Source organism: Acidimicrobiia bacterium, assembly GCA_012959995.1.
Lineage (GTDB): Bacteria > Actinomycetota > Acidimicrobiia > Acidimicrobiales > MedAcidi-G1 > MedAcidi-G2B.
Window position 1 is genome coordinate 113450 of record DUCC01000034.1, and the last position, 84523, is coordinate 197972.

The 84523-nt window shown below is 57.5% G+C and carries 82 protein-coding genes, 4 tRNA genes and 2 pseudogenes (1 of these 88 only partly in view); 75 read left to right on the top strand and 13 right to left on the bottom strand.

Features of this window, described 5'->3' with window-relative positions:
- Window positions 1–1130, bottom strand: partial view of an MFS transporter gene (locus tag EYQ49_09475; GenBank protein HIG26098.1) — the 5' portion only. 106 nt of this gene lie to the left of the window's left edge; only the first 1130 of its 1236 coding nucleotides appear in the window; its start codon is at window positions 1128–1130; its stop codon lies beyond the left edge, outside the window.
- A 279-nt stretch (window positions 1131–1409) separates the two neighbouring features.
- Here EYQ49_09475 and EYQ49_09480 point away from each other — a divergent pair, with 279 nt between their 5' ends.
- Together EYQ49_09480 and EYQ49_09485 are read left to right on the top strand one after the other, a co-directional pair.
- The gene (locus EYQ49_09480; GenBank protein ID HIG26099.1) at window positions 1410–2045 is read left to right on the top strand and encodes a HAMP domain-containing histidine kinase; all 636 of its coding nucleotides are present in this window, start codon (window positions 1410–1412) and stop codon (window positions 2043–2045) included.
- Between the two features lie 22 nt (window positions 2046–2067).
- The gene (locus tag EYQ49_09485; protein ID HIG26100.1) at window positions 2068–2835 is read left to right on the top strand and encodes a transporter substrate-binding domain-containing protein; all 768 of its coding nucleotides are present in this window, start codon (window positions 2068–2070) and stop codon (window positions 2833–2835) included.
- On the opposite strand, the gene EYQ49_09490 is transcribed toward EYQ49_09485, so the two are convergent.
- Window positions 2771–4021: an MFS transporter gene (locus tag EYQ49_09490; GenBank protein ID HIG26101.1), complete on the bottom strand. Its 1251-nt coding sequence runs from the start codon at window positions 4019–4021 to the stop codon at window positions 2771–2773. The two genes, EYQ49_09485 and EYQ49_09490, sit on opposite strands and share 65 nt — an antisense overlap.
- 69 nt (window positions 4022–4090) lie before the next feature.
- On the opposite strand from EYQ49_09490, the gene EYQ49_09495 reads away from it, so the two are divergent.
- On the top strand, window positions 4091–4330 hold the full coding sequence (locus EYQ49_09495) for a hypothetical protein (GenBank protein ID HIG26102.1): 240 nt from the start codon (window positions 4091–4093) through the stop codon (window positions 4328–4330).
- Between the two features lies 1 nt (window position 4331).
- On the opposite strand, the gene EYQ49_09500 is transcribed toward EYQ49_09495, so the two are convergent.
- The gene (locus tag EYQ49_09500; GenBank protein HIG26103.1) at window positions 4332–4964 is read right to left on the bottom strand and encodes a hypothetical protein; all 633 of its coding nucleotides are present in this window, start codon (window positions 4962–4964) and stop codon (window positions 4332–4334) included.
- A gap of 534 nt (window positions 4965–5498) precedes the next feature.
- Between EYQ49_09500 and EYQ49_09505 the strand changes: the two genes are divergently transcribed.
- On the top strand, window positions 5499–6047 hold the full coding sequence (locus EYQ49_09505; protein ID HIG26104.1) for a LemA family protein: 549 nt from the start codon (window positions 5499–5501) through the stop codon (window positions 6045–6047).
- Between the two features lie 1908 nt (window positions 6048–7955).
- On the opposite strand, the pseudogene EYQ49_09510 reads toward EYQ49_09505, so the two are convergent.
- Window positions 7956–8024 (bottom strand): annotated as a pseudogene (locus EYQ49_09510) (DUF2497 domain-containing protein).
- 51 nt (window positions 8025–8075) lie between these two features.
- Here EYQ49_09510 and EYQ49_09515 point away from each other — a divergent pair.
- The 5 genes from EYQ49_09515 to EYQ49_09535 are packed head-to-tail and all read left to right on the top strand — an operon-like array spanning window position 8076 to window position 13094.
- The gene (locus tag EYQ49_09515; protein HIG26105.1) at window positions 8076–8636 is read left to right on the top strand and encodes an MOSC domain-containing protein; all 561 of its coding nucleotides are present in this window, start codon (window positions 8076–8078) and stop codon (window positions 8634–8636) included.
- Window positions 8633–9505 (top strand): EamA family transporter, encoded by an 873-nt coding sequence (locus EYQ49_09520; GenBank protein HIG26106.1) that lies wholly within the window; start codon window positions 8633–8635, stop codon window positions 9503–9505. Before EYQ49_09515 ends, EYQ49_09520 begins: the two co-directional genes overlap by 4 nt.
- A gap of 26 nt (window positions 9506–9531) precedes the next feature.
- Window positions 9532–10707: an acyl-CoA dehydrogenase gene (locus EYQ49_09525; protein HIG26107.1), complete on the top strand. Its 1176-nt coding sequence runs from the start codon at window positions 9532–9534 to the stop codon at window positions 10705–10707.
- Window positions 10697–11728: a metal-activated pyridoxal enzyme gene (locus tag EYQ49_09530; protein HIG26108.1), complete on the top strand. Its 1032-nt coding sequence runs from the start codon at window positions 10697–10699 to the stop codon at window positions 11726–11728. Before EYQ49_09525 ends, EYQ49_09530 begins: the two co-directional genes overlap by 11 nt.
- Entirely contained in the window at window positions 11682–13094 is a 1413-nt protein-coding gene (locus EYQ49_09535; GenBank protein HIG26109.1) for an FAD-binding protein, read from the top strand. Before EYQ49_09530 ends, EYQ49_09535 begins: the two co-directional genes overlap by 47 nt.
- A gap of 15 nt (window positions 13095–13109) precedes the next feature.
- Here the strand turns inward: EYQ49_09535 and EYQ49_09540 are convergent, their stop codons facing one another.
- On the bottom strand, window positions 13110–13901 hold the full coding sequence (locus EYQ49_09540; protein ID HIG26110.1) for a YaaA family protein: 792 nt from the start codon (window positions 13899–13901) through the stop codon (window positions 13110–13112).
- A 23-nt stretch (window positions 13902–13924) separates the two neighbouring features.
- On the opposite strand from EYQ49_09540, the gene EYQ49_09545 reads away from it, so the two are divergent.
- Window positions 13925–14191 (top strand): hypothetical protein, encoded by a 267-nt coding sequence (locus EYQ49_09545; GenBank protein ID HIG26111.1) that lies wholly within the window; start codon window positions 13925–13927, stop codon window positions 14189–14191.
- Here the strand turns inward: EYQ49_09545 and EYQ49_09550 are convergent.
- Window positions 14132–14758, bottom strand: coding sequence for a histidine phosphatase family protein (locus EYQ49_09550; protein HIG26112.1), 627 nt, complete (start codon window positions 14756–14758; stop codon window positions 14132–14134). The two genes, EYQ49_09545 and EYQ49_09550, sit on opposite strands and share 60 nt — an antisense overlap.
- Window positions 14759–14784: 26 nt before the next feature.
- On the opposite strand from EYQ49_09550, the gene EYQ49_09555 reads away from it, so the two are divergent.
- The 5 genes from EYQ49_09555 (at window position 14785) to EYQ49_09575 (ending at window position 18534) form a co-directional block, all read left to right on the top strand.
- Window positions 14785–15024: a MoaD/ThiS family protein gene (locus tag EYQ49_09555; GenBank protein HIG26113.1), complete on the top strand. Its 240-nt coding sequence runs from the start codon at window positions 14785–14787 to the stop codon at window positions 15022–15024.
- On the top strand, window positions 15024–16238 hold the full coding sequence (locus tag EYQ49_09560; protein HIG26114.1) for a glycosyltransferase family 1 protein: 1215 nt from the start codon (window positions 15024–15026) through the stop codon (window positions 16236–16238). The genes EYQ49_09555 and EYQ49_09560 overlap by 1 nt, the downstream gene beginning before the upstream one ends.
- Before the next feature lie 3 nt (window positions 16239–16241).
- Window positions 16242–16718 carry a hypothetical protein gene (locus EYQ49_09565; GenBank protein ID HIG26115.1) on the top strand — a complete coding sequence of 159 codons (477 nt, stop codon included), beginning with the start codon at window positions 16242–16244 and terminating at the stop codon, window positions 16716–16718.
- 155 nt (window positions 16719–16873) lie between these two features.
- Window positions 16874–17668, top strand: coding sequence for a pyrroline-5-carboxylate reductase (locus tag EYQ49_09570; GenBank protein ID HIG26116.1), 795 nt, complete (start codon window positions 16874–16876; stop codon window positions 17666–17668).
- A 2-nt stretch (window positions 17669–17670) separates the two neighbouring features.
- A complete protein-coding gene (locus tag EYQ49_09575) occupies window positions 17671–18534 on the top strand; it encodes a hypothetical protein (protein ID HIG26117.1) in 864 nt (287 codons plus the stop codon).
- Between the two features lie 85 nt (window positions 18535–18619).
- On the opposite strand, the gene EYQ49_09580 is transcribed toward EYQ49_09575, so the two are convergent.
- The gene (locus EYQ49_09580; protein HIG26118.1) at window positions 18620–19300 is read right to left on the bottom strand and encodes a hypothetical protein; all 681 of its coding nucleotides are present in this window, start codon (window positions 19298–19300) and stop codon (window positions 18620–18622) included.
- A gap of 60 nt (window positions 19301–19360) precedes the next feature.
- Here EYQ49_09580 and EYQ49_09585 point away from each other — a divergent pair, with 60 nt between their 5' ends.
- The 6 genes from EYQ49_09585 to hemL all read left to right on the top strand — a co-directional run bounded on the left by EYQ49_09585 (window position 19361) and on the right by hemL (window position 25349).
- Window positions 19361–20002 carry a redox-sensing transcriptional repressor Rex gene (locus EYQ49_09585; protein ID HIG26119.1) on the top strand — a complete coding sequence of 214 codons (642 nt, stop codon included), beginning with the start codon at window positions 19361–19363 and terminating at the stop codon, window positions 20000–20002.
- Between the two features lie 78 nt (window positions 20003–20080).
- Window positions 20081–21376 carry a glutamyl-tRNA reductase gene (locus EYQ49_09590; GenBank protein ID HIG26120.1) on the top strand — a complete coding sequence of 432 codons (1296 nt, stop codon included), beginning with the start codon at window positions 20081–20083 and terminating at the stop codon, window positions 21374–21376.
- A gap of 5 nt (window positions 21377–21381) precedes the next feature.
- Window positions 21382–22275: a hydroxymethylbilane synthase gene (hemC, locus tag EYQ49_09595; GenBank protein HIG26121.1), complete on the top strand. Its 894-nt coding sequence runs from the start codon at window positions 21382–21384 to the stop codon at window positions 22273–22275.
- Entirely contained in the window at window positions 22272–22997 is a 726-nt protein-coding gene (locus EYQ49_09600; GenBank protein HIG26122.1) for a uroporphyrinogen-III synthase, read from the top strand. Before hemC ends, EYQ49_09600 begins: the two co-directional genes overlap by 4 nt.
- A gap of 19 nt (window positions 22998–23016) precedes the next feature.
- On the top strand, window positions 23017–23991 hold the full coding sequence (gene hemB / locus EYQ49_09605) for a porphobilinogen synthase (GenBank protein ID HIG26123.1): 975 nt from the start codon (window positions 23017–23019) through the stop codon (window positions 23989–23991).
- Window positions 23988–25349 (top strand): glutamate-1-semialdehyde-2,1-aminomutase, encoded by a 1362-nt coding sequence (gene hemL / locus EYQ49_09610; GenBank protein HIG26124.1) that lies wholly within the window; start codon window positions 23988–23990, stop codon window positions 25347–25349. Before hemB ends, hemL begins: the two co-directional genes overlap by 4 nt.
- Here hemL and EYQ49_09615 read toward each other — a convergent pair.
- From EYQ49_09615 to EYQ49_09625, 3 genes are read right to left on the bottom strand one after another with little or no spacing between them, the layout of a single operon-like run.
- The gene (locus EYQ49_09615) at window positions 25322–27058 is read right to left on the bottom strand and encodes a glucose-6-phosphate isomerase (protein ID HIG26125.1); all 1737 of its coding nucleotides are present in this window, start codon (window positions 27056–27058) and stop codon (window positions 25322–25324) included. The genes hemL and EYQ49_09615 overlap by 28 nt on opposite strands.
- Window positions 26979–28244 carry a geranylgeranyl reductase family protein gene (locus EYQ49_09620; protein HIG26126.1) on the bottom strand — a complete coding sequence of 422 codons (1266 nt, stop codon included), beginning with the start codon at window positions 28242–28244 and terminating at the stop codon, window positions 26979–26981. Before EYQ49_09620 ends, EYQ49_09615 begins: the two co-directional genes overlap by 80 nt.
- Before the next feature lie 52 nt (window positions 28245–28296).
- Window positions 28297–29145 carry a cytochrome c gene (locus EYQ49_09625; protein HIG26127.1) on the bottom strand — a complete coding sequence of 283 codons (849 nt, stop codon included), beginning with the start codon at window positions 29143–29145 and terminating at the stop codon, window positions 28297–28299.
- A 211-nt stretch (window positions 29146–29356) separates the two neighbouring features.
- Between EYQ49_09625 and EYQ49_09630 the strand changes: the two genes are divergently transcribed.
- The 36 genes and pseudogenes from EYQ49_09630 (at window position 29357) to EYQ49_09805 (ending at window position 65768) form a co-directional block, all read left to right on the top strand.
- A complete protein-coding gene (locus EYQ49_09630) occupies window positions 29357–29812 on the top strand; it encodes a hypothetical protein (protein ID HIG26128.1) in 456 nt (151 codons plus the stop codon).
- On the top strand, window positions 29809–30225 hold the full coding sequence (locus tag EYQ49_09635) for a 4Fe-4S dicluster domain-containing protein (protein ID HIG26129.1): 417 nt from the start codon (window positions 29809–29811) through the stop codon (window positions 30223–30225). Before EYQ49_09630 ends, EYQ49_09635 begins: the two co-directional genes overlap by 4 nt.
- Window positions 30226–30321: 96 nt before the next feature.
- Window positions 30322–31059, top strand: a complete 738-nt coding sequence (locus EYQ49_09640) for a DUF4405 domain-containing protein (protein ID HIG26130.1) — start codon at window positions 30322–30324, stop codon at window positions 31057–31059.
- 14 nt (window positions 31060–31073) lie between these two features.
- Window positions 31074–31796: a menaquinol-cytochrome c reductase cytochrome b subunit gene (locus tag EYQ49_09645; protein HIG26131.1), complete on the top strand. Its 723-nt coding sequence runs from the start codon at window positions 31074–31076 to the stop codon at window positions 31794–31796.
- A gap of 5 nt (window positions 31797–31801) precedes the next feature.
- The gene (locus EYQ49_09650; protein HIG26132.1) at window positions 31802–32674 is read left to right on the top strand and encodes a hypothetical protein; all 873 of its coding nucleotides are present in this window, start codon (window positions 31802–31804) and stop codon (window positions 32672–32674) included.
- Between the two features lie 33 nt (window positions 32675–32707).
- Window positions 32708–33922, top strand: a complete 1215-nt coding sequence (locus EYQ49_09655; GenBank protein ID HIG26133.1) for a hypothetical protein — start codon at window positions 32708–32710, stop codon at window positions 33920–33922.
- A complete protein-coding gene (locus EYQ49_09660) occupies window positions 33919–34929 on the top strand; it encodes a hypothetical protein (GenBank protein HIG26134.1) in 1011 nt (336 codons plus the stop codon). The genes EYQ49_09655 and EYQ49_09660 overlap by 4 nt, the downstream gene beginning before the upstream one ends.
- Before the next feature lie 42 nt (window positions 34930–34971).
- A complete protein-coding gene (locus EYQ49_09665) occupies window positions 34972–35478 on the top strand; it encodes an NADH-ubiquinone/plastoquinone oxidoreductase chain 3 (GenBank protein HIG26135.1) in 507 nt (168 codons plus the stop codon).
- Window positions 35478–36089, top strand: a complete 612-nt coding sequence (locus EYQ49_09670) for an NADH-quinone oxidoreductase subunit B (GenBank protein ID HIG26136.1) — start codon at window positions 35478–35480, stop codon at window positions 36087–36089. Before EYQ49_09665 ends, EYQ49_09670 begins: the two co-directional genes overlap by 1 nt.
- Window positions 36086–36628, top strand: a complete 543-nt coding sequence (locus tag EYQ49_09675) for an NADH-quinone oxidoreductase subunit C (protein HIG26137.1) — start codon at window positions 36086–36088, stop codon at window positions 36626–36628. The genes EYQ49_09670 and EYQ49_09675 overlap by 4 nt, the downstream gene beginning before the upstream one ends.
- Window positions 36628–37923, top strand: coding sequence for an NADH-quinone oxidoreductase subunit D (locus EYQ49_09680; protein HIG26138.1), 1296 nt, complete (start codon window positions 36628–36630; stop codon window positions 37921–37923). The genes EYQ49_09675 and EYQ49_09680 overlap by 1 nt, the downstream gene beginning before the upstream one ends.
- Window positions 37923–38570, top strand: coding sequence for an NAD(P)H-dependent oxidoreductase subunit E (locus EYQ49_09685; protein HIG26139.1), 648 nt, complete (start codon window positions 37923–37925; stop codon window positions 38568–38570). Before EYQ49_09680 ends, EYQ49_09685 begins: the two co-directional genes overlap by 1 nt.
- Entirely contained in the window at window positions 38567–39976 is a 1410-nt protein-coding gene (gene nuoF / locus EYQ49_09690) for an NADH-quinone oxidoreductase subunit NuoF (GenBank protein ID HIG26140.1), read from the top strand. Before EYQ49_09685 ends, nuoF begins: the two co-directional genes overlap by 4 nt.
- Window positions 39973–42441: an NADH-quinone oxidoreductase subunit NuoG gene (nuoG, locus tag EYQ49_09695; GenBank protein ID HIG26141.1), complete on the top strand. Its 2469-nt coding sequence runs from the start codon at window positions 39973–39975 to the stop codon at window positions 42439–42441. Before nuoF ends, nuoG begins: the two co-directional genes overlap by 4 nt.
- Entirely contained in the window at window positions 42438–43643 is a 1206-nt protein-coding gene (gene nuoH, locus EYQ49_09700; GenBank protein ID HIG26142.1) for an NADH-quinone oxidoreductase subunit NuoH, read from the top strand. Before nuoG ends, nuoH (EYQ49_09700) begins: the two co-directional genes overlap by 4 nt.
- Window positions 43643–44245, top strand: coding sequence for an NADH-quinone oxidoreductase subunit NuoI (nuoI, locus tag EYQ49_09705; GenBank protein HIG26143.1), 603 nt, complete (start codon window positions 43643–43645; stop codon window positions 44243–44245). The genes nuoH (EYQ49_09700) and nuoI overlap by 1 nt, the downstream gene beginning before the upstream one ends.
- On the top strand, window positions 44245–44826 hold the full coding sequence (locus EYQ49_09710; protein ID HIG26144.1) for an NADH-quinone oxidoreductase subunit J: 582 nt from the start codon (window positions 44245–44247) through the stop codon (window positions 44824–44826). The genes nuoI and EYQ49_09710 overlap by 1 nt, the downstream gene beginning before the upstream one ends.
- On the top strand, window positions 44826–45131 hold the full coding sequence (nuoK, locus tag EYQ49_09715) for an NADH-quinone oxidoreductase subunit NuoK (GenBank protein HIG26145.1): 306 nt from the start codon (window positions 44826–44828) through the stop codon (window positions 45129–45131). Before EYQ49_09710 ends, nuoK (EYQ49_09715) begins: the two co-directional genes overlap by 1 nt.
- Before the next feature lie 4 nt (window positions 45132–45135).
- A pseudogene (gene nuoL / locus EYQ49_09720) lies at window positions 45136–46470 on the top strand (NADH-quinone oxidoreductase subunit L).
- A gap of 998 nt (window positions 46471–47468) precedes the next feature.
- Window positions 47469–49079: an NADH-quinone oxidoreductase subunit M gene (locus EYQ49_09725; GenBank protein HIG26146.1), complete on the top strand. Its 1611-nt coding sequence runs from the start codon at window positions 47469–47471 to the stop codon at window positions 49077–49079.
- The gene (locus tag EYQ49_09730) at window positions 49079–50566 is read left to right on the top strand and encodes an NADH-quinone oxidoreductase subunit N (GenBank protein HIG26147.1); all 1488 of its coding nucleotides are present in this window, start codon (window positions 49079–49081) and stop codon (window positions 50564–50566) included. The genes EYQ49_09725 and EYQ49_09730 overlap by 1 nt, the downstream gene beginning before the upstream one ends.
- Window positions 50567–50689: 123 nt before the next feature.
- Window positions 50690–51055 (top strand): NADH-quinone oxidoreductase subunit A, encoded by a 366-nt coding sequence (locus EYQ49_09735; GenBank protein HIG26148.1) that lies wholly within the window; start codon window positions 50690–50692, stop codon window positions 51053–51055.
- On the top strand, window positions 51046–51546 hold the full coding sequence (locus tag EYQ49_09740) for an NADH-quinone oxidoreductase subunit B (GenBank protein HIG26149.1): 501 nt from the start codon (window positions 51046–51048) through the stop codon (window positions 51544–51546). The genes EYQ49_09735 and EYQ49_09740 overlap by 10 nt, the downstream gene beginning before the upstream one ends.
- Window positions 51524–52204 (top strand): NADH-quinone oxidoreductase subunit C, encoded by a 681-nt coding sequence (locus EYQ49_09745; GenBank protein ID HIG26150.1) that lies wholly within the window; start codon window positions 51524–51526, stop codon window positions 52202–52204. Before EYQ49_09740 ends, EYQ49_09745 begins: the two co-directional genes overlap by 23 nt.
- Complete coding sequence (locus tag EYQ49_09750; GenBank protein HIG26151.1) at window positions 52201–53373, top strand: NADH-quinone oxidoreductase subunit D; 1173 nt, start codon at window positions 52201–52203, stop codon at window positions 53371–53373. Before EYQ49_09745 ends, EYQ49_09750 begins: the two co-directional genes overlap by 4 nt.
- Window positions 53370–54401, top strand: coding sequence for an NADH-quinone oxidoreductase subunit NuoH (gene nuoH / locus EYQ49_09755; GenBank protein ID HIG26152.1), 1032 nt, complete (start codon window positions 53370–53372; stop codon window positions 54399–54401). Before EYQ49_09750 ends, nuoH (EYQ49_09755) begins: the two co-directional genes overlap by 4 nt.
- Window positions 54401–54910, top strand: coding sequence for a 4Fe-4S dicluster domain-containing protein (locus tag EYQ49_09760; GenBank protein ID HIG26153.1), 510 nt, complete (start codon window positions 54401–54403; stop codon window positions 54908–54910). Before nuoH (EYQ49_09755) ends, EYQ49_09760 begins: the two co-directional genes overlap by 1 nt.
- Window positions 54907–55452: an NADH-quinone oxidoreductase subunit J gene (locus EYQ49_09765; protein ID HIG26154.1), complete on the top strand. Its 546-nt coding sequence runs from the start codon at window positions 54907–54909 to the stop codon at window positions 55450–55452. The genes EYQ49_09760 and EYQ49_09765 overlap by 4 nt, the downstream gene beginning before the upstream one ends.
- A gap of 1 nt (window position 55453) precedes the next feature.
- Window positions 55454–55753, top strand: coding sequence for an NADH-quinone oxidoreductase subunit NuoK (gene nuoK, locus EYQ49_09770; protein HIG26155.1), 300 nt, complete (start codon window positions 55454–55456; stop codon window positions 55751–55753).
- Between the two features lie 4 nt (window positions 55754–55757).
- Window positions 55758–58025: an NADH-quinone oxidoreductase subunit L gene (locus tag EYQ49_09775; GenBank protein HIG26156.1), complete on the top strand. Its 2268-nt coding sequence runs from the start codon at window positions 55758–55760 to the stop codon at window positions 58023–58025.
- 12 nt (window positions 58026–58037) lie between these two features.
- A complete protein-coding gene (locus EYQ49_09780; protein ID HIG26157.1) occupies window positions 58038–59678 on the top strand; it encodes an NADH-quinone oxidoreductase subunit M in 1641 nt (546 codons plus the stop codon).
- Window positions 59675–61186 carry an NADH-quinone oxidoreductase subunit N gene (locus tag EYQ49_09785; protein ID HIG26158.1) on the top strand — a complete coding sequence of 504 codons (1512 nt, stop codon included), beginning with the start codon at window positions 59675–59677 and terminating at the stop codon, window positions 61184–61186. Before EYQ49_09780 ends, EYQ49_09785 begins: the two co-directional genes overlap by 4 nt.
- A 217-nt stretch (window positions 61187–61403) precedes the next feature.
- Window positions 61404–62201 carry a hypothetical protein gene (locus tag EYQ49_09790; protein ID HIG26159.1) on the top strand — a complete coding sequence of 266 codons (798 nt, stop codon included), beginning with the start codon at window positions 61404–61406 and terminating at the stop codon, window positions 62199–62201.
- A gap of 105 nt (window positions 62202–62306) precedes the next feature.
- Window positions 62307–64301: an acetate--CoA ligase gene (gene acs, locus EYQ49_09795; protein ID HIG26160.1), complete on the top strand. Its 1995-nt coding sequence runs from the start codon at window positions 62307–62309 to the stop codon at window positions 64299–64301.
- On the top strand, window positions 64301–64783 hold the full coding sequence (locus tag EYQ49_09800) for a hypothetical protein (protein HIG26161.1): 483 nt from the start codon (window positions 64301–64303) through the stop codon (window positions 64781–64783). Before acs ends, EYQ49_09800 begins: the two co-directional genes overlap by 1 nt.
- Window positions 64784–64886: 103 nt before the next feature.
- The gene (locus tag EYQ49_09805; protein ID HIG26162.1) at window positions 64887–65768 is read left to right on the top strand and encodes a protease HtpX; all 882 of its coding nucleotides are present in this window, start codon (window positions 64887–64889) and stop codon (window positions 65766–65768) included.
- A 22-nt stretch (window positions 65769–65790) separates the two neighbouring features.
- Here EYQ49_09805 and EYQ49_09810 read toward each other — a convergent pair whose 3' ends face one another.
- Entirely contained in the window at window positions 65791–66279 is a 489-nt protein-coding gene (locus EYQ49_09810) for a YajQ family cyclic di-GMP-binding protein (GenBank protein HIG26163.1), read from the bottom strand.
- A gap of 57 nt (window positions 66280–66336) precedes the next feature.
- On the opposite strand from EYQ49_09810, the gene EYQ49_09815 reads away from it, so the two are divergent.
- Window positions 66337–66422: transfer RNA gene (locus tag EYQ49_09815), tRNA-Tyr, on the top strand.
- Between the two features lie 33 nt (window positions 66423–66455).
- Here the strand turns inward: EYQ49_09815 and EYQ49_09820 are convergent.
- A complete protein-coding gene (locus EYQ49_09820) occupies window positions 66456–66992 on the bottom strand; it encodes an N-acetyltransferase family protein (protein ID HIG26164.1) in 537 nt (178 codons plus the stop codon).
- A gap of 102 nt (window positions 66993–67094) precedes the next feature.
- Here EYQ49_09820 and EYQ49_09825 point away from each other — a divergent pair.
- From EYQ49_09825 to rpsJ, 17 genes are all read left to right on the top strand, one after another.
- Window positions 67095–67167, top strand: a tRNA-Thr gene (locus tag EYQ49_09825).
- A gap of 4 nt (window positions 67168–67171) precedes the next feature.
- Window positions 67172–67248: transfer RNA gene (locus EYQ49_09830), tRNA-Met, on the top strand.
- 27 nt (window positions 67249–67275) lie between these two features.
- Entirely contained in the window at window positions 67276–67437 is a 162-nt protein-coding gene (rpmG, locus tag EYQ49_09835) for a 50S ribosomal protein L33 (protein HIG26165.1), read from the top strand.
- A 103-nt stretch (window positions 67438–67540) separates the two neighbouring features.
- Window positions 67541–67616, top strand: a tRNA-Trp gene (locus tag EYQ49_09840).
- A 95-nt stretch (window positions 67617–67711) separates the two neighbouring features.
- The gene (secE, locus tag EYQ49_09845) at window positions 67712–67981 is read left to right on the top strand and encodes a preprotein translocase subunit SecE (protein ID HIG26166.1); all 270 of its coding nucleotides are present in this window, start codon (window positions 67712–67714) and stop codon (window positions 67979–67981) included.
- Window positions 67981–68802, top strand: a complete 822-nt coding sequence (nusG, locus tag EYQ49_09850; GenBank protein HIG26167.1) for a transcription termination/antitermination factor NusG — start codon at window positions 67981–67983, stop codon at window positions 68800–68802. Before secE ends, nusG begins: the two co-directional genes overlap by 1 nt.
- Before the next feature lie 98 nt (window positions 68803–68900).
- Window positions 68901–69329 carry a 50S ribosomal protein L11 gene (rplK, locus tag EYQ49_09855; protein ID HIG26168.1) on the top strand — a complete coding sequence of 143 codons (429 nt, stop codon included), beginning with the start codon at window positions 68901–68903 and terminating at the stop codon, window positions 69327–69329.
- Between the two features lie 102 nt (window positions 69330–69431).
- The gene (locus EYQ49_09860; GenBank protein HIG26169.1) at window positions 69432–70127 is read left to right on the top strand and encodes a 50S ribosomal protein L1; all 696 of its coding nucleotides are present in this window, start codon (window positions 69432–69434) and stop codon (window positions 70125–70127) included.
- A gap of 236 nt (window positions 70128–70363) precedes the next feature.
- On the top strand, window positions 70364–71092 hold the full coding sequence (locus tag EYQ49_09865) for a 50S ribosomal protein L10 (GenBank protein HIG26170.1): 729 nt from the start codon (window positions 70364–70366) through the stop codon (window positions 71090–71092).
- A gap of 2 nt (window positions 71093–71094) precedes the next feature.
- On the top strand, window positions 71095–71478 hold the full coding sequence (locus EYQ49_09870; GenBank protein ID HIG26171.1) for a 50S ribosomal protein L7/L12: 384 nt from the start codon (window positions 71095–71097) through the stop codon (window positions 71476–71478).
- A gap of 348 nt (window positions 71479–71826) precedes the next feature.
- The gene (locus EYQ49_09875) at window positions 71827–75408 is read left to right on the top strand and encodes a DNA-directed RNA polymerase subunit beta (protein HIG26172.1); all 3582 of its coding nucleotides are present in this window, start codon (window positions 71827–71829) and stop codon (window positions 75406–75408) included.
- Window positions 75409–75425: 17 nt separating this feature from the next.
- Window positions 75426–79394, top strand: coding sequence for a DNA-directed RNA polymerase subunit beta' (locus EYQ49_09880; protein HIG26173.1), 3969 nt, complete (start codon window positions 75426–75428; stop codon window positions 79392–79394).
- A gap of 180 nt (window positions 79395–79574) precedes the next feature.
- Window positions 79575–79946, top strand: a complete 372-nt coding sequence (locus EYQ49_09885; GenBank protein HIG26174.1) for a 30S ribosomal protein S12 — start codon at window positions 79575–79577, stop codon at window positions 79944–79946.
- Between the two features lie 2 nt (window positions 79947–79948).
- Window positions 79949–80419: a 30S ribosomal protein S7 gene (rpsG, locus tag EYQ49_09890; GenBank protein ID HIG26175.1), complete on the top strand. Its 471-nt coding sequence runs from the start codon at window positions 79949–79951 to the stop codon at window positions 80417–80419.
- 76 nt (window positions 80420–80495) lie between these two features.
- The gene (gene fusA / locus EYQ49_09895) at window positions 80496–82601 is read left to right on the top strand and encodes an elongation factor G (GenBank protein HIG26176.1); all 2106 of its coding nucleotides are present in this window, start codon (window positions 80496–80498) and stop codon (window positions 82599–82601) included.
- Window positions 82602–82646: 45 nt separating this feature from the next.
- Window positions 82647–83837 carry an elongation factor Tu gene (gene tuf / locus EYQ49_09900; GenBank protein ID HIG26177.1) on the top strand — a complete coding sequence of 397 codons (1191 nt, stop codon included), beginning with the start codon at window positions 82647–82649 and terminating at the stop codon, window positions 83835–83837.
- A gap of 5 nt (window positions 83838–83842) precedes the next feature.
- Window positions 83843–84163, top strand: coding sequence for a 30S ribosomal protein S10 (gene rpsJ / locus EYQ49_09905; protein ID HIG26178.1), 321 nt, complete (start codon window positions 83843–83845; stop codon window positions 84161–84163).
- Window positions 84164–84177: 14 nt separating this feature from the next.
- On the opposite strand, the gene EYQ49_09910 is transcribed toward rpsJ, so the two are convergent.
- The gene (locus tag EYQ49_09910) at window positions 84178–84387 is read right to left on the bottom strand and encodes a hypothetical protein (GenBank protein ID HIG26179.1); all 210 of its coding nucleotides are present in this window, start codon (window positions 84385–84387) and stop codon (window positions 84178–84180) included.
- Between the last annotated feature and the right edge of the window lie 136 nt (window positions 84388–84523).

Consider the following 84523-nt stretch of genomic DNA (forward strand, 5'->3'; position numbering starts at 1 on the left):
ATGGCTCCGGTGAGGCCCAGAAGGGCCGCGGTTACTCCAGATTCAAAAGCACCAAGCTCGTTGGAGGCGCCAATAAACACGTTTTCCAGCGCCAACACTCGGCCACGCATGTTTTCTGGGGTAGCCAACGGCACCAAGGTGGCTCGAATGAACATAGAGACCGCATCGGCGGCGGCCAGCACAAAAATGGCAATGAAGGCCACGGTGTAGTTGCGGCTGAGCCCCAACACGATGGTGCTTACCCCAAAGATGGCCACTACTACTAACAAAATGCGTCCAATGTGGCGCTGAAGGGGGCGAATAGCCAAGGTGACAGCCACGACCCCTGCCCCCATCCCCACAGCAGCCCGCAGCCAACCCAGGCCAACGGCCCCTACTCCTAGGCGGTCTTCGGCAATAGCGGGCAACAAAGCCACTGCTCCACCAAACAGCACCGCAAACAAGTCCAAACTGATGGCCCCAAAAAGCATGGGGGTGTTGCGAATAAAACGAAAGCCCTCAAAGGCATCTTTAACTGCTCGCCGGGTGCCCACGGTTTCTAGCTTTCGTACGTTGCTGCTGGAAACCATCGAAAGAATGATCACCCCGACACCTAAGGCCACTGCCGAAGCGAGGTAAGGCAGCGGTTCGGCTGCCACAAACAAGAAGCCGAAGATAACCGGGCCCACAATCAGTCCGGCTTGCATAGAGACGCTGCCTAAGGCCACCACTCGAGGCACCACGGCCAGTGGTGCAAGGTCAATGGTGAGCGCCCGCCCGGAGGGTGCAGCAAAAGCTCGGCATATGCCAAAGGTTAAGACCAGTAAAAAGATGGGCAAGACTGAAGTGGGCTCGCTGCGGGCGTAGAGAAATAAGAGAACGGAAACTATTGCTTCGCCGACCATGGCCCAGCGAAGCAATTTGCGGCGGTCCATGCGGTCGGCCAGCGAACCAGCAAAGGGAGCCAAAATAAAAGTAGGGGCAAACTCGGCTAAGCCAATGAGACCCAGGTCGAACTCCCGGCCGGTCAGGTCGTAGACTTGTTTACCCAAAATAGTTATTTGCCCCACTACCGCCATGGTGGTGAGAAAGAATACAAACAACACGGCATAAATTTGGCGAGGTATATGTTCAATGCCCTGATCGTCCATTAGGCCACGCTAACCGAGTTGCCGAGGAAAGGTGAAAGAGTTAACGGCCGGTAAATCTCAAGGTGGTTGCATGTCTTAGATTTCAGATTATTTATGGTGGAGCCAATAGATGGGGACTGTCCCTATCTATTGGCGAGGGAGTTTCTTGGGTGGCCAGTTGGCTTGGTGGGGCAACTAACTATTTATAAAACTCTACGACGAATACAGCGTCGTCACCTGGGGTGACTCGGTGTAAGCGTTGCGGAGGGATAGGCATGGTTTGGCCCGCAGCGGGCTTTTGTGGCCGATGCCTCGCATCAACTGCGTACGCCTTTGACGGCCTTGCGGTTGCGGATCGAAAACATGGAGCACTTGCTGGGCGAAGAACACGAGGGCCAACTAGAGCCAGTGTTAGAAGAAAGTGAACGGCTTTCTGCGTTGGTGGAGCAGTTGTTGGAGTTGAGCCGGGCTGAGCGTGAAGCGGTGAGCGAAGAGGCGGATTTGGTGGGTTTAGTTACCTATCGGGTAGATACCTGGAGTGCAGTGGCCGAGGAGCGTCAGGTTTCTTTGCGTTTAGTAGCCCCGGAAACTAAGTTGCGGGTTCGGGCATCGGGCTCTGCGGTGGATCAAATTTTGGACAACTTGTTGGATAATGCGGTGAGTTTGACCTCAGCGGGGGCCACGGTAACGGTAGCTGTCGATTCTGGTTCTGGGCATCACCGACTGGTAGTCAGCGATGAGGGCCCAGGGCTTTCGGACGAAGATAAACAGCGAGCTACCGACCGTTTTTGGCGAGGAGATCAAACCCGCTCTGGTTCTGGTTTGGGATTATCTATTGTGCGCTCACTGGTGGAGGCCCATGGTGGCGACATGGAGTTATTGGATGCTTCGGGTGGGGGCTTACAAATTGTGGTTCGGTTTGTAGCGGTTGATTAACCTCTCTACCTAGGCTCTGTCCATGTCTGAGCCCATGCCTCTTGTTGCTGGTCTGCCTATGTACGACTGGCCGGAGGTAGCGGCGGCTACCGACGAGCTATGGATGGCGATTTCTCAAAATCTAAGCTGCCAAGGAGTGAATGCTCCAGCATCTTTGTGGCGGCCTGAAAATCTCGAAGAACTATGGGGTTACTCGGGTCTTTTGGTGGGGCAAATGTGCGGGTTGCCTTTTGTAAAGAATTATCAAAGCCAAGTTTCGGTGCTGGGGTCGTTTGATTTTTCTCTGGGCGGACCGCCAGGGAGTTGCCACTCGGTGCTGGTATGCCATCGGGATAACTCAGCCAAAAGCTTGGCGGACTTTTCTGGGCAGCGGGCGGCAATAAACGAGGTGGGCTCGCAATCGGGGCATGCTGCTTTAATCCAAGCTGCTCAGGGGTGCTCGGTTCGGTTTTCTCAGATTAGCGAATCGGGCAGCCACCGGGACTCCATAAAAATGGTGGCCACCGGTCAGGTTGCGGCGGCGGCTATCGATGCGGTGTCCTGGTGTTTGGCTTTAGACCACGAACCGGCGGCTCAGGATCTTCAAGTTTTGCAGCGTACCGCTCCCACCCCGGGGGTTCCGTTAATCACGGCACCTCAGCAAGCTCATTTGCGGCCTCAAATCAATCAGGCCATAACCGAAGCGGTGCGGGGCCTTGACCTAGAGGTCAAAACAGCGCTTTACCTCACCGGGTTTTTGGCCCGCCCGGCCAGTGACTATGAGGTTTTTTGGAGCGGTGAGCCTGAGTGATGATGACCAGAGAGAGCCCGGAGAGCACGACGTAACTCATAATCATGGGGGTCACCGAATGAGCGAGTTGGGCGTTGATGAATCCGGCGATCACGGTGGCTCCGCCCATGGTGACCAAGCCGATGATTCCCGAAGCGGTGCCGGCGAGTTCTTCCATGGGTTCTAAGGCTTGGGCCATGCCAACGGGAATCAACATGGCGATAAAGATGTTGGCCAGCATGACGCCCACAAACCAGATCCAAAAGTTTGGCGTGCCTTGGGCGGGCCAGGTGAAAAACAGAAGCACCAAGCTTATAGCCAAGGTGATGGTGAGCGAGATGAGCGCTACTCGATGGGTGCCATAACGGACTATGAAACGGGGGACAACAAAGAAGGCCCCCATTTCAATAACTCCGGAGGCGGCAAACAATAGAGGGAACCAATCGACTCGCCCGTAGATGACATCAAAAATGGGTTGCGCACTGGCGAGGTACACAAAAAAGGCACCGAAGGACAAGGTCATGGCCAGGGTGTAAACCACGGTGACCCGGGTGGTGGCTACCTTTTTTATGGCCTCTACGGTGGGGCCAAGTTTTAGGGGTCGCTGGTTAGCGGGGTTGAGGGTTTCGCCAAATCGGTAGGACCAGAACAGCATGCCTATGGCCAGCACGGCAGATGCCCCGAAGGGCCAGCGCCATGACCCAAAATTGATGAGTCCTTCACCGATGAGCGGGGCCACGATGGGCCCGAGTAAAAAGAAAGCCATGGTGATGGAGATAATCCGCGCCATTTGGTCGCCGTGATAGAGATCGCGGGTAATGGTGGTGCGCAACACGCTGGCTGCGGCGGCACCGAACCCCCAGATAAGGCGGCTTCCTAAAAGGAAGGTGAAGTCGGTGGCCACCATGGCAAAAAGAGCCCCCACCATGTAAAGCATTAAACCGAAGCGCAGTATGGGGGCCCGGCCAAAACGGTCGGCAAGGGGACCGTAGAATATTTGGCCGAAAGACATGCCGATGAAGTAGGTGGTGATGATGAGCGTTACCCGGGTGTCGTTGCTGGCCATGCCAAAAGCGGGGCGTATTTCGTCAAAGGCGGGTAGCGAAGCATCGATGCCGAAGGCCATGAGAGCCCCCATGGCTGCTAAAAAAGCAATGACTTGTGCTTCGGTGCGCTGTCGCTGAGTAGTTTGCTGAGGTGCCACCATTGGAGGAGCCTAGAGGGCAAACAAGGCTTTCTTAGAGCCAGACAGCAGCAGGCTGGTGGCACCGAAGAAATGTGGGAGGCACCCGAGGGTACGTATGTCAGCGAGACGGTCGTCGCCCCGAAGCTCGGTTCAACGGGGGACGACGACGCCTACCTGCTGACGTTCTCGTCCGACGTCGTCAACGACGTGTCGCATTGCGAGATCTTTGACGCCACCGACCCGGCTCCCGGCCCCATAGTGAGAGTCAAACTTCCCGAACGAATCTCCAGCGGCACTCATGCCACCTGGGCCCCGGCTGATCAGCTGTAGCTCAATCGTCGAGGCTGACGATGCAGTCGCGGTCGGCTGTCCAGATGGCGAGCGCGACCAATGGCTCAGCGCGAGTCTGCATTGCGTGTGACGTCCAAGGACTGTGGACCATCCAGGAGTCGGGTGGCATGAGTTCAAAGGGCCCGTCCCCCTTCTTCCACTCGGCGTTCCCGGCGACAGCACAGTAAAGCTCAGGCGCCAAATGCGAGTGCGGGGGATACAAAATCCGGGGCGCTTGGACGGTGATAAAAATGCTTGCTTCGGTGCCCACAGTGAGCGAGGCGTCGCGTGTCGGGTCTCCGGCAAGCACCGTGGCGAAGTAGCCGGCTCGGAACTCGGCCTGGTCGGGTCGATCCGCGTACGGGTCGATCCACCGCAGCGTCGGTGCTGCGTCACGCAAGGCGAGCAGCATTGACTGGAGGTGGTGGATCTCAGGTAGTTCGACGGCATCGAGGAGCTCAGAAACCAGCGGCGGGCAAACGGGTTCACCACTCAGAAGAGGGCCGCGGTTGGCAAGTGATGCTGTAGCGAGACCGATGTCGGGCAGGTCCAGTGTCGGGTCCATCTCGGCCGCGCCGATGAGAGCAGCAGTTGCAGCGAGAAGATGTTTCTGGGATTCCTGTGCGTTCGTCATTGAGGACAACCTATCCGGCGCTTTCAGTCAGTGACCACGTCGTAGTGGCGGGACCTACCGCGAGCGGTGTGGCTCACATGAAAGCGTTCGAGAGCATCGACTTGATCGCTCAGCCCGGCAGGGCTCAGACCGCTCTCCGCCGGATCGCGCACACCGTGCAGGTAGTCCTTGGGCGCCACATGATCGACGAACCGAGGACATAGCCAATCAACTCTTGCAGTTCGTCGGGGAGCGATCAGCGCAACTAGTGGCCGCCACTGCGCAGTACTCAACTTTGTAAAGTAGTACCGAGGGGCTGCAATTGCTGGGCGAAGCGTAGACACCCGGTGACTTCGCTTTGGGCCAACGAACGATAGGCAAATCGTTGACGGCGGCGACCACCAAGCCCACAATTTTCTTCAATTCGGTGGTGGCTCTTTGCGAGTTCTTCATGTAGTAAATATTGCTCGGGGGGTGTGACAGTCTCGAAAGAGCCCACCCTTTACTGAAAAACCGGTGAATGGTAGAGTGTGCAAAAACTGAGGAGGAAAATCTATGACGCTGCTTATTATTTTGACGATGCTGGTGCTGTTGGCCCTTTTTGTGGCTGCCCAATACAACGGTTTGGTACGCATGCGCAATGGCGCTGACAATTCGTGGGCGCATATTGACGTACAACTCAACCGGCGTAACGATTTGATCCCTAATTTGGTGGAAACGGTAAAGGGTTATGCCGCCCACGAACAAGAAACTCTTAATGCGGTGGTGCAGGCTCGCAATGCTGCGGTAGCCGCTGACGGGGTAGCAGCCCAGGCAGAAACGGATAATTTGTTGACCGGTGCGTTGCGTCAAGTGTTTGCTTTAGCCGAGGCCTACCCCGACCTAAAAGCCAACGAGAATTTTGCCAAGTTACAAGAAGATCTGACAGAAACCGAAAGCCTGATTGCTTATTCGCGTCAACACTACAACGACACCGTGTTGCGTCTGAATAACAAAGTGCAAACGGTGCCGTCAAACATTATTGCTTCACTGTTTGGTTTTACCGAACGGGAGTATTTCGAAGCGGGCGGCGAGGCCCGCGGCCCGGTCAGCGTAGAGTTCTAATTTCCGTCAATGTTTAAACTTTGGCCATTAAGGCACGACGCAGAGGTTGGTTGCTGGCGGGGTGCGGAGTGAGCTTGTTTCGTCGCTTCTTAACTGAGCCGGAAATCAAATATGTGGAAGAGGCTGCTGGTCAGCGGCGTTTACGAGAGGGCGTGGCTTGGGCAGTGACTCTCGGCGGTGGCGGCGGTGATTGGTAATGAAAAAGGCTCGCCATCGTTTTCGCGGTATTCATATTTTTCTTTTTAGTTTTGTGTTGGCCATTCTTTTCGGGGTGCTTGGTTTTATTTCTGTAGTGGTAACTAACTCAGAACAATTAGATAATCATTGGGTGGTGGCCGAGTTTGAAAGTACTGATCGCGCCGTGGTTACCGAGGTGATCGATTACCAGTCAGGAGCAGCCGGAAGGCACGGCATTTACCGCGATATTCCGGGGTTGACACCGGAGGCATTACTTTCTGTGACTTCGCCGTCGGCTTCTTCTCACGTGGCCATGGTGCAGGTAGGTACGTTAGATAAGGACTACGAGCCAGGGGATGAACTTCGGGTGCGTATTGGTAATCCCGACGAAACTATTTCGGGGGCCCACCGGTACACCTTGGAATACGCATTGGATTCGCTGATAATCGATCAAGAAATGGCGTGGGATGCAGTGGGTTACTACTGGGAAATGCCCATTGAGTCGGCTGAGGTTCATATGGTGGCGCCCTTTGAGTTGTTGGCCCCTACCTGCCATTTTGGGAGCGCTGGTTCTGCTACCGAATGTTCGGTTGAGGTGGTGGCACCGGGGTATTTACGGGCCGCGGTGGTGAACCTTCCTGAGCAGACAGGTCTTACTTTGCGAGCGCAAATAGGCGACGACTTGCCGGGTGAGTTGGTTTTGCCGGTGCCTCCGGCGCTACCGCCACAGGGTCTTCAAATTAGTTTTCGGTGGTGGCTAAATATATTTTTTGGGTCCATGTTTGCTCTGTGGGTTGGGGGCATGCTGGCGCTCTTTGTTTTGCGTCGTTTGGGGAGCGAACAGGTGAGAGAAGGTGGGGCTACTACGGCAGCTTTTGGTGGAGGAGCACCCGGCGAACGGGTTCGCAAAGTAACGGTTGATGAGTTGATGGAGATGGCTGCGCTGAGTTTTGCTCCGCCGAGCGAACTCACTGCGGCCCAAGGTGGGGTGTTGTATTTTGAAAAAGTTGAGCATAAGCAAAAGGTGGCTTGGCTGTTGGAGGAGGTATTGGCGGGCAACATTGAGGCTTATGAAGACCCTGAGCGTTCTGCTTGGGTGCTTAAAAACACCTCCGACGGAAACAGTTCCCCCCTTTTAGGCGCTTTGTTTGCTGATGGTGAAGAAATAGTGTTGTCGGGTTTTGATAGAAAATTTGCCAAGTTTTGGGGTGGCCGTTCTTCGTCGGGTTTAGAGAACTACTTGCAAGAGTGGCGAACATCGAGTGGTTTATGGGTTGAAAAGTCCAGCACTCGGGTGCCGTGGGTAAGAGCAGTGGGCATCTTGTTATTGGTTTTCGGGGTTTTCGCACCTTTGCCGTTGGCGGCAATATTTTTGTCGTCGCCGCTTCCCGGTTTTTTCGCCTCTTTTGCCTTCTTTTCTGGTTTTGGCTTTGGGTGTGCTTTAGGGGCGGGCGAACTACATACACGGAGCCCTCGAGGAACCGGCCTTTGGTTACAGGTTGAAGGGTTTCGCCGCTTTTTGGCTGAGTCAGAAGCAGAGCATGTGCAGCGGGCAGCTGAACAAGGTCGGTTGCGTGAGTACACGGCTTGGGCGGCTGCCTTGGGCGAGTATGAGCATTGGAGCGAGCAGTTGGCTGCTGCCGCGTTTAATGATGTGGTGGGGGCGGGTGATTTAGCGTTTGCGGGGGTGGCTCATAGTTTGGATTCAGCCACCAGTACGAGTTCCACCAGCCCCAGCGGTGGAGGCGGCGGCGGTGGCGGTGGTGGTGGCGGTGGCGGCGGCGGTGGCGGAGGCGGCGGCGGATGGTAACTCGGTCTAGGCTTCAAAAGTAATCGTTCACCAAGGGAGTAATTTTTATGGTTCGTCATCTCACCACCGAAGAACTTGAAGCGGGCCTCGTTGAGGCGCTGGGTTCGCCAAAAGACGCCGGCACCCTTGACCTCATTGTGCGCCGCCCTGAAATTGATGCCCGTGAGGTGTTAGAGGCCGCAGAGTTGTCTTTAGAAGAAGGCATGGTGGGCGACAATTGGAGCCGTAAACCCTCCTCGAGCACCTCTGATAATTCACCGGACCCCGAGGCGCAGTTGACCTTAATGAATACCCGGGTGTTGCGTTTGGTGGCTGCTGGCGATGAAAGCCACATGCCTATGGCGGGCGATCAAATGGTGGTAGATATTGATTTATCAACGGCCAATTTGCCCACCGGCACCCGACTGCAAATCGGCACAGCGGTTATTGAGGTGACGGCTAAACCGCATACCGGGTGCGCCAAATTTGTAGAGCGTTTTGGTGGGGAAGCCATGCGGTTTGTGAACTCTTCTGCGGGCCGAGAGATTTGCCTGCGGGGCATTAATGCCAAGGTTGTGCAACCCGGCACCATTACTAAGGGTGACACCATTTGCCGAGTATGAGAGTTTCGCCAGCGGCACAGATTGCTGCGGCGATGGTTCTTACGGGGTCTACGGGTACTGCGCAGGCTTTAGGGCCTGATGGCTCTTCTCCGCTGTCGGTGGGGTTTCTTCGCATGGCACTGGGTGGCCCGGTGCTTTTGTTGGTGGCTATGGTGGTGACGAAAAAGAGGCCGACTTTTTTTGGTTGGCCTCTGGTGGTGGCCGGGGTGGCTACGGCCGCTTACCAACCGCTCTTTTTTGCTGGAGCAGAGCAGACGGGGGTGGCGGTAGGGACGGTAGTGACCATGGGTAGTGCCCCAATTTTTGCTGGCTTATTGGGGTGGCTGGTTTACGCGGAAAAGCTTGGTTTTCGCTGGGTGCTTACCACCGCGGTGGCGCTTTTTGGTGGGGTGTTGTTGGTGGGTGGCAACGGGTTTTCGGCGATGGATTATGGCGGGGTGGCTGCGGCGGCCGGCGCTGGGTTGTCTTACGCAGTATTTATTGTGGCTACTCGGCGATTGTTTCAAGATCATGCACCTTTGTTGGTGGTGGGTGCGGCACTTTCTTTATCAGCGGTTTTGTTGTTGCCGATAGGTTTGATGGCAGATTTTTCATGGGTCGCTTCGCCAACGGGGCTTAGCGTGGTGCTTTATTTGGGTTTGGTGGCCACGGCGTTGGCTTTTGCTATCTATGCCTATGGGGCGGAGCGCCTGTTGGTGGCTGACACGGCGGTCATGAGTTTGGTGGAGCCGATGGTGGCTTTTCTACTGGGGGTACTTTTACTTCATGAGGCCCTTACCTTTCGAGGGGCAGTGGGTGCGGTGGTTTTGGCGGGGGCTCTGTTGGCTCTGGCCGCCCAAGCAGGCCAGCGCTCCGGTATTGAGGTTTAGCGGAGCGGTAACATATGGTTGTTTTCATGGATTTTGATTTACCACCAACCAATGATTCACGCCGGCTCGCCGTACAGCAGTGGCTGGCCGAGCACCCGCAACCAACGGCCGCCCAGTTGGTGGACGCCGGCTATGTGGTGCCGCATTGGCCAGAGCCTTGGGGGCTAAACGCCGACCCCTTGCATCAGATCATTATTGATGACGAGTTAGTAAAAGCAAGGGTGCATCGCCCCGCTAACCAGATAGGTATTGGCTGGGCTGGGCCGACCTTGCTTACGGCGGGTACCGAGGAGCAAAAGAATCGTTATTTGCGTCCTTTGTTGACAGGCCAAGAAATCTGGTGTCAAATGTTTTCTGAGCCGGATGCGGGGTCAGATTTGGCCAACGTGGCGACTCGAGCGGTGCGTGATGGTGACGAATATGTGGTGAATGGGTCAAAGATTTGGACAAGCGCCGGGCATCTTTCTCAGTTTGGGATTCTGATTGCCCGCACGAACCCTGAGGTGCCCAAACATGAGGGTATTTCTTATTTTATTTGCCCCACTGATTTGCCGGGGTTGACCATGACGCCGATTGTGGATGCCACAGGGAGTCATTTGTTTAATCAAGTATTTTTTGATGATGTGCGTTTGCCGGCGTCTCTGCGGGTGGGCGCCGAGGGCGAGGGTTGGCGTTTGGCCAAGGTGACGTTGGCTAATGAGCGGGTGCGTTTGTCGGCGGCTGGGTCGTTGTGGGGGCGGGGCCCTTCAGCGGAGGATCTTCTCAATGTGGTGCGCAGTAACGGGGGGTGCGCTGATCCGGTTATGCGTCAAGAGTTGGCGGGGTTGAAATGCGAAGCCGAGGTGTTGCGTTTGAATCGCTTGCGTACCTTGACCGCTCAGTTGGCGGGGCGCACTCCGGGCCCGGAGGCGTCGGTGCAAAAAGCAATGTCTGATGATCATGGGCAAAGGGTGATGGCCTTGGCTAAGGCTTGTGCTGGTACGGACGGCATGTTGGCGGGGTCGGGCCCGGGGGGTCAATCGTTTGATTGGCATTTTGGTTTTTTGTTTTCTCCGGCTTTGACCATTGGCGGCGGCACGTTTGCTATTCAACGCAACATTGTGGCCGAGAAAGTATTAGGGCTGCCGCGTGACCACAATGTTGAGGATGGTTTATCGTGGCGAGAAACCCATTTAGGAAAGGCAGGCCGCAATGCATTTTAGTGAATTGGTAACGCCGGCTTTGGTAGCCGATTTAACGGTTTTTGAAGCCAACGTGGCCACCATGGCGGCTCGGCGGCCGGGGTTGGCTTTGCGTCCCCATGTGAAGGCGTTTAAGTCCACGACGTTGGCGCAGCGTTTGGCCAAGGCGGGCCATACGGCGTTTTGTTGCGCCACGGTGGCCGAGGTGGAGGGCATGGCGGCCGCCGGTTTAGGCGGGGACTTGTTGTTGGCTAACCAGGTGTTAGACGCAAAACGTTTGGGGGCGTTGGTGGCTGCGGGGCCGGCGCGGGTCACGGTGGCCGTGGATTCCCCAGAGACCATTGCCGCGGCGGCGGCCGGCGGGGTGCGTGAGGTGTTGATTGATGTTGATGTGGGTATGCCGCGCGGCGGTTGTGCGGTGACTGATGCCGGCCGGTTGGGTGATGCGGCTCGGGCGGCGGGACTAGAGGTACGCGGCGTTATGGGTTACGAGGGGCATTTGATGCACGTGGCCGATACCGAGCGGCGGGTGTCTGGGGTGGAGCGTTCTATGGCGGTGCTTACCGAAGCCCATCAAGCGGTAGGCGGCGAGGTGGTTTCGGGCGGCGGTACGGGTTCTTGGGATTGCAACCAGGTGGTGACCGAGTTGCAGGCCGGGTCGTACGTGTTGATGGACACCGATTATGGCCGTTTAGATTTGCCGTTTACACAGGGCTTGTTTGTGTTGGCTTCGGTGATTTCGTTGGGTTCGGGTGGCCATGCGGTGCTGGACGCCGGGTTGAAGGCGTTGGCTATGGATTCCGGCCCGCCCACTTTGGTGGGTGAGGGCGAGGTGCTTTATTGCGCCGATGAGCACACCGTGTTGGTTAATGGTTCGTGGCAGGTGGGGGACCGGGTGTTGCTGCGGCCCGCCCACATTGACCCGACTATGGCTAAACATGAAAAGATGTATATAGCGACGGAGGTTCCGGTGGCCGAGGCAGCCTTGGTTGCCGATGCTGAAGTTGTTGATGAGTGGCCGATCGATTTGCGAGGGTGGTAAAAAAATGAAAATGCCGGGCATGCACACCGGGTTTCGTGATGATGGTTCGTGGCGCAATTGGGCGGGTAATCAGGTGGCGCATCCGGTGCGTATTGAGCGTCCTCGGTCAGAGGAAGAGGTGGTGGGGTTGGTGCGGTCGGCGGCCGCTGAGGGCCGCAAAGTTCGTGTGGTGGGGGCCGGCCATTCCTTTTCGGCTATTGCGGTAACCGACGAGGTGTTGGTTACTTTGGATGACTTTGCTTCGGTGGTTTCGTTGGATCGTGATTCTGGTTTGGCTCGAGTTGAGGCGGGTATGCGTTTGTTTAATTTGAACCCGTTGTTAGATGCGGCGGGTTTAGCCATGCCGAACCTGGGTGACATTGCGTACCAGTCGGTGGCGGGGGCTATTGCGACTTCTACGCATGGCACTGGTTTGGGTTTTCAAAGCATTGCTGCCGGGGTGGTGGGTTTGCGCATGGTGACCGCTGATGGTTCGGTGCTGGTGTGTGACGAGCAGCAAAACCCTGAAATGTTGCAGGTGGCTCGGGTGGGTTTGGGGGCTTTGGGCATTGTGACTGAGGTGACCTTGCAGTGTGTGCCGGCTTTTAATTTGCAGGCCCGTGAAGAGGTTATGAATATTGACGATTTGTTAAGTAACTTCGATGAGTTCGCTGAGAACACTGACCACACCGAATTTTTTTGGATGCCCCACACCAAAAATGCTTTGTTGAAACGCAATACCCGCACCCAAGAGGAGCCGCCGCCGCCCCGCAATCGGCGCCATGCGGCCCGGCGTAAGTGGAAGCATTTTAAAAACAAAGAGTTGTTAGAAAACGTAGCTTTTGGGGCCATGAACCATTTGGGTCGGTTGCGGCCTTCGCTGGTGCCGAGGTTTAACGCCATGATGGTGCCCGATGAAGGGTCAGCGAACTACATAACTACTAGTTACGAGGTGTTTGCCAGCCCCCGCCGGGTGCATTTTTACGAAATGGAATATGCCGTGGCGCGCCAAGATGGCTTGGAGGCATTTCGCCAGGTGCAAGCGCTGATCGACACCTTGGATCATCCGGTGAGTTTTCCGCTAGAAGTTCGGGTGTTGGGTGCCGACGATATTTCTTTGTCTACGGCGTCGGGCCGGGACACTATTTATATTGCCGTGCACGTGTTTCATGGCACGGAGTACGAACAGTATTTCCGTGGGGTGGAGGCCATCATGAACCAGTTCGAAGGCCGCCCCCATTGGGGCAAACTCCATTACCAAACCGCCGAAACCCTGGCCGGCCGTTACCCGCGTTGGGGGGAGTTTCAGGATTTACGTTCTCGCCTCGACCCAGAGGGCCGCTTCACCAACCAAGAAATAACCAAAGTCCTCGGCCCGCCCCAGTAGGGGCGCCGCTTGCTGCTACCGCACTGCTACCAAGCTGACTTCGGTGAGGGGGCCAGAGATTTGGGTCAGTTCGGGGGCGTAGACGTAGCCCTCGGGGTGGGTGAAATCCGCTAGCCCGGCCGGGTCGGTGAGTTGGGTTTCCACCACGTAACGCACCAAAGCGCCCTTGAGTAGTTTGTTCCAATGGGCCACCGTCACCAGTTTGCGTTCACCGTCTTTTTCTACATCATCTACGAAACGCACCCGAATGCGAGAGCCAGCCACCGACGAATCCCAGGCCGCCGAATGCTCGTTGGGTAACAAATCCCACACACAACCCGCTGCTGGGCCGGCCAACGCCGCCGTCAACAAGGGCTTCCAAAAACGAGCCGGCGGGCCAAACCCTGGCAGTTTGGCGCCCATCTTCAGTTTGTAATCCGGTAACGCATCTTTAGGCCGCACCGCCCCCCACAGGCCAGAAAAAATCACTACCTGCTTATCTACCCGTTTGCGCAACCCAGCCGGCAACGACGAATAATCTAAAGCGTCATACAACACCCCGGTATAGCGTTCGATAGCCGGCAAGGTCGCCGCCTTATGCGCCACCAAATTAGCCGCCGTGGCCTCCGCTACCCGCTCGCCCTTAACCCCCAACAATTTGGTGCGGGCCGCTTCGTTTTCTTTCATAGCTTTACGCAGCGCCGCCAACACCTGCCGCCGCGGTTTCAATAACTCGTCAAAAGACTGCTCGGCTTTCTCCCACGCCGGCCCATCGCCTCCCGGGGCTTTTCCCTCAGAGGGAGGCAAGAGGATCAACGGAGAAGCCATGCCCTGACGCTACCCTCGCCAAGGTGAACGAAGAGAACAATCCCCCCGAACCAGAACCCAGCGAAGAAACCACGGCGGCTTTTGCCGAACCACCAGCCGACCCCGAACTGGACGCCCTCGAAGCCGACCTGGCAACGATAGAAGCCGCCATGAACCGAGTAGCCGACGGCGACCTCGACGGCGCCGAAGAAATCATGAGCAGTCTCGCCGACAACGAGACCAGCGAACCCTCAGAGCAAGTCGGGGACCGTGCCGTCGCCCACCAAATCAACCCGATCACCGAGACGTAACTCGCCGTCGGTTACCTCAACCCAGCGGCCCCCCAAATTAGGGATACGCACCATCGGGATAGCCGCCCCGCCCTCCACGGCATAAATCACCCCGCCGTGAGTAACCACCAGTACCTCATCGGCCCCCGCCGTGGCCTCCACCACCCGCAACAACGCCCCGTGGGCCCGCGCTAAAACTTGTTCATCCAACTCGTAACCCTCCGGGCGATGGCCGCTCTCCAACGCCCCTGGCCAACCCTGTTCGATCTCCACCCGGGTCAACCCCTGCCACGGCCCGGCGGAACGCTCTTGTAAATCTTCTTCCACCAACACCGGGCCCACCCCCATGGCTTCAGAAATAATGGCTGCCGTTTCGGCCGCCCGCTGCAAAGTCGACGCCACAATGGCATCAAACGCCCCCAATACCCCAGCCGCCTGTTGCGCCTGACGGCGACCCTTATCAGTCAAGGGCGGGTTAGCCTGGCCCTGCCACTTACCCAACGCATTCCACTCAGATTCACCATGGCGCACTAACAGCAGTCGAGTCACCCGCTTGACGGTAGCCGAAAACGGCCACTTCGCAGAGATGGGCTAACACTTCCTAGACTAAGCGAATGGCAGTATTGCGACTCTTCGCCTCTATACGGGTAGCGGCCGGCACCGGCACGGCAGACTTTGACGGCGCCACAGTAGAAGAAATCATCACGGCGGCCACCCAACGCTTCGGCCCAGACTTCGCCCAGCAGCTCCCCAACTGTAAACTCTGGTTAAATGGCCACGCCACCCAACCCGACGCCCCGGTCACTGCCACCGACGAAGTGGCCTTACTGCCTCCCGTTTCAGGAGGCCGCTAATGCACCGCTTAGCCGTACTTTCTCTCCACACGTCGCCGCTCATTCAACCCGGCTCCGGAGACGGCGGCGGCATGAACGTCTACGTGCGAGAACTCGTCTCCGCCCTCGCCCAAACCGGCCGGCAATCCACCGTATTCGTACGCCGAGTAGCCGCCGACTTACCCGAAGTAGTCGAAGTAGAACCCGGCTTTCGTGTGGTGCACATAACGGCCGGCGCCTTCGACCTCGCCAAAGAAGACCTCCCCGAGATCGTTGATGAGTTTGCCGACCGAGTAGCCGACTGGATACGCAACCACGGCGAATTCGACGGACTGCTGGCCAACTACTGGCTCAGCGGCGTCGCCGGCCATCGCCTCAAACACGAACTCGACCTGCCGTTAACCACGGTGTTCCACACCCTGGCTCGCGTAAAAGCCGAAACCGGCGACCACGAGCCCCCCGGCCGCATGGAAGCCGAAACCGCGGTCATTCAATGCTCCGACGTCATCTTGGCCAACAGCGAAGAAGAAGTAAACCAACTGGTTTCGCTTTACGGCGCCAACCCAGCCCGGATAGAAGTAGTGCCCCCCGGCGTAGACCACGCCTTTTTCTCCCCCGGACACCAAGGCGGCGCCCGAGACGCCATCGGCCTCGGCCCCGACCCGGTACTACTTTTCGTCGGGCGCATCCAACCTCTCAAAGGGATCGACGTGGCCATCGAAACCCTGGCCCAACTAACCAGCCACCCCACTGCTCGCCTAATTATTGTGGGCGGAGCCAGCGGCCAAGACGGCCCAGCCACCGAAAAAGAAATACGCAACCTGGTGGCCCACCGCGGCCTCACCGACCGAGTGCTGTTCGTGCCGCCCCAACCCCACCACCTGCTGTCTACCTGGTATCGAGCAGCCGATGTGTTAATTATGCCCAGCCGCTCCGAATCCTTTGGCCTGGTAGCCCTTGAAGCAGCAGCCTGCGGGGTTCCCGTAGTGGCCGCCGACGTCGGCGGCTTGCGCACCCTGGTAGACCCCGGCCGCACCGGGTTTCTCATAGAAAGCCGTGACCCCGCCGACTACGCCCATGCGGTATCCGTGCTACTCGATGACCCTGGGTTAGCTACCGAAATGGCTGCCCAAGCCGCCGAACATTCGTGGTCCTACACCTGGTCGGCTACCGCCCGTCGGTTACGCAATGTTTGTGACGAGCGGTCCACCCGAGCGCTGGTTGACTGCAACTAAACCATGGACGACGCCCCGCCGCTTACTCCTCAGCAACGCAGCGCCGTTCAAACACTCATCACCGACTGGTTGGCCGCCCGCCTGGCCGACAACCCAGTACTGGCCAGCGTCGAATACGACGCCGACCCCAGCCTCAACCAACACCGCTGGCTGGCCCGTCTACTGGGCGAAGAAAAAGAATCGATCATGCTGCACTTCACCCTGAAGCAACGCATGGTGCACTTCGAAACCTACGTGCTGGCTCAACCCGAAGAAAATCACGCCGCCTTCTACGAATACTTTCTGCGCCGCAACCGAAAACTGGCAGGTGCTGCTTTCTCTATCGGCCACGAAGACGCCGTGTACCTCACCGGGGCTCTGCCAGCCGCAGAAGTAAACGAAGCCACCCTCGACCGCATCTTAGGAACCTTCTGGGTAGCAGTAGAAGACTGCTTTCAACCTGCCCTACGTATCGGTTTCGCTAGCCGGTTCAAGAAATAGTAACTTTATATTGCATTTCAATACATTTCAGTCTACTATGCACAATGAGCCCGGTGACCGGGTTGGTGTTCTCGATCGGGGAAGTGCGATGACACCAACAAAGCCACCGGGTTCACGTTCGTCCGAGGCCCCTCGCATCAGGTAGATTCCTCCACATGAACACAAGACTGCAGATCATCGGCGGAGGCAACATGGGAGAAGCCCTGCTGGGCGGCCTCGCCGCCACCGGATGGGCCAGCAACGAAACCCTGCACGTGGTTGAACTCGACGCCGACCGCCGCCAAGTCTTGGCCACCGCCCACCCCGGACTCTCCGTTGGAAGCGAACCCCTCACCGGCGTCGACGCCCTCATCGCCGTAAAACCCCACATCGTGCCCGCCGTCTGCGCCACCCTGGCCAGCGCAGAGGCAAGCCGCGCCCTGTCCATCGCTGCCGGGGTCACCCTGGCCACCCTTGAAGCCGGCCTGGCCCCCGGCACCGCCGTAGTGCGAGCCATGCCCAACACTCCCTCCTTGGTCGGCCTGGGCGCGGCGGCCATCGCCGCCGGCACTAACGCCAGCAACGATGACCTCAACTGGGCCACCAGCATCTTGAGCTCCGTAGGCACCGTGGTAGTGGTCGACGAAACCGACCTCGACGCCGTTACCGGGCTGTCGGGCTCCGGCCCGGCCTACGTATTCCTGCTCGCCGAAGCACTCATGGCCGCCGCCCAAGCCGAAGGGCTCAGCGCCCCCATAGCCAAAGAACTCACCCAACAAACCCTGCTGGGCGCCGCCACCCTGCTAGCCACCAGCGAAGACAACGCCGCCACCCTCCGCCAAAACGTGACCTCCAAAGGCGGCACCACCGCCGCCGGCCTCGCCGTGTTCGAAGAAGCCGGCTTCGGTGACCTGATTCAACAAGTAGTAAGCGCCGCCGCCCAACGCGCCCGAGAACTCGGCGCCACCTGAAAATGGACACCAAAAACCCGGTAATCTCTTTCCTCTCTGACTACGGCACCACCGACGAATTCGTGGGCGTCGTGCACTCCGTGCTGGCCGACCTCGCCCCGCAAACCAAAGTCATCGACATCACCCACGGCATCGACGCCTACGACATACGCGCCGGCTCGCTAGCCCTGGCCCGCAGCGTCGAATACCTGTGCCCCGGCGTAGTCCTGGCCGTAGTCGACCCCGGCGTAGGCAGCGACCGCCGACCAGTAGCCGTAGAAGTCGGCGGCGGACAATCAGTATTAGTAGGCCCCGACAACGGGCTGCTGGCCCCCGCCGTAGCCATGGTGGGCGGAGCCAGCCGCGCCGTGGTGCTCAACAACACGGCAATCCACCTGGCCGGCGACGCCACCACCTTCGACGGGCGAGACATCTTCGCCCCCGCCGCTGCGCACCTAGCCAACGGCGGCGACCTCACCGACCTCGGCGACCTCATTGACCCCGGAACCCTAGTGCCCGGCGTGGTACCAGTCGCCCACACCGACACCGAAGGCCTGCACGCCGAAGTGCTCTGGATAGACCAATTTGGCAACGCTCAACTCAACATCGGCCCCGAAGACCTGCCCGGCACATCAGCACAAATAACCGTGGCCGGCCGCCCCCGCACCGCCACCCAAGTCACCGGATTTGATCAAGTAGGACCCGGCAAACTCGGGCTCATGGTCGACGCCAGCGGCCTAATCGCCCTGGTGGTAGCCCGCGCCTCAGCAGCCGCCGACCTGGGAGTTTCTTGTGGCGACCCGGTGCTCATCACCCCCGCCGGTCAACCACCGGCCTCCTCAACCACCGGCACCCCGGTAGCCCTAACCCAACGAGAGGAAAACTAATGCGCCTAGGAACCACCATCGCCACCGCCATTTTGCTGCTGGCCATATTGGGAGCCGCCGTGCTCCAGTTTGTCGTACTCGCCAATTAAGAGCGTTTGACTCCGGTGGCCAACAAGGCGCCAGCAAAAATCAAAACAACGCCCACCACCAAAGTGACAGCAAAACCCGTCATGGCATCAAACACCGAGTTCAACACCCCACCCGAACTCAACACCAAAGCGCCGGCCACAATAGAAACATTGCCCCAAGCCCCCCGGTGCTTAACCCCGCCAAGAGCAAACAAGCGCACCGCCGAAACAGCAGAACCCACCATGATCACCAAAGCCCCCACCGACGAAGCCACCGCAGCAGCAATACGCGGCCCCGGACCAAACACCGCACTGCCCTGCGGCAACTGGCCCGACACAAACTCGCCAACAATTGGCGAAGCCACCACCACCCCCACCGCAAAAGCACACAGGGTTACCGTGACCGCCGCAATACGGTTAGCCACCGGCCGTGACGCCATTAAATACACGGTGCCCAAAGCCAAAATCGGCACATTAGCCACCGCCCCAATGGCATAAAAAACTTTAAAAGGAACAGCCGACCAGCCCCCCGCCGCCCCCGCCAACAAAGCAAAAGCCGCCACCGCAAACAACAACAAAGCAGCCGTCCATGACGCATCTTGGGGACGTCGGCGATCTAACCAACGCTCAAACACCGTGGCCGTAAAAGCCAAAGCAACCAACCCGGCCGCAGCAGCGGCTGCCATTTGTGAAGTCACCCCTGCGACGGTAGAGGCCACAAACCCTCCTGCCACCCCGCCAGCACCTAGGTTTGACCCATGACCACCCAACTGTCGCCCGCTGTTTCGGCCGCCACGGTGTCTCGGCTGCCCGTCTACCTCCGCGGGTTAGCCGACCTTGCGGCCAGCGACCAAAACACCGTGTCCTCAGAACAACTGGCCACCATGGTCGGAGTAAATGCCAACAACGTGCGCAAAGACCTCTCCGCCTTGGGTTTTTCAGGCACCCGCGGCGTGGGCTACCAAGTAACCACCCTGCTGCGCCAAATTGGTTTAGTACTCGGCGACGGCCAACCCTCGCCCGTAGTCATCGTAGGAGCCGGCAACCTCGGCCGAGCCCTCAGTCGCTACGACGGCTTCAACAACGGCGGGTTCCCCATAGCGGCCCTCGTTGACGTTGACCCCAAAGTAGTAGGCAAAAAAATTTCCGGCCTCAAAGTAGAACCCCTCAGCAAACTCACCCAAGTAGTAGCCCAACACCAATGCACCGTCGGCATCATTGCCACCCCCGCCGCCGCCGCCCAAGAAGCCGCCGACCAACTGGTAAAAGCCGGCGTGCGCTCGCTCCTCAACTTCGCCCCCGGGGTAGTCACCGTGCCCAACACGGTCACCGTCCGAAAAGTAGACCTGGCCACCGAACTACACATCCTGGGCTACCACCAACAACGCCAAAACAAGTGACCCTTTTCTCTGCGCTCTCAAGTTGCCAAACGACCCAAAATCAGGGATGATTGACCCCACGAAGCAAACCCGCCCCCCATTGCGTCTCGCCGCGCAGAACCAGGAGACCCGACCGTGTCGGTCGTAGTCGTAGGACTCAACCATCGCACCGTGCCGCTCGATGTTTTCGAGCGCATGACCATCGCTGCTTCGCATATACCCAAAGCCCTCGCCGACCTCACCTCACGCGAACACATCACCGAAGCCGTAGTGCTCTCCACCTGCAACCGCATCGAGGTCTACGCCTTCGCCGAAAAATTCCACGGCGCTTACCAAGACATCCACAACTTTTTCTCCGAAATCGTGCACGCCCCGCCCGAACAATTTTCCGAACACCTGACCGGCCTCTACGACGCCGACGCCGTGCGCCACCTCTTCTCCGTAGCAGCCGGGCTGGACTCCGCCGTACTCGGCGAACACGAAATCCTCGGCCAAGTACGCCGAGCCTGGGAAACCTCGGCCACCGAAAATGCCGTGGGCCCCGTGCTCAACCCCATGTTTCGCCACGCCCTCGAAGTAGGCAAACGAGTACGCACCGAAACAGGAATCTCCCGCCACATCACCTCAGTATCCCAAGCCGCCGTCGCCATGGCCGACCAACGCTTAGGCGGGCTCGAAGGCCGTCGAGTACTCGTGCTGGGCGCCGGCGAAATGGGCGAAGGCCTCGCCCGAGCCCTCAACGGCGGCGGAGTAGCCGAAATACTGGTAGCCAACCGCACCTGGGACCGCGCCGTAGACGTCGCCGCCCGCCTGGGCGGCACCCCGGTGCGCCTCGACGAACTCCCCACTCACCTGGCGGAAATCGACGTACTGCTGACCTCCACCGGCGCCTCTTCGGTCATCTTGGAACACGGCGACCTAGCTGCCGTCGTCGGCCACCGAAACGATCGTGAACTCCTGATTGTGGACATCGCCGTGCCTCGCGACGTTGACCCCTCGGCCGGCGAAATCGACGGAGTAACCCTTTTAGACATGGACGACCTCCGCGAGTTTGCCGAACACGGCCTCAAACAACGCCAACGCGAGGTCACCGCCGTACAAGCCATCATCGACACCGAACTGGACCGCTACGTAGACGAATCCACAGCACGATCCGTCGGCCCCCTAGTGGCCTCATTGCGCTCCCGAGCCGCCGAAGTACAAACCGGCGAACTCGACCGCTTCTCCGCCAAACTGGCCACCCTCGACGACGCCCAACGCCAAACCGTCGAAGCACTAGCCGCCGGCATCATCGGCAAACTCTTACACGAACCCACGGTGCGCATGAAAGACGCCGCCGGCACGGCCCGCGGCGAACGCTTAGCCGAAGCACTCCGCGACCTGTTCGACCTCTAAGTTTTATGCTCCTGCGGGCCGCAACGCGAGGCAGTGCGCTGGCCCTTTGGCAAACCAACCGGGTGGCCGAACTGCTGGCCCACACCAACCCCGAGGTTCAAATTGAAACCGTGGTGGTAGAAACCACCGGCGACCAAAACCAAACCACCCCCCTGCACCAAATGGGGGGCCAAGGCGTGTTCGTAAAAGAAGTACAAGCCGCCGTACTCGACGGCCGAGCCGACTTCGCCGTGCACTCCGCCAAAGACCTCCCGGCCGCCGCCACCCCCGGCCTCGTGCTGGCCGCCATACCCGAACGAGCCGACCCCCGAGACGTATTGGTAGGCGCCCGCTGGGCCGACCTGCCCGCCGGGGCAATCATCGCCACCGGCTCGGTGCGCCGCCGAGCCCACCTGGCCCACCTGCGCCCCGACCTAAACTTTGCCGAACTACGCGGCAACATCGCCACCCGGCTAGAAAAAGCTGCCGACTTCGCCGCCATCGTCATGGCCAAAGCGGCCCTCGACCGGCTGGGCCTGACCCCCGCCGTGGTCGACGTTTTACCGCCCGAAGTACTGCTGCCCCAAGTAGGCCAAGGCGCCCTAGCTATCGAATGCCGCACCGACGACGCAGCCGCCGCCACCCTGCTGGCCAGCATCAGCAACCAAGAATCAATGAACACCGTGGGCGCCGAACGGGCCTTCCTCGCCGAACTGGGCGCCGGTTGCGACCTTCCCATAGCGGCCCATGCGGTCATGGACCACGGAGAAATATTACTCACCGGAGCAATGTCGTCTTTTGACGGCACCACCTTGCTGCGAGACAGCGGACGCAGCACCGACGGCCTAACCCTGGGCGCCTCGCTGGCCCGGTGCCTACGCGACGACCAAGGCGGCGGCGCCCTGCTGGACCAATCATGAACACCCCGCTGGCCGGCCGCACCCTGGTAGTAACCCGGGCCGCCGACCAAGCACCAGAGTTAATCCAGCAACTGGTTGCCTGGGGCGCCACCGTGGTGGCCTTACCGCTCAGCAAAATCAAGGAACCCGCCGACGGGGGAGCAGCACTAAAAACGGCGTTAGCCCAGGCCGCCCAGTACGACTGGATCATCGCCACCTCACCCAACGGAGCCCAACGCCTGGCCAACGCCCTTACTGGCTTGCCGACCCACACCCGCTTAGCCGCCGTGGGGCCCCAAACCGCTCGGCAGCTCACCGACGCCGGATGGCCGGTAGATTTTGTGCCCCAAAGCTTTGTGGCCGACGCCCTGGTGGCCGAGTTCCCCGCCGGGCCCGGCCGGGTGCTTTGGGTACGCGCCGAAACCGCTCGGGCGACTGTGGCCGACGGCCTCCAAGCCGCCGGGTGGCAAGTCGACCAAATAGTGGCCTACCGCAACACCGAAGTTACTGTGCAACCCGCCGCCCTCGCCCCCGCCCAAAACGCCGACGCCGTGCTCTTTACCTCGGCCTCCTCAGTAGAGCGCTACCGCAAACTATGCAGCAAGCCCCAGCCACTGGTGGCTTTGTGCATGGGCCCGGTAACCGCCGCCGCTGCCCAAAAACACGGTTTTGAAACCCATCAAGCCGATGAATTCTCTTTGTCTGGTCTCTTGGATTTGGCCCAACAGTGGGCTACGGGTTGAATCTTCGTAGAATCGCGCCGTGATCGAACGCCGCCCCCGCCGCCTCCGCCAAACCGCTGCCCTGCGCCGCCTAGTAGCCGAAACCCAACTTTCGGTAAACGACCTGGTGGCCCCCCTGTTTGTGCGCCAAGACATAACCGACCCCCAACCCATCGGCTCACTACCCGGCGTGGTGCAACACACCCGCCAAAGCCTGGTCGAAGAAGCCCGGCAACTCCGCGACCTGGGCGTACCGGCGCTCATCTTGTTTGGTATCCCCGAACACAAAGACGCCGTGGGATCCGAAGCCTGGAACCCCGACGGCATCGTGCAACAAGCCCTACGAGACCTGCGTGACGAACTGGGCGACGACATGGTGCTCATGGCCGACCTGTGCGTCGACGAATACACCGACCACGGCCACTGCGGCATCGTCACCGCCCAAGGCACGGTCGACAACGACGCCACCCTAGAGCTCTACCAACAAGCGGCCATCGCCCAAGCCGACGCCGGTGCCCACCTGACCGCCCCCTCCGGGATGATGGACGGCCAAGTAGCGGCCATCCGCTCCGCCCTAGACAGCGCCGGCCACTTAGACACGGCAATCCTGGCCTACGCCGCCAAATACGCTTCGTCGCTCTACGGGCCTTTCCGCGACGCAGTCGATGTAGAAATAGCCGACGGCGGCGACCGCAAGGGCTACCAACAAGACCCCGCCAACGCTCGAGAATCCATGATGGAAGTATTCCTCGACATTTCTGAAGGCGCCGACATGGTCATGGTCAAACCAGCCATGGCTTACCTCGACGTCATCACCAAAGTTCGCGCCGAAGTAGACGTACCGCTGGCCGCCTACCACGTAAGCGGCGAATACGCCATGATCAAAGCGGCCGCCGCTAACGGGTGGATAGACGGCGATGCCGTAGCCATGGAACACCTGTTGTCTATAAAACGAGCTGGTGCCGACTTCATTCTTACCTACCTCACTCGGTGGGCCGCCGAGGCTCTGCAGTGACCAGCAACGCTGAACTTTTTGCCCGAGCCCAAAAAGTTATTCCCGGAGGAGTCAACTCGCCAGTACGGGCCTTCGGCTCAGTAGGCGGCACCCCTTATTTTGTTACCCACGCCAAAGGCCCCCACATTTTTGACGCCGAAGGGCGCCAATACATTGACTACGTGCAGTCCTACGGGCCCGGCATATTAGGCCACGCCCACCCCAAGGTCATCGAAGCCATCACCACGGCAGCCGCCAAAGGAACCACCTACGGCGCACCCACCGAAGCCGAAATTGTCTTGGCCGAAATGGTGGTGGACCGCATCGCCGGCCTGGAATCAGTGCGCTTTGTCTCCAGCGGAACCGAAGCCACCATGTCGGCCCTGCGCCTGGCCCGCGGAGCCACCGGCCGAGACAAAATTGTAAAATTCGCCGGCTGCTACCACGGACACGCCGACGCCTTACTAGCCGCCGGAGGCAGCGGAGTAGCCAACCAAGGGCTCAGCGGCTGCGACGGAGTAACCGCCGGCGCAGTAGCCGACACCATCGTGGCCCCTTACAACGTGGTGCCCGAAATTGATAACACGGTGGCCGCCATCATTGTCGAACCAGTAGCAGCCAACATGGGCTTGGTAGCCCCCGCCGAGGGCTTTCTGCAAGGCTTGCGAGATGCTTGCGACGCCGCCGGTGCGCTCTTAATTTTTGATGAAGTCATCACCGGCTTTCGCTTATCGCACGGCGGGGCCGGCGAATACTTTGGCGTCACCCCCGACCTGTGGTGCTTCGGCAAGGTCATCGGCGGCGGCCTGCCGGTAGGAGCCTTCGGCGGGCCCTGGGAAATCATGCAACACCTCGCCCCCCTCGGCGGCGTGTACCAAGGCGGGACCTTGTCGGGAAACCCCCTGGCCATGGCCGCCGGGCGGGCCACGCTCGAGCTTTTAGACCACGCCGCCCACACCCAACTCGAAGCAACCGCCGCACGGCTAGCCGACGGATTCACCCAGGTGCTCAACCAAGCCGGCGTGGACGCCCAAGCCCCCCGAGTGGGCTCGCTGGTCGGGCTATTTTTTGGCAACACCCTGCCCACCAACTTTGACGAGGCCCAAGCCCTGGCCGAAAACGGCGTGTACCCCAAAATCTTCCACGGGTTACTCTCACGCGGCGTGGCCCTCGCCCCCGGTGCCTACGAAGCACTGTTCCCCAGCCTCTCTCACACCGACGCCATCATCGACCAAACCCTAGAAATCCTGGCCCAAGCAGCCGCCGACTGCGTTAAGAGGCAGGGGAGTGACATGGTATCTGACACCATGCCACGCAGCAAGAAAGCGATAGGGCGCAGCAAGCAGCGCCCCTACGAAGGGTTTCGCCACTCCCGGTAACGGGCCATCAAACTGTTAGTAGAAGAATCATGGTTGGGAGAACTCTCCGGGTCAGATAATTCGTCGGCAATACGCACCGCCAACTGTTTACCTAACTCCACCCCCCACTGATCAAACGGGTTAATACCCCACAAAACAGCCGCCGTTACCGTGCGGTGCTCATACAAAGCCACCAACTGACCCAACACCGACGGCGTCAACCGTTGCGCCAAAATCACCGTCGAAGGACGACCCCCGGCAAACGTACGGTGAGGAACCAACGCCGGAGCCACCCCGGTAGCCGCCACCTCTTGTTCACTCCGACCAAAAGCCAAAGCCTCAGCTTGGGCCAACAAATTGGCCATCAAAGCATCATTAACCCCGCCCGCCGGCTGAGCAAAACCAATGAAATCTACCGGAATGACCTCTGGCCCCTGATGCAACAACTGGAAAAAAGCATGCTGAGCATCGGTACCCGCCGCACCCCAAATAACCGCCCCCGTGGGGCCCTCCACCGGCCGGCCATCCACCGAAACCGACTTGCCCAAACTCTCCATCTCAAGTTGCTGCAAGTGATCAGGAAAGCGCCGCAAAGCATGACTATAAGGAACCACCGCTCGCGAGGCCGCCCCCCGAACCTGGCGATGCCAAACATCCAACAACCCCAACAACACCGGCACGCTGCGTTCCTCAGCCACTACCTGGTCATCGACCAAACGCATACCAGTCAACATCTCACCAAACCGCTCCGCCCCAATAGCGGCCATCAAACCCAACGACACCGACGAAGCCAACGAAAAACGACCCCCCACCCACTCAGGAAAAGTAAACACTTGATCGGCCGGAACCCCCCACGCTTCCGCCCGTTCGGGGGCCGCGGTAGCCGCCGCCAAATGCGCCGACACATCGTCACCGACCCCAGCAGCCAACCAAGCCTGAGCCTGCTCAGCAGCGGCCAAAGTCTCTGCCGTGGTAAACGTTTTCGAACAAACCACCACCAGCGTCGAAGCCGGGTCAAGGCCAGCCAAAGCTTGGGTTAAATCAGCCCGATCCAAATTAGCGGCCCACCGCACCGTGAGAGGGCCAGCAAACTCTGCCAACGCCTCAGCGGCCATAGTCGGGCCTAAATGCGAACCCCCGATACCCAAACTCACCACGGCACGAATAGCGTGACCCGTCGCCCCCGTTACCTGGCCGGCCCGCAAAGCATCAGTAAAAGCAGTCATCTGGCCCAACGTCTGATGTACCTCAGGTACCACGTTGACCCCATCAACCTCAATAACCGCATCAGCCGAAGCCCGCAACGCCGTATGTAACGCCGGGCGACCCTCCGTTTGGTTCACCACCTGGCCACCAATCATGGCAGCAAAAAATTCCGGCACCCCTCGCTGCTTAGCCAAGCGAAACAACAAATCTAAAGTAGCGGCATCTATCGGATGCTTAGCGACATCAACCCACAAGTCGCCCAACGCAAAACTCAAAGACTCCGCACGCTGCGGGTCGGCCACAAAACGGTCAACCAACGAAAGGTCAACTTGGTCGGCATTTAAGGCCACCAACTCGGGCCACACCGCAGCAGAATGAATACTCATCTCCCTATTGTCACCGCCCAAACAACCCGGTTGCACCATGGTGGGGAAAAAGAGAGAATTAAGGGTGAATGAGCCGATCAGGCAACACCCGTACCACGGCAGAAATAGCTCGATAAGTAGCCTCCGCCATGCCCGCATCTTCCTCACGCATCAAGTTGGCCATAACTCTTAACGCCCACTCCATCAACGGTTGTGAGCGCATACCCACCCGGGTCAACTCACGAATCAAGGTCGGGTTACCAATAATACGAGCGAACAAACTGGCCACCCGAAAATAGTCGCCGTACTCCTCGTCAAGCATGCCCGGGTAACGGGTCAACACTTCTGCATCGCCACGAGCCACCGCTTCGGCAATCAAACCGGCCGCCAAACGACCCGTCTCATAGGCGTAATCAATGCCCTCGCCATTAAACGGATTCACCGAACCAGCGGCATCGCCCACCACCAACCAGTTGGGGCCCGCCTTGGGGCCCACCGAACCAGCCATAGGCAAACGCCCACCAGTCGGCGGAGCAATAGGAGAAGTCGGGTCAATCTGCCAATGCTCCGGCAACGAATAAGCAAACTCTTCAAACAAATGACTGGTGTTAATCGATTTGTAATCGCGAAAAGTGGACAACAAACCAATACCTACATTGATGGTGCCGTTACCGACCGGAAAAATCCAGCCATAACCGGGCATGGCATTACCTTGCCGGTCACGTACATCGAGCGAACTTTCAATCCACGGATCATCATGCAACGGGCTCTCAAAATAGCCTCGAATAGCGATACCCATAGGGAAACTCTTGTCACGGGCCGTACCCAAAGCCCGGCCAAAACGAGAATTAGCGCCATCAGCGATAACCAAGTACCTGGCCCGAATTTCGTGTTCCGTATCTGAAGCTTTATCCAAAACCACGGCGCCCGTTATCTGGTCATTGGCGTCGGTCATGGGCCGCACCGCCTCGGTGCCCATCAACAACGTGGCCCCCGCCTCCACGGCATTGTCGGCCACAAAAGCATCTAAGTCGTAGCGCCGCACCACATAGCCATGACTCGGAAACACCTCATGGTCGGGCCACTTCATCTCTAACGTGCGGCCATGGGCAATAGCCCGCAAGCCATCAAACTTGTGGTACTTGGCCAACTCATCAGCCAGGCCCATCTCTTCGAGTTGATGTACGGCCCGAGGTGGCACGCCATCACCACAAGTTTTATCCCGAGGAAAAACCTTGCGCTCCACAAAAACCACATCAAGGCCCGCCTGAGCAGCCCAATAAGCGGTAGCGGCACCCGCCGGGCCGCCGCCCACAATTAAAAGGTCGTAAACGTGTTCAGCCATGAGACAAAACCTGCATTAGTAAGCCGCCCCCCAAAGGGAGGGCCACCATGGGTTAGTGGTCGCTGGCCAAAGGGGCCAGCAACTCGTGAAGTTCTTCAACAGTGCTGGATGCCGGGTCAAAATGTTCCGGCAAGTCAATGGTGCCACCAGCCACTGCGTGGTCAATGGCCTCAGCCAAAGCAACTGCTTTCGCTGACCCACCCAAGACGCCCCGCTCGTAAAGCGTGACCCCGAGTAGTTCTTCTGCGGTAAGGACATCGCCCCAACCAGGCATGCCCCCGTTGACGGTACGGCCCTCGCCGTAAGCATTGCCCGAGCCGTAGCCATCGGAACCCTTAACAATCCAATCAATTTGATCGGCTACATCTGGGAAAACGGTGACTAAGTCGCCGCTATCAAAAGCAGGACCAACCCCACCGGAACCGGTCGCACCGTGGCAAGAAGCGCAACGAGCACCATAAATAAGTTCACCCTCCGCCAAGACGCCATGTGATTCTTCTGGCGGTCGTTCAAGCGTGCCCACGTAAGCAAAAGCCCACAACGGCAACAAAATAAGGGCGCTGGCTGCCCACCAAGGAATCTTCTTGCGAGCATTGGCGGCCGCAACATAAGGGGCAACGGGCGCCGGAGGGGCTTCCTCGACAGGAGCGGCCGGCGTTGGCGCAGCAGCCGCTGGAGTTTCTACAACTTTGCTATCGGCCGCAGTATCAGCCGGGGCATCAGACTTATCGCCGCGCGCTTTTTTTGAACGCTTCAATAGGTGCTCAGGTATTTCAGTCAACGTGTTCTCCGGGGCGACGGTTTTAATGATGGACGGTAGGTCGAAACTTACCGTTAGGCACGTTCGGCAGGGTAGCGGGGACGGTAGGCCAAATGGTGTCTTAATGACCACCTCGGCCAAAAGAGTTCAAAAAGAAGTTGCAAGAGAATGCGTGGCAGAGGTGGTAGGGGCCACCTGCCGCGTGATAGAACTTGGACGTAAGAAAAAGAAGTCGACAGAGTTCTCTTGGCAAGTTGCCTTGGATCCCACTCGGTCGGTTACGCTGGTGTTCGCACCGGTTTGTGCAATATTTCACAAAGTCCCTATTCGTCTTGCGAGGAGTACCAACGACATGGTCGCGTTTGCCGCATCCATCATTGTCACCATGTTGCTCGTCTGGGGCGTCAACTGGTACCAAAAACGTTGCCCTCAAGACAAAGTCTTTACCTGGGGCGAAGCCATGGCCTTCGCCACCTACGTCTTCCTCATCCTCTTCTGGGTCTACGGCGTCGTACCCCACCAATGGCTCACCTGGGCCGACAGCGAACTCAACTGGCGCCCCGACCGCTACGTAGTCGGACCCACCCTCTTCTGGACCGGCGACCAAGGCATCGTGGAATGGGCCCTCCCCTTCACCACCACCTACCAACTACTCCGCGACTTCATCGCCGTCGGCATCTACATAGGGATCCTCGCCGGCAACGTTTCGATGTGGCGCTCTTGGCAAGAACGTGGCCAAGAAACAACCGCCCCCACCCCAACTTCAGAATACGGCCGCCCCTTGCTCAAAGAAGGAGCAGGTGCGTGAGCCTCGTAGACGCCAACCCGCCACTTCCTACCTTCATCGACGACTACGTCCTTCATCAGGTAGATGCCGACTGGCTGCTCAAATCGGTTAAACCCAAACAGTTCATTCACATCGACCAAGCCGAATGCATCATGTGCGAAGGCTGCGTCGACATCTGTCCATGGAAATGCATCCACATGGTGCAACCCGGGGCCATCGCTGAAGCCAACGGCACCGAACTTCCCGGTGACGACCCCAGCGACCACGTAATCTTCACCATCGACGACGATGCCTGCACCCGGTGTGCACTCTGCGTCGACCGGTGCCCCACTGGGGTAATCATTCTGGGTAAAATCAGCGCCGCCGGCGCCGACGGAGATGCCCATCAGCGCACCAACACTCATGGCTACGGCTATGGGATGCGGTTGGGTTAACACACAAAACTATCTAAATAACTTCTGCAGGGGAAAGAGAAAACGGTGGCCGAAGAAAACGGCAAGAAATCAACTGGGCAGGCGCTCCAAGAGCGCATGGGTCAGATGGGTGAACAGATGAAGGGCTCACAAGCCTGGGCGTCTATCTTCCGTCCTGGCTCAATCTTCCGCAAGGGCTACAGCGATAGCCCCCGGAACCGCTCATACGTGATCATGAACAGCGTGCTCTACCACCTTCACCCGGTGAAGGTAAAGCGCCACGCCGTCAAAGTCAGCTACACCCTTTGCCTCGGCGGGTTGAGCTTCTTTTTGTTCATCCTGCTCACCGTGACCGGCATTTTCTTAATGTTCTTCTACCGCCCCACCGCCGCACAGGCCTGGGACGACATCCAAATCTTGCAAACCGCCGTCGGTTTCGGCCTCTTGGTACGAAATATGCACCGCTGGGCCGCCCACCTCATGGTCATCTCGGTGTTCCTACACATGGCTCGAGTCTTCTACCACGGCGCCTACAAGCCACCGCGTGAATTCAACTGGGTCATCGGCGTCATGTTGCTGCAATTCACCCTGCTGCTTTCCTTCACCGGCTACCTCTTGCCCTGGGACCAACTCGCTCTCTGGGCGGTAACGGTAGGGACCAACATGATGGGCTTTACCCCGGTATTTGGTCAACAAGTACGTTTCGTCCTCTTGGGCGGCGTAGAAATCGGCACCGACACATTGTTGCGGTGGTACGTATTACACGTACTGATGTTGCCCTTTGTCCTGGTCATATTTATGGCTATCCACTTCTGGCGCGTCCGTAAAGACGGCGGCATCTCTGGACCTCTTTAGGCCGAGGAGACACCATGACTGAGATACCCGAACACCTCCGCAAACGAGCCGAAGAAGCTCGAGCAAAAGCCGCAGCCGCCCAAGGAGGCGACGCTCCAGCAGCCGACGCCCCCGCAGCCAGCGGCGACGCACCAGCCAGCGGAGACAAAATCCCCGCCAACCTCTTAGATCGCACCACACCAGCCACTGGTCAAGCAGTTCCAGCAGGCGACGGCGCCCCAGCCATGGGCAGCGGCCCCGACGGGCACACTCAACGCTTGTTGACCGTCGTAAAATCCGGGTCGATTCAAGACGTAAAAATGACCCCGCAAGACAAGGTCCACGTATGGCCCCACTTGCTGGTCATCGAATTCTTGGCCGCCCTAGCGATAACCCTGTTCACCACCCTGTTCTCCATCTTCGTCAACGCTCCCTTGCTGGAGTTAGCCGACTTCAACAAAACCCCCAACCCCTCGAAAGCCCCTTGGTATTTCTTGGGTCTGCAAGAACTGTTGACCATGTTCCACCCCATGGTGGCCGGGGTAACCATCCCCGGTATGGGCTTGATCCTTTTGGTCATGGCCCCCTACATGGATAAAAACCCTTCCAAGAAGCCAGAAGATCGCAAGTTCGCTATCTCGCTTATGACCGTGCACTTCATGTTCTGGGCCGTGCTGGTCATGATCGGATCGTTCTTCCGTGGCCCTGGATTCAACTTCGTGTTCCCCTGGAACGCCGGCCTCTTCTTCGAACTGTGAGCACTATGTCTATTATCGCCATCATCATCCTGGCCGTTTTGGCCGTCGCCGTTTTGGTCGGAGCATCAAAGCGCCGCGACCGCAGCGCAGCCGGCTTATCTAAAGAAGCTCGCCGCAACGATAAAGCCAACCCCGCTTTGGCCGATGCAGATGCCGACACCGGCCCAACCGGCCGTGAAGTAGAAGCCGCCGCCGTAACCGCCCGCAACGAAGCCGACGCCCCGGTAGTGCCCTCGGCCCCCGACGAGCCCTTCGTAACCCCCGACCCAGTAGCCCTCGGGGTTACCCGCCGACAATTCTTCAACCGCAGCCTGGTAGGCATGATGGGCTTCGGCCTCAGTGGCTTCGGCGCCGCCTGCATCGCCTTCCTCTGGCCACAAGGGGTCAGCGGCTTCGGCTCAAAAATTAAAGTCGGCAACATTATTGAAATCTTGGCCGAAATCAAAACTAACAACGGGTTCCTCTACAAACCCGAAGGCCGCATGTGGATTACCGCCTACCCCAACGGTGCCGTAGAAAAAGCCCGCAACACATACTCTGCCGTAGAACTCACCGGCATGACCGTTGGCGTAGACCAAGGCTTTGACGCCGGCGTAATTGCCCTCTACCAAAAATGCCCCCACCTGGGCTGCCGAGTACCCAACTGTGTGTCATCCCAATGGTTCGAATGCCCCTGCCACGGCTCGCAATACAACCAGGTTGGCGAAAAACGAGGCGGCCCCGCCCCGCGCGGCATGGACCGATTCGCCGTTTCCGTCGACGGAGGCGTGCTCACCGTAGATACCGGAACCATCGTCCAGGGCCCACCCATCGGGACCAACACCACCGGCCAAGAAGCCGAAGGACCCAACTGTATTAGTGAGGCAGGCGGCCACTAGGCCCGCCTTGTCCAGGAGAACCTCGAGAACCACATGACTTCACTTATCCTCGCCGCCAGCACCCAACGATCCATAGGTTGGGTCCTCGCCACCATCGTGGTGGTGGGCTTTGCCGTCTACCTGCTCTTCAGCTTCCGCATTGGCAAGCAAGAACTCGGATCAGAAATAGACACCGCCGCCAACCGCGTCCCCCACTACGACGACGACGAACTCGAAACCCGCCGTTTGGACTCTCACCTCGGCTGGTCGCTGGTAACCCTGGCCGCCGTATCAATGATCCTGCCCTTGTACTGGCTCATGGAACCGGCCCGCCAAGAAAACGCAGCCGAAACCTGGGTACGTCGCTTCGAAAGCCGCGGCGGACAAGAATTTGAAAGCGCCTGCTCAAGCTGTCACGGCCCCGGCGGCGTAGGCGGTGTAGCGGCCTTCACCCTGGTAGACAGCGACGGCGGATTCGTCGCCCAAGTGGACTGGAAAGCCCCGGCCCTAACCACCGTGCTTTCCCGCTACGACGAATCCGAAGTCGAGTTCATTTTGAACTACGGCCGGCCCGGCACCCCCATGCCCGCTTGGGGCCTTCCCGGTGGTGGCCCACTGACCGAACAACAAATTCACCAACTGGTGGTCTATCTGCGGTCTATTCAACTTGACCAAGACGAAGCCACCGCAGAAATCGCCTCCGGCATAGAAACCGGCGTTCGCAACATCGTGATGATGGATGCAGCAGCCGCCATAGACGCCGACGACATCGACGCTGCCGTAGCTGCTTGGCTCGAAGATGCGGTTGACCCGTCAAGCGACAATTACTTGGCTTACGGCGAACTTCTCTTCAATAACCCGGCCGCCCAAGGCGCCAACAGTTGTGCACGCTGCCACACACCCGGGTTCTCCTACGGAGCCACCAACGCCGACAGCACCGACGCCCTTTTAGCCGAGTGGCCGGGCCTTAGCGAAGGCGGACTACTCACCGGATGGCAACCCGGCGCCGGCCACGTAGGCCCCAGCCTCTCTGGCGTAGAAGCGCATTTCCCCACCGCCGATGGCCAAACCGACTTCGTGCTTTCTGGCTCTGAAGTAGGCGTGGGCTACGGCAACGCCCGCAGCGGCACCGGCATCATGCCGGGCTTTGGAGGCCGGGTCGACGACGACCTGCTCGACAAAGAAACCGGTAAATCCGTTAACTACAGCCAACTGCTGACCCGTGAACAAGCCGCTGCCATAGTGGCTTACGAGAGGAGCCTCCGATGAGCGCCCTACTTATTTTGGGCGGCATCGCCTGGGACCCAACCATTGCCGGCGCCTTAGTGGTCGCCACCGGGGTAGCCACCTTCATGGGTTCCATTTGGTTGATCCTGTCAACCAACACCGGCATTCGGGTCGGCACCTTGATCTCTTTCGCCGCCTTCTTCGGCTGGATGACTATTTTGGCCGTCACCTGGTGGATGTACGGTTCGGGCTGGAAAGGTGAAAGCCCCTCCTGGCAAGTGATTGACATCAACGTGGGCGACCTCGGCCAAAGCGCACTTTTGGAAGCCCGTTTGCTCCCCAACCTTGAAGACCTCAAAAGCGGCTACGAGTTGGTCTTAGAATCCGGCGACGCCACCGCCATGGCCGAATTCGCCACCCTGCCTTCCGCCGCCGACAACCCGGACCTTTCCGACGCCGAGTTGGCCGCCTTGCAGGCCTCACGCCAACTCCGCAACGAAACTATCACCCACTCAGAATTGGCTACCGTGGCGCCCAACGTGACCGACGCCGCCGGGTTTAACGACTTCAACGACTGGCATTTGTTAGCCACCACCCAAGCCGGCGATGCGCAAGCCCAAGCAATAGCCGACATATTGAACCACCCCTCCATGGGGTTCACCTCAAGCGCTGATTTTAAAATGTTGGACACCTACACCATGGGTGGCAAACCCACCCTGCAAGAAAACCCCAACCGTCTTGACCGCATCACCCACTGGATAACCAGTTCGGCTCGACTTACGCACCCCGTGCGCTACACGGTGGTGCAGTTGCAAGAAGTTGTTCACGTCACCGTGGCCCCCGGGGAAACCCCCACCCGCCCGGTGATTGACGAAGCCAAATCAGTGGTCTCCGTGATCATGGTTCGTGACCTCGGTTCGGTGCGTTTGCGCCCCGCTTTGGTTGCCTTGGGCTCATTGTTTATCTTTATCGCACTGTGTTATTGGCTCCACGTACGGGACAAAGAGGTTATGGCCCGTCGTGAGGAGTTCGAAAAAAACGGGAACTGACCAGGTGACCGCCCCCGCAGTCGCCGCCTCGCAGGTGTTGAGATGATTGGTCAATACTTACCCATCATCGCTTTAGGCACCTTGGCGACCCTCTTTGCCGCCTTGAGTTTCGTGGCCTCCAAATTGTTGGCGCCCCGCAGCCCCAACGACAAAAAACTTGCCCCCTACGAATGTGGCATCATCCCAGAAAAAGAAGCCCCCGAACGCTTCCCCGTGCGTTTCTTTTTGGTGGCCATGATCTTCATCGTGTTCGACATAGAGATCATCTTCTTCTACCCCTGGGCCATAGCCCACCGCCAAATCGGCCTCTTTGGTCTCATATCGGTAGTCATTTTTTCGGCCGCCGTATTTGAATCTTTTATCTACCTCATAGGCAACGGAGCATTGGAATGGGGCCCCGTCCGTCGACAGCGCTTTGCTGAAAGCCCCACTGGGCTGATTTCGGCCGGGCGCACCGTGGAATCAACCATTCGCCGGACCAACTCGGCGGAAGCCGGCATTCGAGTCGTAGGCACCGAAGGCCGCTTTAACGAAAACGAGCTGACCTAATGCCTCAACTCCCCATTTTGGGCAACACCCAGAACATCGCCAACGACGGCCTCGAAGGCCTCGACCACAACTTCGTTACCGCTCGCATCGAAGACCTCGTCAAATGGTCACGGGCTCGCAGCTGTTGGCCCGCCACTTTCGGCTTGGCCTGCTGCGCTCTTGAAATGATGGCCACCGGTGCCGCCCACTACGACCTGGCTCGCTACGGCATGGAGGTTTTTCGGGCCTCTCCTCGCCAAGCCGACTTGATGATCGTGGCCGGTCGTGTCTCACAAAAAATGGCCCCCGTGCTGCGGCAAATTTATGACCAAATGATGGAACCCAAATGGGTGATCTCCATGGGGGTATGTGCCTCCAGCGGCGGCATGTTTAACAACTACGCCATTGTGCAAGGAGTCGACCAAATAGTACCAGTCGACGTCTACGCCCCCGGTTGCCCTCCCGGCCCCGAAACCCTCATGCACGCCATCTTGACCCTGCACGAAAACATTCAAAATGGCGAACTAACCCGCCGCCGTGACGCCAACCAAGGCGGCGCAGCCATCGACCTCGCCCCCCTCGCCCCCACCGCAAACCAGTCGGTAGAACTGGGCGAAAAGGAGGGAGCATGACCGAAGAAAACACCGCTCCCCCAGAAGAAACCGACCAAGAAACCGTTGAAGAAGTTGACCTTGGACCGGTGGCCTACGGGGTACCGGTCACTGAATCCTTTGGCCAAACCGTGCTTCACCCCGCCCCCGACCAACTCATCGAAACGGTCACAGTCCTCCAGCAAGATGGATTTTGCATGGTTATCGATTTAACTGTCGTGGACTACCTGACCCACCCCGGGCGCACCGACTTGCCGGCCGCCGTAACCCCCCAACGCTTCGAAGTAGTGGTGGCGCTCATCAACCACCAACAAAGCACCCGCATTCGCCTCCGAGTACAAGCCGGCAACAACCAACCCACCGTGCCATCGTTGTTTGATCTATTCCCCGGCACCGAAGCCATGGAACGCGAAGCCTGGGACCTCTTCGGCGTAACCTTCACCGACCACCCCGACCACTCCCGCATCTTGATGCCCGACGACTGGGAAGGGCACCCCCTGCGCAAAGACCACGCCGTGGGCGATATCCCCGTGCAGTTCTCCACCACGGTAGGAAATTGATGACCGCCGACGACCTCACCTTGGCCCTCGGTGACCCCGAACGAGTACACCGCCGCGAACAAAGCGCCGTACTACGCATGAACGAAAACGACGCCGAAGCCCTAACCGGCGACCCAGAAAACCCCGAAGACGATCACCGCATGATCCTCAACATGGGCCCCCAACACCCCTCAACCCACGGGGTACTGCGCCTCATGCTGGAAATGGAAGGCGAAACGGTCATGCGCTCCAAGCCGGTCATCGGCTACCTGCATACCGGCATGGAAAAAACCGCCGAAGGCCTGACCTACCTGCAGGGGCCCACCAACGTGACCCGCATGGACTACGCCGCCCCGCTTTTTTCTGAACTGGCCTTCTCGCTGACCGTAGAAAAACTCTTAGGTATCGAAGTACCGGCCCGCGCCACTTGGATACGAATGCTGATGTGCGAACTCAACCGAGTGTCATCGCACCTGCTATTCCAAGCCACCAACGGCATGGACTTAGGCGCCGTTTCCATGATGATTTACGGGTGGCGCGAACGAGAAGAAATACTGCGCTTCTTCGAAAAAGTTACCGGCCTGCGCATGAACCACAACTACATTCGCCCCGGCGGGGTAGCGGCCGACCTACACGACGGATGGCGCCAAGACGTACGAGAACTCCTCGACATGCTGCCCGCCCGCCTCAAAGAATACGACACCCTGCTCACCAACCAGCCCATCTTTCAAGAACGGCTCCAAGGCGTCGGGGTACTCAACCCGGCAGAAGCGCTAGCACTTTCGGCCACCGGACCCATCTTGCGTTCCACCGGCTACTCCTGGGACCTCCGCCGTCACGCCCCCTACATGTTCTACGACCAAGTGGACTTCGACGTAGTAGTCGGCACCTGGGGTGACTGCTTCGACCGTTACGCCATCCGCCAAAACGAAATACGCGAATCGCTGCGCATCATCGAACAAATACTCGACCTCATGCCCGAAGGCGACTACCGGGTACAAAACAAAAAAGTAACCCCCCCACCCCGTGTACGCATTGACGAATCAATGGAAGCACTCATCCATCACTTCAAAATCTTCACCGAAGGTTTTCATGTGCCCGAAGGCGAAGCGTACGTAGCGGTAGAAAGCCCCCGCGGCGAGTTGGGCTGCTACATCGTTTCCGACGGCACCCCCAAGCCCTACCGCATGCACATCCGTGGCCCCAGTTTTGTAAATTTACAAACCCTGCCCCACCTGATGGAAGGCGGGCTCATCGCCGACGGGGTAGCCGTAATTTCTTCGGTAGACCCCATCATGGGCGAGGTGGACCGCTAATGAGCCACTTCACCGAACTCAATGCTCGTCGAGCCCACGAAATCATCAGCCACTACCCCCGGGCCCGCTCGGCCATTATTCCCCTTCTGCACCTTGCCCAAGAACAAGAGGGGTGGATCACCAACGACGCCATGACCCAAATAGCAGAACTCACTGGTGCCACTGCCGCCGAAGTCCTCGGCACCGGCAGCTTCTACGAAATGTTCAAATTCCACCCGGTAGGTCGCTACCTAGTGAACGTCTGCACCAACATCTCTTGCCAACTACTGGGCGGCGAAGAACTCCTCGAACACGCCGAAACCGCCCTGGGGATCACCGACGGGCAAACCTCCGACGACGGATTATTTACCCTAGAAGACGTGGAATGCGTGGCTGCCTGCACCGAAGCCCCTTGCTTCACCGTCAACTACCGGTACTTCCACCGGGCCACCCCCGAAACCTTCAGCGAAGTAGTGGCCGAATTACGAGCCGGCCGCAGTCCCATGGAAAAAGGCCAACAAGGCGACCGAGGAGAAATCCCCGACCACGGCACACTGTCTCGCACCCTGCAACACATACCCGCCGACCGTAAAGCGGGCATCGTGGCCCCCGAAGAAGCCGCCCAAGCCCCCGGCTGGATGCCTACCGAAACGGGGGAAAACGCATGACCGCCGAGGCCCCCGCTTTCGCCGCCGGTTTCATAAACAACGAAGGCCCCAAGCTCATCACCGGCCGCTTCGCCCTCGAAGACTCGTTCACCCTCGAACGTTCGCTGGCCACCGGCGGCTACGACGGGCTCAAAAAAGCACTCGCTCGCCCCCCCGCAGACGTACACCGCGAAGTACGAGACGCCGTACTGCTAGGCCGCGGCGGCGCAGGTTTCCCCGCTGGAGTCAAATGGGGATTCTGTCCCGAAGGCGTATGGCCCCGCTACCTGGTGGTCAACGGCGACGAAAGCGAACCCGGCACCTACAAAGACCGTCTCCTGATGGAACGCGACCCCCACCAACTCATCGAAGGCTGCCTCATCGCCTGCTACGCCCTGGGCCTCTCCCAATGCTTTCTCTACGTACGCGGCGAAATGGCTTTAGCCCAAGAACGCATCGCCACCGCCCTCAACGAGGCCTACGCCGACGGCCGAGTAGGCCGCAACATCATGGGCACCGATTTTTCCGTGGACATCGTGTTGCACTGGGGAGCCGGCGCTTACATCGTGGGCGAAGAAACAGCCCTCATCGAAAGCCTGGAAGGCAACCGCGGCATGCCCCGCCTCAAGCCCCCGTACTTTCCGGCGGCCATCGGCCTCTACGGCCAACCAACCATTGTCAACAATGTAGAAACCTTGGCCAACCTGCCTTGGATCATGGACAACGGAGCCGAGGCCTACAAAACCATGGGCTCCGAAACCTCCCCCGGGACCCGGCTCTTCGCCGTCTCGGGCCACGTCAACCGGCCCGGCGTATACGAAGTAGAACAAGGAGTCACCACCTTTCGTGACCTGTTCTACGGCGATAATTTCTGCCAAGGCATACGCAACGGAAACGACCTCAAAGCGTTCATCCCGGGCGGCGGGTCAGCCCCCTGGTTTTTTGAAGAACACCTCGACCTCCCCCTCGAAGCCCGCCCCGTAGGAGCCGCCGGCTCCATGCTGGGTTCCGGCGCCATCGTGGTCATGGACCACACCACCGACGCCGTTAAAGCCTGCCTACGCCTGGTGCGCTTCTACGCTCGGGAATCCTGCGGCAAATGCGCACCGTGTCGAGAAGGCACCACCTGGGAAGAAAAAGTCTTACGCCGCATCTACGAAGGCCAAGGCCGCCCCAGCGACCTCGACTTGTTAGAAGACATCGGCGACAACATCAGCCCCGGACCCTACCCAGTGGCCTCCTTCGCTGACCAAGACCTCGAAGCAGTGCCCTTCCCGCCCAAACAAACCACCATCTGCCCACTCGGGCCCTCATCGGTGGCTCCTATTTCTTCAGCCCTACGCCGTTTCCGCCCCGAATTCGAAGCACTCATCACCTTGCGCGACAGCATTGCCGTCAGCGCCGCCCCCACCCCGGAGGACGTATGAGCGACGAAACCTCCCCCGGGGTAGAAATCACCCTCAATGGCGAAACGGTGCTGGCCCACCCCGGCGAACTCCTTATCGACGCCGCCGAACGCATGGGCACAGAAATCCCACGCTTCTGCCACCACACCCGCCTCAAGCCGGTCGGCATGTGCCGCATGTGCCTCGTCGAAGTCGATACCGGACGCGGCTCAGCCCTACAACCCTCCTGCATGGTGACCTGCACCCCCAACATGGTGGTCGACACCGAATCAGAAACCGTAGCCAAAGCCCAAGACGGCGTGCTGGAATTCCTGCTTATCAACCACCCCTTGGATTGCCCGGTTTGCGACAAAGGCGGCGAATGCCCCCTCCAAGACCAAACCATGGCGTACGGCCCCGGCGAAAGCCGCTTCGTAGAAGAAAAACGCCGCTACGAAAAACCAATTCCCCTCAACGAAAATGTGTTCATGGACCGCGAACGGTGCATTTTGTGCGACCGTTGTACCCGTTTCGCCGGCGATGTCGCAGGTGACCAACTCATCCACTTCCAAGGCCGGGGCGCCCAAACCGAAGTCAACACCTTCCCCGAAGAACCCTTTAGCTCATACTTCAGCGGCAACACCGTACAAATTTGCCCCGTCGGCGCATTAACGGCCAAGCCCTACCGCTTCAAAGCCCGCCCCTGGGACCTCAACGAAACCGAATCAACCTCCATGGTGGACTCCGTTGGCAGTCGCATCTCTATTGAATCTTCACGCGGCCAGGTGCTTCGCTTGCAAGGCGTAGATTCCGACGCCGTCAACTGGGGCTGGTTATCCGACAAAGAACGCTTCATCTTCGAGGCCTACGAACACCCCGAACGTCTCGTCACCCCCCTGATGCGTAACGGCGAAACCGGCAACCAAGAACCCACCTCATGGGACCACGCCCTCGAAGCCGCCGCCGAACTACTCGCCAACACCGACCCCGACCGTCTTGCGGTAATCGGCGGCGCACGCTTAACCAACGAATCGCAATACGCCTGGGCCAAATTGGCCAAAGGCGTGTTAGGCACCGACCACGTGGACGCGCAACTCTGCGACGGCCTCCCTGCACACTTCATGCTGGGCCTGCCCCGAGCCACCATTGATCAGGCCTGCACTCCCGGAGGCACGGTGGTCTTAATGGGCCCCGACCCCAAAGAAGAACTGGGCGCCCTTTATCTGCGCCTGCGTCACGCCGTGGTTCACGACGGGGTGACCCTCATAGAACTCACCCCCCGAGCCACCGGCCTCACCCCTTACGCCGCGCATTCGCTACGGGTACGCCCCGGCGAAGCCGCCGAAGCGATTCGGGCCATGTTCGGTGAAGGCGGCGTGGCCCCCAGCGGCGGCATCACCCCCGAAACCGCACAAGCCGCCGGAGCCTTACTGCAGGCCGCCGACACGGTCACCGTGTTGTTGGGCCGAGCATCTTTAGCCGAAGCCGAAGGCCCAGTTATGGACGCTGCTCTGGCGCTCCACGACCGCTTGCCTGAGGTTCGTTACCTCTCGCTGTTGCGCCGCTCCAACGTACACGGCGCCATCGATATGGGTCTGGCCCCCGGTCTATTGCCGGGCCGCACCACCCTGGTAGCAGGCCGCACCAACCTGGCTCAAGCCTGGCCCGGTCTGCCCAAAGAAACCGGACGTTCCACACAAAAGACTCTCGAAGCCGCCGCCGACGGCCAAGTCGACGTCTTAATTCTGTTAGGGGCCGACCTTCTGGCCGATGTGCCCGACGGAGACCTGGCCCGGCGAGCCTTAGAAAAAGCCGGCACGGTGATTGCCTTAGACCTCTTTGACACGGCCACCGTGGCCCAAGCCGATCTGGTACTTCCCGCCGCCGGCCCTACCGAAGTAAACGGCACCTTCACCAACCTCGAAGGACGAGTCAGCCCAGTTTCTCGCCAAGTGACCCCACCGGGAACCGCCCGCCCCGATTGGATGATCGCCGTGGACTTAGCCGAGCGGTTAGGCACCGACCTGGGCTTCACCAGTCCTGAAAAAATATGGCAAGAAATAACCGAAGTATCAGCGGCCCACACCGGCCTCACCGAACAACTGGCCGCCGACCCGCTCCAAGGAGCCTTGGCCACCGGTGCTCTGGCCCTTTATCGTCCTGAACCCACCGAGGTAGCCCGCCACGATGCGTATTCTTTCCGTTTGGTGGTCTCTCGCTCGATGTACGACCAAGGGGTGTTCACCGCCCACAGTCGCTCACTGTCTGGTTTGGCTCCTACCACTTGCCTCGCTTTTGAACCCACCGACTTTGCCGCTTTAGGCATCGAAGCCGGCCAAAGCGTTGAGACCACCGGCCCGCGAGGCACGATGGCCGTTACCGTCGGCATCGACCCTCGAGTAGCCAAGGGCACGGTCCACCTTGGCTTCAACCAAGCCGGAGCCACCGCCACCGAGTTCATCGATTCCTCGGTGCCAGTAACCGACCTTACGGTGGTGCCCAAATGAATCTGCTGGCCCTTGACCCACTGCTCAGCGGTGACATTGACCTGACCATCGTGCTCATCGTGCTGCTCAAAGCGGGAATTGCTTTCACCTTCTTGCTGATCTCCGTCATGCTTATGGTTTGGTTTGAACGCAAGCTCATCAGCGACATGCAAAACCGTATCGGCCCCGACGTGGCCGGACCGTGGGGCATTTTGCAAACCCTGGCCGACGGCATCAAGTTGTTCTTTAAGGAAGATTTGATCCCCGAACGAGCCGACCGGTTTGTTTTCAAACTGGCCCCCTATCTCTCCTTAGTGCCGGCCTTTTTGGTTTTCGCTGTCGTGCCCATTGGGGGAGACTTCCGCAACGACGCCGGCGGGGTGGTGACCTGGTTCGGTCACCAAACCTTGCTTCAAGTAGCCGACCCACCGGTAGGCATCCTCTTTTTCTTAGCCATGTCATCAATCGCCGTTTACGGCGTCATGTTGGCCGGCTGGGCCTCGGGCTCTAAATACCCACTGCTGGGTGCGGTACGAGCCTCGGCACAAATGATCAGCTACGAAGCCGCCTTGGGCCTCGCCATGGCCACGGTATTTTTGATGAGCGGCACCCTGTCTACCAACGGCATCGTGGCCGACCAAGCCACCTGGAACTGGAACGCCGTGACCACCGGGATCGTGCCCTTTATTATCTTCTTGCTGGCCGGCACCGCCGAACTCAACCGCCCACCCTTTGACTTGGTAGAAGCCGAACAAGAACTGGTAGGTGGTTTTCACACCGAATACAGTTCACTACGTTTCGCCCTGTTTTTCTTGGCCGAATTTATGAACGTCATCACCATGTCGGCCATCGCGGTAACCCTGTTCTTAGGCGGACCCAACGGCCCGATCCTCATCGAATCAATAGCTTGGCTCTGGCCACCGCTCTGGTTCTTTGCCAAAGTAGGGGTCTTCCTCTTCACCTTCGTGTGGCTTCGTGCCACCCTGCCTCGTTTTCGCTACGACCAACTCATGGACCTCGGCTGGAAAATGCTGATCCCCGCCGCCTTAGGTTGGTTCCTGCTGATTGCCGCCTTAAACATCGGCGGCGACCGAGGCTGGCCCACCTGGGCTGTGGTCGGAACCGGCATGGTGGTTGGGGTGCTGGGCTATTTTGCTCTCACCGGTGCCATACGCAAAGCCACACTGGACCGAGCTGGCCAAGACTTTGAAGGAGTGAACTAATGGGGTACTTCCAAGGCTTCGCCATTACCTTTAAAAAACTTTGGGAAAAACGGGTCACCGTGCCCTACCCCGAACAAAAACGCGACAAACCAGCCCGCCTGCACGGCCGCCACGTACTCAACCGTTACGAAGACGGCATGGAAAAATGCATCGGCTGCGAACTCTGCGCCGGGGTATGCCCCGCCAACTGCATTTACGTGCGAGGCGCCGATAACCCGCCCGATCACCCGGTCTCGCCGGGGGAGCGCTACGGCTTTGTCTACGAAATCAACTACCTGCGTTGCATTCATTGCGACCTGTGTGTTGAAGCCTGCCCCACCCAAGCCATTACCGAAACAAAACTCTTCGAGTTTTCGTTCACCAACCGCACCGACGCCGTCTATACCAAAGACGAACTGATGGTCGACGCCGCAACCGGCCAACCCCAGCACTTGCCGTGGGAAGACTGGCGACCCGGAGAAGACCAAGACACCTCAGGCTGGATGCGCGCTACCTCACCTAGCGGATCCGCTGAACACACCGGTTTGGTGGCTTGGACCGGCGAACTGGGCTACGGCATTCGTGCCCCCGAAACCGGCCAACGCAGCGAGAAAGAAAACTAATGGACGCTGCAGTTTTTCTCATTAGCGCCGTGGTGGTCCTGTCAGGGGCCGTCGGCGTGCTGTTGGCCCGCAACCCGATACACGCCGCCTTGTTTCTCGTAGAAACCCTTTTCGGCATCGCCGTACTCTTCATCTTGTTAGACGCCACCTTTTTGGCCGCCGTTCAAGTAGTGGTGTACGCCGGAGCCATCGTCATTTTGTTTCTCTTCGTCATCATGTTGCTGGGCGTCGACCGAGCCGACGATCTAGGTATCGAACCCATCGCCGGCCAACGCCCCATGGCGGCCGTCATCGGAGCCTCTTTGCTGGGCCTCACCTTGACCACCTTGTTGATCGCCGTAAACGGCCCCACCGGAGACGCCGGGACCACCGCGGTACTCGGCAACGCCGAAACTAACACCCGTCTTTTAGGCGAAGCACTTTTTACCAACCACGTTTTTGCCGTAGAACTCACCGCACTTCTGTTGACGGTGGCCATTGTGGGAGCAGTAGTGCTGGCCCGCCGCATTAGCGGGCCCCTGCAATCTCTACCCGGCGTAGCTATCGCCGTGGCCGACGATCAAGAAACCGAGGAGAACTAATGGAGGTCACCACCACCTGGTACTTGGTTTTGGGAGCGGTGCTCTTTGCTTTGGGCACGGTCGGCGTTTTAACCCGCCGCAACCCACTAGTTATGTTCATGTGCGTTGAACTCATGCTCAACGCCGTCACCCTCACCTTGGTGGCCTTTGGCGCCGCCCTCGGCGACCTGGGCGGGCAAGTATCAGTGTTCTTTGTGCTGGTAGTAGCCGCCGCCGAAGTGGTCGTCGGTTTAGCAATCATCGTGGCCATAACCCGCCGCCGTCCCGGTACCACCGTGGACGATCTCTCGGTATTAGGAGGCTAGGAACATGCTTGACCTAGTTTGGCTAATTCCCGCTTTTCCCCTGGCCGGGTTTCTTTTCTTAATGGTCTTCGGCCGACGCTTAGGAGAACCCAAAGCAGGCTGGGTAGCTACCGCCGCCATAGCTGGTTCGTTCGCTGCCACCTTGGGGGTGTTTCTCGAACTGACCTCCCTTTCGGTACATGACCGCCGCTCAGTAACCACCCTGTTCGCTTGGGTACCGGCCGGCGATTTTTCGGTTGACGTAGGTTTCTTGGTGGACCCTTTATCCATCACCATGTGCCTGTTCATCACCGGGGTGGGGGCACTCATCCACCTGTACTCCATTGGCTACATGCACGGCGACCAGGACTACAACAAGTTCTTCACCTACCTCAATCTGTTTGCTTTTTCCATGCTGATGCTGGTGCTGGGCAACAACATGTTGTTGACTTTCCTGGGCTGGGAAGGCGTCGGAGCGTGTTCTTACCTGCTGATCTCTTTTTGGTTCGATAACGAAGCCAACGCCTCGGCCGGGAAAAAAGCGTTTGTTACCAACCGCATCGGCGACTGGGGTTTCATGGTGGCCATCTTCGCCACCTTTTTCACCTTCGGAACCGTCAACTACGCCGAGGTGCTCGACGCCACCGCTTCGGGCCAACTTTTACAGTCCACGGCCACCCTGATTGCCGTGATGCTCTTCATTGGCGCCATCGGCAAATCGGCACAGTTTCCGCTTTACCTCTGGCTGCCCGACGCTATGGCCGGCCCCACCCCCGTGTCGGCACTCATCCACGCCGCCACCATGGTCACTTCAGGCATCTACCTCCTGACCCGTATTAACCCCATCATCGCCGATGCCGCCGACTGGCTCCCTACCCTTATTGCCTGGGTCGGGGTCGGCACCGCACTGTTTGCCGCCACCATCGCCGTGGCCCAAACCGACATTAAAAAAGTGTTGGCGTACTCCACGGTGAGCCAACTTGGTTACATGTTTTTAGCGGTGGGTACCGGGGCCTATGTGGCCGCGGTATTCCACATGATCACCCACGCTTTTTTCAAGGCGCTGCTTTTCTTGGGTTCCGGTTCGGTCATTCACGGTATGGACGGCCATCAAGATATGCGCCACTACGGCGGGCTACGCCGGTTGCTGCCCATTACCAGCGCCACCTTCATCGTGGGCTGGCTGGCCATAGCGGGCGTGCCCCCATTTTCTGGGTTTTGGTCTAAAGACGAAATCTTGTTGTTTGCCTGGAATGAATCCCCAGCGCTTTGGGCGGTAGGTTTTGTTACCGCCATTTTGACCGCCTTCTACATGACCCGCCAAGTCATCTTGACCTTCTTTGGCCGTTACCGCTTTGGCGACGTCCGGCCAGAAGAAATTGCCACCGCTTGGGAGGCACGTTTAACTGCCGCCACCGAAGCCATCGACACGGTTGGCGCAGATACAGACAAAGCCCGTACCGCCGTTGAAGCAGCGGTAACCGCCGCCGAAGCGGCCCGCATGGCGCTAACCGAGGCCCAAGCAGTAGCCACCGCAGAACCCCTTGAAGGCCAAGAACCCGCCGACCCTGAAGCGCTGGCCGCGGCAGTGTTGGCCGCCGAAGACGCCGTAGTGACGGCCGACCAAAAAGTAGTAGAAGCCGAACGAGGGTTAGCGGCCGCCGAGGTTGCCCACGCCGAAGCAGTGGAAGCCCATCAACAAATAGTACGCCAAGCCGCCGACCGCCCAGCGGTGCCCGAACTTGCTTTGGCCGCCGCCCCCGATACCACTGAAGTAGCCGACCACTTGCCGGTAGAAGTAGCCCAGCGCAACGAATATCATGCCCACGAATCACCATGGACCATGACCTTGCCGTTGGTGGTGCTGGCGGTAGCGGCCGCCACCGCCGGGGTTATGCAGCTCCCGTTCTCGCCATCACTTAAACGCCTCGAGCACTGGTTGGAGCCCTCCCTGTTTGGCAACGAAGTACACCTCTCGGTAGCGACCAGCACCATGTGGATATTGGCTTTGGTGGCCATCGCTGGCGGTATCGCTGGCATCACCTTGGCTATTGCCGCTTACCAAAAACGCAAAGTGGACTACACCATGTTTGAGCGCCCCATTTTGGCCGAGGCTTGGCAAGTAGATCGCCGGGTCAGTGACTTTATGGGTGGCCCCGGAACCGCCGGCTTCGAAGCCACAGCCGGTTTCGACCAACGGGTGGTTGACGGCGCTGTCAACGGCACCGGCCGCTTGGTGCAACGCTTGGCGCAAGGAGTTCGCCGCTTTCAAAACGGTCTGGTGCGCACCTACGCCGCCGGCATCGGGGTAGGGGCAGTGCTGCTTCTGCTTTGGTTCTTCATGAGGTCAGGTATCTAATGTCTTTTTCCTTATTGGCCTCGGCTAGCGCAGTGACCTTCCCGGTACTTCCGGCCCTTCTTTTGGTGCCTTTTGCCGGAGCATTGCTGGTCATGGTGTTACCTCGCCAGCGCCCCGAACTATTCAAACTGGTGGCCGTGCTGACCTCGGTAGCGGTAATGGGGATGAGCTTTTGGGTGCTTTACGCTTTCGACACCCAGCACGGTGCTGATGGGTTCCAATTTTTAAGCAACCAAACCTGGATAGCCGATCTGGGCATCTCTTGGTCGTTTGGTATCGACGGCATCTCGCTCTTTTTGGTGGTGCTCACCGGGGTATTGTTTCCTATCGCTCTGCTGGCCACCGACCCGGCCCACGACAACCGGGCCTGGTACGGCTGGCTTTTGGTGTTAGAAGGCGGGGTCATGGGGGTGTTCCTCAGCCTCGACTTGGTGATGTTCTTCATCTGTTTCGAAGTGGTGCTGGTGCCCATGTACTTCCTCATCGGCCGTTGGGGCCACGGCAACCGCACCTACGCCGCCACCAAATTCTTTCTCTACACCATGGCCGGCTCAGCGCTCATGCTGGTGGGCATTGTGGCTTTGGCCTTTTTGCATGCCGACGCCACCGGCGGCCCATTAACTTTCAACCTGATCGAGATTGCCGAAGCCCAAAGCCTGGCCACCGGCACCGCTCGCTGGATTTTCTTAGCTTTCGCTTTGGCCTTCGCCGTCAAGGTGCCGATCTTTCCCCTCCATACTTGGCTGCCTGATGCCCACACTGAAGCCCCTACCGCTGGGTCGGTCATCTTGGCCGGGGTCATGTTGAAACTCGGTACTTACGGGTTTTTGCGTTTCGGTTTGTACTTGTTTCCGGAGGCCTCGCATTACTTTGCCCCGGTGTTTTTGACCCTCGGGGTGGTGGGCATTATTTATGGTGCTGTGGTGGCCGCCATGCAAGGCGACCTCAAACGCTTGGTGGCGTACTCCTCAGTGGCCCACCTTGGTTTCATCATCTTGGGTACCTTCGCCCTCAACACCGAAGGCATCGAAGGTGGCTTGCTGCAAATGGTCAACCACGGGGTGTCAACCAGTGCCCTGTTTTTGTTGGTGGGCATGATCTACGAACGTCGCCACACCCGTCAAATCAGTGAACTGGGCGGCTTGCAAAGGTCAGCGCCTATTTTGGCCGCCGTATTTACTGTGGTCATGTTGTCGTCCATTGGTTTGCCGGGCCTCAACGGTTTCGTGGGCGAGTTCTTAATCTTGCTGGGTACCTTTACCGCTCACCGTTGGTGGGCCATGGTGGCGACCGCTGGAGTGATTTTGGCGGCCCTTTATTTACTGTGGGCCTACCAACGAGTGTTCCATGGTCCGGCGACCGGCGACAACGCCGAAATGCCCGACCTGACCCTGCGTGAAGGTATGGTGCTGGCCCCCTTGCTGGCTCTTATTATCTTTATGGGGGTTTACCCTCGGCCAGTAATCGAACGCATGGAACCGGCCGTTGATTCGTTGATCGAACATATTGAACTTCACGTCGAAGGATTTCACGAACCAGTAACCCGGGGCGGCGTAGACCTCGGTGAGGCTCCGGTAGTTGAGCACGCTGATGAAGGGGAGCACGAGTAATGTTGGCGCAAATAAACCAAATCGCTACCCCTGAGGTGCTGTGGTGGGCGCTGTTGCCACTGCTGTTTTTCTCGGTAAGCGCCGTCACCTTGCTTACCGTGGCTTCCTTGAAGCGTCAGATGCCGGCCTGCTGGGCCCCCGCCTGGACCATCACCGCAGCTCTCGCCACCTTGGTTTCGTTGGTCCCTCTGTGGCAAAAAGTAATGGACGAAGGTCCACGGTCTTTCTTAGGAGGCGCCGTAGGTGTAGACGGTGCTTCGCTGTTTATCACCGGAATATTGGCGGTCACCGTCTTAGCGACTGCCCTCTTGGCGCACCCTTATTTGAAACGCCAAGACCTCCCCGGTCTTGAGTTTTATGTGTTGCTACTTCTTTCGGCGGCCGGTGGGGTAGTGATGGCTTCAGCCAACGACCTCATCGTGTTGTTCCTAGGTATCGAAGTGTTGTCTCTCGCGGTGTACGTGTTGGCGGCCTACCACTTGCGCCGCATTGAGTCGCAAGAAGCGGCGCTCAAGTACTTTATTTTGGGGGCCTTCGCTTCGGCCTTCCTGCTTTACGGCATCGCCTTGGTGTACGGCGCCGTGGGGTCAACCAACCTGTCTGACATCAACGCTTGGCTGGCTCAAAACATTTTGGTAGAAGACGGGCTTTTGCTCGCTGGCTTAGCCATGCTGCTAGTTGGCCTAGGTTTCAAAGTAGCGGCTGCCCCCTTTCATGCCTGGACGCCTGATGTGTACCAAGGTGCTCCCAGCCCCGTAGTGGCTTGGATGGCCGCCGGGGTAAAAGCTGCCGGCTTCGCTGCTTTGCTCCGCGTTTTTGTGACGACCTTCGGTTCGTTCTCTGCCGACTGGCGCCCCGCCATGGCCGTGCTGGCCGGTGCCTCGGTACTGGTCGGTTCGTTAGGCGCCGCTTTGCAAACCGACGTCAAGCGTTTGTTGGCTTACTCTTCAGTAGCGCACGCCGGGTTTTTGCTCATCGGGGTCGAAGCGGCCACCGCACGCGGCACCAGCGCAGTCTTTTCTTATCTCGCTATCTACGCCCTGTTGGCTATCGGTAGTTTTGCCGTGGTCACCTTGATGGGTGGTTCCGGTGACCAAAACCATCAACTGGAGGCCTACCACGGGTTAGGGGCACGCCAACCCTGGTTGGCTGGCGCCTTCACGGTGCTTTTGCTGGCCCAAGCCGGGGTGCCGCTTACCGCTGGCTTCGTCGCCAAGTTTGGGGTTATTGCTGCTGCCGCCGATGCCGGCTCCTGGTGGTTGGCGTCAGTCGCCATGTTGGCTACAGCTATCGCTGCTTTTGCTTACCTTCGGGTGGTGGTGGCCATGTACCTCAATGACTCTGCGAGCGACGAAACGATCACCGTGGATCGCACTACCTGCTGGGTAATTTCGGTGGCAGTCGCCCTGGTGATGCTCATCGGTTTGATGCCATCAATTTTGCTTGATGTAGCGCGTCAAGCCGTCCCTGTTTTGGTGGGTGGCTAAGGTGGTTAATTTCTTCTCAGTAACCCCTCAGAGTGCCCGCTCATCGGTTAGCCTCTTTGCCGTACCCGTAACTTGGGGTGCGATGTTGGCCTTATCCCCTCTCAATCGTTAGGTTCAGTTTCTGTGTCCGACTTTCTTCGCAGCTGGTTAACGCTGGTCCTCTTTGGGGGTCTTGCCGTGCTGTTAGTTGGGGCGTTCTTAGGCCTCTCAAGTTTGATTCGCCCACAACGCGATACCGAACAAAAAGGCATCAACTATGAAAGCGGCGTGGACCCGCAAGGCGACATGTGGAGCCAGTCCAACATTCGCTACTACGTGTTCGCTTTGATGTTCGTCCTCTTCGACGTGGAAGCGGTATTCATTTTCCCTTGGGCCACCCGTCTAGAAACTTACGGCGTGTTCGGCTTGGTAGAAATGGCCATCTTCATTTTCATCTTGGCTTTGGGTTTGGTTTACGCCTGGCGGAAAGGCCTCCTGCGATGGGTTTAGTAGAAAACGGCAAACTCCCCAAGCCGCTCACCGCTTTGCTCAACGTGAGCCGCAAGTATTCTCTGTGGGTTTACCAATGGGGTTTGGCTTGCTGCGCTATCGAAATGGGCGCGGCCTTTGCTTCTCCTCGCTACGACGTGATGCGCTTAGGGGTTATCCCGTTTCCGGCCAGCCCTCGTCAAGCCGACATGGTGGTTATCTCCGGCACGGTGACCGACAAAATGGCTCCGGTAGTGCGCCGCCTCTACGAGCAAATGCCGGAACCAAAATATGTGATCTCCATGGGTTCATGCGCTAACTGTGGCGGCCCCTACTGGGACAGTTACTCGGTAACCAAAGGCGTGGATCAAGTTATTCCGGTAGATGTTTACGTCCCCGGCTGCCCTCCTCGCCCCGAAGCACTCTTAGAAGGCATCGTTTTGTTGCAAGAACGCATCGCCTCAGAAGACATGACCGAACGTTGGAACGGTGATCCTCTTGTCGTCACCTGATACGCCCGTGACCGAAGAAGAAACCGCAGCACCCGAGGCAGACGCCGCTCGGGATGCTTTGGTAGCCACCCTGGCCGAAGCCTTAGGCGACGGCCTGGTAGCCAGCGAAGTAAAAGCCGGGGTCGACGTTTGGGTACGAGTAACCAGCCAGGCTTGGGTCGAAACCGCTCAGGTGTTGCGCAACCAGTGCGGCATGAAGTACTTCAACTTCCTTTCGGTTATTGACTGGCTGCCTTCGCCCTTTGGCCGCGACATGGACGCCCAAGTTGACCAACCCGACCCCGTGGAACCCGGCGAAATGACCTGGGGTATCACCGGCGGGCAAACCCGTTTTCAAATGCTGGCTCGTTTGCACGACCCCGTGAACCACGTAGGCATCAACATCAAAGCAGACATTGATGATGAACAACTCGCTGTTGACTCTTGGATAGCGGTTTACCCCGGCGCCGACTGGCACGAACGCGAAGCCGCCGAAATGTTTGGCGTGCACTTCACCGGTCACCCCAACTTGACCAAGCTGTACTTGCCGGGAGCCTTCGAAGGAAACCCCATGCGTAAAGACTTCCCCCTGCTGGCCCGACGGGTAAAACCGTGGCCCGGCTTGGTGGACGTTGAACCGTTGCCTGGCGAAGACGATGACGAAACGGAGGCCTCATGAACAAGGCCACCGACACCCAGCAGCTGGCCTACATCGCCGGCCAAGCAGCCGACGCTCGGGTTAATTTAGAAATTGAAACCGAGGGCATGATCCTCAACATCGGCCCGCAGCACCCGGCCACTCACGGCACCCTGCGCATCATTGTAAAACTTGATGGTGAACAAGTAATGTCGGCCGACCCCATGATGGGTTACATGCATCGGGGCTACGAAAAGCTTTCCGAAGTACGCACCTACCCGCAGGTCACGGCCCTCATTAACCGCATCGACTGGTTGGGGAGTTTCGCCAACGAGGTGCCGTTCATTCAGGCCGCCGAAAACCTTATGGAAGTTGAAGCTCCGCCTCGCGCCCAGTGGATACGTACCGCATTGTTCGAAATGTCTCGCATCGCCAACGTGGTGTTGTTCTTAGGCGACATGGGCGTGCAACTCGGTGCGGTGACCCCCGTGTTCTTCGCTTTCCGGGACCGCGAGTTCATTCTCAACCAAATCGAAGCAGTAACCGGCGGGCGTTTTCACCCCAACTTCAACCGCATCGGCGGCCTTAAAGACGACCTGCCCAAGGGTTGGATCGAAGAAACCCGAGGCGTGCTCGGCCGCATCCGCGACTTCTGCGACGAAATCGAAACCCTGGTCGCCGGCAACGAAATCTTCCAAGCCCGTACCCGCGGCATTGGTATTATCCCGGCCGACGTGGGCTTGGCCTACGGCTTGTCGGGCGCCAACATTCGCTCCAGCGGCGTTGATTGGGACATTCGCCGCGACGGAGGCATCGGCTTGGTGCACAACGAACTGGACTGGAAAGTCTGGACCCACCCCGATGGCGACTCTTTTGCTCGTTTCTGGGTGCGTCTGCAAGAAGTACGCGAATCATGCACCATGATCGAACAAATCTTGGATGGCATTCCTGCCGGGCCTGTTATGGCCAAAGTGCCTCGCATTATCAAAGTGCCGGCCGGTGAATCTTACGTAGAAACCGAAAACCCATTGGGGGTTATGGGCTACTACATCGTTTCTCAAGGTGACCTCACCCCATTTCGCGTCAAGATCCGTTCGGCTTCGTTTAACAACGTGTCTATTACCCCGTGGCTCCTTAAAGGGGTCTACGTGCCCGACGTGGTTTCCATTCTGGCCAGCCTGTATTTCATCCTCGGAGATATCGACCGATGACGCTGATTCTGGCCGAGATGGCTTACTGGCAAGAAACCTCTATCCGCTTGTTAGTCGGCCTGGCTGCCGTATTGCTGCCCGCCGGCACGCTGGTTTACCTCTTCTTGTTCAAAATGATGAGCTTCATGCAGAGCCGTTTGGGCCCTATGGAAGCCGGCCCTTACGGGTCGATGCAGTTGCTGGCCGAGGTCGGTAAATTCTTGCAAAAAGAAGACATCATCCCTCGCGCCGCCGACCGTTTGGTCTTCAAACTGGCGCCCTTCGTGGTGCTGGTTTCTACCTTTTTGTTGGTGCTGGTTATTCCTGCCGGCCCCGACCTGTGGTTCATTGACGTGGACACCGGCATCTTCTTAGCCTTAGCCGTGTCTTCCATTTCGGTTATCGGCATCTTGATGGCCGGGTGGGCTTCGGCCTCTAAATATTCTTTGATGGGCGCATTGCGGGCCACCGGTCAACTCATTGCTTACGAACTTCCCATGGTGCTTGCCGTGGTTGGGGTGGTTATTCAAGCGGGCACCCTCAACGTGCAAAATATTGTCCTGGCTCAAGCAACCGGCGAAATATTTGGCTTCGGCGGCATCGGCAACCCATTTATTTTCACTCAGTTCTTAGGTTTTGCGATCTTTTTGATTGCCGTCCAAGCAGAACTCACCCAGCCTCCTTTCGACATGCCGGTCGCTGAATCAGAGTTAGTAACCGGCTACCTCACCGAATATTCGGGTTTGCGTTTCTTGATGTTCTTCATTGGCGAATTCGCCACCGCCGGTATTTTCTCGGCCCTGGCCGCCACCTTGTTCTTAGGCGGCTGGTACGTGCCGGGCTTAGACCCCACCGATGGTTTGTTTAACGTCATCGGCCCTGCGGTGCTTTTCGCCAAAATGCTGCTGGTGGCTTTCTTGATATTCTGGTTCCGCTTCACCTACCCTCGCTTTCGTGAGGACCAACTGCAAAAGTTGGCTTGGAAGGTGCTTATCCCATTGTCGTTGATCAACATTGTGATCACCGGCGTGTTGAAGGTGATGTTCTAATGGCGACCAAAATCAAAATCCCCGGGATGATCAAGGGCCTCGGGGTTACCTTCAAAACGATGGTGCGTACCTTGACCAAAGGTTCACACACCGTGCAATACCCGCACGTAAAAGAAGCCCCCACTGCTCGAGCCCGTGGGGTAATTGCCCTCCACGAAGAAAACTGCACCTCATGCATGCTGTGCGCCCGTGAATGCCCCGACTGGTGTATCTACATCGAAGGACACAAATACAAAGCGCCACCCCGTCGCCCCGGCGGCAAGCCCCGTAAAAAGAACGCCCTCGACCGCTTCGACATTGACTACTCGTTGTGCATGTACTGCGGTATTTGCGTAGATGTGTGTCCCTTCGAAGCCTTGTTCTGGACCCCCGAATACGAATATTCCGAACTAAAAATTGCCAACTTGTTGCACGACAAAAACCAGTTAGGTAAATGGATGGAAACGGTGCCTGAGTTCGAAGACTACGAAGCAGGCAGCGAAGCCAAGAAAGCCCAGGTGCCCAAGTGAACCTGTTGGCCCAAGTGAACGATTTCAACCCTCTGTTGAGCGGCGAAGTGGTGGTGGCGCAAAATATTGCTTTCACCATTTTGGCGGCCATCATGCTGGTTAGTGCCTTGCGTTTGGTCACCACCCGCAACGTGGTCCACGCCGCTCTGTACCTGGTGTTGGTGTTGGCCGGAGCGGCCGGCATCTTTATTTTGTTGGGCGCCGAGTTTGTGGGCGTTACCCAAATAATGGTTTACATCGGGGCCATCGTGGTGCTGTTTTTGTTCGGCATCATGTTGACCCGGGGTGCCCTAGGCACCGAAGAAGAAGGCAACAAAGAACCCCGCCTGATGGCTTCTTTGGTCGCCGGCTTGTTGGTAGTTGTTATGGGCGGTGCGCTCATCGATACCTTCGGCGACGCCGAGTTGTTGCGTTCCGCACCCAGCACGACCGCCGAAATTAGTGACAGTATTTTTAGCCAGTACATCGTGCCGTTCGAAGCAACCTCGGTGTTGTTGTTGGCGGCTTTAATTGGGGCCATCGTGGTGGCCAGAAAGGACTGACATGTTTTTGAACCAGTTCCTTCTGCTTTCTGTGGCACTTTTTGCTATTGGCGTGTACGGCGTGTTGGCTCGCCGCAACGGGGTCATGGTGCTCATGTCTATTGAGCTGATCCTGAACGCCGTCAACATCAACTTGGTTTCTTTCGCTGCTTTCACCGAAAACATAGCGGGCGAAGTATTTGCTCTCTTCGTGGTCGCCGTAGCGGCCGCCGAAGTAGGGGTGGGCTTAGCCATGATCTTGCTCTTGTACCGCAACCGACGAAACATTGATCTCACCGAGATCGATCTGATGAAGGGTTAATGCTATGACCGACCTATTCATCTTCGCTTCGGCTACCGCTGAGCTTGCAGAAACCGTTTTACCTTTGGGTATCACCGAAGGCGGAGCGTGGTTGCTGCGCAACGCTTGGATAATCCCGTTGATACCTGCCCTGTCTTTCGTAGGCATTTTGTTCTTTGGCAAGCGCATGCCTCGCCAAGGCGCCGAACTGGGCGTGGCGGCTATCGGTATCGCTTTTGTTTTAGCGGTACTCACCGGCGCCGCTTGGATGGATCACCGCGACAACTATCAGGGCGACGAGGTAACTCAAGCGGTGATAGTGGCCGACCACGGCGAGGCTGCCGATCACGATGAAGGGCACGCCCCCGAGCATCCTTCGCTGGCCGTAAGCAACACCGTGACTTGGTTCCAGGTGGGCGGCATGACCATATCGGTGGGCGTTCTGGTCGACGGCTTAGCGGTCATGATGCTTTTCGTGGTGACCTTAGTGTCGCTCTTGGTGCACGTTTACTCCACTGATTACGTCAGCGGCGATAGGCGCTACACCCATTACTTTGCTTTCCTGTCGCTGTTTAGTGCCTCCATGCTGACCCTGGTTATTTCAGAAAACACCCTGCAACTCTTGGTGGCTTGGGAACTTGTTGGCGTGTGTTCGTTTGCCCTCATTGGCCACTGGTGGGAAGAAAAACCCAACAGCGATGCTGCGTTGAAAGCTTTCTTAACCAACCGGGTAGGCGACATGGGCCTCTTGGTAGGCATCACCGTGCTGTTCTTCTCCGTTGGTTCGGCGCTGCCTGACGCTTTCGGCTCGTTCTCTATCGCCACCACCAACACGCTGGCCAACTCGGGCCTGTTATCGCACACCGCTCTGTTGGTATCGGCGACCTGCCTTATGGCTGCCGTTATGTCTAAGTCTGGCCAGTTTTTCTTACACACCTGGTTGCCCGACGCTATGGCCGGGCCCACCCCTGTTTCGGCCCTCATCCACGCCGCCACCATGGTGGTAGCCGGGGTATTCATGATCGCTCGCCTGTACGGCGTGTTCTTCGAAGGGTTCTCCATTGGCGGGTCATCCATCAACCTGATGGCCGTAGTGGGCGGGCTTACTACTTTGGTCGGTGCTTCGCTGGCTTTCGTGCAACGCGACATCAAAAAAGTTTTGGCCTACTCCACCATTTCTCAATTGGGTTACATGGTGTTGGCTTTGGGCGTCGGGGCCTGGACAGCCGCCGTGTTCCACTTGTTCACCCACGCTTTCTTTAAGGCCTGCTTGTTCTTGGGCTCCGGTTCGGTAGCTCACGCCGTGCACAGTTTCGACATGAAATCCGACATGGGTGGCATGCGTAAAGCCATGCCGCAGACCTACCGGACCTTCGTCATCGGTTCTATCGCCTTGGCTGGGTTGCCTCCGTTGGCCGGCTTTTGGTCGAAAGACGAAATCTTGGCCGGCACCGGCGGTTGGGGCCTCTTTGGAGGCACCGGCGGTAACGGGGCCTACACCGGCATGCTGATCATGGGCATGGTGACCGCCGCATTGACCGCTGCCTACATGACCCGAGTCATTTACTTAACCTTCTTTGGCGACTTCCGCGGCCACGGCGAACTCCACGAATCTGGCCCCCGCATGGTGGTGCCTTTGTGGATTCTGGCCGGTTTGGCCATGGTGGCCGGTTTATTCAACCTGCCTTCCGGCTTTCAACTGGTGCCCGAATCAATGCAAGAACGTTTCGGCCATTACGTTGAACCAGCGGCCGCTTACTTCCCGGGCATTAGCCACGCCTCACCTTCATGGTCGCTGGCTATTTTCTCCACTTTGGTGGTGATGGCCGGTGCGGGCTCCGCTTACTGGTACTACTTTGTCAAAGTGGATGCCGCCGCCCAAGCCTCGGGCCAAAGCCTGACCGAACTTAGCAACGGCCCTACCAGTCGTTGGCCGCTGGCCAAAATGGGCCACAACCTGCTCGAGAACAAGTACTACCTCGACCATCTCTACACCGGCATTATCGCCGGAGGCACCAAGGGACCGCTGGCCCGTGCCGTCTACCGCTTCAACCAACAGGTCATTGACCGCACTGTCGACAAAGTCGGCGAAACTGCGGTGGTGTCTGGTCAGTTTGTCTACGACAAAATTGACCAATTGTTAGTTGACGGTGCCGTTAATACCTCGGGGCGTCTTGCTTCTGAGGCTGGCGGAGAACTTCGTAAAATTCAATCCGGGAAGGTCCAAAGCTACGCAGCGATATTGTTTGCTGCCGCTACGGTACTCGCCGGGATTTTGATCGTCATCGTTTAGGAGACGGCCAGTATGGAAAATTTGCTTGACAGTTGGGGCTTAACGGCCGCCACCTTCGTACCAATGTTGGGGGTGGCGCTCATGATGTTCGTCCCCAAAGAAAAAGAGGATCTGCATAAAAAGATCGCTCTGGCCACCTCGTTGGTGGTGGCTGCCATTGGGGTGCTGCTCTTAGTGCAGTTTGATCTTGGTGCCACGGGGCAGTTGCAGTTTGCTGTGGACCACATGTGGATCGACGTCATAAACAGCCACTACGCCATGGGCCTCGACGGCATGTCGCTGCCGTTGGTGTTGCTAACCATGCTGGTGGTGCCTTTGTGCATCGTCTACTCGTGGGATCATTTCCCGTCCCCATCTAACCCCAAAGCCTTCTTGATGCTGATCTTGGTTCTAGAAACCGGCATGATCGGCACCTTTATGGCTCAAGACTTGGTGCTGTTCTTCGTGTTCTTCGAAGTGGTGCTGTTGCCCATGTTCTTCATGATCGCCGTGTGGGGCGGCGAAGACCGCCGCTACGCCTCGTTGAAGTTCTTCTTGTACACCTTGTTCGGTTCAGCACTTATGTTGGTGAGCTTCTTGTCGCTGTACTTTTTGTCGGGTGCCGAATCGTTCGTTCTCACCGACCTCGCCCAGGCAGTAGCCGAGAACGGTATTTCTCGCACCGCCGGACTATGGATCTTTGGCGGCATGTTGTTGGGCTTCGGCATCAAGGTACCTATGTTCCCCTTCCACACCTGGTTGCCTGACGCTCACACTCAGGCCCCGACCGTCGGTTCGGTCATCTTGGCCGCCGTGTTGTTGAAACTCGGCACCTACGGCTTTATTCGCATCGCTATTCCCGTGTTGCCAGAAGCCGCCGTGGAATGGGCTCCTTGGATCGGCCTGTTGGCGGTAGTGGGCATCATCTACGGTGCCTTGGGCTGTTTGGCACAAACCGACATGAAGCGCCTGATCGCTTTTTCATCGGTCGCTCACATGGGTTTCGTCATGTTGGGCATTTCTACCCTCACTGATTTCGGCATTAACGCCGCCATCATGGGCATGGTGGCCCACGGTTTGATCACCGGCATGTTGTTCTTCATCGCTGGGTCGATCAAAGAGCGCTACCACACCTTAGATATTGCCCGCTTGGGTGGCTTGTTGCTTAAAGCCCCTCGTATGGGTTGGATTCTCGGTTTGAGCGTTATGGCTTCGTTGGGTCTGCCTGGTTTGGCTGGCTTCTGGGGCGAGTTCCCTGCCATTTTGTCCACCTACAACCCGGCTAACGGCCTGCCTGTAGAGACCTTCCGCACTTACATGGTGATCTCTGCTTTGGGCACCGTGTTGGCCGCCGGCTACCTGCTGTGGCTATTGCAACGCACCGCCTTTGGTACCCCCACCGAAGAGTTTGCTGACCTAGATATTCCTGACGTAACCCGTCACGAGTGGATTGCCTGGACCCCTATGATCGCTTTGATCTTAGCTATCGGTATTTACCCCAACTTGATTTTCCGGGTGACTGATGGGGCGGTAGATGCTTCGCTTAACGAATGTTTGCAAGTAAACACCCAAGAAATGTCGGCCGAAGATATCGAAGCTTTGCATTGCGCCCCGGTTTACAACTTGGGTAGCGGCGGGCATGTGGTAGATGAACACGCAGTGAGCGGAGACTGACCGTGACTGCGCAACTGCTCGCCTTGGCCTTTGAAAGGCCAGCCATTGATTGGCATGCGGTGGCCCCCGAGTTGGTGCTGTTAACCGCCGGGTGTCTCATCACCTTGGCCGACATCATCTTTTTAGAAAAAGCCCGGTCCTTTACCGCTGCTTTGGCCGGGTTGGGTGTGCTGGCTACCGCCATTCCGCTCATTACCTTGGCCAGCAGTGGCGCCGACCGAGTGCTGTTCGGTGGAGCGTACGTGGTTGACGACTTTGCGCTTATCACCAAAGCTATTTTCTTAATGGCCGGTTATGTAGTGATTTTGCTCTCTACCAACTATGTGGCCGAAGGCGATTATTGGGAAAACGAATATTACGGCCTGTTGCTGGCTTCGCTTATGGGCATGATCATGATGGCCTCCTCTCGGGACTTGATTTCGATCTTCGTGGCCTTGGAACTGTTGTCGATCCCCGCTTATTTGATGGTGGCTTGGCGCAAGGGCGATGCCCGCTCCAACGAAGCCGGTTTGAAGTATTACCTCATGGGGGTGTTCGCTTCGGCGGTCATGCTCTACGGCATGTCGCTGCTCTTCGGGTTGGCGGGTTCTACCCAACTCACGGAGATCGCTACTGCGGTGGCTTCGGGTGCCGCCTCAACATCGGCCACCACTTTGGCCATTGTCTTTATCATCGCTGGGTTTGCTTTTAAAGTTTCGGCGGCCCCGTTTCATACCTGGGCTCCTGATGTTTATGAAGGCGCCCCCACCCCGGTGACGGCGTTTCTTTCGGTGGCCTCAAAAGCTGCTGGCTTTGTGGCTATCTTGCAATTGCTTTACGTGGGTTTCTACGGTCGAGCCGATGTCTACGAACCGTTGATCTGGATTTTGGCCGCGGCGTCTATGACCTTGGGCAACCTGGTGGCTTTGCGCCAAACCAACATGGTGCGCCTCATGGCTTACTCCGGGGTGGCCCAAACCGGGTTTATTATCGCCCCGCTGGCCGTGGCCGGTCACGCCGGGTTAGGCGATCAAGCGTTGTCTACCGTGGTGACCTACTTGGCTATTTACGCTGCCATGAACTTGGGGGCTTTTGCGGTCATCATCACCTTGTCTCGCAAAACTGGTTCGGCAGAGCTCAGCAGCTTTGGTGGGGCCTTTAGTTACGCTCCGGGGCTGACCGTGGCCATGAGCTTCTTTTTGTTCTCGCTGGCGGGTATTCCTCCGTTGGGCGGCTGGTTCGCCAAATTTGAGGTGTTCCGAGTATTGACCTCGGCCGGCGACTTCTGGGGCTACTCCTTAGCGGTGATCGCTGCTGTGAACTCGGTGATTGCCTTGTATTACTACGCTGGTATTGCGCGCCGCATGTGGGCCGATGACGCTCCAGAAGGCGATTTGGCTCCGGTGCCCACCACCCCGTCGCTGGTTATCGCTTTGGCTATTTGCGCCGGCGTTACCTTGGCCTTTGGTGTGGTGCCACAAATAGTGGCTCGCTTCACCGACGTGAGCCTGCTGGCCCTCGGGGGCTGACATTAATGGCTTAGCCGAACGGCTGGCCGCCCGGTGCCGCGCTGGCGGGCCGCTAGATTTTTCTGCTTGGGTTGAGGCTTGCCTGTACGACCCCGACTTTGGCTTTTATGTTTCTGGCGGTTCGGCGGGTCGCCGGGGGGATTTTATTACCAGCCCCGAAGTAGGCCCGTTGTTTGGCGCCGTGCTGGCGCGGTGGTTGGACAAACGGTGGGCGGCTATGGGGGAGCCTGATGGGTTTACGGTAGTTGAGGTAGGAGCAGGCCCAGGGACGTTGGCTCGGGCTGTTTTGGCGGCCCAACCGGCGTGCCTGGCAACCGGCCGCTACGTGACGGTAGAGGTTTCGGCAGCTCAACGGGCCCTTCACCCTGATGGGGTAGATGCCTTGGCCGAAATGCCGGCCGGGCCTCTTGTTGGGGCAGTGGTGGCCAACGAGTTGCTAGACAACTTGCCGTTCGGCGTGTTGGCGGCCGATGGAGAGTCTTGGCGGCCGGTACAGGTAACGGTGGAGGGAGATGAATTCTTCGAGGTGCTGGGCGACCCGGTGAACCCACCGGTTGCTTTGCCGCCAGTGGCCGGCCAGCGCATACCTACCCAAGCAGCGGCAGCCCAATGGGTTGCCGGGGCTTGGGCTTCACTGGCGCCTGGAAGCAGCCTGCTGGTTGTTGACTATTGCGCGACCACAGCCCAGATGGCCCAGAAGTCCTCTTGGTTACGCACCTACCGCAACCATCAGCACGGTGGATCGCCGCTGGACTATCTAGGTAGCCAAGACATCACCACCGAAGTGGCGGTGGATCAACTCCCCGGCCAACCGGAGGTAGGCACGCAACTTGACTGGTTACAAGCCAACGGCGTCGATGACCTCGTAGCGGAAGGTCGCCGCATTTGGGAACAACGAGCCGGAGTGGCCGACCTAGCGGCCCTCAAAGCCCGCAGCCGCATCAGCGAAGCCGAAGCACTCTTAGCCCCCGACGGTCTCGGCGCCTTCCAAACCCTTACCTGGACAACCCCCTAAAGTTCGTGCTGTGGGGACAGTCCCCACAGCACGAACTCTGGGTTGGTTGAGCCTTGGTGAGAGGTCTACTAGGGTCGGGCGGGTTAACCGAGGAAAGGTAATTTTGTGAACGAACCAACCATTGAGAACTATTACGTCGAAGACCGCACCTTCCCGCCGTCGGCTGACTTTGTGGCCTCCGCAGTAGCGGGCGACCGCTCGGATTACCAAGAAGCCGCCCTGGACTATGAGGCCTTCTGGGCCCGCCAAGCACGAGAACTTCTCACTTGGGACCAAGACTTCCACACCACGTTGGAATGGGAACTGCCCTACGCCAAATGGTTCTTAGGTGGGCAACTCAACGTTTCTTACAACTGCTTAGACCGCCACGTAGAAGCCGGCTACGGCGACCGCATTGCTTATTTTTGGGAAGGGGAGCCCGGCGACACCCGCGAAATCAGTTACACCCAGTTGCTCGATGAGGTCAGCCGCTTCGCCAACGTACTCAAAGGCTTAGGCCTCAAAAAAGGCGACCGAGTAGCTATCTACATGCCAATGATCCCCGAACTGCCGGTAGCCATGTTGGCCTGTACCCGCATCGGGGTAGCGCACAGCGTGATCTTCGGCGGGTTCTCGCCGGACTCCATAGTGGACCGCTGCGAAGACGCCCAAGCCCGCATGGTCATCACCGCCGACGCTGGTTACCGCCGGGGAGAGCCTTCGGCCCTCAAAGTAAACGTCGACGCTGCTCTAGACTCTGGAGCCTCCTGTGTGGAACACGTAGTGGTGGTCAACCGGTGCGACACCGAAGTCACCATGAAAGAAAACCGCGACCTGTGGTGGCATGAACTTATGGCCGAAGCCTCCGCCGACTGCCCAGCCGAACCCATGGACAGCGAACAACTGCTGTACCTGCTTTACACCTCGGGCACTACCGCCAAACCCAAAGGCATCATGCACACCACCGGCGGGTACCTCACCCAAGTGGCCTACACCCACAAAACGGTGTTCGACCTCAACCGAGACGACGACGTGTATTGGTGCGCCGCCGACATCGGCTGGGTAACCGGCCATAGTTACATCGTGTACGGGCCACTCACCAACGGCTGCACCTCGGTCATGTACGAAGGCACCCCCGACACCCCACGGCCCGAGTTTCGGAGTGACGACCGCTCAACCTGGCCCAAGGACCGCCTGTGGGACATCATCGAACGCTACGGGGTAACCCAGCTTTACACCGCCCCCACGGCCATACGTACCTTCATGAAATGGGGGAGCCAAGACCCCGAAGCCCACGACCTCAGCAGCCTGCGGGTATTGGGCACGGTCGGTGAACCCATCAACCCCGAAGCATGGATGTGGTATCACGAAAATATTGGCGGCAGCACCTGCCCCATCGTGGACACCTGGTGGCAAACCGAAACCGGCGGGCACATGATCAGCCCCCTGCCTGGGGTAACCACCACCAAACCAGGGTCAGCCTGCCACACCATCCCTGGTGTCTTCGCCGAAGTCGTAGACGACGCCGGCCAACCCATTTCTGAAGGCGGCGGCTACCTGACCATCACCCACCCCTGGCCGGCCATGCTGCGGGGCATTTGGGGCGACCCCGAGCGCTACCTGGAGACCTATTGGTCGACCTATGAGGGCCGCTACTTTGCCGGCGACGGAGCCAAAATCGATGCCGACGGTTACCTGTGGCTTTTGGGGCGCGTGGACGATGTCATGAACGTGTCCGGTCACCGCATCGCCACCGCCGAAGTGGAGTCCGCTCTAGTGGATCATCCGGCAGTTGCCGAAGCCGCCGTAGTGGGAGCCAACGACGAGGTCACCGGCCAAGCCATCATCGGCTACGTGATTCTGCGCGGCACCCATGAAGCCTCCGAAGCCTTAGCCGAAGAAGTGCGCCGCCACGTGGCCACCAAGCTGGGTCCCATGGCCCGCCCCAAAGCCGTATTTTTGGTACCAGACCTGCCTAAAACCCGCAGCGGCAAGATCATGCGCCGCTTGCTGCGAGACGTCGCCGAAGGCCGCGACCTAGGTGACACCACCACCTTGGCTGATGCCGGGGTAGTAGCGGAAATCCGCGACCGAGTGGCCGCCGACCCGCAAGAGGACTAATGCCTGCTGGGCATCGGGTAGAAAACCAAAAACCATTACCGCCCGGTGAGGTGGTGTTGGTTGATGTAGATGGCGTGCTCTCCGATGCCTCGGGCCGTCAGTACCATTTGGATGGCCCAAAAAAGGATTGGCTGAGTTTTTTCGAAGCATCAGCTGATGACCCGCCAATTATGGAAGGGGTGCGTTTGGTGGCGCAACTGGCCGCTAAGCACCCAGTGGTTTTGGTAACCGCCCGGCCCGGCCGCTTGGCCGACCTGACCATAAATTGGATGGAACGCCACGGGGTGTGCTGGGACCTGCTGGCCATGCGCACCGACGGCGACCACGGGGCTTCTTTTGAAGTCAAACGCCGCGTATTGGCCGGCCTGCGGGCCGACGGCTACCAACCAATATTAGCTATCGACGACGAAGCCAAAAACCTCGTCATGTACCGCTCCGAAGGCGTACCCACCGTTTACGTCCACTCCGGCTACTACCAATAACCACCAAAGGTGTTTACCTGGGGTCAGACCCGGGGTAAACACCTTGACGGCCGGAAGCGGTGGCTAGGCCGTACGATGAGAGCAGCAAACGAGGAGAACCGTCATGATCAACACCTTTAAAACCTTTACCCTGCTGGCCCTTTTGGGCGGGCTATTTATTGTGGCCGGTGCAGCCTTCGGCGGCTCGAGCGGCATGACCATCGGCCTCATCATGGGCGTGGTCATGGTGGGCGGATCCTACTGGTTTAGCGACAAAGTGGCCATCAAATCTGCTCGCGCCGTACCGGCCACCGAAGCCGAACACCCCGAGTACTACCAGGTCATGAATGAACTCACCATGGCGGCCAACCTGCCCATGCCCAAGCTTTACATCACCCCCAACCCGCAACCCAACGCTTTCGCCACCGGCCGCAACCCCAACCACGCCGCAGTAGCGGTCACCCAAGGCCTGCTCGACCATATGAGTTGGTACGAAATGCGGGGCATCTTGGCCCATGAACTCAGCCACATTCGCAACCGCGACATCCTCATTGGTTCCATCGCCGCCACGGTCGGTATGGCCATCACCTTCGGCGCCCGCATGGTCATGTGGGGCGCCATGTTCTCCGGTGGCCGCGGCCGAGACCGTAACCCCTTCGGAGCGATCGCCATGATGATCCTGGCCCCCATCGCCGCCGCAGTAATCCAAGCCGCCATCAGCCGCAGCCGCGAATATCAAGCCGACGCCTCAGCGGCCCGCCTTCTCGGCGACGGCGAGCCTCTGGCCCAAGCTTTAGAAAAATTAGAGTACGCCGCCCAACGAGTGCCCTCCGGAATCGACCCCAACCAAGCCAGCGCATACATCATTGACCCGCTCAAAATGCAAGCCCGAGGCGGAGGAGGGCGAAAGTTCTTCTCAACCCACCCCTCGACCGAAGACCGGGTAAAGCGTTTACGCAACCAATCTTGGAGCGGCGAAATTATCACCGGCGGCCCAATTTCTTAAACTGCCGTCAAGGCAAGCAGCGTTAATCTCGAAAATTGATGAACTGCAAAGGCAAATCAATGGAGGATTCTTTTAACCCGGCAATGACCTCTTGCAAAGTGTCACGCTTTTTGCCAGTCACCCGAACCTGGTCGCCCTGCGTCTGCGACTGAATACCCTTAACCCCAAAATCTTTAATCGCTTTATTAATGGTACGGGCGTGATCACTGCTGATACCCGCTTGCAAAGTAGCGGTCTGGCGAGCTCGCATACCGCTGGCCTCTTCCACCTGGCCCCAATCCAAAGACTTCAACGAAACCTTACGCTTCACCAGTTTTTCTTCTAAGACCACTACCAAAGCGACCAAACGGTCTTCCGAAGCGGACTCCAGTTTGATAAAACCGTCCCCCAACTCGACCACCGAATCGGTGCCCTTAAAGTCAAAACGATTCCGGATTTCCCGGTCGGCTTGGTCCACCGCGTTACGGACCTCTTGCATATCAATTTCGGATACAACATCAAAAGAAGGCATAACTGCACTTTAGCGGTGGTCGGCTGCCATGCCCCCGCTATCCTTCGCCTCTGCAATGGGTCGGTGCCCGAGTGGCCAAAGGGAACGGGCTGTAAACCCGTCGGCGTTAGCCTACGAAGGTTCAAATCCTTCTCGGCCCACCAGCAAAGTTAGACGGGTCCGCTCCGGCGGGCCCGTCAACTATTTTCTGGCCCAGTTGGTGGATTGCTTTGCGCCGGCAACAAATTTTGCATCACCACCACATCGTGCCAACGCCCAAATTTGCGCCCCACCTCACGCTCTACCCCCACCGAAACAAACCCGCATTTCTCATGCAAAGCAATGCTGGCTGCATTGCCGCCACCGATGCGCGCCATGACCACATGAAAGCCACTTTGCTGGGCCACCGCTAAAAGTTCACACAAAAGACGAAAAGCCACCCCACGGCACCGCTGGTCATTTGCCACATAAACCGAGTTCTCTATCGTGGATCGATAAGCAGCTCGCTCCTTATAAGGCGACAACGAAGCAAACCCCACCAGGCAATTATTTCTCTCGGCGACCAACACACTAAAAGCCCCCGACCGCTCCTGAAGCCAAGCAACCTGCTGTTCAGCAGTACGTTCCACCAAATCAAAAGAGGCCGTAGAGGTCGCAACCTCATGGTTATAAATAGCGCGAATCGCCTCAGCATCGGCCAAAGAAGCCAACCGGGTTGTCACCAATGAGTCCATAAGCCAAAAGGTTAGCCACAAAATACCTCAGAGATCACCCTTTAAGGGGTTGGCGAACGCCCACTTACCGTGGCATCCTTTGAAGCGATCAAATATGGTCTAGCTCCCTTAGCTCAGACGGCAGAGCGTCTCCATGGTAAGGAGAAGGTCGACAGTTCGATTCTGTCAGGGAGCTCGCTGGCGACGTAGCTCAGCTGGTGAGAGCGCCCGACTCATAATCGGGAGGTCGACAGTTCAAATCTGTCCGTCGCTACTAAAAAAAACTAAACACAAAGAGGCCCCCATGGCATCAGATAAACGAGTTCAGGTCACTCTGGAATGTCAAGAGTGCAAACGCCGGAACTACATAACCACAAAATCCAAAGTTAACAGCCGTGAACGCATCGAGATAAAGAAATTCTGCCGTTGGTGTCGCAGCCACGTTCCCCATAAAGAGACCCGCTGATCAAATAAATCAGCGATCTCCCACCGGGAGCATCGTGAAGGGCTGGTAACCTGCGCAGCAGACCTGCCCTTCGACTCCGACACTGAGTCGGAGGAACGGACACAGGGCAGTGGCTCAATTGGTAGAGCATCGGTCTCCAAAACCGACGGTTGGGGGTTCGAGTCCCTCCTGCCCTGCAAGTGCGCGACGCGCAAATCGCCCTTATCCTTAACCTGACCGCAAATATCAACCCGAGGCTTATTAACCCATGTCAATGAACCGTGAGCAAAAACGCATGCTCCAGCGCCAAGGTGAAGTAGACGCGGAAGGCGAACCAGTACGCGAACGCCGCCAACCGCAGCAACGCTCCACCGAAGAACGAACAGGATTTCGCCAATTCGTTCGTGAAATTCGTGCCGAACTACGTAAAGTAGCTTGGCCTTCACGGTCCGAAACCACCAACTACGCTGTGGTGGTCATTATCACCATTGTGGTTATGACTGCCCTTATTGCCGGTCTCGACTGGTTCTTTTCCAACTCCATACTCGAATTGTTTGACGTCTGATGAACACACCACAAGAAATCGAAACCACCCTCGAAGAAGCCGCGGCTGACCCGGTCGTCGACGCAGCAGAACTGTTGCCCACCGGCACCGTTGAACCTGCTCCGGTAGAAATCGACCCCGCCGACCTGGCCCCCGAAGAAGCAGCCGAGTTGCTGCCCACCGGCACGGTCACCGAAGAAGCAGTGGTGGAAGAACCAGCCCCAGAAGAAATCGTGGACGGCTTGGTCTACGACAAACCCGAAGGCGAAGAAACCGCTCCCAAGGCGCAAAGCCCTTACGACCTGTCGGGGCGTTGGTACGTGATCCACACCCAGTCCGGCTACGAAAACAAAGTACGCAAAAACCTTGAAGCACGTATCGCTTCCATGAACCTCGAAGAATCCATCTTGGACATCGTTATCCCTATGGAAGACGTGGTCGAGTTTCGCAACGGAAAAAAAGTAACCGTTTCTAAAAAAATGTTCCCCGGCTATCTGCTGGTTCGCTGCTGGTTGAACGACCAAAGCTGGAATGCCATTCGAGAAACCCCAGGAATCGTCAACTTCGTGGGCGCCGCCGGAAAGCCCTCTTCGCTGAAGCGAAAAGAAGTAGAAGCCTTTCTCTGGAGCGACGACGTCTCATCCGATGCTCCAAAAAAGGTTCGAGCCAAACTGGGCTTCGGTATTGGAGAAACTGTTCGCGTCAAGGGCGGCCCGTTTGCCGACTTCTCTGGCGAAGTTATCGAAATCAACGAAGAGCAACTTAAAGTCAAAGTGGTGGTCGATATCTTCGGCCGTGAAACCCCGGTTGAACTTGGGTTCTCTCAGGTAGCGCAACTCTGATCACCGAAAGCAGGTGGCAAACCGCTCACCTGCCTCCATACTTGACCGTTCACAATTACTGAGCGGTTTTACCCTCAGTCCCGAAAGACGAGTTTTAAATCATGGCCAAGAAAAAAGTAATGGCAATTGTAAAAATCCAGATCCCTGCAGGGCAAGCCACTCCGGCTCCGCCCGTTGGTACCGCCTTGGGTCCCCATGGTGTGGCCATCATGGACTTCTGCAAGGACTACAACGCCAAAACCGAAGACAAGCGCGGACAAATCATTCCCGTAGAAATCAGCATCTACGAAGACCGCTCCTTCACCTTCGTCACCAAAACCCCACCCACCTCGTTTTTGGTGCGTCAAGCAGCAGGCCTTGAAAAAGCATCACAAAACCCAGGCCGAGAAGAAGCAGGCACCATCACTTGGGCTCAAGTTGAAGAAATCGCTCAAACCAAAATGCCTGACCTCAACGCCATCGACCTTGAAGGCGCCCGTCAGCAAGTTGCCGGCACCGCACGCTCCATGGGCATCGCCGTCGCTTAACCAAATCTAAAACTCCGCCGCAAACATGCGGTTTACGTGTGGGGATCACCTCGCCCCATCGAAGGCAACGGAACACTGAGGAAGCCAGGAGGAATTGGCGCAATGAGTAAATATGGAAAACGTTATGACGATGCAGCGGCCCGTGTTGACCCGCATCAACAATATGCAGGTACCGAAGCCCTAGAGCTGGTTCGTACCCTCGCCGCAGCAAAGTTTGATGAAAGCATCGACCTGGTAGTGCGCCTCGGTGTGGACCCCCGCAAAGCCGAAGAAATGGTACGGGGTACCGTCACCTTGCCTTCGGGTACCGGCAAAGACGTAAAGGTCGCAGTATTCGCTCAAGGCGAAGCAGCCACCGCCGCACAAGAAGCAGGCGCCGATTACGTAGGTGGCGACGACCTGGCCGCCGAAGTAGAAGGCGGCATGCTGGACTTCGACGTAGCCATCGCCACCCCCGACATGATGCCCACCGTTGGGCGTCTCGGCCGTGCCCTTGGCCCCCGTGGCCTCATGCCCAACCCCAAATCAGGCACCGTTACCGCCGACCCCGCCAAAGCAGTGAAAGACTTCAAAGGCGGCAAAGTGGAGTTCCGCACCGACCGTCACGCCAACGTGCAAGTACCAGTAGGTAAAGCATCCTTTGAAACCCCGGCCCTGGTAGCCAACCTCGCTGCGGTCATCGAAGAACTGGAACGGTTAAAACCATCGTCCGCTAAAGGCCGTTACCTACGCAAAGTTTCGCTTTCCTCCACCATAGGCCCCGGCGTCAGCGTCGACCCATCACGAGTCAGCGAATAACAAACCGGGCATAAGGTGGCGGTCGGCAAAGACCCCGCTAGCCTGCCCAAGACAATCGAATAACTCACCGCAGACCTCAGGGTTGTCGCGAGACAGAACAAAAGCACCTCGGTGTTTTTGCCCGAGCAGGAGAGCCTCAGGCCCCAACTGGCTTTTCGCCAGCCGCTGGTCCTCGGTGAGCAACCAAGGCTATAAAGCCGCAACCGAGAAGAAGAAATCTGAGGAGGTGAGTGAGCATGAGTGATGTCCGCACCAAAAAAGTAGCCATCGTTGAAGAAGTCCGTAACAAGATTTCCGCTACCGAAGCAGTCATACTGACCGATTATCGCGGTCTTAACGTGCCCGCCATGGCTGAACTGCGCAAAGTACTGCGTGAAGTTGGTGGCGAATACAAGATTTACAAAAACACTTTGGTCCGTTTAGCGGCCAAAGAACTTGACCTAGAAATTGAAGACCTGTTGGTAGGCCCAACCGCTCTTGCTTTCGTCACCGAAAAAGCCGACGGAAGCAACGGCGACGCCGCCGCTTTAGCTAAAGCCTTAAAAGAGTTTGCCACAAACCATGACGCCATGGTTATCAAAGGCGGCTTATTAGATGGCGAACTGCTGAGCACCGAACAAATCGCTGCCCTGGCTAAATTGCCTACCCGCGAAGTATTGCTGGCCCAATTGGCAGGCGCCATGGCTGCCCCTATGCAGCAATTCGCTGGCCTACTCAACGCTCTTCCCCAAAACCTTGCTTACGCCCTCAAGGCGCTTATCGAACAAGGCGGGGGAAACACTTCCGAAGCAGAAGCCATCGAGGCTCCTGTGGAAGATGCCGAGGCAACCGCAGATGCGGAACCAGCCGAAGCGACCGAAGCAGAAGCCACCGAGGCTTCTGTTGACGAGGTAGCAGCCGAAGAGGCCGCGCCTGAAACGGATCAAACCGAAGAGGCTGCGGCCGAAGAAACCGAGGAGGGCTAATTATGGCCACGAAAGAAGAAGTACTGGACGCCATCGCTGAGATGACCGTTCTTGAATTAAGCGAACTGTTGAGCGACTTTGAAGAGAAGTTCGGCGTAACCGCTGCTGCACCAGCAGCTGCTGTAGCAGCAGCTCCTGCGGGCGGCGGCGATGATGCCGGCGATGCTGAAGAGCAAGACTCTTTCGACGTTGTGTTGACAGGCTCAGGCGACAAAAAAATTCAGGTCATCAAAGAGGTTCGGGCATTGACCAACCTTGGCTTGAAAGACGCCAAAGAATTAGTAGACGGTGCCCCCAACAACGTGTTGGAAGGCGCTTCTAAAGAAGACGCAGAAAAAGCCAAAGAGTCCCTTGAGGCTGCTGGCGCTTCTGTAGAACTGAAGTAACACCAACCGCCTTCGGGCGGTCGGTAAGAGCCCCGGTTCCCCGTTGTGGGGGCCGGGGCCCTTACGCGTCTCGACGCTTTTTGCTTAAATATTATTGAAGCAACGAAAGCGTATTTGGCAAATATTGGCGAGGGTTCTTGACCTGCCTACGGTTTTGCGCGTACTCTGCGCGTAAGGGATCCCCGGAAATGTTCTAAAGCATCTCCTCTAGGGGTTGCGGAGCCCTGCGCGATCAGACTAGGATCACTCTTTGCTGTGACTACCCTTGTGCCCAAAGCCAAAATGGCCTTGTTTTACTTGAGTACCACAGTTGTCCCTCATCCCTCTGCCCTGGCCAGGAGTCTTTAGGTGTCTGTTCGCCCCCTCGTCCGGGAACGTTACTCATTCGGAAACCTCGAGGAAACCCTCGAGTTGCCCGACCTGATCGCTATTCAACGGGAATCATTTAAATGGTTCTTAGATCAGGGTATTGCCGATACGTTCCGTGATCTCAGCCCCATTACCGATTTCAGCGAAACTCTTTCACTGGAGTTTGAGTTTGACCCCAAAGACGAGGACCTCTGTCCTCCTCCGAAGTACACCGTAGAAGAGTGCCGCGAACGCGACATGACCTACGCAGCTTCTATTTTCGTACGGGCTCGATTCATGAACGCCGCCACCGGCGAAATCAAAGAACAAACCGTCTTCATGGGCGATTTCCCCGTCATGACCGAAAAAGGCACCTTCATCATCAACGGCACCGAACGTGTCGTGGTGTCTCAGTTGGTGCGGTCCCCGGGAGTCATCTTCCAACCCGGCGAGCGGTACCGCTTGCGTAACCTGTCAAAACACCAAATGGTCACCGGCACCATCCACCCCTACCGTGGTGAATGGATCGAATTTGACGTTGAGCAAAAACCCGGCAAAGACGTTACCGCCGGCACCCGGGTGGCTCGTAAACGCCGCCTCTCTATGTTCACCTTGCTGCGAGCAATTGGCTACGACGAAGAAAACTACCCCGGCTTCTTAGACCGCATGGTACGGCACTTCGATTTCCTCGAAGGCCAATGGGAAAAAGACAAAGAACTCCACGTCACCCAAGAAGAAGCCTTGCTGGAAATCTACAAGCGAGTACGCCCCGGCGAACCTCCTTCGGTAGAAGCGGCACGTTCTTACCTGAACAACGCTTTCTTCGAATCTCGCCGCTACGACCTTTCTCGTGTCGGTCGCTACAAGTTGAACCGCCGCTTAGGCCCAGAAATTGAAAGCATCGAGAAACTTTTCAACATTGAGTTGGAAAAACCAGATCCCGACCAAACCGTGCTCACCCAATCAGAAGTTTTGGCCACCTGCATCTACTTGTTGCATCTGGCTAAAGGCGAGCCGGGCTACCGCCTCGACGATCAAGACCACTTCGCTAACCGACGCATTCGTTCGGTAGGCGAGTTGATCCAAAACCAGGTACGTATTGGTTTGTCCCGCATGGAACGGGTAGTGCGCGAGCGCATGACCACCCAAGATGTGGAATCCATTACCCCCACCACGTTGATCAACATCCGACCGGTAGTAGCAGCCATCAAAGAGTTCTTTGGGGCCAGCCAACTCTCACAGTTCATGGATCAGGTCAACCCACTTTCTGGCCTTAACCACCGCCGTCGTTTGTCGGCGTTGGGCCCTGGTGGCTTGTCTCGTGAACGTGCCGGCTTCGAAGTCCGCGACGTGCACTTTTCGCACTACGGCCGCATGTGCCCTATCGAAACCCCTGAAGGCCCAAATATTGGACTCATCGGCGGGTTGGCCTCTTACGGCCGGGTAAACGCCTTCGGCTTCATCGAATCCCCTTACCGCATCGTCAAAGACGGCCAGGTTACCGATGAAATCAAATACTTCGCGGCCGACGAAGAAGAAGAATACGTAGTAGCTCAGGCCAACGCCCCGTTGGACGCCAACGGCCGGTTCGAAAACGACCGAGTCCTGGTACGCCAATCACCGCAGGCCGCATCTTTGCAAGACCTCCGGTTGCAGCTAGAACGCGACGTTTTCTTCGCCGCCACCACCGAGATTTCCTACGTACCGCCTTCTGAAGTGCAGTTGATGGATATTTCGCCCAAGCAGATCGTTTCGGTCGCCACGGCACTGATTCCCTTCTTGGAACACGACGACGCCAACCGTGCCCTCATGGGCGCCAACATGCAGCGCCAAGCTGTTCCGTTGATGAAAGCCGAAGCGCCTTACATCGGCACCGGCATCGAAGCGCGAGCCGCTCACGACGCCGCCGACATGGTGTTAGCTGACGAAGCAGGCACCGTGCTCGCCGTTGACGGGGTCAGCATCACCGTTGACTACCGCAAAGCCGGCAAAGTCACGCACGACCTGTTCAAATTCGAACGCTCCAACCAAAACACTTGCATCAACCAGAAAGTACAAGTCGCTCCTGGCGACAAAGTAAAAGCTGGTCAACTTCTGGCTGACGGCCCTTCCACCGATGGTGGCGAGCTGGCTTTGGGCAAAAACTTGCTCGTGGCGTTCATGTGCTGGGAGGGCTACAACTTCGAAGATGCCATCATCTTGTCGGAGCGTCTAGTCAAAGACGATGTACTCACCTCGATCCACATTCACGAACACGAAGTAGATGCCCGAGACACCAAGTTGGGCCCCGAAGAAATCACTCGAGACATCCCCAACCTTTCCGACGAGATTATGGCCGATCTTGACGAACTGGGCATCGTGCGCATCGGCGCCGACGTCGGCCCCGGCGATGTACTAGTCGGAAAAGTAACCCCCAAGGGCGAAACCGAACTCACCCCCGAAGAACGCCTTCTGCGGGCCATCTTCGGCGAGAAAGCCCGCGAAGTACGCGACACCTCAATGAAGGTGCCGCACGGCGAAACCGGCAAAGTTATCGACGTCAAAGTTTTCAATAGCGAAAACGGCGACGAACTTCCGCCCGGGGTTAACCAACTGGTACGGGTCTACGTGGCGCAAAAACGCAAAATCAGCGTCGGCGACAAACTGGCCGGCCGCCACGGCAACAAGGGTGTTATCTCCAAAATCTTGCCTATCGAAGACATGCCCTACACCTCGGACGGCACCCCGGTAGACATTATTTTGAACCCGTTGGGCGTGCCTTCCCGTATGAACGTCGGCCAGGTGCTGGAAGCCCACTTGGGTTACTGCGCCCGTTGGGGTTGGGAACTAGACGGTGAAACCACTGGCCAAGAACCAGTTCGTGGCACCGAACGCAAAACACGGATATCAACCACCCCGGCTGTGCACGTCGCTACACCGGTATTTGACGGCGCTCACTGGGACGAAGAAGACCGTTCAGGCAAACACCCGACCATTCAAAAAATATTGGGCAACATCAACCCCGAAGCAGCCTCAGGCGAACGCCTGATTGGTTTGGACGGGAAAACCACCTTGTACAACGGGCGAACCGGTGAAGTTTACGACAACCAGATCATGCTGGGCTACGTCTACATCCTCAAACTGGCTCACCTTATTGATGACAAGGTCCACGCCCGGTCAACCGGCCCTTACTCCATGATTACCCAGCAACCTTTGGGTGGTAAAGCCCAATTCGGTGGGCAGCGCTTCGGCGAAATGGAAGTATGGGCGCTGGAAGCTTACGGTGCCGCTTACTGCCTGCAAGAACTCCTCACCATCAAGTCAGACGACGTGTTGGGTCGAGTACGGGTGTACGAAGCCATCGTTAAGGGAGAAAACATCCCGACACCAGGCATCCCCGAGAGCTTCAAAGTTCTTATTAAAGAAATGCAATCACTCTGCCTCGATGTTGAGGTACTTGATGAGGCCGGCCATGAGGTCGAAATGCGTGAACTAGACGATGATGTCTACCGCGCTACCGAAGACCTCGGCATTGACCTGTCCCGCCCTGAACGGGGCTCCGACGAAGAAGATGAACGCCGCAGCGCCGGCGTTCTCCGATAGAGACGTAGGAAAAAAAAGTGCTCGACGTCAACGACTTTGATCAAATTCGCATTGGATTGGCTACCGCGGATGGTATTCGCATGTGGTCAAACGGTGAGGTTAAAAAACCTGAAACCATCAATTACCGCACCCTGAAACCAGAAAAGGACGGCCTTTTCTGCGAAAAAATCTTTGGTCCCACCAAAGACTGGGAGTGCTACTGCGGCAAGTACAAACGAGTGCGCTTTAAGGGCATTATTTGTGAACGCTGCGGTGTTGAAGTAACCCGCTCAAAGGTGCGCCGTGAACGCATGGGCCACATTGAGTTAGCGGCCCCCGCAGTACACATTTGGTACCTCCGCGGCACCCGTTCATGGTTGGCTTACCTGCTTATGGGCACCGAGCCTCGCGAAGAACTCAAAGCCAAACAGCTTGAAAAAGTCATTTACTTCGCCGCCAACATGGTGGTGTGGGTAGATGAAGACAAACGCCACGACGATTTAACCACCTTGGAAGCCGAGTTGGTTGAAGAACGCCTCGCTATCGAAGAAGAGCGCGACGCCGAACTGAACCGCCGTCAAGAGTCTTTAGAAGCCGAGCTCGCGGAGATGGAAAGCGAAGGCGCCAAAGACGCCGATTTGCGAGCCCGTCAAAAGTCCGCCGAAAAAGACCTTTCGTTTGTACGCGACCAGTACGAAGAAGAAATCGACGTACTCAACCGTGCCTGGGACGAGTTCACCGGCTTGTTCTCTCGCCAAATCATTGAAGACGAACCCCTCTGGCGTGAACTCGTTGACCGCTGGGGCGACTACTTCGAAGGTGGCATGGGTGCCGACGCTTTAGCGCAACTCATTGGCCGCATCGACTTTGACGAAGAAGAAGTCAAATTGCGGGTCATGATTGACCCGCCAGAAGGTCAAAAGCCTTTGTCGGCACAACGTAAACAAAAAGCTATTAAACGCCTCAAGATTGTTGCTGCGCTGAACCGCCGCGACAAGCACGGCCGCCGGGTTAACGAACCACGGGCCATGATCCTTGATGCCGTACCGGTGATCCCGCCAGAACTGCGCCCCATGGTGCAGCTCGATGGTGGCCGGTTTGCTACCTCCGACCTCAACGACCTTTACCGTCGAGTAATCAACCGCAACAACCGGTTGAAGCGACTACTTGACCTCGGTGCCCCAGGCATCATCATTAACAACGAAAAGCGCATGCTGCAAGAAGCAGTAGACGCCTTGTTCGATAACGGTCGACGTGGCCGCCCAGTTACTGGCCCCGGCAACCGTCCGTTGAAGTCACTCTCCGACATGCTCAAAGGTAAGCAAGGCCGTTTCCGCCAAAACTTGCTTGGAAAGCGCGTCGACTACTCCGGGCGTTCGGTCATCGTGGCCGGCCCCACCCTGAAATTCCACCAATGCGGCCTCCCCAAAATCATGGCCTTGGAACTTTTCAAGCCTTTCGTCATGAAAAAACTGGTAGACGATGAATTGGCTCCCAATATCAAATCAGCCAAACGCATGGTAGAACGCCGCAAGCCCCAGGTTTGGACCGTTCTTGGGTCAGTAATTGAAGAACACCCCGTGCTCTTGAACCGTGCCCCAACCTTGCACCGTCTTGGTATTCAAGCATTCGAACCCGTCTTGGTAGAAGGCAAAGCTATTCAGATCCACCCATTGGTCTGTACCGCTTTCAATGCCGACTTCGACGGCGACCAAATGGCCGTGCACCTTCCGCTTTCTGCAGAAGCACAAGCAGAAGCACGAGTGTTGATGCTGTCGGCCAACAACGTGTTGAGCCCCGCTCACGGCCGCCCCCTGGTAACCCCCACCCAAGACATGATCATCGGTGGGTACTACTTGACCATGGAGACCGAAAGTTCGGTAGGAGAAGGACGAGTATTCCGCCACGTACACGAATTAGAACACGCCATGGACGAAGGCGGCCTTGAACTGCATTCAACCATTCAGTATCGATCTGAAGACTACCCAGGGTTGAAGGCCACCGAGGCCAACGGCAGTGCCGCCACTTGGCACACCACCACCCCAGGCCGGGTACTTTTCAACGAAGTACTTCCCGTAGGGTTCACCTACGTCAACCATCGGGTTGATAAAAAAGCCATGACCGATCTGGTTGACGATTTAGCTCGTCACTTCACCAAAAAAGAAGTAGCGGAAAGCCTTGATGGCTTGAAAGACCTGTGTTTCAAATACGCCACCCGCTCCGGTTTGACGGTGTCTATTGACGATGTAAAAACCCCACCGGAAAAGCAAGCTATTTTGGACCGCCACGAAAAAGATGCCGCCAAGGTAGAAGGCCAGTTCCGTAAGGGCATTATTACAGACGGTGAACGTCGCCAAAAAGAAGTAGAAATTTGGAACGCCGCCACCCAAGAAGTAACCGAAAAAATGATTGTGGCTTTGCAAGCCGACGAGTTCAACCCCATCGACGTGATGGTGGACTCCGGTGCTCGCGGCAACATGATGCAGGTGCGTCAGATCGCCGGGATGCGTGGCCTGGTGGCCAACCCTCGTGGCGACCTTATTCCTCGCCCCATCAAGTCAAACTTCAAGGAAGGTTTGACCATGTTGGAGTACTTCATTGCTACTCCTGGTGCTCGTAAGGGCCTGGTCGATACCGCTTTGCGTACCGCCGACTCGGGTTACCTGACCCGCCGCTTGGTAGATGTTTCGCAAGAACTCATCATCAACGAATACAACCCCTTCGAAGGGGGCGGTGCAGTGTTTGGTATCTGGATCGACGACGTTGAACCAGACCAAGCAGACAAACGCACTTATCTCGACACTCGTTTGTTGAGCCGCACCTTGGCCGACGACGTAACCCTGGCCGACGGCACGGTGTACGAAGCCGGAATGATCGTGGGCGAAGACGAAATGAACATCTTGCGTGACGACACCATGGTGAACCGGGTGCGGGTACTTTCACCGCTCACCGATGACTCAGCAATCGGTGTTTCTGCCGCTTGCTACGGCATGTCGCTCGCTACCAGTAAACCTATTGAAGTAGGCGAAGCGGTAGGCGTTATCGCCGCACAGTCCATTGGTGAACCGGGCACCCAGCTCACCATGCGTACCTTCCACACCGGTGGTGTAGCGGGTAAGGACTTGGCCGGCGGTCTTCCTCGAGTAGTTGAACTCTTCGAAGCACGAACCCCCAAAGGCAAAGCCACCTTGGCTCGCATCTCTGGGGTAATCCGTATTGGCGAAGATGAAGGACGCGGTCGTGAAATAACCGTGGTGGCCGACGACGGGGAAGAAGAAACTTACTTGATCCCCGGCATGCCTCGCCTCGAAGTAGTCGACGGGCAAGAAGTTAAAGCCGGCGACCCCATTGTGGAAGGTCCCCGTGACCCCAAAGAACTCCTTGAAATCAAGGGCGTGCGCGAAACCCAGCAGTACCTGGTGGAAGAAGTGCAGAAAGTGTACCGAGACCAAGGTGTGTCGATCCACGATAAGCACATTGAGTTGATCGTGCGTCAAATGACCCGCCGAGTCAAGATTAACGACCCCGGTGAATCAGAATTCCTGCCCGGCGAACAAGTTGATCAACGACAATTCGCCGAAACAAACCGCAATTTGGTTGACGAAGGCAAGCGCCCCGCAGAGGGTCGCCCAGAACTCATGGGTATCACCAAAGCTTCTTTGGCCACCGAATCATGGTTGTCGGCTGCGTCTTTCCAAGAAACCACTCGGGTGCTTACCGAAGCCGCTATTGAATCTAAGAGCGACCGTCTTATCGGGCTCAAGGAAAACATTATTATCGGGAAACTGGTTCCGGCCGGTACCGGTATGGAGCAACACCGCAGCGTGGCGCCTCATGCCCCCGACTATAAACCCATGGACTTTTATAGTTCAGCAGACGAAGAACAAGATCTTGCCGCATGGTTGGCTGGTCAAGCTGACGCCGACGAGGACCCCACTGCTGGGGCCTACGAAGCTGATGTTATTGACTTAGCGGCCGATGCTACGGCTACCGATCCGACTGCTTAGTGCTGTGACATTCAACTTTCTCCCCTCGCGCGCTTGTGAGTAGAGAAATGTTGCCCGTAGACTCATCCGCTGGCCAACCTTTTAGTTTGGTCGGGTTATTCCTTCGAGTTTCTCGGCGGCCGGCCTTTGGGCCAACCGTCGAAACTCGACTATCAAAAGAATCTCAATAGAGGTAAATCAGTGCCCACCATTAACCAACTGGTCCGCAAGGGCCGTAAATCCAAACGAGCCAAGGAAACCACCCCTGCCCTTAAGGGTGCTCCTCAGCGTCGCGGGGTGTGCACACGTGTTTACACCACTACCCCAAAAAAGCCGAACTCGGCGCTACGCAAGGTAGCTCGTATCCGTTTAACCACCGGTATTGAGGTCACGGCCTACATCCCTGGTGAAGGACACAACCTGCAAGAGCACTCCATCGTGTTGGTTCGCGGCGGTCGTGTGAAAGACCTTCCCGGTGTGCGTTACAAAGTTATTCGAGGCACCCTTGATACCGCTGGGGTAAGCCAACGCCGTCAGGCCCGTAGCCGTTACGGCGCAAAGAAGGAGAGCTAACCATGCCTCGCAAAGGTCCCGCAGTTCGTCGTGAACTCACCCCTGATCCCGTTTACCGCTCCACCGTGGTAACCCAGTTAGTAAACAAAGTGTTGTTGAGCGGCAAACGCTCCACCGCAGAACGCATCGTTTACGAAGCGCTTTCTACCATCGAAGCAAAAACTGGTTCCGACCCGGTAACCGCTCTTAAAGATGCATTAGAAAACATAAAACCCCAACTTGAGGTAAAAAGTCGCCGTGTTGGTGGCGCTACCTACCAGGTACCTATCGAAGTACGCCCTCGCCGGGGAAGCACCTTGGCCGTCCGTTGGCTAGTTACTTACGCCCGAGCACGCCGCGAACACACTATGGCTGAGCGCTTGGCAAACGAAATTATGGATGCCTCTAACAGTCTTGGCGCCTCGGTAAAACGCCGCGAAGACGTACACAAAATGGCTGAAGCCAACAAAGCTTTCGCCCACTATCGCTGGTAAACCCACCACGATTCATTCCATTGTTTCCGCTTGATGTTTTAAGCGAAAACACAGAAAGCAAACGACGAGCAAACAAATGGCTAAGCGACACCCTCTGAAAAAAACCCGCAACATCGGCATTATGGCCCACATTGACGCGGGAAAAACCACCACCACCGAACGTATTTTGTATTACACCGGCGTGAACTACAAAATTGGTGAAGTCCATGACGGCGCAGCCACCATGGACTGGATGGAACAAGAACAAGAGCGCGGTATCACCATCACCTCAGCGGCCACCAGCTGTTTCTGGGACGATCACCGAATTAACATCATCGACACTCCAGGCCACGTGGACTTCACCGTTGAAGTAGAGCGTTCGCTTCGGGTACTCGATGGCGCCGTTGCGGTATTCGACGGGGTAGCCGGCGTAGAACCACAAACCGAAACGGTGTGGCGTCAAGCTGACCGTTACAACGTGCCTCGTATGTGTTTTGTAAACAAGATGGACCGCACCGGTGCAGACTTCTACTTCGTACTGGACACCATTCGTGAACGCCTGAACTGCAACGCTGCGGTGCTGCAACTCCCCATCGGTGCCGAAACCGAATTTGCCGGAATCATCGACATTGTGGCCATGAATGCTTTGATCTGGCAAGGTGAAGATTTAGGCGCATCATGGGACGTAGTAGACATTCCTGAAGACATGGTGGAGATCGCCGAACAATATCGCACCGAACTTATTGACGTACTGGCCGAATTCGACGAAAACATTTTAGAAAAATTCGTGGGTGAAGAAGAAATCACTATAGAAGACGTCAAGAGCGCTGTACGTTCCGGCACGCTTGCGGGCGACTGCGTGCCGATCTTGACAGGCAGCGCTTTTAAGAACAAAGGGGTACAACCCTTGCTTGACGCCGTGGTTGATTACCTCCCTTCACCGTTAGACCTTCCCCCAGTAGAGGGCGTACACCCTCGCAGCGGTGACGAAATTAGTCGTGAAGTAACCGACGACGCACCGTTCTCTGCTTTGGCCTTCAAAATCATGACCGACCCTCACGTAGGCAAGCTCATTTACTTCCGGGCCTACAGCGGGGTGCTTGAAAAGGGCGGATTCGTGTTAAACGCCCGCACCGGGTCAAAAGAACGCATCGGCCGCATTTTGGAAATGCACGCCAACAACCGTGAAGACCGTGACGAAGTACGCGTTGGCGACATCGTGGCCGGCATTGGCTTAAAAAACACCCGCACCGGAGACACCCTCTGCGACCCCAGCAACCCCATCGTGTTGGAACAACTCGAGTTCCCAGCCCCCGTTATCCACGTAGCTGTTGAACCCCGATCAAAAGCCGACCAAGACAAAATGGGTAAAGCCCTTTTCTCTCTGGCCGAAGAAGACCCTACCTTCACGGTAAAAAGCGACGATGAAACCGGCCAGACCATTATTGGCGGTATGGGCGAACTTCACCTCGAGGTCCTGGTGGACCGCATGTTGCGTGAATTCCGGGTAGACGCCAACGTTGGTCGTCCTCAGGTTGCTTACCGCGAAACCATTACCCGCGCCGTAGAGAGCCATCGCTACACCCACAAAAAACAAACCGGTGGGTCAGGGCAGTTTGCTGAAATCATCGCCACCGTTGAACCGTGGTCACCCGGCGAAGAAGACGAAGACAAAGAACAGACCTACTTGTTCGAAAATAAAGTCACCGGTGGACGCATACCCAAGGAATACATCCCTTCCGTGGACCACGGCATCAGCGCCTCGCTGAACAACGGCACCCTGGCTGGGTTCCCCCTGTTGGGCCTTAAAGTAACTTTGGAAGACGGAAAGTCTCACGACGTGGACTCTTCGGAAATGGCTTTCAAGATCGCTGCACAATCATGGTTCCGGGAAGTAATTCCTCGTGCCAAACCAGTGCTGCTGGAGCCCATTATGGCTGTTGAAGTAGTAACTCCAGAGAATTACATGGGCGACGTGGTAGGCGATTTGAACTCTCGCCGCGGCCGTGTCGGCCAGATGGAAGCCCGAGGCGGCAACCAAGTAGTGACGGCACGGGTGCCATTGTCGGAAATGTTCGGCTACGCTACTGATCTGCGGTCCCGTACTCAGGGCCGTGCGACCTACACCATGCAATTTGACTCGTACCAACAAACCCCCGGGTCGGTGCAGGAAGAAATCGTGAGCCGCATCCGCGGTGAATGAAATTAGAAGTTTTGAAGCAACCCAGAGAAATATTGAGGAAAAGCAATGGCTAAGGCCCAGTTTGAACGTAACAAGCCGCACGTAAATGTTGGCACCATGGGGCACATCGACCATGGTAAAACCACCCTTACAGCAGCTATCACCAAGGTCCTTGCGGACCGTAACCCGGAATCAACTTCGTTCACCGAATTTGAGAACATTGACAAGGCTCCCGAAGAACGCGAGCGCGGCATCACCATCAACGTGTCCCACGTTGAATACGAAACCGACGAGCGTCACTACGCTCACGTCGATATGCCTGGTCACGCTGACTACATCAAGAACATGATCACCGGTGCCGCTCAGGTAGACGGTGCCATCTTGGTGGTATCCGCAGCTGACGGCCCCATGCCACAGACCCGTGAACACGTGTTGCTGGCTCGCCAAGTTGGTGTGCCTCACATTGTGGTTGCCCTTAACAAGTGCGACATGGTTGATGACGATGAGCTCATCGAGTTGGTAGAGATGGAAGTTCGCGAACTTCTTGACGAATACGACTTCCCCGGTGACGACACCCCGATCTGTCAGGTATCTGCTTTGAAGGCTTTGGAAGGCGATGCCGATGCGGCAGAAGCCATCGTGGCTTTGATGGCAGAAGTTGATGCTTTCATTCCGACCCCGGAACGTGACGTTGACTTGCCTTTCTTGATGCCTATCGAAGATGTGTTCTCCATTACCGGCCGCGGCACCGTGGTGACCGGTCGTATTGAACAAGGTATTTTGAACACCGGTGACAAAATTGAAATCATCGGCCTCAAAGACACCACCGAAACCACCTGTACTGGTGTGGAAATGTTCCGCAAGATTCTTGACGAAGGCCAAGCTGGCGACAACATCGGCGCCTTGCTTCGTGGCGTGGAAAAAGAAGATGTACAACGTGGACAGGTTCTGGCTAAGCCAGGATCCATCACCCCGCACACCGATTTTGATGCTGAGGTGTACGTGTTGACCACTAAAGAAGGCGGCCGTCACAAGCCTTTCTTCTCTAACTACCGTCCACAGTTCTACTTCCGAACCACCGACGTAACCGGCACCATTGTTCTTCCTGAAGGAACTGAAATGTGTATGCCGGGCGACAACACCACCATGCACGTGGAGCTCATTGCTCCCATCGCTATGGATGAGGGTTTGCGTTTCGCTATTCGTGAAGGTGGCCGCACCGTTGGTGCCGGCGCCGTTACCAAGATCACTAAGTAGCGATAATGGCTGTAGGGCAAAAAATTCGGATCCGGTTGAAGGCTTACGATCACGAGGTTATTGATCAGTCAACCAAAAAGATTGTAGAAACGGTACGCCGTACCCAAGCTGATATCCGGGGACCTATCCCTTTGCCCACCGAGAAACACCGTTACACGGTTATCAAGGGCCCATTCAAGGACAAAGACTCTCGAGAACATTTCGAGATGCGCATTCATAAGCGCTTGCTTGACATCTTGGATCCCTCGGCAAAAACCGTGGACTCGTTACAGCGTTTGGACTTGCCTGCTGGCGTAGATATTGAGATTAAAATTCAGCAAGCCTGACCAAAACTAAAGATTTAACTCTGCATGAGCGCTCCTTCGGGGGCGCTCATGTTGTTTGTAGGAGTTAGTGCTCTTGCTGTCAGACGAACCTGACAGTACGGGCGAAGAAGAAAATCCAGAATCTGCGGGTAAAAAATCCAACAAACGATTGCCCCGAGCACTACCTCTCCCGCCACCACCAATAAGCGACGGCGTAGCTCCTCCAGGTGAGAAACAAGAGTCATTTGGCTGCTTCCTCCCCGATCACCTCCCTACGTTGAATACCCTCTATGAGTCGGTGGGTAGCAATTTTGATCTTTCCCTTGACGTCAAGGACCCGGCGGCCTTCACCGCCATTTCAAAAATCGCCGCTTCGTTTCA

What these genes read in the sequence shown, in the direction of transcription:
- EYQ49_09485 (HIG26100.1), top strand. Translation starts at nt 2,068, where the DNA reads ATGTCTGAGCCCATGCCTCTTGTTGCTGGTCTGCCTATGTACGACTGG.
- EYQ49_09490 (HIG26101.1), bottom strand. Translation starts at nt 4,021, where the DNA reads ATGGTGGCACCTCAGCAAACTACTCAGCGACAGCGCACCGAAGCACAA.
- EYQ49_09495 (HIG26102.1), top strand. Translation starts at nt 4,091, where the DNA reads ATGTGGGAGGCACCCGAGGGTACGTATGTCAGCGAGACGGTCGTCGCC.
- EYQ49_09500 (HIG26103.1), bottom strand. Translation starts at nt 4,964, where the DNA reads ATGACGAACGCACAGGAATCCCAGAAACATCTTCTCGCTGCAACTGCT.
- EYQ49_09505 (HIG26104.1), top strand. Translation starts at nt 5,499, where the DNA reads ATGACGCTGCTTATTATTTTGACGATGCTGGTGCTGTTGGCCCTTTTT.
- EYQ49_09520 (HIG26106.1), top strand. Translation starts at nt 8,633, where the DNA reads ATGAGAGTTTCGCCAGCGGCACAGATTGCTGCGGCGATGGTTCTTACG.
- EYQ49_09525 (HIG26107.1), top strand. Translation starts at nt 9,532, where the DNA reads ATGGATTTTGATTTACCACCAACCAATGATTCACGCCGGCTCGCCGTA.
- EYQ49_09530 (HIG26108.1), top strand. Translation starts at nt 10,697, where the DNA reads ATGCATTTTAGTGAATTGGTAACGCCGGCTTTGGTAGCCGATTTAACG.
- EYQ49_09535 (HIG26109.1), top strand. Translation starts at nt 11,682, where the DNA reads ATGCTGAAGTTGTTGATGAGTGGCCGATCGATTTGCGAGGGTGGTAAA.
- EYQ49_09540 (HIG26110.1), bottom strand. Translation starts at nt 13,901, where the DNA reads ATGGCTTCTCCGTTGATCCTCTTGCCTCCCTCTGAGGGAAAAGCCCCG.
- EYQ49_09555 (HIG26113.1), top strand. Translation starts at nt 14,785, where the DNA reads ATGGCAGTATTGCGACTCTTCGCCTCTATACGGGTAGCGGCCGGCACC.
- EYQ49_09560 (HIG26114.1), top strand. Translation starts at nt 15,024, where the DNA reads ATGCACCGCTTAGCCGTACTTTCTCTCCACACGTCGCCGCTCATTCAA.
- EYQ49_09565 (HIG26115.1), top strand. Translation starts at nt 16,242, where the DNA reads ATGGACGACGCCCCGCCGCTTACTCCTCAGCAACGCAGCGCCGTTCAA.
- EYQ49_09570 (HIG26116.1), top strand. Translation starts at nt 16,874, where the DNA reads ATGAACACAAGACTGCAGATCATCGGCGGAGGCAACATGGGAGAAGCC.
- EYQ49_09575 (HIG26117.1), top strand. Translation starts at nt 17,671, where the DNA reads ATGGACACCAAAAACCCGGTAATCTCTTTCCTCTCTGACTACGGCACC.
- EYQ49_09585 (HIG26119.1), top strand. Translation starts at nt 19,361, where the DNA reads ATGACCACCCAACTGTCGCCCGCTGTTTCGGCCGCCACGGTGTCTCGG.
- hemC (HIG26121.1), top strand. Translation starts at nt 21,382, where the DNA reads ATGCTCCTGCGGGCCGCAACGCGAGGCAGTGCGCTGGCCCTTTGGCAA.
- EYQ49_09600 (HIG26122.1), top strand. Translation starts at nt 22,272, where the DNA reads ATGAACACCCCGCTGGCCGGCCGCACCCTGGTAGTAACCCGGGCCGCC.
- EYQ49_09615 (HIG26125.1), bottom strand. Translation starts at nt 27,058, where the DNA reads ATGCGGGCATGGCGGAGGCTACTTATCGAGCTATTTCTGCCGTGGTAC.
- EYQ49_09620 (HIG26126.1), bottom strand. Translation starts at nt 28,244, where the DNA reads ATGGCTGAACACGTTTACGACCTTTTAATTGTGGGCGGCGGCCCGGCG.
- EYQ49_09630 (HIG26128.1), top strand. Translation starts at nt 29,357, where the DNA reads ATGGTCGCGTTTGCCGCATCCATCATTGTCACCATGTTGCTCGTCTGG.
- EYQ49_09640 (HIG26130.1), top strand. Translation starts at nt 30,322, where the DNA reads ATGGGTCAGATGGGTGAACAGATGAAGGGCTCACAAGCCTGGGCGTCT.
- EYQ49_09645 (HIG26131.1), top strand. Translation starts at nt 31,074, where the DNA reads ATGACTGAGATACCCGAACACCTCCGCAAACGAGCCGAAGAAGCTCGA.
- EYQ49_09650 (HIG26132.1), top strand. Translation starts at nt 31,802, where the DNA reads ATGTCTATTATCGCCATCATCATCCTGGCCGTTTTGGCCGTCGCCGTT.
- EYQ49_09655 (HIG26133.1), top strand. Translation starts at nt 32,708, where the DNA reads ATGACTTCACTTATCCTCGCCGCCAGCACCCAACGATCCATAGGTTGG.
- EYQ49_09660 (HIG26134.1), top strand. Translation starts at nt 33,919, where the DNA reads ATGAGCGCCCTACTTATTTTGGGCGGCATCGCCTGGGACCCAACCATT.
- EYQ49_09665 (HIG26135.1), top strand. Translation starts at nt 34,972, where the DNA reads ATGATTGGTCAATACTTACCCATCATCGCTTTAGGCACCTTGGCGACC.
- EYQ49_09670 (HIG26136.1), top strand. Translation starts at nt 35,478, where the DNA reads ATGCCTCAACTCCCCATTTTGGGCAACACCCAGAACATCGCCAACGAC.
- EYQ49_09675 (HIG26137.1), top strand. Translation starts at nt 36,086, where the DNA reads ATGACCGAAGAAAACACCGCTCCCCCAGAAGAAACCGACCAAGAAACC.
- EYQ49_09680 (HIG26138.1), top strand. Translation starts at nt 36,628, where the DNA reads ATGACCGCCGACGACCTCACCTTGGCCCTCGGTGACCCCGAACGAGTA.
- EYQ49_09685 (HIG26139.1), top strand. Translation starts at nt 37,923, where the DNA reads ATGAGCCACTTCACCGAACTCAATGCTCGTCGAGCCCACGAAATCATC.
- nuoF (HIG26140.1), top strand. Translation starts at nt 38,567, where the DNA reads ATGACCGCCGAGGCCCCCGCTTTCGCCGCCGGTTTCATAAACAACGAA.
- nuoG (HIG26141.1), top strand. Translation starts at nt 39,973, where the DNA reads ATGAGCGACGAAACCTCCCCCGGGGTAGAAATCACCCTCAATGGCGAA.
- nuoH (HIG26142.1), top strand. Translation starts at nt 42,438, where the DNA reads ATGAATCTGCTGGCCCTTGACCCACTGCTCAGCGGTGACATTGACCTG.
- nuoI (HIG26143.1), top strand. Translation starts at nt 43,643, where the DNA reads ATGGGGTACTTCCAAGGCTTCGCCATTACCTTTAAAAAACTTTGGGAA.
- EYQ49_09710 (HIG26144.1), top strand. Translation starts at nt 44,245, where the DNA reads ATGGACGCTGCAGTTTTTCTCATTAGCGCCGTGGTGGTCCTGTCAGGG.
- nuoK (HIG26145.1), top strand. Translation starts at nt 44,826, where the DNA reads ATGGAGGTCACCACCACCTGGTACTTGGTTTTGGGAGCGGTGCTCTTT.
- EYQ49_09725 (HIG26146.1), top strand. Translation starts at nt 47,469, where the DNA reads ATGTCTTTTTCCTTATTGGCCTCGGCTAGCGCAGTGACCTTCCCGGTA.
- EYQ49_09730 (HIG26147.1), top strand. Translation starts at nt 49,079, where the DNA reads ATGTTGGCGCAAATAAACCAAATCGCTACCCCTGAGGTGCTGTGGTGG.
- EYQ49_09740 (HIG26149.1), top strand. Translation starts at nt 51,046, where the DNA reads ATGGGTTTAGTAGAAAACGGCAAACTCCCCAAGCCGCTCACCGCTTTG.
- EYQ49_09750 (HIG26151.1), top strand. Translation starts at nt 52,201, where the DNA reads ATGAACAAGGCCACCGACACCCAGCAGCTGGCCTACATCGCCGGCCAA.
- nuoH (HIG26152.1), top strand. Translation starts at nt 53,370, where the DNA reads ATGACGCTGATTCTGGCCGAGATGGCTTACTGGCAAGAAACCTCTATC.
- EYQ49_09760 (HIG26153.1), top strand. Translation starts at nt 54,401, where the DNA reads ATGGCGACCAAAATCAAAATCCCCGGGATGATCAAGGGCCTCGGGGTT.
- nuoK (HIG26155.1), top strand. Translation starts at nt 55,454, where the DNA reads ATGTTTTTGAACCAGTTCCTTCTGCTTTCTGTGGCACTTTTTGCTATT.
- EYQ49_09775 (HIG26156.1), top strand. Translation starts at nt 55,758, where the DNA reads ATGACCGACCTATTCATCTTCGCTTCGGCTACCGCTGAGCTTGCAGAA.
- EYQ49_09780 (HIG26157.1), top strand. Translation starts at nt 58,038, where the DNA reads ATGGAAAATTTGCTTGACAGTTGGGGCTTAACGGCCGCCACCTTCGTA.
- EYQ49_09790 (HIG26159.1), top strand. Translation starts at nt 61,404, where the DNA reads ATGGGGGAGCCTGATGGGTTTACGGTAGTTGAGGTAGGAGCAGGCCCA.
- EYQ49_09800 (HIG26161.1), top strand. Translation starts at nt 64,301, where the DNA reads ATGCCTGCTGGGCATCGGGTAGAAAACCAAAAACCATTACCGCCCGGT.
- EYQ49_09805 (HIG26162.1), top strand. Translation starts at nt 64,887, where the DNA reads ATGATCAACACCTTTAAAACCTTTACCCTGCTGGCCCTTTTGGGCGGG.
- EYQ49_09810 (HIG26163.1), bottom strand. Translation starts at nt 66,279, where the DNA reads ATGCCTTCTTTTGATGTTGTATCCGAAATTGATATGCAAGAGGTCCGT.
- EYQ49_09820 (HIG26164.1), bottom strand. Translation starts at nt 66,992, where the DNA reads ATGGACTCATTGGTGACAACCCGGTTGGCTTCTTTGGCCGATGCTGAG.
- rpmG (HIG26165.1), top strand. Translation starts at nt 67,276, where the DNA reads ATGGCATCAGATAAACGAGTTCAGGTCACTCTGGAATGTCAAGAGTGC.
- secE (HIG26166.1), top strand. Translation starts at nt 67,712, where the DNA reads ATGCTCCAGCGCCAAGGTGAAGTAGACGCGGAAGGCGAACCAGTACGC.
- nusG (HIG26167.1), top strand. Translation starts at nt 67,981, where the DNA reads ATGAACACACCACAAGAAATCGAAACCACCCTCGAAGAAGCCGCGGCT.
- EYQ49_09860 (HIG26169.1), top strand. Translation starts at nt 69,432, where the DNA reads ATGAGTAAATATGGAAAACGTTATGACGATGCAGCGGCCCGTGTTGAC.
- EYQ49_09865 (HIG26170.1), top strand. Translation starts at nt 70,364, where the DNA reads ATGAGTGATGTCCGCACCAAAAAAGTAGCCATCGTTGAAGAAGTCCGT.
- EYQ49_09870 (HIG26171.1), top strand. Translation starts at nt 71,095, where the DNA reads ATGGCCACGAAAGAAGAAGTACTGGACGCCATCGCTGAGATGACCGTT.
- rpsG (HIG26175.1), top strand. Translation starts at nt 79,949, where the DNA reads ATGCCTCGCAAAGGTCCCGCAGTTCGTCGTGAACTCACCCCTGATCCC.
- fusA (HIG26176.1), top strand. Translation starts at nt 80,496, where the DNA reads ATGGCTAAGCGACACCCTCTGAAAAAAACCCGCAACATCGGCATTATG.
- tuf (HIG26177.1), top strand. Translation starts at nt 82,647, where the DNA reads ATGGCTAAGGCCCAGTTTGAACGTAACAAGCCGCACGTAAATGTTGGC.
- rpsJ (HIG26178.1), top strand. Translation starts at nt 83,843, where the DNA reads ATGGCTGTAGGGCAAAAAATTCGGATCCGGTTGAAGGCTTACGATCAC.
- EYQ49_09910 (HIG26179.1), bottom strand. Translation starts at nt 84,387, where the DNA reads ATGACTCTTGTTTCTCACCTGGAGGAGCTACGCCGTCGCTTATTGGTG.